Below are 112,885 nucleotides of genomic sequence, written 5' to 3' on the forward strand. Positions count from 1 at the left end.
CCGGGCCCTGGACGGGGCCGCGTACACGGAGACGCCGATCCTGGCCTACGCGGCCAAGTACGCGTCGGGGTTCTACGGGCCGTTCCGCGAGGCCGCCGAGGGGGCGCCGAAGTTCGGCGACCGCTCGACGTACCAGATGGACCCGCCCAACGCCGACGAGGCGCTGCGCGAGGTGCGGCAGGACCTCGCCGAGGGCGCCGACGCGGTCATGGTCAAGCCCGCGCTGCCCTACCTGGACATCGTCGCGCGCGTCGCCGACGCCGTGGACGTGCCGGTCAGCGCCTACCAGGTGAGCGGCGAGTTCGCGATGGTCGAGGCGGCCGCGGCCAACGGCTGGGTGGACCGGCGGCGGGCGATCCTGGAGACGCTCACCGCCATCCGCCGCGCCGGCGCCGGCACCGTGCTGACCTACTGGGCGGTGGAGGCCGCCCGCTGGTTGCGGTGACCGGGCGGGCGGGGGACGGCTACGTCGAGCCCGGCGGGTCGTGGCGGCCGTTCTGGCTGGTCGCGGCGTTCCTCGCCGCGCTGATCGTCGCCGACGTCGTCCTGCCCGGCCCCGACGTGCCGGCGGTCGTCTGGGTGCTCGCGGTCGTGGCGGTGCTGGGCGTCGTCGCGGCCGGCGTCCTCTCGGCCCGCCGGGTGTGGACCGTGCGCGTCGACGCCGACGGCCCGGACGCCGCGCTCTCGGTCGGCCGGGAGCGGGTGCCGCTCGCCGACGTCGACGCCCGCCACCTGCGCGCCGTCCGGGACGGCGAGGCGGGGGTGGACGCCGGCGCGGCCGTGCTCGGCGGCGGCTGGTCGCTGCCGAAGGGCCGGACGGGGCTGCCGCTCAGGCTGGCCGGGGGACGGACCGTGCTGGTCCCGACCCGGGACCCGGCCGCGCTGACCACCGCCCTGCTCACCGCCGTCACCCATCCACCCAGGAGCCATCCCTTCGACGGCTCCTCAGGTTCGCAAGGGACACTGGGCACGTGACCTCGCTGGACACCCCCCGCTACGCCTACGAGGCCCCGGTCTCGGCCGACCTGTTCGCCCGTGGCCAGGAGGTCACACCCGGCGGGGTGAACAGCCCGGTGCGGGCGTTCCGCGCCGTCGGCGGGACCCCGCGGTTCATGGTCTCGGCCGCGGGGAGCTACCTCACCGACGCCGACGGCCGCCGCTACGTGGACCTGGTCAGCTCCTGGGGGCCGATGCTCCTCGGCCACGCGCACCCGGCCGTCGTCGAGGCCGTGACCGCCGCCGCGCGGCGCGGGCTGTCCTTCGGCGCGCCCACCGAGGGTGAGCTGGAACTGGCCGAGGAGATCCGGCGGCGGATGCCCCCGGCGCAGCGGGTCCGGCTGGTCAACTCCGGCACCGAGGCCGTCCTCTCGGCGATCCGGCTGGCCCGCGGCGCCACCGGCCGGCCGCTGGTCGTGAAGTTCGCCGGGCACTACCACGGCCACGTCGACGCCCTGCTCGCCTCGGCCGGCTCCGGCGTCGCCACCCTCGGGCTGCCCGACACCCCGGGCGTCACCACCGGCGCGGCCGCCGACACCGTCGTCCTGCCCTACAACGACGTCGCCGCCGTCGAGCGCGTGTTCGCCGAGCGGGGTGCCGACATCGCGTGCGTCATCGCCGAGGCGGCCGCCGGCAACATGGGCGTCGTCCCGCCGCTGGAGGGATTCAACGCCGAGCTGCGGCGGATCACCGCCGCGCACGGCGCGCTGCTGGTCCTCGACGAGGTCATGACCGGCTTCCGCGTCTCCCCCTCCGGCTGGTACGGCCTGGACCCGGTCGAGGCCGACCTGTTCACCTTCGGCAAGGTCATGGGCGGCGGGCTGCCGGCCGCGGCCTTCGGCGGCCGCGCGGATCTGATGGACCAGCTGGCCCCGGTCGGGCCGGTCTACCAGGCCGGCACGCTGTCGGGGAACCCGGTGGCGGTCGCCGCGGGCCTGACCACGCTGCGGCACTGCACCGACGAGGTCTACGCGCGCTGCGACGAGGTCGCCGCCGTGCTGCGCGGCGCGGCGAGCGCGGCGCTGTTCGCCGCCGGCGTCCCGCACCGGGTGCAGCAGGCCGGCAACATGTTCTCGATCTTCTTCGTGCCCGACGAGCGGCGGGTGCGCGACTACGACGACGCGCGCAGCCAGGACGTCGCCCGCTACACCGCCTTCTTCCACGAGATGCTCGCGCGCGGGGTCTACCTGCCGCCGTCGGCGTTCGAGGCGTGGTTCGTCAACGTCACGCTGCAGGGCGAGGCGCTCGACCGGGTGCTCGACGCGCTGCCCGCGGCCGCCCGCGCCGCCGCCGCGGTGTCCGGGGACGGCCCGGCGCCCGCCCCCGACGCGGCGGAGGCCACCCCGTGACGCAGGAGACGACCGTCGTCCATCTGATGCGGCACGGCGAGGTCTTCAACCCGCGGAAGATCCTCTACGGCCGGCTGCCCGGCTTCCGGCTCTCCGACGCCGGCGAGGCGATGGCCGAGAAGGCCGCGCAGTGGTTCCTCGACAAGGACGTCACCCACCTGGTCGCGAGCCCGCTGGAGCGCGCGCAGCAGACCGCGGCACCGATCGCCGAGGAGCTGGGCCTGGAGATCGCGACCGACGAGCGGCTGATCGAGGCGGGCAACGCCTTCGAGGGCACGCACTTCGGCGTGGGGGACGGCGCCCTGCGGCGGCCGGCCAACTGGTGGAAGCTGCGCAACCCGTTCCGCCCCTCCTGGGGCGAGCCCTACGTGGAGATCGCCACTCGGATGCTGGCCGCCGCCGAGGCGGCCCGGGACGCCGCGCGCGGGCACGCCGCGGTCTGCGTCAGCCACCAGCTGCCGATCTGGACGCTGCGGCTGCACCTGGAGGGACGGCGCTACGTGCACGATCCGCGGCACCGGCAGTGCGGGCTGGCCAGCGTCACGTCGCTGACCTACGTCGGGGACCGCTTCGTCGGCCTGGACTACGCGGAGCCCGCCGGCGCGACCGATCCCGACGCGGTACCCGGGGCATGAAGCGGCTCCTGATCGCGCTGGCCGGGGCGGCGCTGCTGGCCACCGGCTGCTCGACCGGCTCCGACGCCGTCGACGTCAACAACGGCGGTGAGTTCCGGTTCGTCGCCGGCACCCCGGCCGGGGAGGTGATCCTCGACGCCGAGCGCGCGAGCGCGCCGGAGTTCTCCGGCGAGCTGCTCGACGGCAGCGAGTACTCGTCCGCCGAGCTCGCCGGCGAGGTCGCGGTGATCAACTTCTGGGGCTCGTGGTGCCCGCCCTGCCGGGTGGAGTCGCCGCAGTTCCAGGAGGTCTACACCGAGGTCCGGGCCGACGGCGTGCAGTTCCTCGGCATCAACGTCAAGGACGAGCGGCAGCTGGCCGAGGCCTTCCTGCAGAGCAAGGGGATCACCTTCCCGTCGCTCTACGACCCGCGCGGCGAGGTGGCGCTGGCCTTCCGGGACTACCCGGCCAACGCGATCCCGTCCACCATCGTGCTCGACCGCGAGGGGCGGGTGGCCGCGGTCTACACCGCCGCGGTGCAGCCGGACGACCTGCGCTCGGTCCTCACCCGCGTCGTCGAGGAGGGCTGAGGTGGGGGAGACCTTCAGCGGCCTGGTCACCGACGGGCCCCTGCTCGTCGCCGCCGCGGTCGCGGCGCTCGTCGGGCTGGTCAGCTTCGCCTCGCCCTGCGTCCTGCCGCTCGTCCCCGGCTACCTGTCCTACGTCACCGGCCTGGTCGGCACGGGTGCGCGGACGACGGCGGTGGCCCCCGCGGGCGGGTCCGGGACGACGGCGACCGCGGTGCGCACCGGGACCGACGAGCGCTCCCCGCGCGGGCGCATGGTCGTCGGCGCCCTCCTGTTCGTCCTCGGCTTCACCCTGGTCTTCGTGGCGTTCGGCGCCGCGTTCGGTGGCCTGGGCCGGCTGCTGCTGCAGTGGTCCGACGTCCTCAACCGGGTGTTCGGCGTCGTCACGATCGTGATGGGGCTGGCCTTCCTCGGCCGGCTGCCGTTCCTGCAGCGCACCGCGCGGCTCTCCGCCCGACCGGTGGCGGGGCTGGCGGGGGCGCCGCTGCTCGGCGTCGTCTTCGGCCTCGGCTGGACCCCCTGCCTGGGGCCGACGCTGGCCGCGGTCAACTCGCTGGCCTACGCCGAGGCGACCGCCGGCCGCGGCGCCGTCCTCGGGGTCGCGTACTGCCTGGGGCTGGGCATCCCGTTCGTGCTGGTGGCCCTCGGGGCGCGCTGGGCGCTCGGTGCGACGTCGTTCCTGCGCCGGCACGCCCGCACGGTGACCCGGGTCGGCGGCGTCGTCCTGGTCGTCGTGGGCTTGCTGCTGGTGACCGGCGCGTGGACCGAGCTCATGCAGTGGCTGCGGGCGTGGATCGCGGCCAGCGGGTTCGGGGAGTCGTCGTTGTGAGCGAGCGTGCGAGCTCACCGATGAGCACAGCACGGTCCGGCACGGACGCGACGAGCGCCAGCGAGGAGTGGTCGTGACGGTTCTCGATCCGCCGCGGACCGCGCCGGTCCCGCCGTCCCTGCCGCCGGTGCACCGCCGGCTCACCGGCGCCCTGCTGCGCTGGTGGCGGCGGCTGACCGCGATGCGGACGGCGATCATCCTGCTGTTCCTGCTGGCGGTGGCCGCGATCCCGGGCTCGCTGCTGCCGCAGCGCTCGCTGTCGCAGAACGCCGTCTCGCAGTACTTCACCGACCACCCGACGCTCGCGCCGCTGCTGGACCGGCTGTACCTGTTCGACGTCTTCAGCTCCCCGTGGTTCGCCGCGGTGTACCTGCTGCTGTTCGTCTCGCTGATCGGCTGCGTGCTGCCCCGTGCGGTCGAGCACGCCCGGTCGCTGCGGGCGGTGCCGCCGCCGGCGCCGCGGCACCTGCTGCGGCTGCCCGACTCGGCGAGCGTGCCGACGTCGCTTCCCGAGGCCGGGGCGCTCGACGTCGTGGAGGAGGAGCTGCGGGTCCGCCGGTTCCGCGTCGTCCGGCGGGACGGCGCGCACGGCCCGGAGCTGTCGGCCGAGAAGGGCCTGCTCAAGGAGACCGGGAACCTGCTGTTCCACCTCTCGCTCGTGGCGATGCTGCTCGGCCTGGCCGGCGGCAAGCTGTGGGGCTACGAGGGCAGCATCCTGGTCACCGAGGGTCAGGGCTTCTGCAACTCCTTCCAGCAGTACGACACCTACTCGGCGGGACCGCTGGTCGAGGGCAGCGATCTCACGCCGCTCTGCGTCGATCTGCAGAACTTCGAGGCCCGGTACGAGGAGGACCTGACCGCCGCCTCGTTCACCGCGGACATCTCCTACGGCCCCCCTGGGGAGGACGGCCGGGCGACGACCATCGGCGTCAACGACCCCCTGCGGGTGGACGGCGACCGCGTCTACGTGACCGGCCACGGGTTCAGCCCGACCTTCACCGTCACGCTGCCCGACGGGACGGCGTTCACCGACCTCGCCGTGCCGTTCCTGCCCTCGGAGACCGCGACGATGTCCAGCCAGGGCGCGCTCAAGCTGCCCGACCTGCCGGGGCAGGACGACCAGCTGGCGCTCGAGGGCTTCTTCGCGCCGACCGGCGTGGTCCAGGGCGGGATCCTCACCTCGATCGACCCGCGGCCGCTGGCGCCGCAGGTGGCGATCGTGGCCTACCGCGGCTACCTCGGCCTGGACTCGGGGTTGCCGCAGTCGGTGTACTCGCTCGACGCCACGCAGATCGACCGCGGCCGGCTGCAGCAGGTCGGTGAGGCGAACCTCGCGCCGGGGGAGTCGCTGACCCTCGACGACGGCACGACGATCACCTTCACCGGGGTGAAGGAGTTCGCGGCCCTGCAGCTCTCGCACGACCCCGGGCAGGTGTGGGTGCTCGTCGCGGCCGTCGCGATGCTCGCCGGCCTGCTGGGCATGCTGCTGGTCCGCCGGGAGCGCTTCTTCGCCCGGGTGGCGGCCGCCCCCGACGGCGGCGGTACCGTGCTGTCGCTGGCCTCGCTGACCCGGGGTGGCGGCGACTCGGGCCCGCGGTTCGCCGCGCTGACCGACGATCTGCGGGCGGCACTCGACGCCCGCTCAGCAGCACCCGGACCGGAGGCATCCCGAGCGTGAGACCTGACCCGACGCTGGCCGCCCTGTCGGACACGTTCTTCACGATCAGCGTGGCGCTGTACTCCCTCGCCGTCGTGGCGTTCTGCGCGCAGCTGGCGTTCGGTCGGCGCCCGGCCCGGACGCGCGAGCTGGTGGGCGCCGGTGCGCCGTCCGGGCCGGCGTCGTCCGCCGACGCCGCGGCCGAGCCGACCGCCGGCCGGCGCTGGGGGGCGCTCGCCATGGTGCTCACCGTGCTCGGCGTCCTCACCCACGCGGCGATCCTGGTGACCCGCGGGCTGGCCGCCGACCGGCTGCCCTGGGGCAACATGTACGAGTTCGCCACCGCCGTGGTGCTCGTCGCCGTCGTCGCCTACGTCGTGCTGGCGGTGCGCGCGCCGGCGCTGCGGCACATCGGGGTGTTCGTCACCGGCCCGGTCGTGCTGGCGATGGTGCTGATCGGGCTGTTCCTCTACGCGGAGACCGCGCCGCTGGTGGCCGCGCTGCGGTCCTACTGGCTGGCCATCCACGTGACGACGGCGATCCTCGGCTTCGGCATCTTCTTCGTCAGCGGCATCGCCAGCGTCCTGTACCTGCTGCGCTCGCGGCAGGAGGCGAAGGTCGCGGCAGGCGAGGCGCCGGCGGGTTCCGGGCTGCGGGTCGTCGAGCGGCTGCCCTCGGCCGCCGCGCTGGACCGGGTCGCGCACCGCACCGCCGTCTTCGGGTTCCCGATCTGGACGTTCGCCGTCATCGCGGGCGCGATCTGGGCGGAGAGCGCGTGGGGGCGGTTCTGGGGCTGGGATCCCAAGGAGACGTGGGCCTTCATCGCGTGGGTGGTCTACGCCGCGTACCTGCACGCCCGCACCACCGCGGGCTGGCGGGGCCGGGCGGCCGCGTGGGTCAACGTCGTCGGCCTGGCCGTGATGATCTTCAACCTGCTGTACGTCAACATGGTGTCGACCGGGCTGCACAGCTACGCCGGGCTGGACTGACCTGCGAGGCGCGCCGGGCCGGGGATCGTGACGAAAGCCGGGCCTGCGTGCTTCCATGCCCCCATGGGTAGGCACACCGCCGCGGACGGGACGTCCGTGCACCCCCTCGTCGCCGAGGGGCTGTCCCGCCGTACCACCGGGACGGCGTCGCACTCCACCGCCGAGCCCGAGCCGCAGCGGGAGAGCGAGGTCGGGTGGCCCGCGCCCCCGAACAGGGGCCGCCGTCTCGGCTGGCCGGGCGATCTGCCGGCCGACGGCGAGGCGGCATCCGAGGAGCCCGCCCCACCGGCCCGGCGCGGCTGGCGCCGGCTGTTCGGGGCGAGGTCCGCGGCCTGATCAGACGGTCGGGCCGTCGCCCCGGCTGCGCCGGCGGTCGAGCTCGCGCAGGAAGTCAGGATCGTCATCCGGTGCGATGGGACGGCGCGGGCGCTGGGGAGGACGCATGCGCGGCGGCCGCGGAGCGGACACGCTCCCACCGTTGCCCGCTGCGGACGCGGCACGCATGAGCAGAACCACCACGCCGACCGCGACCAGAAGAACCACCAGGAACACCGGCACCGGTACACCCCCCTCGTCGGCTCCCAATGTACGTCCGCGTGAATACTCGGCGTCGGGCAGCCACCAACGCTGTGCCGCACCCGCAGGACGGAGACCGCCATCGACGCCGTGGACCGGCAGCTGATCGATCTGCTGCGCGCCAACGGCCGGGCGAGCTATGCCGAGCTCGCCCGTCAGGTCGGTCTGTCCTCCCCGGCCGTGCACGAGCGCGTCGGCAAGCTGGAGGCCGCCGGGGTGATCACCGGATACCGGGCGCTCGTCGACCCCGCGGCCATCGGCCTCGACGTCACCGCCCTGATCGGGGTCATCGAGAGCGACTCGGTCGACGACACCGGCCTCGAGGAGGCGCTGCGCGCCATGCCGCAGGTCGAGGACTGCTGGCGGGTCGCCGGCAGCGAGGGCTACGTGCTCAAGGTGCGGGTTCCCGACATCCCTGCACTGGAGGCCACGATCAGCGCGTTGAACCGGATCCGGGGCGTCGCCCGCACCCGGACCACGGTGGTGTTGTCGACGAAGTGGGAGGGACGGCATGGCTGAGACGGCGCCGACGACCCCTGCCGGTCCCGACGGCGGACCCGCGACACCGCCGCGGGTCGCACCCTGGTTGCTGCTCTACACCTTCGGCCGGCTGCTCATCGCCGTCGCCCTCGTGGCCCTGCTCTGGTTAGCCGGGCTCGGTAGCTACGCAGGTTTGCTCTTCGGCGTGCTCCTGTCCATGCCGGTGAGCTACCTGGCGCTGCGGCCGGTGCGTGAGCGGCTCACCGAGGCGCTCGCCGCGCGCAGCGTCGCCCGGCGCGCGGCCAAGGAGGACCTGCGCGCCCGCCTGAGCGGCAGCGAGAGCGAGGAGACGGGCTCACCGGCCTGACCGGCTGATCCCGGCCGGTCAGCCGGCGCGGGCCAGCTCCGCTTCGGCGGCGGGTGGCCGGATCACCAGGATCTCGCTGCCGTCGGGGCGGTAGGTGTGCCATCGGCCGGCGGTATCTCGTTCGATGCGGAAGCCGTGGTGGACCTGGGTGTGGTGCCGTTCGCACAGCAGGCCGGAGTTCTCCGGGTTGGTCTGGCCGCCGAAGAGCCAGTGGATGACGTGATGAACCTCGCACCAGTGGTGCGGGGCGTCACAGCCGGCGAACACACAGTGACCGTCGCGGGCCTCGACGGCCCTGCGCAGCCAGGGCGGAACCAGGCGCATCGTGCGGCCGAGGTCGAGGGGCTGTCCCTCGGGGCCGAGGACGATGCGGGTGAGCTCGGCGTCGCAGGCCGCCCAGCGGGCCCGGGCGGCGGACAGGATCCCGCCGAAGCCGAGCTGCCCGCTGGCCGGTCCGGTGGAGGGGTCGAGCAGGTCCTCCAGGTCGACGCGGACGGCGACGTGCGGCTTGACGGTGCGCAGCAGCGGCAGGGTGCCGCAGCCGAGATGGAGGTCGGCGAGCTGCACGAGGGCGTCGGCCTGCTGCTGGGCGTGCGAGCGCTGGTCGCCGGCGGGCCGGTGGGCCTGGCGGAGCGATTCCAGCGCGGCCTGCACCTTCTCCCCGCCGACGGCGTCGAGGTGCCCGCGGAAGGACACCGACCCGTCGGTGTGCTTGGCGACGGACAGGAACCGTTCCTCCGTCGGATCCGGCTCCAGGCCGTCGGCGTCGAGCCGGTCCAGGAAGGTGTGCACCAGCCGGGCAAGTTCGTCGTGCCGCCGGGTGGCGGCGAACCTGGTCAGCACCTGGTCGATGCCGGCGAGGTCGCCGCCCTGCTCGGCCAGCAGCCGCTGGTAGCGGGGTGCGGTGATCCGCCCGATCACCGCCACCTGATCGCCGGTCACCGCACCCGAGGCGTGCGCGGCGGCCAGCGTCGGGAGCTGGTCGAGGGCACGCCCGTTGCGCACCAGCTGCGAGGCCGCGCCGGCAGACAGCCGGGTGTGCCCGCGCAGCCACGACTGCGGCGAGTTCGTCCCGTCGTGCGCGAAGGCCTGCTGGCACTCGGCCTGCCGCACGGTGCGGGCCAGCTCGGCGTCGATCCGGTTGCGCGCGGCGACCAGTGCGCGGGTGCGGTCGAGCAGCGCCGGGCCCCGGCCGTGGAGCTCCTCGGCCGCGAGCGCGTCCATCTGCGACATGAACGCGTCCACGGTCACCTCCCGAGCAACTCGATCACTTGTTCGAACCATACCGCCGAGGAGGTGTCGCCGCGACCTGAATCCCCAGGCCAGCGGCCCGTCCACAGATCCGAGCCCCCGCTTGACGAGGATGCAGGCCGCCCTACCGGGCGCCGACGGTCTCGCTCATCCGGGCCAGCACGTCGGCGTTGAAGGTGTCGGTGGCCTGCACGTAGACCCAGCGCTTCTCGGCCTGTGCGCCGAAGCGGGCCTTGTGGAGGTCCGCGCTCATCCCGTACAGGATCCGCGGCGCACCGTGCCGCTGGGCGCTGCGCAGGGACTGGAACAGCAGCTGCTGGTAGCTGTTGTGGGTCGGCACGTAGGAGTAGTCCAGCCCCACGAACAGCGGCGCGACGTGGCCGTCGTCCCCGCCGAAGACGTGCTGGGCGGCGAATGCCACCGGACCGGCCGCCTGGTCGGGCAGGTGCAGGAGGACGACCTCCCACCCCGGCGACTCCAGGACGGCGTCGATCAGCCGCCGCGGCAGCGGGAAGACGTTGAGCTCGAGGGACCGGGCGTGGACGTTGCGGTACATCCGGTACAGCTCGTCCCGCGTGGCCTCGTCGACGCTCCGCGCCTCGGGGCTGCCGCCGGTGACCACCTGGACCCGGTAGGACGGCTCGAAGGCCAGCACGCGCGTCCGCTGGTGGTAGCGGTGCTTGCGGGTCAGCCTGCGCAGGAAGCCCTCGTCGTCGGCGAAGTCGACCTCGCGCACCCAGGTGTTCCAGACCGGCAGCCGCAGCAGCCCCTCGCCCAGCAGGAACGCGTGCAGCTCGTCGTCCCCGTCGGGGAGGTCGCGCAGCACGACGGCGGAGGCGCCGGCGAGGTCCTCCTCGCGGCGCGCGGCGGACAGGATCATCCGCAGTGCGCCCTGCCAGTCGCGGGTGCGGTCGAGGTAGAGGTGGTCGCCCTCGGTGAGCAGCGATCCCATCCCGAAGACGGTCGAGGTCAGGTGATAGCTGTCGGCGTTCTCCGACCGCCGCCGCTCCACCTCGCGCGAGACCGCCGCCGGGGAGAGCATGTCGTCCTTCCACAGCGCGGTCGTGAAGAACGTCGCGGCCACGGGTACCCCCGCCGCGTCGCGGACGACCAGGTAGTGGAAGTCCCACGCGTCCTCGGTCTGGCCCGCGCCGCCCGTGCCGCCGATGTCGAAGACCGACTCGTAGGTCCGCAGCGCGGCGGCGTCGAACGCGCCGCGGCCGCCCAGGAGCCGGTCCCACTCGGCGGTGTCGAGGTCGGCGACGGAGCGGTGGTGCTCCAGCCGGAGCGCCGGCTGCGGAACGGGTTCGGCAGCGGCGCCGAGCACGTGCCGGCCCCGCAGCTGGCGGGAGAACGCGCGGTGCAGGTCGGCCACGGAGGCTCCCTCGTCGGAGATCGCCGCGGGGAGATGCTCGGCCAGGGCGGCCACCACCCCGGCGACGTCGTCCACGGTGTGGTGGGCGGTGATGGTCAGCCGGGCGCCGCTGCGCTTGGCCGGGACGGCGGGGAACGACGCCGTGTTCACGTGGAAGCCCGCCGACCGCAGCCGCTCGACCAGCCGGTAGGCCACCGCCGACACCCCGGCGCCCACGCAGCGGATCGGCGTCTCGGACTCCGAGACCACCGGCAGGCCGGCTTCGGCGGCGAGCGAGTTGAACAGCCGGATCCGGTCGAGCAGCAGCGCTTGCCGCTCGTCGATCTCCGGGGTCAGGTGCAGCCGTGCGGAGGCGAGGATCGCGCCCAGCATCGGCGGCTGGACGGGGCCGGAGAAGATCAGCGGCCCGCCGACGCGCAGGACCCGCCCCCGCGTCGCCTCGTCGGGGAAGGTGATCGCCCCGCCCGCCGCGGCGAACGACTTGTTCAGCGAGGCGGCGACGACGGTGCGCGCCAGCGTGTCCGGCGCGAGGTGCTCCAGGGCATGTCCGCGGCCGTGCCGCCCTGTCCAGGAGACCGCGTGCGCGTCGTCGACGTAGAGCCACAGGTTCTCGTGCCGGGCGGCCAGCTCGTCGAGCTCGCGCGTGGGCAGCAGGTCGGCGTACATCGAGTACAGGCCGTCGGCGGCGTACCAGACCCGCCGGTGCGTGCGGCGGTAGCCCTCGAGCCGCTTCTCCAGCGTGCGCAGGTCGCCGTGCGGGATCAGCTCCACCCGGGCGCCGCCGGCCTGGACCAGCTTCGCGGCGGTCTGCACGGAGTTGTGCACCTGGTGGTCGAGGAGCAGGACGTCGCGGCTGCCGATCAGCGTCGGCATGGCGGCGAGGTGCCCCATCGTGGTGGACGGCGTGACGATCGTGCCCCGCCCGAACAGCCGGGACAGCGTCTCCTCGACCGCTCGGTACAGCGGTGCCGAGGCGTAGACCCGTGAGGACGAGAACTGCGTTCCGAAGCGCTCCACCGCCTCGTGCACGCCCGCCTTGAGCGCGGGATGCGTCTCCAGCCCCAGGTAGGAGCAGGAGCCGAAGTTCACCATCCGCCGGCCGTCGATGGTGACGTGCCGACCGTCGAGTGCGGCGTCCTCCACGTCGTTGTGCAGCAGTCCCCGCCGCACGCCGTCCGACACGACCTCGTCGACCGCGTCCAGAACCTGTTCCGCAGTGGCCACGACAATCTCCCCCTCCGGCTGCCCTCCGTCGTCCGTGCCAGCCACGGGCAGCGAGGAGATCTTCCGCCGGAGGTCAGCTGCTGAGGGCGAGTCCTGTGGCGAGCGTCACGCCGGTGAGCAGGGTCAGCAGGCCCGTTCCCTGCAGCGCGGCGATCAGCGCCGGCCCCCGGCCGCCGCCCAGGACGACCCGCACCGGCCGTACGGCCAGCGGGGCGGCCAGCAGGCCGAGCAGCGCCCACGGCCGGGCGATCCCGATGAGGACGACGACGGCGAAGGCGGCCACGATCAGACCGGTGTAACCCGAACGGGTGACACGGTCGCCGACGACGACGGCCAGCGTCCGCTTCCCGACGGCGGCGTCGCCGGCGATGTCGCGCAGGTTGTTGACCACCAGGATGGCCACGATCAGCAGGCCGATCGGCACCGCCGCGGCGAACGCCAGCCCCTCCAGCGAGCGGGTCTGCACGAACGTCGTCCCCACGACGGCGACCAGGCCGAAGAACACGAAGACGAAGACCTCGCCGAGCGCGCGGTAGCCGTAGGGGAGCGGCCCGCCGGTGTAGGTCCACGCGGCCGCGATGCAGACCGCCCCGACGGCCACCAGCCACCAGCTCGACAGCGCCGCGAGCGCCAGCCCGGCCACCCCGGCGACGGCGAAGGCGAGTGCCGTGGCGATCAGAACCTGCCGCGGCGTCGCCGCCCCCGAGCCGACCAACCGCATCGGGCCCACCCGGTCGGCGTCGGTGCCGCGGATGCCGTCGGAGTAGTCGTTGGCGTAGTTCACCCCCACCTGCAGGGCCAGTGCGACCAGCAACGCGAGCAGGGCGGGGACGAGCCGGAAGCCGCCGAGCGCCGCGGCGGCGCCGGTGCCGACGAGCACCGGGGCCACGGCGGCGGGCAGCGTGCGCGGCCGGGCGCCGGCCACCCACTGGGCTGGGGTCGCCATCACTTCCCGATCGCAGTCGCGACGGCGCGCCGGTCCGGCTTGCCGGTGTGCAGGGTCGGCACGGTGGCGATCACGTGCAGCTCACGCGGGGCGGCGGGCGCCCCCAGCCGGTCGGCGACCCACGGCCGCAGCGCGGCCAGCGACGGCTCCGCGCCCGGCGCCGGGACGACGGCGGCGACCACGCGCTGCCCCCACTCGTCGTCCGGTCGCCCGAACACCACCGCGTCGCGGACGTCGGCGTGCTCGCGCAGCGCCGCCTCCACCGCCTGCGGGGCGACGTTGACGCCGCCGGTGATCACCACGTCGTCCAGCCGGCCGTGCACGGTGAGCCGGCCGGCCTCGAGCGTTCCCGCGTCGCGGGTGCGGAACCAGCCGCCGGCGAACGCCTCGGCCGTGGCCCCCGGATCCAGCCGGTAGCCCAGCGCGAGGGTCGGCCCGGCCAGCTCGATCCCGCCGTCGGGGACCCGCACCCGGACGCCGTCCAGCGGGACGCCGTCGTAGACGCAGCCGCCGGCGGTCTCGGTCATGCCGTAGGTGGTCACGACGGCGACGCCCGCGGCGCGCGCCCGCGCGAGCAGGGCCGCGTCGGTGGCGGCGCCCCCGACCAGGACGGCGTCGAACGCCGCCAGCGCCTGCGGCTCGTCGTCGAGGTGGCGGCGCAGCTGGGTGGGGACCAGCGCGGTGTAGCGCCGCCCCCCCGGCATGCGCTGCAGGGCGGCGGCCAGCGTCTCGCCGTCGCCGAGCACGGTCGGACGGCGCCCCGCGACGACGCCGCGGCAGAGCACCTGCAGGCCGGCGATCGCCGAGACCGGCAGGGCGAGCAGCCAGGACCCGGGCCCGCCGAGCCGGTCCAGCGTCGCCTCGGCCGACGCGGTGAGCGCCGCCGCGGACAGCAGCACGGCGCGGCCCCCGCCGGTGGAGCCGGAGGTCACGACGAGCAGGTCGGCGCCGTCCTCCAGCGGTTCCTCCGGGCGGAGCACCCGCCGCGCGGCGTCGACTGTGGCCGCCGGGCCGGCGGGGAGGACGGCGAGCGGTGCGTCGCCGGCCAGGCAGGCGCGCACGGCGGGCTCGACCGCCGTCCGGATCGCGTCCTCGGAGCGGCCGGGCGCGGGCACGAGGATGAGCTGCCGGGCCACGGACGGCAAGCCTACGTCCCTGCCGAATAGGCTGATCGCCGTGACCGCCCCGGCCGACCCTGAGCTGTCGGCCCGGGTCTACCGCGTGCCGATGCGCACCCGCTTTCGCGGCATCGACGTCCGCGACGGGGTGCTCGTGCGCGGGCCGGCCGGCTGGGGCGAGTTCTCCCCGTTCTGGGACTACGACGTCGCCGAGAGCCGCCGCTGGTGGGCGGCGGCGGTCGAGGCGGCGGTCGACGGCTGGCCGGCGCCGGTGCGCGACGCCGTCCCGGTCAACGTCACCGTGCCCGCCGTCGACGCCGAGCGGGCGCACGCGATCGTGGCCACCTCCGGCTGCCGCACCGCCAAGGTGAAGGTCGCCGAGCCCGGGCAGACGCCGGCCGACGACCTGGCGCGGGTCGAGGCGGTGCGCGACGCGCTGGGGCCGGGAGGCGCGATCCGGGTCGACGCGAACGCCGCGTGGGACGTCGACACCGCCGTCGCCCGCATCGAGGAGCTGGACCGCGTCGGGCTCGAGTACGTCGAGCAGCCCTGCGCGTCCCTGGCCGAGCTGGCCGACCTGCGCCGCCGCATCGACGTGCGGATCGCCGCCGACGAGGTGGTCCGCCGGTCGGCCGACCCGCTGGCGGTGGACCTGCGCGAGGCGTGCGACGTCGTCGTCCTCAAGGTGCAGCCGCTGGGCGGCGTGCGCGCGGCGCTGCGCGTGGCGGAGGCGCACGGGCTGCCGTGCGTCGTCTCGTCGGCGCTGGAGTCCTCGGTCGGCATCGCCGCCGGGGTGGCGCTGGCCGCGGCGCTGCCGGAGCTGCCGTTCGCCTGCGGCCTGGCCACCGTCGCGCTGTTCACCGCGGACGTCACCAGCACGCCGCTGCTGCCGGTCGACGGGGCCCTCCCGGTGACCCGCCCGCAGCCGGACCGGCTGGCCGAGGTGGCTGCCGACCCGGGGACCGCGGTGCGGTGGCGGGCCCGCCTCGAGGCGGTGCGGGCTGCGTGAACCCGTCCACCGCGTTCGCCCGCGTGCTCGTCGACGAGATGCTGCGCGGCGGGGTCGCCGACGCCGTCCTGGCCCCCGGCTCGCGCTCGGCCCCGGTCGCGCTGGCCTTCGCCGCCGCCGAGCGGGCCGGCCGGTTGCGGCTGCACGTGCGCATCGACGAGCGGACGGCGGCCTTCCTCGCCCTCGGCCTGGCCAAGGCCTCCGGCCGCCCGGTGCCGGTGCTGACCACCTCCGGGACGGCGGCGGCGCACCTGCACGCCGCCGTGCTGGAGGCCGACGCCAGCGGGGTGCCGCTGCTCGCGCTCACCGCCGACCGGCCGCCGGAGCTGCGGGCGACCGGCGCCAACCAGACGATCGAGCAGGCCGGGCTCTACGGCGGCGCGGTGCGCTGGGCGGTCGACGTCGGGGCGGCCGAGACCGGGCGGGAGGCGGCGCAGAACCGCTACTGGCGCTCGGTGGCGGCCCGGGCGCTGCTCGTCGCGCGCGGGGCGCTGTCGGCCGACCCGGGCCCGGTGCACCTCAACCTGCCGCTGCACGAGCCGCTGCTGCCGGACGCCGAGCCGCCTGACGAGCCGGCCGGTCCGTGGGCGGGGCGCGACGACGGAGGGCCCTGGACCGAGGCCGCCCCCGCGCCCGTCGCCGTGCGGTCGGCGCCGTCCGGGGTCGCGCGCACCCTCGTGATCGCCGGGGACGCCCCCGACGCGCTCGGGCGGTCGGCCGCGGTGCTGGCCGACACCAGCGGCTGGCCGGTCGTGGCCGAGCCGAGCAGCGGGGCGTGGGGAGCGGCCGGCGCGGTCCGCAGCGGGGCCCTGCTGCTCGGGGTCGCGGCCTGGCTGGCCGAGCACCGCCCCGAGCGGGTGCTCGTGGTCGGCCGGCCGACGCTGTCCCGGCCGGTGGCCGCGGTGCTCGCCGACCCGGCGGTGCGGGTGGAGACGGTGGCGGCGCGCCCGCGCTGGGCCGACGCGCCGCGCAGCAGCGAGCTGGTCTCCCTCGGGACGTCGGTCGACCCGCCGGCCGGCCCGATGGCCGAGGGCTGGCTGGACGACTGGTGCGACGCGGCCGCGCAGGTCGGCGCCGCGGTGGACGCCGTCCTCGACGCCGCACCGCGGCTGACCGCGGCACGGCTGGCTCGCGACGTCGTCGCCGCCCTGCCGCCCGGCGCCCTGCTGGTGCTCGGCTCCTCGACGCCGGTGCGTGACGTCGACCGGCTGGCCGTGCCGCGCGGCGACGTCGCCGTGCTGGCCAACCGCGGGGTCGCGGGCATCGACGGCACGGTCTCCACCGCAGTGGGCGCCGCGCTGGTGCACGGCGGGCCGGCGGTCGCGCTGATGGGCGACCTCACGTTCCTGCACGATCTCACCGGCCTGCTGGTCGGCGAGGGGGAGCAGCGGCCGGACCTCACCGTCGTCGTCCCGGACAACGACGGCGGCGGCATCTTCGCCCAGCTCGAGCCGGGGGAGGAGCGGTACGCCGACGACTACCGCCGCGTCTTCGGCACGCCGCACGGGCGCGACCTGGTCGCCGTCGCGGAGGCGATGGGCTGGGCCGCGACGGTGGTGTCGACGCCCGAGCAGCTGGCCGGTGCGCTCCCGCTGGGCGGGCCGCGCGTGGTCGTCGTCCGCACCGACCAGCGCGCCGAGGCGGACCTGGCCCGCGAGCTGCGGGCGGCCGCCGCCGAGGCGCTCCGCTAGCCCCTGCGGCCGCGGCTCCACATCAGGCCGAGCCCGACGACCTGCACACCCACCAGGAAGGCCACCGGCAGCAGCCACCAGGCGCCCAGGTCGCGGGTGATCGTCAGCCAGAGCAGCCCGACGCCGACCACGACCGCGGCCAGGACCACCCGGCCGGCGGCGCCGCGCCACGGCCCGGACCGGGAGCAGAGCAGCAGCGGCACCGGCAGCCACGCCGCCACGACCACGACGACGCCGAGCAGGTCCAGCGCCGAGGGGCCGTGCCCGGCGCTCAGCGAGAACACCCGGGGACCGGTGTCGGGCACCGCGATGACCGCGACGCCCACCGCGGACCCGGCCATCCACAGCGCGAGCCGCCGGACCACCCGCCGGCGGACGACGACGGGCCCTGCCCCGTCCCGGTCGACCGCGCCCACCGGGGCCTCAGCCCTCGAGCGCGGCCTGGAAGGCGGCGAACTTCACCTGGGTCTCCGCCAGCTCGGCTTCGGGCTGCGAGCCGGCGACGATGCCGCAGCCGGCGAACAGCCGGGCGGTGCACGGGTCCTCGGCGGACACCTCCGCGCAGCGCAGCGCCAGGCCGAATTCGCCGTCCCCGCGGGCGTCGAGCCAGCCGACCGGGCCGGCGTAGCGGCCGCGGTCCATGCCCTCCAGCTCCCCGATGAGCGCCACTGCCTCGGCGGTCGGTGTGCCGCCGACAGCCGCCGTCGGGTGCACCGCGCCGATCAGCTCGAGCAGCCCGGCGCGGCTGTGCCGCCGCTGGAGCCCGCGGACGTCGGTGGCCAGGTGCCGCACGTTGGCCAGGGTGAGCAGCTCCGGCTCGTCGGGCGCGGTCAGCGACGCGCAGTAGGGCTGCAGCGCCCGGACCAGGGAGTCGACGGCGAGCGCGTGCTCGGCGCGGTCCTTGGCCGAGCCCAGCAGCGCCGCGGCCAGCCGCTCGTCGTCGGCGCCCGCGCCGCGCGGGGCGGTGCCGGCGAGCACCCGCGCGGACAGCTCGCGGCCCGTGCGCCGCAGCAGCAGTTCGGGGGTGGCGCCGAGCAGGCCGTCGACGGCGAAGGTCCAGCAGCCGGGGAAGCGGGCGGCGAGCCGGCGCAGCAGCAGCCGCGGGTCCAGCGGGACGTCCGAGGTGACCAGCAGGTCGCGCGCGAGCACGACCTTGGCCACGTCGCCCGCGGTGATGCGGCGCACCGCGGTGGCGACGGCGGCGCACCAGCTGGCCGGGTCGAGCGCACCGTCGGCGTAGCGCAGTCGCAGTGGCGCGTCGTCCCAGGCGGCGCGGGGCGCGGCCGCCAGCGCCCGCCGCGGGTCCGCCCCGTCCGTCGTCGTCACCCAGCCGACGCCGCCCCGCCGGCCGACCACGACCTCGGGGACGACGAAGACCGACGTCCCCGCGGACGGGTCGAAGGCGATGCTGGCGAACAGCACCGGCCCCGAGCCGGGCACGCCCAGCCGGTCGTCGACCAGAGCGCCCGCGGTGAACGCCGACCACCACTCGGCCGCCTCGGTCAGCGCGCCCGGTCCGGAGACCTCCAGCCGGGCGGCCTCGCCCCAGCCGACCAGCCCCTCGCCGCGGCGCACCCAGGACAGCGCGCCCTCGGCCGGCAGCAGGTCGAGCAGGGCGGGGGAGTCGTCGATCCGCAGCGAGGCGAACGCAGGCGCGGCAGCGCCTGGAGAGCTCACGGCCGCCGCAGTCACCGCACCAGCCTAGGAGCCCCGGTAGCGTCGCCGCCGTGGGAGACCGGGGAGACACCGAGCACACGGAGGGGGTGCGGGCCGGCCTGGACAAGCGGCCGGCCGAGGTCGCGGCCATGTTCGACCGGGTCGCGCGCCGCTACGACCTCACCAACACGGTGCTCTCCGGCGGGCGCGACGCCGCCTGGCGGCGGGCCACCCGCGAAGCGCTCGATCCCCGCCCCGGGCAGGTCGTCCTCGACGTCGCGGCGGGGACGGCGGTCTCGACGGTGGAGCTGGCCGCGGGTGGCGCCACCGCGATCGCGCTCGACTTCTCCCAGGGCATGCTGCACGCCGGCGCCGGCCGCCCGGTGCCGAAGATCGCCGGCGACGCCATGGCGCTGCCCCTGGCCGACGAGAGCGTCGACGGCGTGGTCATCTCCTTCGGCCTGCGCAACGTCGCCGATCCCGACGCCGCGCTGCGGGAGTTCCGCCGCGTCACCCGGCCCGGCGGCACCCTGGTGGTCTGCGAGTTCTCCAGCCCGACGTGGGCGCCGTTCCGGACCGTCTACACCGAGTACCTGATGCAGGCGCTGCCGCGCATCGCCCGCGCGGTCAGCAGCAACCCCGAGGCCTACGTGTACCTGGCCGAGTCGATCCGCGCCTGGCCCGACCAGCCGGCGCTGGCCGCGCGGCTGCAGGCGGCCGGATGGGCCGACGTCGGCTGGCGCAACCTCACCGGTGGGGTCGTGGCCCTGCACCGGGGCCGCCGGGCCTGAGGCGCCGTCATGCGCCGGGGCACTCCGGCAGGCCGAGACCGCCGCGGTGGTCCGCGTCCACCCACACCTCGGACAGGTAGCCCAGGCCGCCGTCGGGGAGCGGGACCCCGTACCAGAGCGTCGAGGAGTAGAGGCCGGGGTTCGCGTCGTCGGCCGTCGTGGAGTCGTCGCCGTTCGTCGTCCGGTCCCCGGCCACCTGGCAGGAGACGGTCAGGCGATCCGAGGTCCGGTACTGCGGACCGCCCTCGACGGCGCAGCCGCGGCTCTTGCAGTAGATCTCCGGCCGGGTGGAGAGGTAGGCGGCGGTGTCCTCGCGCATGGCCGTCGCCCCGTCGGTGACGACGTTGTGCACCACGACCTCCTCGCCGTCCGCGGCGCCCGCCGATGCCGACGGCGGTGCCGCGCTCCGGGCGTCGTCGTCATCGTCGTCGTCGCCGAGCAGCAGGCCGACCAGGACGCCCATCGCCACGAGCAGCGCGGCGGCCGCGGCGAGCAGCCAGGGGCGGCGCGCCACCGGCCGGTCCCCGTCCTCGGTCCGCGCCGACGGCGCCGGCTCCGGCTGGGGCGGTACCGGGGACGCGGCGCCCGGAAAGGTGTCCTGCCAGCGCCGCGTCCACTCCTGCGGATCCGCGCCGAGCGCCTGGACCAGCGCCTGGACGACCTCCAGCGACGGGCGGGACCGCCCGCTCAGCGCCGCGGACAACGTGGAGTCGCTGAAGCCGGTGCGCTGCTGCAGGACCCGCAGCGTCGGGTTGCCTGCCTCGGATCGCAGCGTGCGCAGCGACCGCGCGAAGTCGGCGGCGGGCGACCGATCCGTGGGATCGATCGCGCGTTCAGGCCGGCCCATGGTGCCCCCGTGGCGGATATGCCGTTGTCCGGTTGTCCGGGCATGTCTATCCGAGGGCCCGCCCGCGTGGCCGGAAAACGGACGCTTCGTTACCAATTTCCCCATGTCTCCCGCCCTGACCCGCGGGAGACGGGCCGAGCGGGGGTGGACGGCGGTGCGGTTCTCGTGCCGCCGTCCGGCTCCGGTCCCCTGCAGTAGCGTCGGTCCATGACGATGCCGCCGCCCGATCCGTCGCCGGCTCCGCAGCCGCCGACCCCGATCGACCCGCTGCCGCCGCCTGCACCCGCGCCGCCCACGCCGGTGCCGAACCCGACAGACCCGACCGCACCGCCGCCCTCCGGCCCGCAGCCGGTGTAACCCGGGAGCCGGTCATGGGGCGGCGCAGGCCCTTCGCCGACCGGCACGAGGCCGGTCGCGCGCTCGGCGCGGAGCTCGCGGCGCGGCTGGCCGAGGGCCCCGGCGAGGTCGTCGTCCTCGGGCTGCCCCGCGGCGGGGTGATCGTGGCCGCCGAGGTCGCCGCCGCCCTCTCCGCCCCGCTGGACGTGGTCGCCGTCCGCAAGCTGGGGCTGCCCTGGCAGCCGGAGCTGGCCATGGGCGCGATCGCGGCCGCCGGCGAGGCGGTCGAAGCGGTCCGCACCGAGGCGGTCCTGTCCCGGGTCGACGTCGACCCGGCCAGCTTCGAGGCCGTCCGGCAGCGTGAGCTCACCGAGCTCCGCCGCCGGGAGGCCGCCTACCGCCACGGCCGGACGCCGGTCCCGCTGGGCGGCCGCACCGTCGTCGTGGTGGACGACGGACTGGCCACCGGCGCGACCATGCGCGCCGCCGTGGCCGCCGTCCGCCGCTCGCAGCCGTCGCGGGTCGTGGTCGCGGTGCCCGTCGGCTCGCCGCACACCTGCGCCGACCTCGCGCCACTGGTCGACGACGTGGTGTGCCTGTGGTCCCCCGAGGCCTTCTCCGCCGTCGGCCAGGGGTACGCCGACTTCTCCCCGACCAGCGACGACGAGGTGCGCGCCGCCCTGGGCGCGGCTTTCCAGGGCTGACCGTCCCTGGGCCGTCCCCGGGTCGTTCCCGGGGGTCGGTGTTCCCTGCGACACATCCGGGCCTAGACTCGGGACAGCAGACTTTGTGAACCTTTTCACAAGGCCGGAGGCCCTCAGTGCCGGGAGAAGGGGTGTGCGGTGCCGACGACCGACGTGCCCGGGCCTGGGCAGCCGCGCGCCGACGTGCTCGTCGTCGGCGCCGGCCCGGCGGGCTCGGCCGCGGCCTGGACCCTGGCGACCGCCGGCCTGGACGTCGTCGTCCTCGAGAAGGCGCTGTTCCCCCGCGAGAAGGTCTGCGGCGACGGCCTCACGCCGCGCGGGGTCAAGGCGCTCGACGACATGGGCATCGACACCTCACCCGCGGCCGGCTGGGTCCGCCACAAGGGGCTGCGCGTCTTCGGCGGGGGGCAGGTCGTCGAGGTCGACTGGCCGACGCTGGACCGCTGGCCCGGCTACAGCCTCGTCCGCCCGCGCCGCGACCTCGACGCGATGCTCGCCCGGCACGCGGCCGCCGCCGGCGCGCGGGTCCACCACGAGGTGACCGTCACCGAGCCGCTGCTCGACGACGCCGGCCGCGTGGCGGGGGTGCGCGCGCAGGCCGGCCCGGGCAGGGAGCCGGTCACCTGGCGCGCACCGCTGGTGATCTCCGCCGAGGGGCTCTCCGGCCGGCTGGCCAAGTTCTTGGGGCTGGTCCGCCGCGAGGACCGCCCGCTCGGCGTCGCCGTCCGCCGCTACGTCGCGACGCCGCGGACGCACGACGACTACCTCGACATCTCCTTCGACCTGTCCGCCGACGGTCCCGACGCCGACTCGATGCCCGGCTACGGCTGGTCGTTCGGCATGGGCGACGGGACGGCGAACGTCGGCTTCGGCCTGCTCGACACCCGCCGGTCGGGGGAGACCGACCACCGCGCGGTCCTCCGCCGCTGGCTGTCGACCCTGCCGGCCGAGTGGCAGCTGGGGGAGGAGCACGCGGTCACGCCCGTGCGCGGGGCGGGGCTGCCGATGGCGCTGCACCGCGGGCCGGCCTACACCCGCGGGCTGCTGCTGGCCGGCGACGCCGCCGGCACGGTCAACCCGTTCAACGGCGAGGGCATCAGCTACGCGATGGAGACCGGCCGGATGGCCGCCGAGACCGCCGTCGTGGCGCTCGCCCGCCCCGCCGGCCCGGCCCGTGAGGCCGTCCTGCGCGGCTATCCCGAGCGGCTGCGCGCCGAGTACGGGGCGCACCACCGGCTCGGCACGGTCTTCCTCGCCCTGCTGGCCCGGCCGGACCTGGTGCGCTTCGCCACCGCGCACGGGCTCAAGCGGCCCGCCCTGGTCCGCGGCGCGCTGCGGCTCATGGGCAACCTGAGCGACGGACGGCGCGGCGACGGCGTCGACCGCGCCCTCGACGTCCTCCACCGACTCGCCCCGGCGGTCTGACGTGGTCTATCTCACAGGCCGGATACATGTCGACACGCTGCGTGCGAGCCCCGCCGTTTACCGGAACGTGATCGACCTCACCGTAGGGTGCCGCTGATGCTCTCGACCTACGTCCCGATCCTCGGGCTGTTCGCGCTCGCCGCCGCGTTCGCGTTGTTCTCGGTGACCGTCGCCCCGTTCGTCGGGCCGCGCCGGTTCAACCGGGCCAAGCTCGAGGCCTACGAGTGCGGCATCGAGCCGGTCGAGCAGCCGCTCAACGGCGGCCGGTTCCCGGTCCGCTACTACCTCACGGCGATGCTCTTCATCGTCTTCGACATCGAGATCGTCTTCCTCTACCCCTGGGCCGTCGCCAACGACGCCCTCGGGGTGTTCGGGCTGGTCGAGATGGTCGTCTTCATCGCCACCGTCTTCCTCGCCTACGCCTACGTCTGGCGTCGCGGCGGGCTGGACTGGGACTGACGGACCCGGAGAGGCAACACGATGGGACTGGAAGAGAAGCTCCCCGGCGGCGTCCTGCTGACGACCGTCGAGAAGCTCGTGAACTGGACGCGCAAGTCCTCGCTGTGGCCGGCCACGTTCGGCCTGGCCTGCTGCGCGATCGAGATGATGGCCACCGGCGCCGGCCGCTACGACCTGGCCCGGTTCGGCATGGAGGTCTTCCGCGCCTCGCCGCGGCAGGCCGACCTGATGATCGTCGCCGGCCGGGTGAGCCAGAAGATGGCGCCGGTCCTGCGCCAGATCTACGACCAGATGCCGGAGCCGCGCTGGGTGCTGGCCATGGGCGTGTGCGCCAGCTCGGGCGGGATGTTCAACAACTACGCCATCGTGCAGGGCGTCGACCACATCGTCCCCGTGGACATGTACCTGCCCGGCTGCCCGCCGCGGCCGGAGATGCTCACCGACGCGATCCTCAAGCTGCACCACAAGATCATGAACGAGCCGCTCGGCGCCAAGCGGGCGCGCCAGCTGGCCCGCGAGCAGGAGGACGGCACCGCCCAGGACCTCCTGGTCGAGATGCCGTCGACGGTGCGCGCCGACAAGAAGCTGCGGCGGGCCTACGAGCAGGCGGCGGCCGAGGGGCGCACCGGCCAATTCGCGATCGAGCAGCGCAACGGCAACGCCGTGCTGCTGCCCGAAGAGCGGCCCACGGGGCTGGGAAAGGCGTGGCGATGACGACGGACGAGCGAGCATCGCAGGGAGCGCCAGCGACCGAGGAGCGGAACGAGTCCGGAGTCGAGCGGGAGATGCAGCGATGACGGGGCCCGGCGACCGCAGCGGGCGGGACGAGGCGTCGGAGGGCGCCACCGCGCCGAGCGGCGGCTTCCGCAAGGGCGCGTTCGGCGTCAGCGGCAGCGGCGACACCTCCGGCTTCGGCGGCCTGGTCCGCGTCGAGCCCGGCGGCGCGGTCGCGCTGCACTCGACCGACCGGCCCTACGGCGGCTACTTCGACGAGGTCACCGACGCGCTGATCGAGGCCGTCGGGCAGGCCACGTACGACGCGGCGGTGCAGCGCGTGCTGGTCGATCGCGGCGAGATCACCTACTTCGTCGTCCGGGAGCACCTGCTGACGCTGGTCCAGGCGCTGCGGGACGACGAGGCGCTGCGCTTCGAGCTGCTCTCCAGCGTCTCGGGCGTGGACTACCTCGACAGCGGCGGCCCGGCGGCGACGCCGGAGCGCCCGCGGCTGCACGCCGTCTACCACCTGACCTCGATGACCTACCGCCGCCGGATCCGGCTCGAGGTGGCGGTCACCGCCGAGGACCCGCACGTCCCCTCCGTCACCGGCATCTACCCGACGGCGGACTGGCACGAGCGGGAGACCTACGACATGTTCGGGATCGTCTTCGACGGCCACCCGGCGCTGACCCGGATCCTCATGCCCGACGACTGGGACGGCTTCCCGCAACGCAAGGACTACCCCCTCGGCGGCGTCCCCGTGGAGTACCACGGCGCGACCATCCCGCCGCCCGACACCCGCCGCGCCTACCGGTGACCGGGGAGAACTCATGACCGCGACATCCGATCCGTACGCCGGCTCCTACGAGACCACCGAGGGCCGCGTCTACACCGTCACCGGCGGCGACTGGGACGAAACGCTCGGCGCCGACCCGATCGAGGCCGAGCGGCTCGTGGTCAACCTGGGCCCGCAGCACCCGTCGACCCACGGCGTGCTCCGGCTGGTGCTCGACCTCGAGGGCGAGACCGTCACCAAGGCCCGGGTGGTCATCGGCTACCTGCACACGGGCATCGAGAAGAACACCGAGTACCGCAACTGGACCCAGGGCACGACGTTCGTGACGCGGATGGACTACCTGTCCCCGCTGTTCAACGAGGCCGCGTACTGCCTGGCGGTGGAGAAGCTGCTCGGCATCGAGGCCCCGCAGCGTGCCCAGACCATCCGGGTGCTGGTCATGGAGCTCAACCGGATCGCCTCGCACCTCGTCGCGCTGGCCACCGGCGGCATGGAGCTCGGCGCGCTCACCGGCATGACCAACGGCTTCCGCGAGCGGGAGATCTGCCTCGACCTGCTCGAGGAGATCACCGGCCTGCGAATGAACCACGCGTACATCCGCCCCGGCGGCCTCGCCCAGGACCTCCCCGAGGGCGCCGTCGAGCACCTCCGCGAGTTCCTGCGGATCATGCCCGAGCGGGTGGCCGGCCTGCACAAGCTGCTGACCGCCCAGCCGATCTGGCAGCGCCGGCTCAAGGACGTCGGCTACCTCGACGTCACCGGGTGCGTCGCGCTCGGCTCCACCGGTCCCGTCCTGCGGGCCGCCGGTCTGCCCTGGGACCTGCGCAAGGTCGAGCCCTACCTGGGCTACGAGACCTACGACTTCGAGGTCGCGACCGCCGACACCTCCGACGCCTGGGGGCGCTACCTGGTGCGCGTGGCCGAGATCAGCGAGTCGCTCAAGATCATGGAGCAGGCGGTCGACCGCCTCGAGCCGGGCCCCGTCATGGTCGAGGACCGCAAGATCGCCTGGCCGGCGCAGCTGTCCCTGGGCCCCGACGGCCTGGGCAACTCCCTCGAGCACGTCAAGCACATCATGGGCCAGTCGATGGAGGCCCTGATCCACCACTTCAAGCTGGTCACCGAGGGCTTCCGGGTGCCGGCCGGCCAGGTGTACGTGCCGATCGAGTCGCCCCGCGGCGAGCTCGGCTACCACGTGGTCAGCGACGGCAGCACCCGGCCGTGGCGCGTGCACGTGCGCGATCCCAGCTTCGTCAACCTGCAGGCCACGGCGGCGATGAGCGAGGGCGGCATGATCGCCGACGTCATCGCGGCCATCGCGTCGATCGACCCGGTGATGGGTGGTGTTGATAGATGAGCGAGCCTGCGAGCTCATCCAGGAACACAGCAGTGCCACGAACGACGTCGACGAGCGTCAGCGAGGAGGCGTCGTGAGTGCGCTCCCCGGTTCGGCCGAGGGGACGGCGGTCACCGGGCTCGACTCGAGCCCGGTCGAGCCCGCCCCCGCGGACCTCCCGGAGATCCCCGAGCGGGCCCGCGCCGAGGCCGCCGAGATCATGGCCCGCTACCCGGTGCCGCGCTCGGCGCTGCTGCCGATGCTGCACCTGGTGCAGAGCTACCAGGGCTACGTCTCGCCCGAGGGCGTGGCGTTCTGCGCCGAGCAGCTGGGGCTGACCAAGGCCGAGGTGGGCGCCGTCTCGACCTTCTACACGATGTACAAGCGCCGGCCCACCGGCCGGCACCTGGTCAGCGTCTGCACCAACACGCTGTGCGCCGTCCTCGGCGGGCAGCGGATCTTCGACGCGCTGTGCCAGGACCTCGGCGTGCACCACGACGAGACCGCCGCCGACGGCTCGGTCACGCTCGAGCACGCGGAGTGCCTCGCCGCCTGCGACTACGCGCCGGTGGTCACCGTCGACTACGAGTTCTACGACCAGCAGGACGTCGAGAGCGCCCGCGCGCTGGTCGCGGCGCTGCGCCGCGGCGAGAAGCCGCACCCCACCCGCGGCGCCCCGCTGACCGACTTCCGGGGCATCAGCCGTCAGCTCGCCGGCTTCTCCCAGCACGCCGACGCCGCCGCCCGCGACGCCGCGATCGACGCGCCCGGCGAGCTGGGCCCGACCCTCGTCGGCGTGCGCCTGGCCGCCCAGCGCGGGGAGGCGGCGCCGTTCCTGCCGGGCGCCGACAACCCGGACGACCCCGGGCACAGCCGGCTCGTCGGCGAGCCGCGCGCCGCCACCCGGCCCACCAGCAGCACCGGACAGACGCCCGAGAAGGAGGCGGCCGACGCCCGCGTCGCCACCGCCGACAACCCCGCCGAGGCGGCCGGCGCCGCACAGGCCCACCCCGACCAGGGTGCCGAGTACGGCCGACGCCGCACCTCCGAGCAGCGGGCGCAGACCGGCACCGAGACCCCCGCGGGCACCGAGCCGGGCACCTCCGGCCAGGGCCCGCAGAAGGAGGCCTGAGCCCCGTGCCCCTCACCCCCGTGCTCACCTCCCGCTGGGACGCCGACCGCTCCTGGCGGCTGTCGACCTACGAGTCCCTCGACGGCTACGTCGGCCTGCGCACGGCGCTGACGATGACGCCCGACGAGCTGGTCACGATGGTCAAGGACTCCGGGCTGCGCGGCCGCGGCGGCGCCGGCTTCCCCACCGGCATGAAGTGGAGCTTCATCCCGCAGCCGAAGCCGGGGGAGACCCCGACCGGTCCGGCCGCGATGCCCAAGTACCTCGTGGTCAACGCCGACGAGGGCGAGCCGGGCACCTGCAAGGACCTGCCGCTGATGATGGCCGACCCGCACTCGCTGATCGAGGGCGTGATCATCGCGGCCTACGCGATCCGGTCACACTTCGCCGCCATCTACGTCCGCGGCGAGGCGGTGCACGCCCACCGCCGGCTGGTGAGCGCCGTCGAGGAGGCCTACGCGGCCGGTTACCTCGGCCGCGACATCCTCGGCTCCGGCTACGACCTGGAGCTGGTGGTGCACGCCGGCGCCGGCGCCTACATCTGCGGCGAGGAGACGGCGCTGCTCGACTCGCTCGAGGGCTACCGCGGCCAGCCGCGGCTCAAGCCGCCGTTCCCGGCGGTCGCCGGCCTCTACGGCGCGCCGACGGTGATCAACAACGTGGAGACGCTGGCCAGCGTGCCGTTCGTCGTCCGCGGCGGGGCCGACTGGTTCAAGGAGTTCGGCCCGGAGAAGTCGCCCGGCCCGAAGATCTACTCGCTGTCCGGCCGCGTCGTCCGGCCCGGGCAGTACGAGGCCCCGATGGGGACGACGATGCGCGAGCTGCTGGAGATGGCCGGCGGTGTCCGCCCCGGCCACGAGCTGAAGTTCTGGACGCCGGGCGGCTCGTCGACGCCGTACTTCACCGCCGAGCACCTCGACGTCCCGCTGGACTTCGACTCCGTCGCGGCGGCGGGCTCCATGCTCGGCACCACCGCGCTCATGGTGTTCGACGAGACCGACTCGATCGTCGAGGCCACCCTGCGGTTCACCGAGTTCTACGCGCACGAGAGCTGCGGCAAGTGCACCCCGTGCCGGGAGGGCACCTACTGGCTGGTCCAGATCCTCGAGCGGCTGGTCCACGGCAAGGGGACGGCGGCCGACCTCGACCTGCTGGTCGACACCTGCGACAACATCCTCGGCCGCTCGTTCTGCGCGCTCGGCGACGGCGCGACCAGCTGCATCGCCAGCTCCCTGAAGTACTTCAAGGACGACTACGTCGCCCTGCTGCCCCCGGAGGAGCAGGCCCGGCTGGGCCGCAGCCTCCCGATCGAGCCGGTGAAGGTCGGAGCCGCCTGATGACCGTCCAGCCCACGTCGCCGGTCCCGGCGCCCGCCACACCACCGGGGGTCCCCGGCCCGCACACGCCGCCGGACGCCGTCCACTGCGTCATCGACGGCTTCGACGTCGCCGTCCCCAAGGGCACCCTGATCATCCGCGCCGCCGAGATGATCGGCGTGCAGATCCCACGGTTCTGCGACCACCCGCTGCTCGAGCCGATCGGCGCCTGCCGGCAGTGCCTCGTCGAGGTCGAGGGCCAGCGCAAGCCGGTCGCCTCCTGCACCATGCCGGTCACCGAGGGCATGGTCGTGAAGACCCAGCTCTCCAGCCCGGTCGCCGACAAGGCGCAGCAGGGCACGATGGAGCTGCTGCTCATCAACCACCCGCTGGACTGCCCGGTCTGCGACAAGGGCGGCGAGTGCCCGCTGCAGAACCAGGCGATGAGCAACGGCCGCACCGAGAGCCGGTTCGTCGACGTCAAGCGGACCTATCCCAAGCCGCTGCCGATCTCCTCCCAGATCCTGCTCGACCGTGAGCGCTGCGTGCTCTGCGCGCGGTGCACCCGGTTCTCGCAGCAGGTGGCCGGCGACCCGTTCATCGAGCTGTTCGAGCGCGGCGCGCTGGAGCAGGTCGCGATCTACGAGGACGAGCCGTTCGAGTCCTACTTCTCCGGCAACACCACGCAGATCTGCCCCGTCGGCGCGCTGACCAGCGCCGCCTACCGCTTCCGCGCCCGGCCGTTCGACCTGCGCAGCGAGCCCAGCGTCTGCGAGCACTGCGCCTCCGGCTGCGCGCAGCGCACCGACTACCGGCGCGGCAAGGTGCAGCGCCGGCTGGCCGGCGAGGACCCGGCGGTCAACGAGGAGTGGAACTGCGACAAGGGGCGCTACGCGTTCCGCTACGCCACGTCCAACGACCGGCTCACCACCCCGCTGGTCCGCCGCGACGGCGTGCTCGAGCCCGCCTCCTGGCCGGAGGCGTGGGCCGCGGCCGCCGAGGGCCTGCGGGAGGCGCGGGCCGCCGGCGGGGTCGGCGTCCTGCCCGGCGGCCGGCTGACCCTCGAGGACGCCTACGCCTACGCCAAGTTCGCCCGGCTCGCACTGCACACCAACGACGTCGACGCCCGCGCCCGCGCGCACTCGCCCGAGGAGCTGGCGTTCCTCGAGGCCGAGATCGCCGGCACGGGACCGTGGACCGGCGGGGTGACCTACGACGACCTCGCGGCGGCGCCCGCGGTGCTGCTCGTGGCGTTCGAGCCCGAGGAGGAGTCGCCGATCGTCTTCCTGCGGCTGCGCAAGGCGGTGCGGAAGGGCGGCCTCGCGGTCTTCGACCTCGCCCCGTTCGCCACCCGCGCCGCCGAGAAGCTGCGGGCCACCGTGCTCACCACGCTGCCCGGCGCGGAGGCGCGGTCGCTGGCCGCCCTCGCCGACGGCAGCTGGGGCGGCGCGGCGGTCGAGGCGCTGCGGCAGCCGGGCGCGATCGTGCTGGCCGGCGAGCGGCTGGCCGAGATCCCCGGCGGCTTCTCCGCGGTCGCCGCGCTCGCCCACGCCACGGGCGCCCGCGTCGGCTGGGTGCCGCGGCGGGCCGGCGAGCGCGGCGCGGTCGAGGCCGGCGCGCTGCCGACCCTGCTGCCGGGCGGGCGCACCGTCGCCGACCCGGTCGCCCGCGCCGACGTCGCCGTCCGCTGGGGCGCCGACCCGGCCGACATGCCGGCCACCCCGGGCCGCGACACCACCGGCATCCTGACCGCCGTCCGCGACGGCGAGCTCGCCGGCCTGCTCGTCGGCGCCGTCGATCCGGCCGACCTGCCCGACCCGGCGCTGGCCGCCGAGGCGCTGCGGGCCGCGGGCTTCGTGGTCAGCCTGGAGCTGTTCCCCAGCGCGGTCACCGAGGTCGCGGACGTCGTCCTGCCCGTCGCCGCCGCGCCGGAGAAGGCCGGCACCTACCTGGACTGGGAGGGCCGGGCCCGCCCGTTCGACGCCACGCTGCACGGCACCGGGCTGCTGACCGACGGCCGGGTGCTGCAGGGCCTGGCCGACGAGCTGGACGTCGACCTCCGGCTGCCGACCGTCGAGACCGCCCGGGCCGAGCTCGCCTCGCTGGGCGCCGCCCGCACCGGCGAGGCCGCCGTCCCCGCCGTCGCCGCGCACGCCGGGGCCGAGCTCGCCGAGGACGAGGCGCTGCTGGCCTCGTGGCGGCAGCTGCTCGACGTCGGCACCCTGCAGCGCGACGAGCCCGAGCTGGCCGGCACGGCCCGGCCGCCGGTGGCCCGCGTCGGCAAGGACGCCGCCCGCCGCCTCGGCCTCGCCGACGGCGACCGGCTGACGGTCACCGGGCCGGCCGGGGCGATCAGCCTGCCGGTGCGGATCACCGAGATGCCCGACCAGGTGGTCTGGCTGCCGATGCGCGCGCCCGGCAGCGAGGTCCGCGCGCAGCTGGGCACCGGCCCGGGCGGCGTCGTGAAGCTCAGCGTCGGAGGAACGGCATGAACCTGCTCGCGGCGGAGAACCAGCCCACGCTGGAGGACTTCGGGCACGACGTCTGGTGGATCGTGCTCATCAAGATCGTCGGGATCTTCGTGGTCCTGGTCGTGATGACGCTGTTCGCGATCGTCTTCGAGCGCAAGGTCGTCGCCCGCATGCAGCAGCGGATCGGCCCCAACCGGGTCGGCCCGCGCGGCTACCTGCAGAGCCTCGCCGACGGCCTGAAGCTGGCGTTCAAGGAAGACATCATGCCGGCGCTGGCCGACAAGCCGGTCTACTTCCTGGCGCCGGTCATCGCCGCCGTCCCGGCCTTCCTGGCCTTCTCGGTCATCCCGCTGGGCCCGACGGTGAGCCTGTTCGGCCACCGGACGCCGCTGCAGCTCACCGACGCCCCGATCGGCGTGCTCGTCGTCCTGGCCTGCTCGGCGATGGGCGTCTACGGCATCGTGCTGTCCGGCTGGTCCTCCGGCTCGACCTACCCGCTGCTCGGCGGCCTGCGCAGCGCGGCGCAGATGGTCAGCTACGAGATCGCGATGGGCCTGTCGATCGTCGCGGTGTTCCTCTACGCCGGCACGATGTCGACCTCGGAGATCGTCGCGGCGCAGGCGAACGGCAACGAGCTGAACTTCTTCGGCGCCACGCTCACCGGCCCCAGCTGGTTCGCCGTCCTGCTGCCGGTCTCCTTCGTCATCTACTGCATCGCCGTCGTCGGCGAGACCAACCGCGCGCCGTTCGACCTGCCCGAGGCCGAGAGCGAGCTGGTCGGCGGCTTCCACACCGAGTACTCCTCGCTGAAGTTCGCGCTGTTCTTCCTCGCCGAGTACATCAACATGGTCACCGTCTCGGCGCTGGCGGCGACGCTGTTCCTGGGCGGCTGGCGGGCACCGTGGCCGATCTCGATCTGGGACGGCGCGAACACCGGCTGGTGGCCGATGCTCTGGTTCTTCCTCAAGGTCGTCGTCGCGCTGTTCGTGTTCATCTGGCTGCGCGGCACGCTCCCGCGGCTGCGCTACGACCAGTTCATGCGCTTCGGCTGGAAGGTGCTCGTACCGGTCGCGCTGGTGTGGATCCTCGCCGTCGCCACCATCCGCACCATCTCCCGCGAGGCGAACCTCGAGACCGGTGAGGTCGCGCTCTACGTGGGCGTGCCCATCGCGATCGTCGTGCTGGCCGCGCTGCTGCTGGCCGGGCGGGTCAGCAACGCCGGCGCCCGGAAGATGGCGGCCGCCGCGGCGGCCGGGTCCGTGCACGCCACCGAGCCCGAACCCGAGCCGCAGGTGCTGCCGCCCACCGGGCCGCGGCGCCGGCCGACCGGTGCGCCCAGCCGCTCCGAGGGCGGGTTCCCGATCCCGCCGATGGACCTCGTCGTGCCGCCGTCCCCGCGGCTGCGCCCCACCGTCGGCGCGACCGCGCGCCCCGACGGCGCCGTCGTGAGCACCGGCCGGCGCGGCACCTCCGTTGCCGAGGAGGGCGACGATGACCGATAACACCCCCGCACGCCGCAGCGGCGGCGAGGTGGCGCGCCCGTCGAAGGACGGCCGCCCGGCCAAGCGCAGCATCCTGCCCGCGCCGGGGCAGGGCTTCGGCGTCACCTTCGCGCAGATCTTCAAGAAGGTGACGACGGAGGAGTACCCGTTCGAGCCCAAGGTGACCAAGCCGCGCTACCACGGCCGGCACGTGCTCAACCGGCACCCCGACGGGCTGGAGAAGTGCGTCGGCTGCGAGCTGTGCGCCTGGGCCTGCCCGGCCGATGCCATCTACGTCGAGGGCGGCGACAACACCGAGGACGAGCGCTACTCGCCCGGTGAGCGCTACGGGCGCGTCTACCAGATCAACTACCTGCGCTGCATCTTCTGCGGGCTGTGCATCGAGGCCTGCCCGACCCGCTCGCTGACGATGAGCAACGACTTCGAGCTGGCCGACGACAACCGGCGCGACCTGATCTACACCAAGGAGCAGCTCATGGCGCCGCTGCTGCCGGGCATGGAGGCCCCGCCGCACCCCATGCGGCTCGGCGACGACGAGAAGGACTACTACGTGCGCGCCGTGGACTCCGGCTCCGGTCCGCAGCCCGACGTCGTCGGGGCGGCCGGGCGGGCGGGGCAGCGGGGGGGCGATGCCACGTGACGCTCCTCGCCGCGGCCGCCGACACCACGGTCGGACTAGGGGACGGCGAGGCCGTCGTCTTCTGGATCCTCGGCCCGCTCGCCCTGCTCGGGGCGCTGGGCATGGTGTTCGCCCGCAACGCCGTCCACTCGGCGCTCTTCCTCGTCGTGACGATGCTCTGCCTGGGCGTCTTCTACGTGACGCAGGAGGCGCCCTTCCTCGGCGCGGTGCAGATCATCGTCTACACCGGCGCGATCATGATCCTCTTCCTGTTCGTGCTCATGCTGGTCGGCCGCGACTCCTCCGACTCGGTCGTGGAGACCCTGCGCGGGCAGCGGGTGGCGGCCACCGTGCTGGGCATCGGCTTCGCGGGCCTGGTCGGCGCCGGGATCGCCGAGGCCACCCGGGACACGACGGCCACCGGACTGGACGCCGTCCAGGGCGGCGACGTGAGCAACATCGAGGCGATCGCCGCGCTGCTGTTCACCCGGTACCTCCTGGCCTTCGAGGTGACCAGCGCGCTGCTGATCACCGCCGCGGTCGGCGCGATGGTGCTCGCGCACATCGAGCGCGAGCCCGGCACCCGGCGCACCCAGAAGGAGCTCTCGCGGGCGCGGTTCCTCACCGACCGGCCGCAGACGCTCCCTGGCCCCGGCGTCTACGCCCGCGGGAACTCGGTCGCCACGCCGGCGCGGCTGCCCGACGGTGACTGGGCCGAGAGCAGCTTCGCCACCGGCATCGAGCCGGTGCCGGTCGAGGAGCTGCCGCGGCCCACCGGGCGCCGGCAGCTCGGCAGCCCGGACGACGCCCTCGGCACCCTCGAGGGGACGCCCAGCGGGCTGCCCGGAGGTACTGGGCCCGGGCATCCCCGCGGCCCAGGGATCGGGAGCAACGAACGATGACGCTGTCCCACTACCTGGTGCTCGCGGCGATCCTGTTCACCGTCGGCGCCGTCGGCGTCCTCGTGCGGCGCAACGCGATCGTCGTGTTCATGTGCGTCGAGCTGATGCTCAACTCGGTCAACCTGACGCTGGTCACCTTCGCCCGTGCGACCGGCACCATCGACGGCCAGATCATCGCGTTCTTCGTCATGGTCGTGGCCGCCGCGGAGGTCGTCGTCGGCCTCGCGATCATCATGTCGATCTACCGGACCCGCCGGTCCGCCTCGGTCGACGACGCCAACCTCCTCAAGTACTGACCGGGGTCTACCTCATGGAGAAGCGCCGTGCCTGAAGCGCTGCCCGCGACCGGGCTGCTCGCCGCCTCCTGGCTGCTCATCGTGCTGCCGCTCGCCGGTGCCGCGGTGCTGCTGCTCGGCGGACGGCGCACCGACCGCTGGGGTCACCTGCTCGGCACCGCGACGGTGCTGGCCGCGTTCGTCCTCGGCCTGGCCTGCACCCTGCAGCTGGCCGACGTCGACGAGCGCTCGGTGGGGGTGGACCTGTTCACCTTCCTGTCGGCCGGCTCGATCGACATCCGCGCCGGGCTGCTGCTCGACCCGCTGTCGATGGCGTTCGTCCTGCTGATCACCGGGGTCGGCTCGCTGATCCACATCTACTCGATCGGCTACATGGCGCACGACCCCGGCCGCCGCCGGTTCTTCGCGTACCTGAACCTGTTCGTCGCGGCGATGCTGCTGCTCGTCCTCGGCAACAGCTACCTGGCCCTCTACGTCGGCTGGGAGGGCGTGGGCCTGGCGTCCTACCTGCTGATCGCGTTCTGGTACACCCGCCCGGCCGCGGCCACCGCCGCGAAGAAGGCGTTCATCATGAACCGCGTCGGCGACGTCGGGCTGGCGCTGGCGATCTTCGTGATGTTCGCCCAGCTCGGGACGACGTCCTTCGAAGGAGTGCTCGGCAACGCGAGCCTGCTCACCGGCGGCACCCTCACCGCCCTGGGGCTGCTGCTCCTGCTGGGGGCCTGCGGCAAGTCCGGCCAGTTCCCGCTGCAGGCGTGGCTGCCCGACGCCATGGAGGGCCCGACCCCGGTCTCCGCGCTCATCCACGCCGCGACGATGGTCACCGCCGGCGTCTACCTCATCGCCCGCTCGGCGCCGATCTACGACCAGACCGAGACGGCGCGCACCGTCGTCCTGGCCGTCGGCGCGGTCACGCTGCTGATCGGCGCCATCGCCGGGTGCGCCTACGACGACATCAAGAAGGTGCTGGCCTACTCGACGGTCAGCCAGATCGGCTACATGTTCCTGGCGGCGGGGCTGGGCCCGGTCGGGTACGTGGCCGCCCTGGCGCACCTGTACGCGCACGGCTTCTTCAAGGCCGGGCTGTTCCTGGGCGCCGGGTCGGTCATGCACGCCATGAACGACTCGGTGGACATGCGCCGCTACGGCGGGCTGAGGAAGAAGCTGCCGGTCACCTTCTGGACCTTCTTCGCCGGCTATCTGGCGCTGATCGGGATCATCCCGTTGTCCGGCTACTGGACCAAGGACGCGATCATCGAGGCGACCTTCGACCGCGGGGACGTCATCGGCTGGGTGCTCGGCGGGGCCGCCGTCCTCGGTGCCGGGCTGACCGCCTTCTACATGACCCGGCTGATGCTCATGACCTTCTTCGGCCGGCCCCGGTGGGAGGAGGGGGTGCACCCGCACGAGTCCCCTGCGGTGATGACGCTACCGATGGTCGTGCTCGCGGTCGGGTCGGTGGCCGCCGGCTTCCTGCTCGTCGAGGTCTTCCCGCTCTCGGACTGGATGGCGCCGGTGTTCGGCGAGCCCGAGGAGGGCGAGCACGTCATCGCCCCCCTGACCTTCGGGGTCGGCATCACCGTCGTGGCCCTGCTCGGCGTCCTGCTGGCCTGGTTGTTCGTCGGCCGCCGCGAGGTGCCGGTCGTGGCGCCGGCGCGGGTGAGCCCGGTCGTCCGGGCGGCCCGCAACGCGCTCTACGCCGACGCGGTCAACGAATCGCTGTTCATGCGGCCCGGCCAGTGGCTCACCCGCGCCTTGGTGTTCTTCGACAACCGCGGTGTGGACGGCGCGGTCAACGGCCTCGCCGCGACCATGGGCGGTTCCTCCTCCCGGCTGGGCCGGCTGCAGACCGGCTTCGTCCGCAGCTACGCGCTGGGGATGCTCGGCGGCGCCGTGATCGTGGCCGGTGCGCTGCTGGCGGTGACGGCCGGATGAGCACGAGCAACGTCTTCGGAAAGGGCGCCCCCCGTGAGTGACTTCCCCTGGCTCGTGCTCATGATCGTGCTGCCGGCGGTGGCGGCCGCGGTCGTCCTCGCGCTGCCGAAGGGCCGGGAGGAGCTGGCCAAGCAGGTGGCGCTCGGCGTCAGCCTGGTGGTGCTGCTGCTGGCGGTGCTGGCCACGGTCGCCTTCGATCCGGACGGCGAGCGGTTCCAGCTGACCACCTCGGTCTCGTGGATCCCGTCGTTCGGCGTGGACTTCGCTCTCGGGGTCGACGGCATCGCGCTGTCGATGCTGCTGCTCATCGGCGTCCTCGTGCCGCTGGCCGTCCTCGCCTCCTGGCGGGACACCTCGCCGGGCAACCGGTCGATGCGCACGTTCTTCGCCTGGCTGCTGCTGCTCGAGGCGGCGATGGTCGGCGTCTTCGCCGCGACCGACGTGTTCCTGTTCTACGTCTTCTTCGAGGCGATGCTCGTCCCGATGTACTTCCTGATCGGCAGCTTCGGGGGGCCGCGCCGGCAGTACGCCGCGATGAAGTTCTTCGTCTACAGCCTGGTCGGCGGCCTGGTCATGCTCGCGGCGGTGATCGGGCTGTTCGTGGTCAGCAACAGCCAGCTGGGGCAGGGCACGTTCGCGTTCGACGCGCTGCGGCAGCTCGACATCGACCCGGGCGTGCAGAAGCTGCTGTTCCTGGGCTTCTTCGTCGCCTTCGCGATCAAGGCGCCGCTGGTGCCGCTGCACACCTGGCTGCCCGACGCGGGCGCCGAGGCGCCGATCGGCGGCGCGGTGCTGCTCGTCGGCGTCCTCGACAAGGTCGGCACCTTCGGGTTCATCCGCTACTGCCTGCCGCTGTTCCCCGACGCCTCCCGCGACTTCGCGCCCTGGGTGCTGGGCCTCGCCGTCGCGGGCATCCTCTACGCCGCGCTGCTGGCGATGGGGCAGAGCGACATGAAGCGGCTGATCTCCTACACGTCGGTCTCGCACTTCGGCTTCATCGCGCTGGGCATCTTCGCCTTCACCACCGAGGCAGCCACCGGCGCGGTGCTGTACATGGTCATGCACGGCATCACCATCGCGCTGCTGTTCCTGGTGGTGGGGATGCTCATCGACCGCGGCAGCTCCCGGGACATCCGCGACTACGGCGGCGTGGCCCGGTTCGCCCCGCTGCTGGCCGGCAGCTTCCTGGTCGCCGGCCTGGCCACGCTGTCGCTGCCCGGCACCAACAGCTTCGTCAGCGAGTTCCTCACGCTGCTGGGCGCCTTCCCGGTCCGGCCGGTCTTCACGGTGCTGGCGACCGTCGGCATCATCCTGGCCGCGATCTACGTGCTGCTCATGTACCAGCGGACCATGCACGGCCCGCCCCGCGGCGTGCTGCTCGAGCCGGACGACGTGACCCCGCGCGAGGGGACGGCGCCGGCCACCCCCGGCGCGACCGCGGTCCTCGAGGCGCCCGCGGCCACCCCGCGCCTGCGCGTCGCGGACCTCAACCGCCGTGAGCTCGCCGTCGTCACCCCGCTGATCGCGCTGATCATCGCCCTGGGCGTCTACCCGCAGCCGCTGATCGACCTGATCCGGCCCGCGGTGAGCGCCACGATGAGCGACGTCGGCGCGCCCGACGGGATCACGCCCTCCACCACCGACGCCGCACCGACCTCCGAGCGGGGTAACTGATGCCCGACATCTCCGCGCCGTCCGTCTCCGTGGCGGCCCTGGCGCCGCTGCTGTTCGTCTTCGGCGCCGCCTGCGTCGGCGTGCTGGTCGAGGCCTTCGCTCCCCGGCAGACCCGGCACACCGTGCAGGTCGTGGTGGCGCTGGTCGGGACCCTCGGCGGCCTGGTCGCCACCCTGCTGCTGGCCGGCACACGACAGGTCACCGCCGGCGGGGCGCTCGCCGTCGACGGCCCCGGGCTGTTCCTGCAGGCGCTGCTGACCGCCCTGGGCGCGCTGTCGGTCCTCATGTTCGCCGAGCGGTCGCTGGACCCGGCGCGGTCGGCGTTCGTCGCCGTGGCCGCGATCCCCGCCGGCAGCCCCCGCGACCGGGAGCTGCTCACCGCGCAGCGTGTGCAGACCGAGGTCTACCCGCTGGCGACCTTCGCCCTCGGCGGCATGATGCTGTTCGTCACCTCGAACGACCTGCTGGTCATGTTCGTGGCGCTCGAGGTGCTCAGCCTGCCGCTGTACCTGATGTGCGGCCTGGCCCGGCGGCGCCGGCTGCTGTCGCAGGAGGCGTCGGTCAAGTACTTCCTGCTGGGCGCCTTCGCCTCCGGGTTCTTCCTCTACGGCCTGGCGCTGGTCTACGGCGCCACCGGTAGCGTGCGGCTGGCGACGATCCGCGAGGCGGCGACCGCGGACACCGGCATCCTGCTCGTCCTCGGCCTGGCGCTGCTGATCGTCGGCCTGATGTTCAAGGCCAGCGTCGCGCCCTTCCACACCTGGACGCCGGACGTCTACCAGGGCGCCCCGACGCCCGTGACCGCGTTCATGGCCGCCTGCACCAAGGTGGCCGCGTTCGGCGCCATCCTGCGGCTGCTCTACGTCGGCTTCGGCACCAGCGAGTGGACCTGGCGGCCGATCGTCTACGGCATCGCGATCGTCTCGATGGTCGTCGGCGCCGTCCTCGGGCTCACCCAGACCGACCTCAAGCGGATGCTGGCCTACTCCTCGATCGCGCACGCCGGGTTCCTGCTCACCGGTGTGATCGGCCTGGGCTCCGGCGGCGACGGCTCGGGCCTCTCGGCGACGATCTTCTACCTGCTGACCTACGGCGTGACGACGATCGGCAGCTTCGCCGTCCTCACGCTGGTCCGGGACGGCGACGGGGAGGCCGGGCACCTGTCGCAGTGGGCCGGGCTGGCACAGCGCTCGCCGGTGACCGCGGCGGTCATGAGCCTGTTCCTGCTCTCGCTGGCAGGCATCCCGCTCACCGCCGGCTTCACCGGGAAGTTCGCGGCCTTCCGGGCGGCGATCGAGGTGGGGGCGTGGCCGCTGGTCGTGGTGGCCGTGCTGGCCAGCGCGGTGGCCGCGTTCTTCTACCTGCGGGTCATCGTGCTCATGTACTTCTCGGCGCCGGCCGCCGAGGGCCCGACCGTCGGCGTGCCCGGCCTGCCGACGACGATCGTCCTGGCGATCACCGCGACGGCCACACTCGTCCTGGGGATCGTCCCCGGGTCCGTGCTCGACCTCGCGGATCGGGCGGCTAGATTCGTCGGTTGATGACCGGAGCCCGCACCGCCCTCGACGGCGGCACCTCCGCCGAGGTCAGGCACCGGATCTCCACGCCGGCGTCGACCATCGGCCCCTGGCTGCCCGACGGCGCCCTCGGCGAGTCGCTCGCGGAGGGGCTGGCGCGGGTGGAGTCGGCGCTGGTCGGCGCCGTCGGCAGCGAGCACCCCTTCGTGCGCGAGGCCGCCGGCCACCTCATGGCCGCCGGCGGCAAGCGGTTCCGGCCGATGCTGGCCCTGCTGGCCGCGCAGCTCGGCGACCCGACGGCGCCCGAGGTGGTCCGCGCGGCGGTCGTCTGCGAGCTGACCCACCTGGCCACGCTGTACCACGACGACGTCATGGACGAGGCCGCCCTGCGGCGCGGGGCGCCCAGCGCGAACAGCCGCTGGGGCAACAGCATCGCGATCCTCACCGGGGACCTGCTCTTCGCCCGCGCCTCGAACCTGCTCGCCGACCTCGGCCCCGACGCGGTGCGCATCCAGGCACGCACCTACGAGCGGCTGGTGACCGGGCAGCTGCGCGAGACCGTGGGCCCGCAGGCCGGCGAGGACCCGATCGCCCACTACCTCGAGGTGCTGGCCGACAAGACCGGCTCCCTGGTGGCGACCTCCGCCCGCTTCGGGGCCGCCTTCGCCGGCGTCGACGAACCGCTGGTGGCCGCGCTGACCGCCTTCGGCGAGGAGGTCGGGGTGGCGTTCCAGATCTCCGACGACCTGCTCGACATCGTCAGTGCCGACGGCGCCTCCGGGAAGGCGCCGGGGACCGACCTGCGGGAGGGCGTCGCCACCCTGCCGGTGCTCTTCGCCCTGGCCGGGGACGACCCCGCGGAGGCGCGGCTGCGTGAGCTGGTCACCGGCCCGATCACCGGTGAGGCCGAGCACGCGGAGGCTCTGGCGGCGCTGCGCTCCTCGGCCGCCCTGGCCCGCGCCACCGCCGTCCTCGGGGAGTACGCCGAACGGGCGCGGGAGCGGCTCGCCGTCATCCCAACGGGTGACGTCCGGGAGGCGCTTTCGGCACTCTGTGACTATGTCGTGACCCGCACCAGCTGACCGTCACGCATCCTGGGTCCATGCGGACCCTTTTCGCGCTGGTGGGGGCGGTGGTGGTGCTCGCCGGGTGCACGGCCGGGTCGGACTCCGGCGACCCCGCGGCCGCGGGGACGACCAGCGCGCAGCCGCCGCCCACGTCCGCTCCGCCCACCGCGCCGGCCCTCGACGTGGCCGTCGTGGCCGACGGCCTGGACCACCCGTGGGACGTCGCGCAGGCCCCCGACGGGACGCTGCTGTTCGACGAGCGCGGCGGCGGGTTCACCGCCCTCCTGCCCGACGGGACGGTGCAGGAGGTCACAGCCGATTTCGACGACCTGTTCGCGCGCGGCGAGACCGGCCTGATGGGCCTGGTCCTCGACCCCGCCTTCGCGGACAACCGCCGCTTCTACACCTGCCAGGGCCGCCAGGGCGAGACGCCGGACATCGCCGTCATCGCCTGGACCGTCGACGACGGCTGGCGCAGCGCCACCCGCGTCGCGGACCCGCTGCTCGGCGGCATCCCGGTCAACGGCAGTTCCGGGCGGCACGGCGGGTGCCGGCTGCGCTTCGACCCGACAGGGGCGCTGCTGGTGAGCACCGGCGACAACGCGCGCGGCAGCAACCCGCAGGACCGCGACACCCTCGCCGGCAAGGTGCTGCGCATAGACGCGGCCACCGGGCGGCCGGCGGCCGGCAACCCGTTCCCCGGCGGCGGCGCGGAAGGTTTCCTGTGGACCTTCGGGCACCGCAACGTGCAGGGACTGGCCGTCCGGCCCGGAACCGACCAGGTCTACGCCGTCGAGCAGGGCACGACGCGCGACGACGAGGTCAACCTGCTGCAGCCCGGCGCCAACTACGGCTACGACCCGAACGGCGCCGACGGCAGCTACGACGAGAGCGTGCCCATGACCGACCCGGAGATCCCCGGCGCCGTCCCGGCCGTGTGGTCGTCGGGCTCGGAGACGATCGCCACCTGCGGCGGCACCTTCCTCGACGGCGAGCAGTGGAGCGCCTACGACGGCCTGCTGCTGGTCGCCGTCCTCAAGGGCGAGGGCGTCCTGGCGCTCCGGCTGGCCGGCGACGGCGCCCTCCAGGAGCAGTTCCGGCTGCCCGAGTTCGAGGGCACGCACGGCCGGATCCGCACCGTGCAGCTCGGCACGGACGGCGACCTGTACGTCACCACCGACAACGGCGACGACGACCAGGTGCTCCGGGTGACCCCGCGCGGCTGATCCGATGGGCCCTGCGGTGGGGGTCCTTTGGGCCTCTGCCCCCCGAGTTCTTGGGCACTGTGACGTGGATCACAACCGAGGAGCGTTGCGGCCGTAACAGTCGCTCGGCCGCTTTCGCCGGCCGGTCTCGAGGGGGAACCATGAAACGTGCACGTCTGCTCGTCGTACCCGCCGCAGGGGCGCTCTTGTTCAGCGGGATGGCCCCCGCGACGGCCGACCCCGGCCCGTACGGCGGGCGCGTCGAGGCGTACGTCGTCAGCATCGGCGACGTGGCGCGGGCCGACGCCGACGGCGAGGAGGTGTGGGTGAAGTTCAAGTACAAGTGCCGCGGCGACGACGACCGCATCCGGACCACCGTGCGCCTCCGCCAGGACGGCGCCCGCTTCCGGACCTCGTTCTACGGTGACCTCTACTGCAACGGGCACCGGCAGACCGACACCGTCCGGCTGGACCAGCGGCGCGGGTCCGAGGACCTGGAGAACGGCTACGCCGAGGCGACCGTGTCGTTCGACACCAACCGCCGCAACCTGGACTACCGGACCGAGCCGGTCTGGGTCAGGGGCGTGCAGCACCACGACTACTGACCCACGCGGGTAGTCCTCTCAGCCGGCCAGCAGCGACCGACGCCAGAACGCAGCAGGGCCCGCCTCCCATCGGGAGGCGGGCCCTGCGCTGCGAGGTCAGGCGGTGACGGTCCAGGTGTCGCCGCCGGCGAGCAGGCGGGCGAGGTCGCCCGCCTCGGCGGTCCGCGCCTCGTCGAGCTGGTCGGCCATCATCCGGTCGTACGCCGGCCGCTGCACGGCCCGGAAGACGCCCATCGGGGTGTACCGGAGGTCCTGGGTGGACAGCCGGGAGAGCGCGAACGCGTAGGACGGGTCCTGCCGGTGGGCGTCGTGGACGACGATCTCGGCCGGGTCGACCTGGCTGGTCTCGCCGATTCGCAGCCCGCCGAACTCGTCGCGGACCACGCAGGAGGCGCCGTCCGGCCCGAAGACCAGCGGCTCGCCATGCACGAGGGGGATCGTCCACTGCGGGCCGGTGGCCGGGTCCTTGAGCAGCTCAAAGGCGCCGTCGTTGAAGATGTTGCAGTTCTGGTAGATCTCCACCAGCGCGGTGCCCTGGTGCTCGGCGGCCTGGCGCAGCACCTCCGTGAGGCCCTTGCGGTCGGAGTCCATCGCGCGGCCGACGAAGGTGGCGTCCGCGCCGATGGCCAGCGAGACCGGGTTGAACGGGTGGTCCAGCGACCCCATCGGCGTCGATTTGGTCACCTTGCCCACCTCGGAGGTGGGGGAGTACTGGCCCTTGGTCAGCCCGTAGATCCGGTTGTTGAACAGCAGGATCGTCAGGTTCACGTTGCGGCGCAGCGTGTGGATCAGGTGGTTCCCGCCGATGGACAGCGCGTCGCCATCGCCGGTGACCACCCAGACCGACAGGTCGGGGCGGGAGGCGGCCAGGCCGGTGGCGATCGCCGGGGCGCGGCCGTGGATGGAGTGCATCCCGTAGGTGTTCATGTAGTACGGGAACCGCGAGGAGCAGCCGATCCCGGACACGATCACCATGTCCTCGCGGGCGATCCCGAGCGAGGGCAGGAAGCTCTGGACTGCGTTGAGGATGACGTAGTCACCGCACCCCGGGCACCAGCGCACCTCCTGGTCGGTCTTGAGGTCCTTGGCCTTGAGGGCGGTCTGCTTCTCGCCGGCGCTGATCGCGGCGGCGATGGGATCGTTCCCCGGCAGGCCGAGGTCGACGGTGGTCACTTCATGCCTCCAGTGAGGGCAGCGGCGGGCGTTCCCGCGGGCGCGGTGGCCGAGTCGATGGCGCTCTGCAGGACGGCGGCGAGCTCGGCCGCGCGGAAGGGCAGGCCGCGCACCTGGGTGTGGCTCTCGACGTCGACGAGGTACTTGGCCCGCAGCAGCATCGCCAGCTGCCCGAGGTTCATCTCGGGGCAGACCACGCGGTCGTAGCGGGCCAGGATCTCGCCGAGGTCGGCGGGCATCGGGTTGATGTGACGCAGGTGGATCTGCGCGATCGACCGGCCGGACTGGCGCACCTGCCGGCAGGCGGCGCCGATGGGGCCGTAGGTCGACCCCCAGCCGATGACCGCGACCCGCGCGTCGCCGTCGGGGTCGTCGACCTCGGTCGGCGGCAGGCTCGCGGCGATGCCGTCGACCTTCGCCTGCCGGGTGCGGGTCATGAAGTCGTGGTTGTCCGGGTCGTAGGAGATGTTGCCGGTGCGGTCGGCCTTCTCCAGCCCGCCCACGCGGTGCTGCAGCCCCGCCGTCCCCGGGATGGCCCAGCTGCGGGCCAGCGTCTCGGGGTCGCGCGCGTAGGGCAGGTACTCGCCGTCCTCGCCGTTGGGCTCGGTGGCGAACTCCACGGTCAGGTCCGGCAGCGACTCGACGTCCGGCACGGCCCAGGGCTCCGCGCCGTTGGCCAGGTAGCCGTCCGACAGGAGGATCACCGGCGTGCGGTAGGTCAGCGCGATCCGTGCGGCCTCCAGGACGGCGTCGAAGCAGTCGCCGGGGGAGCGCGGGGCGATCACCGGCAGCGGCGCCTCGCCGTTGCGGCCGAACATCGCCTGCAGCAGGTCCGACTGCTCGGTCTTGGTCGGCAGGCCGGTCGACGGCCCGCCGCGCTGCACGTCGACGACGACCAGCGGCAGCTCGAGCATGACCGCCAGGCCGATCGCCTCGCTCTTCAGCGAGATGCCCGGGCCGGAGGTGGTGGTGACGCCCAGCGCACCGCCGAAGGAGGCGCCGATCGCGGCGGACACCCCGGCGATCTCGTCCTCGGCCTGGAAGGTGCGCACGCCGAAGTTCTTGTGCTTGGACAGCTCGTGCAGGATGTCCGACGCCGGCGTGATCGGGTACGCGCCGAGGAACACCGGGAGCCCGGAGCGCTGCCCGGCCGCGACGATCCCGTAGGCGAGTGCCTGGTTGCCGGAGATGTTGCGGTACGTGCCCGGCGCCATCGGGGCGGGCTTGACCTCGTAGGAGACGGCGAAGGCCTCGGTGGTCTCGCCGTAGTTGAAGCCGGCGCGGAACGCGGCGATGTTGGCCGCGGCGATCTCGGGCTTGCGGCGGAACTGGCGTTCCAGGAAGCGGATCGTGCCCTCGGTCGGCCGGTGGTACATCCAGGACAGCAGGCCGAGCGTGAACATGTTCTTGCTCCGCTCCGCCTCCTTCTTGCCCAGGCCGGAGTCGGCGAGCGCGTCGAGGGTCAGGCTGGTCAGCGGCACGCTGACCACCTGCCAGCCCTGGAGGGAGCCGTCCTCGAGCGGGTTGGTGGCGTACCCGACCTTGGCCAGGTTGCGCGGGGTGAACTCGTCGGAGTCGGCGATCAGCAGCCCGCCTCCGGGCAGATCGGCCAGGTTGGCCTTGAGCGCGGCGGGGTTCATCGCGACCAGCACGTCCGGGGCGTCACCCGGCGTCATGATGTCGTGGTCGGCGAAGTGCAGCTGGAAGCTCGAGACACCCGGCAGGGTCCCCGTCGGCGCGCGGATCTCGGCGGGGAAGTTGGGCAGCGTCGACAGGTCGTTGCCGAAGGACGCCGTCTCGCTGGTGAACCGGTTACCGGTGAGCTGCATGCCGTCGCCGGAGTCGCCGGCCAGCCGGATGACGACGCGGTCGAGGGCGACGACGTCCTTCACCAGGCCGCCGTTCGTCGAGCCGTTCGTCGAGCCGTTCGTCGAGCCGTTCGCCGTGCCGACCGCCGTCGCGGAGTCGTCGGGCAGGGTGCTGCCAGTCATCAGTGGTCCACCTCCACCGGCCGAGGTTACGTGCGTGTGTCCACGGCTGGGTGTGCAACCGGACACGCCGTGCCCGCGCCCGCTCGAACGGATGGCTGTTCCGGCCGTCGTCGTGGCCAACCCGTCGGGGGGACGGCGTCATTCCCGCCGGGAACGGCGGTCCCGGTGGTCGCGTTGGTCCGGGCGTGCAGCGCTGGAGCAACGGACTCAAGACCGCCCTGCTACTGGGGCTCATGGGTGCACTCATCCTCGCCGCCGGTGCGCTGATCGGCGGTCGCGGCGGCCTCCTCATCGCACTCGTGATCGCGCTGGCGGTCAACGGCTTCGCCTACTTCAACTCCGACAAGCTGGCGCTGCGGGCGATGCGGGCGTTCCCGGTGACCCAGACCCAGGCGCCGCAGATCTACTCGATCGTGCGGGAACTGGCCACCGGGGCCCGCCAGCCCATGCCGCGGCTCTACGTCAGCCCCACCGCCGCGCCCAACGCCTTCGCCACCGGCCGCAACCCGCGCAATGCCGCCGTCTGCTGCACCCAGGGCATCCTCGAGCTGCTCGACCGCCGGGAGCTCCGGGCGGTGCTCGCGCACGAGCTCTCGCACGTCTACAACCGCGACATCCTGATCAGCTCGGTGGCCGGGGCGATGGCGACGGTCATCACCTACCTGGCGCACATGGCGATGTTCGCCTCGCTCTTCGGCGGCCGGTCCGACGACCGCGAGGGCGGCAACGCGCTCGGCAGCCTGCTGCTGATCCTGCTCGGCCCCATCGCGGCCGGCCTCGTGCAGATGGCGGTCAGCCGCAGCCGGGAGTACCAGGCCGACGCCTCGGGCGCGCGGCTCACCCAGGACCCCCTGGCCCTGGCGAGCGCGCTGCGCAAGATCGACCGCGGCACGGCGATCCGGCCGCTGCCGCAGGACGACCGGCTGGTCACCCAGAGCCACCTGATGATCGCCAACCCGTTCCGCGGCCAGGGCCTGGCCGGCCTGTTCTCCACCCACCCGCCGATGCCCGAGCGGATCAGCCGGCTCGAGCGGATGGCGAAGGAGCTCGGGCAGCTCTGAGGCCGCTCGCGGGACTAGCGTCGCCGCCATGTGCGGCGGCGGCGACGCGGTCGCGACCGCGGCCCCACGGGCGGCACCGGGGCCCGCGGTGGACCCGATCGCCCTGGAGCCGGTCGACGAGGTCCTGGTCACGACCCTGGTCGACAACGTCTTCGACGCGCTGCTCGCCGGCGGTGACCGGGTGGCCCGGCCGCCGCTGGCCACCGGCCGCGTGGCCGCCCCGCAGTTCGAGGGCGGCCTGACCGCGCCCGGGCTGCGCGCGGAGCACGGTTTCTCCGCGCTCGTCACGGTCCGCCGGGGGACGTCGGCCACCACCCTGCTGTTCGACACCGGCATCTCGCCCGACGGCGTGACCGAGAACGCCGACCGGCTGGGCGTCGACCTGGGCGGGGTGCAGGGCGTCGTCCTCAGTCACGGGCACTTCGACCACGCCGGCGGCCTCGCGGGCCTGGCCGCCCGCCGTGGCGGTCTCCCGATGACGCTGCACCCGCTGGTGTGGACCCGCCGCCGGCTGGCCGTCCCGGGCACCGACGCCGTCGAGCTGCCGACGCTCTCCCGGCGCGCGCTCGAGGGCGAGGGATTCGAGGTGGTCGAGCGCCGGCAGCCGTCGCTGCTGGTGGACGGCTGCGTGCTCATCACCGGGGAGATCGACCGGACGACGGACTTCGAGCGCGGCATGCCGCCGCCGCACCAGGCGTGGGACGGCGCCGCGTGGCGGCACGACCCGCTGGTGCTCGACGACCAGGCGCTGGTGGTGCACGTCCGCGACCGCGGGCTCGTCGTCCTCACCGGCTGCGGGCACGCCGGCGCGGTGAACACGGTGCGCCACGCGATGCGGCTGACCGGCGTCGACCGGCTGCACGCCCTGCTCGGCGGGCTGCACCTCTCCGGCCCGGCGTTCGAGCCGGTCATCGCCCCGACGGTGGCGGCGCTCACCGAGCTGGTACCGGACCTGGTCGCCCCGGGGCACTGCACCGGCTGGCGGGCCCAGATGGCCCTCGCCGCGGCCCTGCCCGATGCCTTCGTGCCGGGCAGCTCCGGGACGCGCTGCACGCTCACCGCTGCGTGATCCGGCCGCCCCGCCCTGGCCGCATCGGCTCGTGGAGGTAGCGCTGGACGGTCGCCCCCACCGTCGCTGCGATCACGTTCGGCGGCATCGCGTCGAAGGGAGGGAGTTCGAGGACGGATCGAGCCAGAGCCAGGCCGAGTATCTGACTGGCGACGAGGGCGGCGCGCTGCGGCACGTCGGACTCGTGGGGGATCACGCGGCGCAGCGCGGGCACGAGCTGGCGGGCGAAGAGCTCACGCATGCCGGCTGCCGCGGCGGCATCGCCGGCGGCGGAGCGCAGCAGGCTCAGGAGCACCTGGCCCTCCGGGGTGTCCGCATCCCAGCGCGAGAGGAAGTGCTCGACGAGGCGTTCCCCGTGCTCGTCCGCGGGCTCGTCGGCGAGGTCGGGAATGCGCAGGTCGATGTCGGTGGCGGCGGCGAACAGCCCCGGCTTGGAGCCGAAGTAGCGCACCACCAGGGCCGGGTCCACCCCGACATCCCGGGCGACGGCCCGGATGGACGCCGAGCGGTAGCCCTCGGCGGCGAAACGGGTGCGCGCGGCAGCCAGGATCGCGGCCTTGGTCTCCACCGATCGGCGGGTTCCGCTCACGCCGGCGACCCTAGGTCAACACTCGTTGACCCTGCCAGGGAGCAGGCTCTACGCTTGGGTCAACACCTGTTGACTCAGGGGGCGCCATGAGGATCGCGTCGGCCGCAGTCGGCAGTCTCGGCTGGCTGGTGGTGGCACCCGGAACCGTGTGCGGCCTCGTGCCCTGGCTGATCACGGGATGGCGCCGGCCTGCCGATCCGGTGTCGTCGGCCGACGCCCTGGGCTGGCTGCTCGTCCTGGCCGGTGCGGCGGTGCTGGTCCACGCGTTCGTCGCCTTCGCCTGGCACGGGCGGGGGACACCCGCACCAGCGGCGCCCACCGAACGGCTGGTTGTCCAGGGTGCCTACCGGCACGTGCGGAACCCGATGTACGTCGCCGTCCTGGCACTGGTGCTCGGGCAGGTCCTCCTGTTCGCCAGCTGGGGGCTGTTCGCCTACCTGGTCGTCGTCGGCATCACGATGGCCTCGTTCGTGCACGTCTACGAGGAGCCGACGCTGCGCGAGGGCTACGGCCCGGCGTACGACCAGTTCTGCGAGAACGTGCCCCGCTGGCTGCCGCGCGTGACTCCATGGACGGGCGCCACGAGAGCGCTGCCCGGTGACCGAGATGCCGCCGATCAGCGGTAGTTGTCGAACTGCAGGGCGACGTCGAGGTCCTTGCCGCGCAGCAGCTGCTGGACCGCCTGCAGGTCGTCGCGCTTCTTGCCGCTGACCCGCAGCTGGTCGCCCTGGATCTGCGCCTGCACGCCCTTCGGGCCCTCGTCGCGGATGATCTTCGCGATCTTCTTGGCCGTGTCGGACTCGATGCCCTGCTTGATGCGGGCGCTGATCTTGTACGACTTGCCCGAGGACTGCGGGTCGCCGGCGTCCAGGGACTTCAGCGAGATCTTCCGCTTGACCAGCTTGTCCTTGAAGACGTCGAGCGCCGCGGCGACCCGCTCCTCGGTGTCGGCCTGCAGCACGACGGCCTCCTCACCGGACCACGCGATGCTGGCGTTGGTGCCGCGGAAGTCGAACCGCTGCGTCAGCTCCTTGGCCGCCTGGTTGAGGGCGTTGTCGACCTCCTGTCGGTCGACCTTGCTGACGACGTCGAAGGACGAGTCGGCCATGGCAGTTCCTCCCGCTTCGGGGGGAGGCACCCTCGGGGCGTCGAAGGCGCCGTCCCCCGTTCTTGTACGCTGCTCCGGTACCACCGCACGGCGGGTTGCCCGAGTGGCCAAAGGGAGCGGACTGTAAATCCGTCGGCTCAGCCTACGAAGGTTCGAATCCTTCACCCGCCACGCCTCGGTACGACGGCCCTCGACCGGTTCCGGTCGGGGGCCGTCGCCGTCGGACGGGGTCGTTCCTCAGGGGATCGTCGGCGCGCGGGCGCTGGCGACGGCGGTGCGCTCCAGCGGCTCGCCGCCGAGGAAGAGCCAGCCGAAGGCGATGTCGGCGTAGCGCGTGCACCGCACGGTCACCTCCACCCCGTCGGTCTCGGCCGACCACCCGTCCAGGCGGGTGCCGCCGTCGGCGAGCTGGTCGGCCACGGCGGCCTGCGCGGCCGCGCGGGTGAGCGGCAGCTCGGTGCCGACCCCGGTGGCGTAGACGGTGGCCTCGTCGGCCTGGTCCGCGGCGGCCAGAGCGGCGCCGTCGCAGATCGCCTGCACCTCCTGCTGTTCCAGGAAGGCGTCGGAGGCGGCGACGGCGCCGAAGGCCATGAGCGCGGCGACCGTCCAGCAGACCAGCACGAAGGGCAGGCTCGAGCCGCGCTCGCCCCGCCGTTCCGGTACCACCCCGTCCCGTCGCACGCGGGGCAGCGTAGAGGCCCCGAGCCGTCGTCCCCAGGCTGTGGACCGCCGCTGTGGACGATGTGGACGCCGGGCCACCCGTCCCGGTGAACGGCGCGTCGCCCTGTGGACGGCGCCCCCGCGGCCGTGGGGCGCGCGGCCACACTCCGGCGCATGACGATCGAGGTCCCGCCCGAGCAGCTGTACGCCCTCGCCGGCGCGCTCCGGGCCCAGAGCGACGAGGCCGCCGCGGTCGCCGTGCGGCTGACCGGCGTCCCCGCGGTGCCGGGGCGGCTGGGTCCCGCCGTCGAGGCGTTCCTCGAGGCGCACCGCACCGCCGGCACCGCCGTGGCGGGGGAGCTGCACTGGCTCGGCTCCACGGTGGCCGCCGTCGCGGACTCGTGGCTGGGGCTGGACGGCTCCCTCCTGCCGACGCGCGACCGGGCGGTGCCGCGGTGACCGTCCCGGTGCCCGTGCCGCTGGACCAGCCGGGGGACCCCGCCGCGCTGGCCGACCTCGGCTCCGCCGTCACGGGGGCCGCCTTCCGCACCGGCGTGCTGGCGGCGCACCTCGCCGGGCCGGCGGCGTCGGCGCCCGGGTGGCTCGGCGCCGATGCCGCCGCGGCCGCGGAGCAGGTGGCCGCGGTGACGGCGCTGGTCCGTGACCTGCACGGCTCGCTGACGACGGCGGCCGACCGGCTGGCCGTGCACGCGGCCGTGCTCGACGACGTCCGGGGGCGCATCTCCGCGCTGCGCCGGGCCCAGGAGGACGACTTCGCCGCGCTCTCGGCCCGGGGCGTGGCGCCGGCCGACCCCGACGCGCTGGTGCCGGCCGTGGAGGAGCTGCTCGCCGCCGAGGCGGCCCGCCGCTGCGAGCACGCGGCGCTGCTCGCGGAGCTGGACGCCGACGCCGCGGCCACCGCGGGGACGCTGAGCCTGGCGGTCACCGGCCTCGGCGGAACGGGGTCGCCGGGGCAGGAGGCCCGGGTCCGGGTGCACCTGGCCGCCGTCCTGCCGGGCTGGGGCGACGGCGAGCTCGGCGCGCGGGGCTGGTCGGCCGCGGCCGGCCTCGGCGGCCCCGTGACCGCCGCGGAGATCGACGGGATCGCGCGCGAGGGTCTGCCGTACGCCGCGCGCCCGGCCTACGCCGGGGCGCTGCTGGCGAACCTGGGCGTGGACGGCGTGCGCCACCTCCTCGTGGTCCTGGGGCGGGAGCGGTCGCCGTCCCCGGAGCTCGCCCGGTTCCTCGCGACAGCTCTCGGCGCGGCCCGCGCGCCGGAGTCCGGCGCCGGGCCGCTCGCGGACGTGCTCGCCGCGGGCTACGTCGACCCCGACGACCCCGACGGCGTCCCCGACCAGGTCGCCGCCGGCATCGGCGCCCTGCTGACCGCCGTCCCGGCCGCGGCCGGCGGGGTGCGGGCGGAGACGGCGGCCGGCTGGGGGGAGCAGATCCTCGTCCGGGAGCGCCGCCAGGGGGTCTCCGCGGCCGACCGGCTCGGGCTCCTGGGCGCCGACCTGGTGGAGCTCGCCGTGCAGCGGGTGGCCGACAGCGGCGATCCCGCGGCCGGGGCCGTCCTGCTGCGCGGGCGGGAGGCGTGGGACGCGCTCCTGGCGCGCCGCTGGACCGACGACGGGAGGGCACTGGCGACCGTCGTCGAGGCCGCGGGGGCCGAACCCGGCCCGGCCGGGGACGCCGCCGTCCGCGCCGGCCTGGCGGCGCTCGGCAACGGCCTGTCCCCGGAGGGCTCCGGCACGTGGACCGTGGACCGCGACACCGCGGCGCTGATCGCGCCGGCGCTGGGGTCCGCCGTCGCGGCGCACGCCGGGGCGGTGGCCGGGCTGCTCGGCGCGGCCGGGGCCGGCGACCCGCTCGCGCTGCCCGACGACGAGGTCCTGCGCGGGCTCGGCCACCTCACCGTCGACCCGGAGGCGGCCGCCGCCGTCCAGTCCGCCCTGGACGCCCGGACCACGACCGCACCGTCCGACGCCGTGGCGGCGCGCGGCGCGCTCGTGGCCGTCCGGGAGTACGGCCAGCGGCTGGACCACGCCCTCGACGGGTTCGCGGCGATGTCCCAGGCCGTGGACCGCCGGTTCACCTACGACGTCACGGTCCGGCTGACGGCCTGGGGGTTCGACCAGGTCGTCGGCCGGACGCCGCCCGGCGAGCTCGCGAGCGCCGTCGTCGACGCGGGGGTGGACGGACTGGCGGCGCTGGTGGACGCCGACGGCAGCTGGGAGCTGCCCCCGGACGACGGGCTGGTGTTCGACCGGGAGGACGCCGCCGCGGCCGCGGCGGTGCTCGCGCCGGCGGACGACCCGGTGGCGGCCGACGAGCTCGGCCGGCAGGCCCGCGCCGCCTTCGACCGCGCGATCCGGGCGCTCGGCGTGCCGCAGCCGCCGAGCCCCGAGGGCGACGTCCGCGACCTGCTGCACGAGGACGACCAGATGGACCTGCGCCTCCCGTACCTGGAGCACACGCCCCACGGGCCGCGGTGACACGCCGTGTCCGGCACGCTGCGGACCTGGCAGCGCGGCCCTCGCGCGTCCCCCGGATGACATCGGTGTCTTTCCACACGTGCGCGGACTGCGCGTCGGGGAGAGCGACACGCCGGCCGGAGGGGGCCGACGTGTCGCGGCCCACGTTCCCTCCCCCAAATTGGTGACTTGTCGTCCATCTGACTTCACAGAAAGTGACGACGCGACTGTGCGTCACTCGACCGTGATCATCGGTGCTTGTCCCGAAGGGGTGACGGGAAGCAATCTTCCCGGCGCGGTCCGTACCGAACGACGCCCTAACCCTGCGCGTGGGTGACTGCCGCACCATCGCGGTCGTTCATGCCTGAGGAGGCGTCATGAGCAGCACACAGCAGCGCAGTGGCCGGTGGAGCCGGTCCGGTCGGTGGAGCCGGTCCGGCCGGTGGAGCCGCTCGGGGCGCTGGAGCTGACCCAGCTCCGCTGAACGCAAGCCCACGAAGGGGGCAGGTGGTCGTCCGACCGCCTGCCCCCTTCGAGTTGCAAAGGCGTGGCGACGGGCTCTCGCGCTGTTAGCCTCGGCGCGGTTTTCTTCCCCCTCCCCCCAGAAACGGGTTCCGTTGGCCGAGCCGGAAACGTGGGCGCCCGCGCGCGCTCACCTGCTGCGCAATCCGTGGGGCGCTGCCGCGGTCGCCGGTGCCCTCGCGGTGCCCGCGCTCGTGTTCGTCCTCGGCGTCGCCCGCCGGCCGCTCGAGCTCCTCCCGCTCCTCGGTGTCTGCCTGGTCTTCCTGGCCACCGAGTCGATCCCGCTGCACTTCGAGTTCCGCAAGCAGACGTTCTCCTGGTCGGCCAACGAGCTGGCGATCATCGTGGCCCTGCACGAGGTCGGCGGCGCGTGGAGCGTCGCGGCACGGGTGGTCGCCGTCGCGATCGTGCTCGTGGTCCAGCGCTACTCGGCGGCCAAGCTCGCGTTCAACCTCGCGATCGCGGTCATCGAGATCGGCGTCGCCGTCGCCGTCCTCTCGCTGCTGCGGGTCGAGGAGCTCTCGTCGCCGGTCACGTGGCTCTCGTACCTGCTCGCCACGGTCACCGCGGACGCGGTCGGCGCGCTGCTCATCGCGATGGCCATCACCCTGACGCAGGGCTACCCGGGGCGCGCGCTCTGGGCGACGCTGCTCGTCCCGATCGTCGTCGTGGCCCCGATGTCGGTGATCGTCGGCCTCGGCGCGCTGATGCTGCTCCACCAGACCCTGTGGGCGTGGCTGCTCCTGCTGCCCGTGCTCGTCTGCCTGGGCCTGCTCTACCGGCGCTTCGGCCAGGTGACCCGGGAGGGTGACAGCCTCGAACGGGTCTACGACTTCGCGCGGCGGGTCGAGCAGATCCCGGCGGACGAGGACGGCGCTCGGCAGATCGTCCTGGCCGTGCGCGACCTGCTCAACGCCGAGCGCGTCGCCCTCTGGCTGCCGCCGTACCTCGACGAGGAGCCGCGGCTGGTCGTCGCGGCCGAGGACGGCGCCGTCTGGTACGACGGCCCGGGCGATCCCGACGACCTCTTCCGACGCCGTGCCGTGGACGCCGCCGCCGAGGGGCCGGTGCACGCGTCGCTGGCCCGGGCCGACGAGCAGGAGGCGGCCGCGCTGGGGCGCCGCAGCGCCTCCGACCTCCTCGGTGCCGCGGTGGTCACGGCCGCCGGTGAGCCCGGGTACCTCGAGGTCTGCGACCGGCGCAGCGACGTCGTCAGCTTCGGCGAGGGCGACCGCGCCGCGCTGGAGAGCATGCTCACCCACGTCAACGCCGCGATCCGCCAGCAGCAGCTGCTGACGCAGATCCGCTACGACGCCGACCACGACCGGCTCACCGGCCTGCCCAACCGGCAGCGGCTGGCCGGGGAAATCGACGCGCTGCTCGCCGCCGACCCGGTCGCCGCGCGGGTGGGGCTGATCCTAGCCGCGCTGGACAACTACACCGAGGTCACCGACACGCTCGGCCACGCCGCCAGCGACGAGCTGCTGCTGGTGACCGCCGGCCTGCTGCGCGAGCACGCGCCGCCGCAGGCGCTGCTCGCCCGCATGGAGGGCGAGCAGTTCGCCGTCCTGCTGCCGGGGCTGTCGCTGGCCGCCACGGAGCGCGCCGCCCGCCGGCTGCGCGAGGCCGCGTCCACCCGGGCCCGCGTGGCGGGGCTGGACCTGGAGGTCACGCTGTCCATCGGCGTGGCCGCGGCCCCGGTGCACGGCACCGACGCCGGCACGCTGATGCAGCGGGCGGACGTCGCGCTGCTGGCCGCGTCCGGCTCCAGCGGGGTCGCCAGCTACCACCCCGTCCTCGACCAGCAGAGCCTGCGCCGGCTGCAGCTGGGCACCGAGATCGAGCAGGCCATGGCCGACGGGCACATCACCGTCGTCTTCCAGCCGATCATCGACGCCCGGACGTCGGACATCGTGTCCGTGGAGACGCTCGTCCGCTGGGCGCACCCGCGCTACGGCGCGATCCCGCCGGACGACTTCATCCACCTGGCCGAGCAGATCGGCCGGATCGGCCCGCTGACCGACCACGTGCTGGACCTGGCGCTGGCGCGCTGCCGGCGCTGGCTGGACCAGGACATCGCGCTGTCGGTGGCGGTCAACCTCTCCGCGCGCTGCCTCACTGAGCCCGACCTCGTCGACCGGGTGCGGCGGGCGCTGCGCCGGCACGGGGTGCCGGGGGAGCTGCTCACCTTGGAGCTCACCGAGGGCAGCGTGATCGACGACACGGTCCGCAACAGCTCGGTCCTCGCCGACCTGCACTCGCTCGGCCTGCGGCTGTCCATGGACGACTTCGGCACCGGCTACTCGTCGCTGTCCCAGCTGCGCCAGCTGCCGATCGACGAGGTGAAGATCGACAAGTCCTTCGTGCTGGGGATGTCCACCAGCCAGGGGGAGTCGTTCATCGCCCGGTCGATCATCGAACTGGCCCACAACCTCGGCCTGCGGGTGGTCGCCGAGGGCGTCGAGGACGAGCTCACCCGCAACCTGCTGGCGGAGATGGGCTGCGACAAGCTCCAGGGCTTCCTGGTCAGCCGGCCGCTGCCCGACGAGCGGCTGGAGAGCTGGCTGCTGGCCCGCACCGGCGTCCGGTCCGCCGCGCCGGGCGCCACGCACCGGCGGCTGTTCGTCCGGACCTGAAGCATGGCCCCGTCCGGAGGCTCATCCCGACCTCGCGAGGGGTGAGAGGGACGGGGTCCTCTCACTGGCGGCGGGTCCCTGCGGGGAGGCCGACGGCGTCAGGTAGAGTCTCCGACGCACCTGATGCACGCCCCTTTAGCTCAGTCGGCAGAGCGTCTCCATGGTAAGGAGAAGGTCTACGGTTCGATTCCGTAAAGGGGCTCTGGACAACGATCACGGCGGTGTAGCTCAGCCAGGCAGAGCAAGCGGCTCATAATCGCTGTGTCACCGGTTCAAATCCGGTCACCGCTACTTCCCACGGACCCCCTCGGGGGTCCGTCGTCGTGTCGGCAATCCCGCCGGCACGCGGGTCGCCCACGGGGGCGGCCCGACCGACAAGGCTAGGAGCACACCGTGGCAGCCACCGACATCCGTCCGAAGATCACCCTGGCCTGCCAGGAGTGCAAGAACCGCAACTACATCACCCGCAAGAACCGGCGCAACGACCCCGACCGGCTCGAGCTGAAGAAGTACTGCCCGCACGACCGCAAGCACACCGTGCACCGCGAGACGCGCTGACGGGTCCGTAGCGGGAGCGGAGGGCGGGAGCATGGCGCTGGACCCAGGACTGGTCGGGCGCAGCTACCCGCCCTCTGCCGTCTACGAGGTCGGCCGGGCGAAGATCGCCGAGTTCGCCACCGCGATCGGTGACAGCGACCCGGTCTACCGCGATCCCGAGGCCGCCCGGGCGGCCGGCCACCCGGACGTCATCGCGCCGCCGACGTTCGCCATCGTGGTGAGCCTCGAGGCCGCCACCGCCGTCCTCGACGACCCGGACGTCGGCATCGACTACAGCCGCGTCGTGCACGGCGAGCAGCGCTTCGCCCATCACCGCCCGATCCGCGCCGGCGACCGCCTGGTGGCGACGACGACCATCGACAACGTCCGGACCGTCGCGGGCAACGACATGCTCACGACCCGGGTCGACCTCGCCACCGAGGACGGCGAAGCGGTGTGCACCGCCACCTCGATGCTCGTGGCGCGTGGTGCGGCGTGACCGTCGAGGTGGGCACCGAGCTGCCCGAGCAGACCTTCCCGGTCACCCGCGTGGACCTCGTCCGCTACGCCGGCGCGTCGGGGGACTTCAACCCCATCCACTGGAACGAGCGGGTCGCGACCTCGGTGGGCCTGCCGAACGTGATCGCGCACGGCATGCTGACCATGGCGCTCGCCGGCCGCGCCGTCACCGCCTGGGCCGGCAACCCGGCGGCGCTGGTCGAGTACCACGTCCGCTTCGGCCGGCCCGTCGTCGTCCCGGACGACGAGACCGGCACGACGGTGAGCGTTCGTGGCAAGGTCGCCGCCGTGCTCGACGACGACCGCTACCGCGTGGACCTCACCGTCACCAGCTCCGGCGAGAAGGTCCTCTCCCTCGCCCGGGCCGTCGTCCACCTGCCGTGAGGCCCCTGCGGGGCCTGTCGCTGGTCGCCGCGCTCCTGGTGCTGTCCGGCTGCACGTCGTTCGTCGAGGGCATGGCCACCGCAGCCGCCCCCGCGCCGACCAGCGCGCCGCAGGACGACGGTCCGTTCCGCTGCCCCGCCGAGCGGGCGGAACCGGACCCCGACCGGCCGGTCGTCGACCTGGACTTCCGGCTCGCCGACGACGGGGACACCGTCACCGGCACCGAGACGGTGACCTTCACCCCCGATCTCGACACCGACCGGCTGGTCTTCCGTCTCGTCCCGAACGGCCCGACCTCGGCCGAGGCCGGCAACCGGCTCACCGTCGACGACGTCCGAGGGGACGACGTCGACGAGGGCCGCTACGTCGCCGCGGAGGGCGCCGACCCCGGCGGCCTCTACGAGGTGCGGCTGGACGACGAGCTGGCCGCCGGCGACTCCACCGAGGTCGAGCTCGAGTTCACGCTGACCCTGGGGCGGGGCGCGTTCGACCGGGTCGGCACGGCCGGCGGACTCTCCTGGTGGGCCAGCGGCGCCCCGCTGCTGGCGTGGGAGCCCGGCGTGGGCTGGGCCGAGGACCCGTTCGTGCCCCTGCTCGGCGAGACCGCCAGCAGCCCGGTCGCCGACACCACCGTCAGCGTGTCGGCCCCGGAGGCGCTGACCGTGCTGATGACCGGCGCCCAGGATCCGCCGTCGGCACCGGTCGACGGCCGGCGCACCTGGACCTCGACCGAGCCGGTCGCCCGCGACGTCAGCGTCGCGGTCGGCGCCTTCACCACCGAGGAGCGCACGACGCCCGACGGCGTCCGGGTGACCGTGGGCGTCCTGCCCCGCGGCGACCTCGAGGCGGTACGGCTCGCCGACTGGACGGTGGCAGCCATCGCCGAACTCGAGGCGCGCTTCGGGCCGTTCCCGTACCGGACGCTCACCGTGCCGCTGCTGCCGGACTTCGGCGGCGGGATCGAGTACCCCAGCAGCATCCTGATGGCCGCGCCGAGCCAGGGAGTGCTCGTCCACGAGGTCGCGCACATGTGGTTCTACGGGATGGTCGGCGACTCGCAGTTCCGGGACCCGTGGCTCGACGAGGCCTTCGCGACCTACGCCGAGTCCGTCGACGACCCGGCCGGCCCGGCCGGCATCGAGCGGGCGCTGCAGCTGCCGGGGCAGGTCGGCGGCTCGATGGCCGACTTCCGCGACAACGGCGAGTACTTCTCCACGGTCTACGGCAAGGGTGGCGCCGCGTTGCTGGCCGCGCGCGACGCCGCCGGCGCCGAGGCGTTCGACGCGGCGATGCGCTGCTACGTCGACGCCAACGCCTGGACGATCGCCACGCCGGCCGACGTCGCGGCGGCCTTCGCCTCGGTGCCCGCCGCCCGCGACGTCCTGCTGCAGGCCGGAGCGCTGCAGCAGGACGACCTGCCGGACTGAGGAAGGACCCCCGCCGCCCCCACCGTTCGGGAACGGGCCCCCTTGTCAGGTGGCGGAGCCGAGCAGCCGCTGCAACCGGGAGACGCCCTCGATCAGGTCGTCGTCCCCGAGCGCGTAGGACAGCCGCAGGTACCCGGGGGTGCCGAACGCCTCGCCCGGGACGACGGCGACCTCGGCCTGTTCGAGGATGATCTCGGCGAGCTCCACCGTGTCCCGGGCGGTCCGGCCGTTGACCGGCCGGCCGAGCAGCCCCTTCACCGACGGGTAGACGTAGAAGGCGCCCTGGGGCTCGGGGCAGGCCGCTCCGGGGATCTCGCGCAGCATGCCGACGATCGTCTGCCGGCGCCGGTCGAAGGCCTCCCGCATCGTGGCGACCGCGGACAGGTCTCCGGTGAGCGCCGCGATCGCCGCGGCCTGGGAGACGTTGGCCACGTTGCTGGTCGCGTGCGACTGCAGGTTCGTGGCGGCCTTCACCACGTCGGCCGGGCCGAGGATCCAGCCCACCCGCCAGCCGGTCATCGCGTAGGTCTTGGCGACCCCGTTCACGACGACGCAGCGGTCGGCGAGCTCGGGCACGAGCACGGGCAGCGAGGGGGCGCTGACCCCGCCGTAGGTCAGGTGCTCGTAGATCTCGTCGGTGAGCACCCACAGCCCGTTGTCCAGCGCCCAGCGGCCGATCTCCTCGACCTGCGCGGCCGGGTAGACCGCGCCGGTCGGGTTGGACGGCGAGCAGAACAGCAGCGCCTTCGTGCGCGCGGTGCGGGCGGCGTCGAGCTGCGCGGCCGACACGAGGTAACCGCTCTGCTCGTCGGCGACGACGGGCACGGGCACGCCGCCGGCCAGGCGGATGGCCTCGGGGTAGGTGGTCCAGTACGGCGCGGGCAGCAGCACCTCGTCGCCCGGGTCGAGCATGGTGGCGAACGCCTCGTAGACGGCCTGCTTGCCGCCGTTGGTGACCAGGACGTTCGCCGGGGTCGCGGACAGCCCGGAGTCGCGGGCGGTCTTGGTGACGATGGCCTCCTTGAGCGCCGGGAGCCCGCCCGCGGGGGTGTAGCGGTGCATCGCCGGCTGGCGGCAGGCGGCGACGGCTGCCTCGACGATGTAGTCCGGCGTCGGGAAGTCCGGCTCCCCGGCGCCGAACCCGATCACCGGCTTGCCGGCTGCCTTCAGCGCCTTGGCCTTCGCATCGACGGCCAGCGTCGCCGATTCGGTGATCGCGGCGATGCGGCGGGAGATGCGGCGCTGCGCGGGCGGCAGCTCGGACAGGGCGGACTCCGAGGAGGAGACGGCGGTCATGCGTTCATGGTGTCAAAGACCGCGACCGACCCGCCCGCGAGGACCGCGCTCCGGCGGGCGTTGGCTGTCGGGGGAGACGGTCCCGTACACTGGCAGCCCTGGGGCAGTTGACCCCGCCACCGGCGTGCCCCGGATCCTTCCTCGGGCCCGGCACTGTCGTGGCGAGGTGCGCCGTCCCGGGCCCTGGGCAGGGCACTAGGGGTGTAGCTCAATTGGCAGAGCAGCGGTCTCCAAAACCGCAGGCTGCAGGTTCAAGTCCTGTCACCCCTGCTCGTGCCGTCGGTCCACTCCGGCGACCAGCACGCGGCCACAGCACGACCCGCAGGACACAGCACGGCACCGACAGACGGTCCGCCCTGAGCGGCCACCACGACGAGGCGAGCGAGGCGCAGTGAGCGACGAGAAGCCGGGGCGCGACGACGACGCGGCCATCTCCGACGCCGAACTGACCGACGAGCAGCTCGACGCGGAGGCTCCCGGGGTGGACGACGCCGCCGAGCTGGAGGCCGCCGAGGACGAGGTGGCGGCGGAGGCCGAGGCCGACGAGGACAAGGTCGTCACGCGGGCCGGTCGCCGGCGCGGCCGGATCACCGCGGCCGAGGACGACGAGGACGACGAGCCGGCCGTCCCGAGCCGGCGGGCGGCGCGCGAGCGCACGTCGTCCCGCCCGGCCGCCCGTGCCGGATCGGGAACCCGGTCTCGCGCGGCCGCCGGGAAGGCCCGGGCGGGCGAGGTGCGGCAGCGGCGGAGCCTGCGCCGCTTCCTGCGCGAGGTGGTCGCGGAGCTGCGCAAGGTCATCTGGCCGGGCCGCCGCGAGCTGATCACCTACACCACCGTCGTGATCGTGTTCGTGGCGTTCATCGTCGCCCTGGTGGCGGGCCTCGACCTGCTCTTTGCCAAGGGAGTGCTCGCCGTCTTCGGCTGAGCGCCCCGCGACCGCACGTCCCAGACAAGGAAGAGATCTCCGTGACCGACCCCCGCGAGCCCTTCGACACCGACAGCGCCGTCGAGGGCACCGACCTCGACGACGCGCGGTTCGACGTGCGCGGATCCGTGGACATCGACACCGACGCCGGTGAGCCCGGCACGGCGGAGAGCTCCAGCGACACCGCCGACCTCGACACCGCGACCGAGGTCGCCGACGTGACCCCGGAGGTCGAGAGCGGCGACCCCGACAGCCTGGTCACCGACCCGCTGGTGGCGCCGGCCCCATCGAGCGACGACGGTCAGGCGGAGGAGGACGGCGACCCCGTCGAGGCGATGCGCAAGAAGCTGCGGATCCTGCCCGGCGACTGGTACGTCGTGCACTCCTACGCCGGCTACGAGAACAAGGTGAAGACCAACCTCGAGGCGCGGATCCAGTCGCTGGACGTCGAGGACTACATCTATCAGATCGAGGTGCCCACCGAGGAGGTCACCGAGATCAAGAACGGCAAGCGCGCGCAGGTCAACCGCAAGGTCCTGCCGGGCTACCTGCTGGTCCGCATGGAGCTCAACGACGAGTCCTGGGGCGCGGTGCGCAACACCCCGGGGGTCACCGGCTTCGTCGGCGCGACCTCGCGCCCGTCGCCACTGACCATCGACGAGGTCGTCAAGATCCTCGCCCCCGCCGTCGCGCCGCAGGCGGCGAAGGCCGCCGAGGCCGCCACCACCGGTGGTGGCGCCGCGGCCGCGACCACGGCCACCGTCGTCGAGTTCGAGGTCGGCGAGTCGGTCACCGTCATGGACGGGCCGTTCGCGACCCTGCCCGCGACGATCAACGAGATCAACGCCGAGCAGCAGAAGCTGCAGGTGCTCGTCTCCATCTTCGGCCGGGAGACGCCGGTCGAGCTCTCGTTCAACCAGGTCTCGAAGATTTGATCATCTGATCCGACCTGTTCTGCGAACGCGTTCCTAGCGATACACGAAGAAGGAAGTCATGCCCCCCAGGAAGCGGTTGACCGCGGTCATCAAGCTCCAGATCAACGCCGGTGCGGCCACCCCCGCGCCGCCCGTGGGTCCGGCGCTGGGCCAGCACGGCGTCAACATCATGGAGTTCTGCAAGGCGTACAACGCCGCGACCGAGGCGCAGCGCGGCAACGTCATCCCGGTCGAGATCTCGGTCTACGAGGACCGCTCGTTCACCTTCGTCACCAAGACCCCGCCGGCCGCCCGCATGCTGCTCAAGGCCGCGGGCGTCGAGAAGGGCTCGGGCGAGCCGCACAAGACCAAGGTCGCCACCGTGACCCGTGACCAGGTCCGCGAGATCGCGCAGACCAAGATGGCCGACCTCAACGCCAACGACCTCGACCAGGCCGAGAAGATCATCGCCGGCACCGCCCGGTCGATGGGCATCACCGTCACCGGCTGAGCGTTGCACCCTCCGGGCCCGTCGGGTCCGGACATCCAGCACCTGTGGGAGGGCCCCGCCAGGCCCGTGCACCACACGACTCCCGGCTCGCTGAGCACGGGGGAGAGGAAGACCCCATGGCGAAGCACGGCAAGAAGTTCCTCGAGGCGGCCGCCAAGGTCGATCGGGAGAACCTGTACTCCCCGCTCCGGGCCGCCACCCTGGCCAAGGAGACGTCGCCCACGGCCTACGACGCCACCGTCGAGGTGGCCATGCGGCTCGGCGTCGACCCGCGCAAGGCCGACCAGATGGTCCGCGGCACGGTGAACCTGCCGCACGGCACCGGGAAGACCGCCCGCGTCATCGTGTTCGCGACCGGTGACAAGGCCGCCGAGGCGGAGGCCGCGGGCGCCGACGTCGTCGGCTCGGACGACCTGATCGAGCGGATCCAGGGCGGCTTCCTGGACTTCGACGCCGCCATCGCGACTCCCGACCAGATGGCCAAGGTCGGGCGCATCGCCCGCATCCTCGGCCCGCGCGGCCTGATGCCGAACCCGAAGACCGGCACCGTGACCCCGGACGTCGCCAAGGCCGTCAACGACATCAAGGGCGGGAAGATCAACTTCCGCGTCGACAAGCAGGCCAACCTGCACCTGGTCATCGGCAAGACCTCGTTCCCCGAGACCAAGCTGGTCGAGAACTACGCCGCCGCCCTCGACGAGGTCCTGCGGGCCAAGCCGGCCGCGGCCAAGGGGCGGTACCTGAAGAAGGTCACCATCTCCACGACGATGGGCCCGGGCATCCCGGTCGACCCGAACCGCACCCGCAACCTGACGGTGGACGAGCCCACCGCCTGACGGACGCACGCCAGTGGCCCTCTCCCCGCGCGGGAGGGGGCCACTGGCGTGTGTGCGGCCCGCGGCCGCCGCTCCACCCGCCGTCGGACGCGTGTACCCTTGTCGACGTTCCCCCCAAGACCGCTGGTCGTCGCACGTCCGCGTGTGATCGAAGGTCCCGGAGCTCCGGGCGGCCCGCGCAGGAGGACGGTTCGATCGACGGCGCCGTGCGTCCGTCCCTCGCCCCGTGCGTCCTGCGCCGGGGCGTTCCTCGTCTCCGGGGGCCGATCGCCCGCCCTCGCGCTTCCTCCGGTGGTCGCCCGACCGACGAGAGGAGGCCCATGCCCACGCAGGCCAAGGCCGCCGTGATCGACGAGATCACCGAGCGGTTCCAGAAGTCCAGCGCGGCCGTGCTCACCGAGTACCGCGGGCTGACCGTGGCCCAGCTGACCCAGCTGCGCCGCTCCCTCGGTGAGGGCAGCAGCTACGCCGTCGTCAAGAACACCCTGACGAAGCGGGCGGCGGAGGAGGTCGGCTTCTCCGACCTCGCCCCGCTGCTCAGCGGCCCGACCGCGATCGCCTTCATCGAGGGCGACCCCGTGAACGCCGCCAAGGCCATCCGCGACTTCGCGCGCGCCCACCCGCTGCTCGTCGTCAAGGGCGGCGTGGTCGAGGGCCGCACGGTCGACGCCCGCGAGGTCACCCGCCTCGCCGACGTCGAGAGCCGTGAGGTGCTCCTCGCCAAGCTCGCCGGCGCGATGAAGGGCAACCTGACCAAGGCCGCCGGGCTCTTCCAGGCCCCGCTGTCGCAGGTCGCCCGGCTGGCCGCCGCGCTGCAGGAGAAGAAGCCCGCGGAGGCCGCCCCGGCCGCCGAGGCTCCCGCCGCCGACGCCGCTGCTGACACCACCCCCGACACCGACTCCGCTGCCGCCGACGCCGCGGCCAGCACCGACTGACCCAGAAGGAGAGAACCATGGCCAAGCTGTCCACCACGGAGCTGCTCGACGCGTTCAAGGAGATGACGCTGCTCGAGCTGTCCGACTTCGTGAAGCAGTTCGAGGAGACCTTCGAGGTCACCGCTGCTGCCCCGGTCGCCGTCGCGGCCGCTCCCGCCGCCGGTGGCGGCGGTGGCGGTGGCGAGGAGGCCGCCGCCGAGCAGGACGAGTTCGACGTCATCCTCGAGAGTGCCGGTGACAAGAAGATCCAGGTCATCAAGGAGGTGCGCGGCCTGACCTCGCTCGGCCTCAAGGAGGCCAAGGACCTGGTCGACGGCGCGCCGAAGCCGGTCCTGGAGAAGGTCGCCAAGGACGCCGCCGAGAAGGCCAAGGCCGCTCTCGAGGGCGCCGGCGCCACCGTCACCGTCAAGTAAAGGACCCCGGCGCCCCCCAGCCCTCGCTCCGCTCGGGCCGGGACCCTGCGCCGGGGCCGTTCCATCCCGTCACCAGGGGCCGTCCTCCACTAGGGAGGGCGGCCCCTGCGGCGTCTGGGCGTGTCGCTCGTCTGGGTGACGGTTCCGATTTGCAGGGTGACCTGCGTAACCCTCACGATGGGCGGTCGTTACTGACCAGTAGAGGTCAACGCGGAACCGGCACCGCCGCCGGGGAGCGGGAGGAGCAACGTGGGCGTCGCGGTCGAGGTCCGGGGACTGACCAAGTCCTTCGGCAGCCAGAACATCTGGAGCGACGTCACGCTCACCCTGCCGCCCGGTGAGATCTCCGTCCTGCTCGGCCCCTCGGGCACCGGCAAGTCGGTGTTCCTCAAGTCCCTGGTCGGCCTGCTCAAGCCCGAGCAGGGCTCGATCGTCATCGAGGGCACCGACATCGTCCGGGCCGGCGAGCACGACCTCTACGAGATCCGGAAGCTGTTCGGCGTCCTGTTCCAGGACGGCGCGCTGTTCGGCTCCATGAACCTCTTCGACAACATCGCCTTCCCGCTGCGCGAGCACACCAGGAAGAGCGAGTCGGAGATCCGGAGCATCGTCCTGGAGAAGATGGAGATGGTCGGTCTCCAGGGCGCCGAGGGCAAGCTGCCGGGGGAGATCTCCGGCGGCATGCGCAAGCGCGCCGGCCTGGCCCGGGCCCTGGTCCTGGACCCCGAGATCATCCTCTTCGACGAGCCGGACTCCGGCCTCGACCCGGTCCGCGTCGCCTACCTCAACCAGCTCATCGTCGACCTCAACGCCCAGATCGACGCGACCTTCCTCATCGTCACCCACGACATCGGCACCGCCCGCACCGTGCCCGACAACCTCGGCCTGCTCTTCCGCCGCAACCTGGTCATGTTCGGCCCGCGCGAGCAGCTGCTCACCAGCCGGGAGCCGGTGGTCCGGCAGTTCCTCAACGGCCGGCGGGAGGGCCCGATCGGCATGAGCGAGGAGAAGGACGTCGCCCAGGTCGAGGCCGAGATGGCCGCGCTGAAGGCCCGGGGCGGCGACGCGCACAACGGCGTCGGCCCCAAGGGGGCCACCGGCGGGGACGCCGTCCCCCCGCAGCTGGACCCCTCGCCCGGGCTGCCGGAGCGCCAGGCGCAGCGGCGCCGCCAGGAGCGCGTGGCCCGGATGCTGCACGAGTTCGACGAGGACACCGCCGAGGCGATCCGCGCCTCGCTGCCGGACGACCTGCTCGCCCACGTGGACGCCGGCAGCTTCCTGCCCACCCACGCCTCCCGCGGACGGCACTGGGCGCCCGAGCCCGACGCCGTCCCCGAGCCGGAGCCGGTCGCCGTCGGCTCGCGGTGGTGGGCCCGCCCGCGAGGCGAGGAATGACGGCCGCCGGCAAGCCCAAGGCCCCCGGCCTGTTCGACGGCACGTTCTCGCCGACGCGGCCGCTGGCGGCCAGCGGCAACCTGTTCGCCTTCGCGCTCGACACCCTTCGGGCGCTGCCGCGGCGGCCCTTCCAGCTGCGCGAGTTCGTGCAGCAGACCTGGTTCGTCGCCAGCGTGACGATCCTGCCGACGGCGCTGGTCGCGATCCCGTTCGGCGCGGTCATCGCCCTGCAGCTGGGCTCGCTGACGCGACAGCTGGGCGCGCAGTCGTTCACCGGATCGGCCTCGGTCCTGGCGGTGCTGCGCGAGGCCAGCCCGATCGTCACCGCGCTGCTCATCGCCGGCGCCGGGGGCTCGGCGATCTGCGCCGACCTCGGCGCCCGCAAGATCCGCGACGAGATCGACGCCATGGAGGTGCTGGGCATCAGTCCGATCCAGCGCCTCGTCGTGCCGCGCGTGCTCGGCGCGATGATCGTCGCCGTCCTGCTCAACGGCCTGGTCAGCGTCGTGGGCGTCGCCGGCGGCTACTTCTTCAACGTCATCCTGCAGGGCGGCACCCCCGGTGCCTACCTGGCGTCGTTCAGCGCGTTGGCCCAGGTCGCCGACTTCTGGACCGGGGAGATCAAGGCGCTGATCTTCGGGGCGATCGCCGCGATCGTCGCCGCCTACAAGGGGCTGCGGGCCGGCGGCGGCCCCAAGGGCGTCGGCGACGCGGTCAACCAGTCCGTCGTCATCACGTTCCTGCTGCTGTTCGCGGTCAACTTCGTGATCACGGCGATCTACTTCCAGCTCGTCCCGCCGAAGGGGCAGTGATGGCCCTGCTGTCGCCCACGGACCGGCTGCGGGTCCGTCTCCGCCGGCTCAAGCGGGTCTACCGCACGCCGCTGGCCTCGCTCGAGGACCTCGGCGACCAGCTGAGCTTCTACGGCCGGGCGCTGGCGTGGACGCCGCGCACGCTGCGCCGCTACAAGAAGGAGACCGTGCGGCTGTTGGCCGAGGTCACCTTCGGCACCGGCGCGCTGGCGGTCATCGGCGGCACGGTCGGCGTCATCGCCTTCCTGTCCTTCTTCACCGGCACCGAGGTCGGGCTGCAGGGCTACGCCGCCCTCGACCAGCTCGGCACCTCGGCGTTCACCGGCTTCCTCTCGGCGTACTTCAACACCCGGGAGATCGCGCCGCTCGTCGCCGGCCTGGCGCTGTCGGCCACGGTCGGCTGCGGCTTCACCGCGCAGATCGGCGCCATGCGGATCAACGAGGAGATCGACGCCCTCGAGGTCATGGGCGTGCCGTCGCTGCCGTTCCTGGTGACGACGCGGATCGTGGCCGGCTTCATCGCCGTCGTCCCGCTCTACGTCCTGGGGCTGCTGACCAGCTATTTCGCCACCCGCACGATCGCGACCCAGGCCTACAGGCAGTCGGCGGGCACCTACGACCACTACTTCAACCTCTTCCTGCCCCCGCAGGACGTGCTGTGGTCGTTCGTCAAGGTCCTGGTCTTCTCGGTCGTGATCATCCTGACCCACTGCTACTACGGCTACCGGGCCAGCGGCGGGCCGGCGGGGGTGGGCCTCGCGGTCGGCCGGGCGGTGCGCTTCTCGATCGTCGCGGTGAACGTGATCGACCTGTTCCTTTCCCTGGCCATCTGGGGCTCCACCACGACCGTGCGGATCGCGGGGTGAGCGGTGCGATGACCTCGACGCGGGCCATGACCGTCCGCCGCCGGCTGCAGGGGGCGGCGTTCCTCGTCGTCCTCGCGGCCCTGCTCGGGCTGTCGGTGGCGATCTACGGCAAGGCCTTCAGCGACGTCGCCACGGTGACCCTGCGGACCGACACGGCCGGCAACCAGCTGCAGGAGGCGTCGGACGTCAAGGTGCGCGGGGTCATCGTCGGAGAGGTGCGCGAGGTCCGGGCCGACCTGGACGGCGCCACCATCGAGCTGGCCATCGCGCCGGAGCACCTCGCGGAGATCCCGGCCGACGTGACCGCGCGGCTGCTGCCCAAGACCCTGTTCGGCGAGCGGTTCGTCAGCCTCGTCCCGCCGGAGAACCCGTCGTCCCGGCCGCTGGCCGACGGCGACGTGATCGGCCAGGACCGCACCGAGAACGCGATCGAGCTGCAGCGGGTCATCGACGACCTGCTGCCGCTGCTGCGCGCGGTGCCGCCGCAGGACCTCTCCTACACCCTGGGCGCGGTCGCCGACGCGCTGCGCGGCCGCGGCGACTCGCTGGGGGAGAACCTGGCGACCGCCGGCAGCTACGTGGGCGAGCTCAACACCGTGCTGCCCCAGCTGCAGGCCGACATCTCCGGCCTGGCCGACGTCGCCGACACCTACGACTCGGCCGCCGACGACCTGCTCGCCGTTCTGGACGACCTTGCCGTCACCAACACCACGATCGTCGACCAGGCCGAGCAGTTGCGCCGCACCTTCACGGTGGGCGAGAGCTCGGCGACCACGGCGGCGGAGTTCCTGGAGACCAACGAGCCGAACCTGATCTCGCTCGCCGAGACCTCGCTGCCGGTGCTGGGCGTCTTCGCGAAGTACTCGCCGGAGTACCCGTGCCTGCTCGAGGGCCTGACCCGGTTCAACCCGATGATCACCGAGGCCTTCGGCGGGGACGGCGACCCGGCGCTGAACCTGAACATCTCGGTGACCCTGCCGCCGCGCAACCCGTACGTGCCCGGTGACCAGCCGGTCTACGCCGACCGGTCCGGCCCGGACTGCCGGGGCCTGGACGACATCGACGCGCTCATCGCGGCGGCCCAGCGGGGCGAGTACTACTGCCCGACGCCGCCGGCGGACGGCGTGGACTCCACCGACAGCCCGGTGTCCGGCAACCCGTACTGTCTCGGCGGCTCCGGGCCGGACGACGTCCCGCCGGGGGCAGGGGAGCCCAACCCGACCGCCGGCCGGTCGGTGGGCCTCACGCTGGCGGGCTCCACCGCGGAACTGGACTTCGTGAAGAACATCCTCGGCTACCAGACCGGGCTCGCCCCCCACGAGGTCTCGGACCTGTCGGCGGCCACGCTGGCGCCGCTGCTGCGGGGGACGCAGGTGGTGCTCCAGTGAGTGAGCATCGCAGCGAGGAACGAGCGAGGAGCGGAGCGAACTGCCGGGGAGCGGTGGTGACAGAGTGAGGTCACTCGCCGGGCCGCTGACCAAGCTGGCCGTCTTCGCGCTGGTCACCGTGCTGGCCAGCTACGTGCTCGTCACCACGATCACCAACGCCGGCTACGGCGACCAGCTGACCTACCGGGCCCGGTTCACCGACGTCGCCGGCCTGGTCGAGGGCGACGAGGTCCGCATCGCCGGCGTCCGCGTCGGGCAGGTCACCGGCATCGGGCTGGCCCAGGGAACCGACGACGCGGTTGCCGAGGTGGAGCTCGAGGTGGCGGAGGACGTGCCGCTGCCCGCGGCGGTGGAGGCCACGATCCGCTACCGGAACCTGGTCGGCCAGCGCTACGTCGCGCTCACCGAGGGCCAGGGATCGGCCGGGCGGACGCTGGCCGCCGGGGAGGTCATCCCGCTGGCCCGCACCCACCCGGCGCTGGACCTGACCACCCTCTTCGGCGGTTTCCGACCGCTGTTCCAGGCGCTCTCGCCGGCCGACGTCAACCGGCTCTCGTTCGAGATCATCCAGGTGTTCCAGGGCGAGGGCGGCACGGTGCAGAGCCTGCTGTCGCACGTCGCGTCGCTGTCGTCGTCCCTCGCCGACAAGGACGCCGTCATCGGCAGCGTGATCGACAACCTGACCACCGTGCTGGGCAGCGTCGCGGCGCGCGACCAGCAGCTGTCGGACCTGATCGTCAGCCTGCAGCAGTTCGTCACCGGCCTGGCGGCGGACAAGGACGCGATCTTCGACTCGCTGCAGACCATCGACACCCTGGCCGACACCACGGCCGGGCTCCTGGTGCAGGCCCGCCCGCCGCTGGCCGCCGACATCGAGCAGCTCGGCGCCCTCGCCGGCAACGTCGCCGACTCCGGCGACGTGCTGGAGAGCTTCCTGCAGCTCGCGCCCACCAAGATCGACCTGATCACCCGCACCGCGGTCAACGGCAGCTGGTTCAACTTCTTCATGTGCGGCGCCTCGGGCTTCGTCGTCCTGCCGGGCACCGGGCCGATCCCGTCCAACGGGATCACCGTGCCGGCCGGCGGCCTGAACAGCGGAGAGGCGGGGTGCGGCTGATGGCTCGTCGGTCCCGGCCGTTCCGCGACCGCAACCCGGTCGTCATCGGGGCGCTCAGCCTCTCGGTGATCGCGGCGCTGGTGCTGCTCGCGTTCAACGTGCAGTCGCTGCCGCTCATCGGCGGCGGCACGGTCTACCAGGCGCAGTTCTCCGAGGCCGCCGGGCTGCAGCCCGACGACCCGGTGCGCGTCGCCGGCGTCAAGGTGGGCAAGGTCGAGGGCCTCGCCCTCGAGGACGGCGCCGTGACGGTCGAGTTCCGGGTGAAGGACGCCTTCGTCGGCGACCGCTCCGAGGCGGCCATCAAGATCGAGACGGTGCTCGGCGCCAAGTACCTCGCCCTGGTGCCGCGCGGCGCGTCGGCGCTGGACCCGGGCCAGCCGATCCCGCTGGAGCGCACGGCCTCCCCGTACGACGTCGTCGAGGCCTTCGCCGACCTGTCGACGACGATCGACCAGATCGACACCGCCCAGCTGGCCGGCTCCTTCGAGGTGCTCTCGCAGACCTTCGCCGACACCCCGGAGGAGGTGCGCACGTCGCTGGAGGGGCTGTCCCGGCTGTCGGACACCATCGCCTCCCGCGACCAGCAGCTGCGCGACCTGCTCGCGGCCACGTCGCGGGTGACCCAGGTGCTCGCCGACCGCAACGGCGAGTTCACCAAGCTGATCGTCGACTCGAACACGCTGCTGCTGGAGGTGCAGGAGCGCCGGGCACTGATCGACGCGATCCTCACCCACACCCAGGAGCTGGCCACCCAGCTCTCCGGCCTGGTCGCCGACAACCGGGCGGCGCTCACCCCGGCCCTGCAGCAGCTGTCGGCGGTCACCGACATCCTGTCCCGCAACCGCGCGGCGCTGGGCCGGACGGTGGCGAACCTGGCCCCCTTCGTCCGCGTCTTCACCAACACCCTCGGCAACGGGCGCTGGTTCGACAGCTTCGTCGAGAACCTCGTCCCCGGCGTGCTGGGCTCCGCCGTCTGCGGCGGCGCGGCGCAGACCCCGTTGCCGGTCGGCTGCAGGACGGGGGGCGACTGATGACCGGCACCCTGCAGCGGGGCGTCGCGATCGCCGCCGCCGTCGTCCTCGTCGCGGCGATCGGCTGGACCGTGCTCCGCCCGGTCGGCTCCTACCGGGTGACCGCCTGGTTCGACCAGGCCGTCGGCCTGTACGAGGGGTCCGACGTGCGCATCCTCGGCATCCCGGTCGGCAGGATCACCGCCGTCGTCCCCCGGGGCGACCGGGTGCGGGTGGACATGGAGATCGAGGACGACTACGACATCCCCGCCGACGCCGACGCGGTGATCCTCGCGCCGTCGCTTGTGTCCGACCGGTACGTGCAGTTCGCGCCGGTCTACGACGGCGGCGACACGATGGCGGACGGCGCCACGGTCCCGCTGGAGCGCACCGCCACCCCGGTCGAGCTGGACGCGGTCTACGGCGCCCTCGACGACCTGTCCTCGGCGCTCGGCCCCACCGGCGCCAACGAGAACGGCGCGCTGTCGGACCTGATCGACACGGGCGCGGCCAACCTCGACGGCAACGGCGAGGCGCTGAACTCCACGCTGACCGGCTTCTCGCAGGCCGTGCGCACCCTGGCCGAGAACCGCGACGACCTGTTCTCCTCCCTGGACCACCTGCAGACCTTCACGACGGCCCTGGCCACGGTCGACACCCAGGTGCGCCAGTTCAACGACAACCTCGCGGCGGTCGCCGACCAGCTCGCCGGCGAGCGGGAGGACCTCGCCCGGGCCGTCGACCTGCTGACCCAGGCCCTCGGGGACGTCGCCGACTTCGTGCGGGACAACACCGCGCTGCTCACCGGCAACGTCGACGAGCTCGCCGACGTGACGCTGACCCTGGTGCAGCAGCGGCAGGCGCTGGCCGAGGTGCTCGACGTCGCGCCCGCGGCCCTGGGCAACCTGGCGCACGCCTACAACCCCGACTACGGGACCCTCGACACCCGCGACAACTCGCTCGGCTCCACGAACGCCGACGTGATCGTCTGCCAGATCCTGGCGCAGGCCGGCCGGCTGCAGCTGCCGGCCGGGCTGGACCTGGACGACCCGCTGCAGGTCCTCGGCCTGCCGCCCACGGAGCAGATCTGCACCCGGCTGCTCTCCGGTGACGCCGACGCGAACGGCGTGCTCGACGACCTCGACGGCAACGGGGTGTCCGACCTGCAGGAGCTGCTGACCGCGATCTTCGACGCCGGTGCCGGCGCCGGCACGGCCGGCGGCGGGCTCCCCGGCCTGCCCCCGGTGGGAGGCCGGTCGTGAACCGCCGCGTGGGTGCGCTCGCGGCCGGGCTGCTGCTCCTGCTGTCCGGCTGCGGGTTCCGCGGCGCGTACTCGTTCAGCCTGCCCGGCGGCGCCGACGTGGGGGACCGGCCGTACACGGTGCAGATCCAGTTCGCCGACGTCCTGGACCTGGTGCCGCAGTCCGGCGTCCGGGTCGCCGACGTCCCGGTCGGCCGGGTGACCGACATCGAGCTGTCCGACGACTGGACGGCGCTCGTCACCGTGACCGTGAACGGGGACGTCGACCTGCCGGGCAACGCGGTGGCGATGATCCAGCAGTCCTCGCTGCTCGGCGAGAAGTACGTGGAGCTCGCCGCGCCGGGCAGCGAGCCCGCCCAGGGACGGCTCGAGGACGGGTCGCTGATCACGCTGGACCGGACGAACCGCAACGTCGAGGTCGAGGAGCTGCTCGGCGCCCTGTCGCTGGTCCTCAACGGCGGTGGCCTGGCCCAGCTCCAGACGATCACGCACGAGCTCGGCGAGGCGATGCAGGGCCGGGAGGACGAGCTGAAGGACACGCTGGACCAGCTCGACACGTTCATCGGCGGCCTGGACGACCAGCGCGCCGAGATCGGCCGGGCGCTGGACAGCGTCGACGCGCTCGCCGCCAGCCTGGCCGAGCGCACCGGCACGATCGAGACCGCGCTCGACACGATCGGCCCCGGGCTCGACGTGCTCGACCAGCAGGAGGACCTGCTGGTGTCGATGCTCGACAGCCTGGCCCGCCTCGGCGACGTCGGGACCCGGATCATCAACCAGGCGGGGCAGAACACCGTCCAGGACCTGCAGCTGCTCCAGCCGATCCTGAGCCAGCTGGCCGCGGCCGGCTCCGACCTGACGGGCTCGCTGGACCTGCTGCTGACCTATCCGTTCCCCGCGAGCTCGCTGTCCGCGCTGAACTACCGGCCCGACTCGCGCACCGGCGGCTACGGCCTGTTCACCAACATGACCGCAACGCTGAACCTCGACCTGCGCGAGATCCTCTGCCGCTACGCCGTCGACCCCGTCACCGGCGCGCTGAAGATCGCGCCGCAGGAGCTGGTCGGCGACACCTGCGGCCAGGTCGGCTCCCCGCCGGGCAACCAGCAGCGGACCCCCGCGACCACGACGGCGCTCGGCCTGCCCGGGCTGCCGGCCGACGCGGGCAGCGTCGTCGGGGGCGAGACCGGCGGTGGGACCGGGCTCCCGGGCCTGCCGGGCATCCCGGGAGGCACGCCGTGATCACCCGCCGGACCAAGCTCAAGCTGGTCGCCTTCCTGACCCTCGCCGTCCTCGGCATGGCCTACCTCGGCTTCAACTACGTCGGGCTGGACCGCGTGCTGCTCGGCTCCGGCTACGACGTCGCGGCGGACTTCGCGGACTCCGGCGGCATCTTCGTCAACGCCGAGGTCACCTACCGCGGCGTCTCCGTCGGCCGGGTCACGGACATGCGGCTCACCGACGACGGCGTGCGCGTGACGCTGACCATCGAGCCGGACACCGAGCCCATCCCGGCCGACGCACGGGCCGTCGTGGCCAACCGCAGCGCGGTGGGGGAGCAGTACGTCGACCTGCGCCCGGACGACGGCGACGGCCCGTTCCTCGCCGACGGCTCGGTCATCCCGCAGAGCCGGACCGCCATCCCGATCCCTGTGGAGCAGCTGCTGCTCGACGTCGACCAGCTCGTCGGCTCCCTGGACGTCGAGAACCTGCGGGTGGTGGTCGACGAGCTGGGCAGGGCCTTCGCCGGCGCCGGCGACGACCTCGGCCGGCTGATCGACAACGGCGACCTGCTGCTGGCCCGCGCCGAGCAGTCGCTGCCGCAGACCCTGCAGCTGATCACCGACGGGCAGACCGTGCTCGACGCCCAGGTGGACAGCCGCTCGGCGATCCAGGACTGGGCGGCGGACCTGCGCCTGGTGTCGGACACGCTGGTGGAGATGGACCCCGACCTGCGGACCCTGGTGGTCAACGCGCCGGACGCCGGCGACGCCCTGCAGGAGCTGGTCGAGAACGCCGGCCCGGGTCTGGGCTCGCTGGTGCGCAATCTCGACGTCCTCAACGAGGTCACCATCCCCCGGCTGGACGGCGTCGAGCAGATGCTGGTGACCTACCCCGACGTGGTCTCCGGGGGCTTCACCGTCGTCCGCAACGACGGAGGCACCATGCGGGCGCACTTCGGGTTCGTGCTCAACGCCGGGGACCCGCGGGCGTGCACCAGCGGCTACGTCTCCACGGGGCAGACCCCGAGCCCGGGCGCCGTCTCCAGCGTGGACACCGGCGCTGTGCGCTGCGCCGTGGTCGACGGGGTCGACCCGAACCCGGGGGACGGGGTGGACGAGTCGGGCTCGAACATCCGCGGCGAGCAGAACATCGGCCGCAGCGGCGGCGTGGGCTCACCCGGGCCCCAGGGCGGCTTCGCAGCTGGCAGCGAGGCGGTCGCGGGGATCGTCGACGAGGTGCTCGGGGGGATCCTGTCCGCCACCCCCGTCTCCCGCTCGATCGGGTGATCGTGGCCATGAGGACAGGGCCGGTGCAGGAAACGACCGAGAGGATGACAGGGGTGACGAGCGAAGCGCGCGGGCGCGCGCTGGCCGAGGACGAGGCCGTCCCCGGCGCCGGGGACGAGCGGCTCCCGGACGTCGAGCCGGTGGCGCTGCGCCGTCGGCGGGGTGCCGACGACGACACGGCGCAGCCGCCGGCCGTCGACGACCGACGCGCCCGGATCTCCTTCCCGCTGGTCCCCGTGCTGGCCGCTCTGCTCCTGCTGCTGCTCGGCGCCGCGGGATGGCTCTGGGCCACGCGCCCCGAGCCGTCGTCCATCACCACCGGGGACTACGTCGACGTGCTGCAGGCCGCGCGCTCCGAGGTGGTCGACCTGACCTCGTTCGACTACGTGACCCTCGACGAGGACATCGAGCAGGCCCGCCGGATCACCACCGGCGACCTGCGCGACGAAGCCGTTTCCCAGCTCGACGACAACCGGCAGCGGCTGGCCGACACCGAGGCGGTCGTGCAGACCGAGGTCGTCGGGGCGGCGGTCACCCGGGCCGACGCGGAGCACGGCACCGTGCTGCTGGTGATCCAGTCGACCCAGAAGACCAACGCCGACGAGCAGGCCCAGGTGATCCGCTACCGGATCCAGGCAGAGCTCACCCAGGTCGACGGCCGCTGGCTGCTCTCCGGGCTGACGGGGCGGTGAGGGACGTGGCCGAGACCCCCGACGAGCGCCCCCGCCCGACGCCGCGGCCCCGGCCCGGCGCCGCCGCCCGGCCCAGCCCCCGCCCGCGGGTGGCCGGCAGCCGGCGGGACCGGGACGACGCCGATTCCCGCGCGGTGCCGACGCCGCGCTCCCGCCCGAGCCGGCCGGCCGCCGCTGCCCGCGCCGAGGAGCGGTCCCCCGCGGCGACGCGGGCCCCGAAGCCCGTCGCCCGGCGGTCGGCGCGCCCCGCCGGCGTGGTCGAGCAGCCGCGCCGGGGCGGCGGCAGGGCCCTGGCCCTCGTCCTCGCCGTCCTGTGCCTGCTCGCGGCCGCCGGTGCCGGGTACCTGTTCTGGCAGCGCACCTCGCCGCGCTACGTCTCCGCCACGGTGCTCGACGCCACCCGCGAGGGGATCGAGGCGATCTACGCCTTCGACTACCGCGACTCCGAGGGCAGCGTGCAGCGCAAGCTCGACGTCCTCACCGGCGACCTGCGCGACCAGTACCGGACCGACCTGTCGCAGGGCGGGATCATCGACACCTACGAGCAGGTCTCGGCGACCACCGGCTACGAGGTCCTCGACGTGGGCCTGCAGCAGATCAACGACGCGCAGGACGCGGCCACCCTGGTCGTGTTCGGCAGGTACGTGGTCACGTCGGTGAACAGCGGGGACCAGCCGGCGCCCGCGGGATCGGAGTGCGAGGTCACGCCGGAGGGCGCGCAGGCGTGCACGCAGACGGTCCAGGTGCACGTCGTCCGCGTCGACGGGGACTGGAAGATCAGCGAGCTGACCGTCCTGACCACCAGCTGACGCGCACGGGCAGGCGCCGGACTGCGAAAGATCGCGGCGTGGCAGTGCCCAAGCGGGCCCGAGCCTGGCATCATGGCTCCCACGAACGGCCCGGAGAGCCCCTGCTCGACGGATCCGCTGTCGTTCCGGGTGTGGCGCTCGTCGCGTGCCGGCCCCCCGACGTGGACAGCGTGCGCCAGCAGGGGTAGGGTCTCCTGTTGCGCTGCCCCCTGACTGCCTGCCCGCTACTGACGGGTCACAAGTGGTGCCCGGGATACGTCCCGGACCCCCGGCCGACCCCATGGTGCAGGACGGACGCGGGCAGCCCCGCCGTTACCGACTTTCGACCCAGGACGAAATCCCGCACCCACCGGCCGCACGTCGTGAGTCCTTGGAAGGACGCATCTTGGCAGGCTCTCGCCCCACCAGCATCAACCCCAGCACCACCGAGTCCGGCACCACCCAGTACGACCCCGAGGTCCCTCAGCCCGGTACCCGCACCGCTGAGACCGACCTGCAGAAGATCCCCGGCGCACCGCTCCGGGTCTCCTTCGCCAAGATCCACGAGCCCCTCGAGGTGCCGGATCTGCTCGCGCTGCAGACCGCCTCCTTCGACTGGCTCATCGGCAGCCCCGAGTGGCGGGCCACCCTCTCGCCCGAGGAGCAGGCCGACGCCGTCGGCGGCCTCGCCGAGATCCTCGAGGAGATCAGCCCGATCGAGGACTTCAGCGGCTCGATGTCGCTGTCCTTCTCCAACCCGCGCTTCGAGGACGTCAAGGCGTCCCTCGAGGAGTGCAAGGACAAGGACATGACCTACGCGGCGCCGCTGTTCGTCACCGCCGAGTTCATGAACAACACCACCGGCGAGATCAAGAGCCAGACGGTGTTCATGGGCGACTTCCCGATCATGACGAACAAGGGCACGTTCGTCATCAACGGGACCGAGCGCGTCGTCGTCTCCCAGCTGGTCCGCAGCCCGGGCGTCTACTTCGACAAGGCCCTGGACAAGACGTCGGACAAGGACGTCTTCAGCGCCAAGGTCATCCCCAGCCGCGGTGCGTGGCTGGAGTTCGACGTCGACAAGCGGGACACCGTCGGCGTCCGCATCGACCGCAAGCGCCGCCAGCCGGTCACCGTGCTGCTCAAGGCCCTCGGCTGGACCGAGGACCGGATCCGCGAGCACTTCCAGTGGTCGCCCACGGTCCTCGCGACCCTGGAGAAGGACCACATCGCCGGGCAGGACGAGGCGCTGCTGGACATCTACCGCAAGCTGCGGCCGGGTGAGCCGCCGACGCGGGAGAGCGCCCAGGCGCTGCTGGAGAACCTCTTCTTCAACCCGAAGCGCTACGACCTGGCCAAGGTCGGCCGCTACAAGGTCAACAAGAAGCTCGGCGTCGAGGTGCCGCAGAGCACGCTGACGCTGACCGAGGACGACATCGTCGCCACCATCGAGTACGTCGTGCGCCTGCACGCCGGCGAGCCCGACCACGGCACCGACGACATCGACCACTTCGGCAACCGCCGCCTGCGCACCGTCGGCGAGCTGATCCAGAACCAGATCCGGGTCGGCCTCTCCCGCATGGAGCGCGTCGTCCGCGAGCGGATGACCACCCAGGACGTCGAGGCGATCACGCCGCAGACCCTGATCAACATCCGGCCGGTCGTCGCCTCCATCAAGGAGTTCTTCGGCACCAGCCAGCTGTCCCAGTTCATGGACCAGACCAACCCGCTCGCGGGTCTGACCCACAAGCGCCGCCTGTCGGCCCTGGGCCCGGGCGGTCTGTCGCGTGAGCGGGCCGGCATGGAGGTCCGCGACGTGCACCCGAGCCACTACGGCCGGATGTGCCCGATCGAGACGCCGGAAGGCCCGAACATCGGCCTGATCGGCTCGCTGTCGGCCTTCGGGCGGGTCAACGCCTTCGGCTTCATCGAGACCCCGTACCGCCGGGTCGAGAACGGCGTGGTCACCGACCAGATCGACTACCTGACCGCCGACGAGGAGGACCGCTTCGTCGTCGCCCAGGCGAACTCGCCGCTGGACGCGCAGGGCCGCTTCGCCGAGGACCGCGTCCTGGTCCGCACCAAGGGTGGCGAGGTCGACTACCTGGCGCCCGAGAGCGTCGACTACATGGACGTCTCGCCGCGCCAGATGACCTCGGTCGCGACGGCGATGATCCCGTTCCTCGAGCACGACGACGCCAACCGCGCGCTCATGGGCGCGAACATGCAGCGTCAGGCCGTCCCGCTGCTGCGCAGCGAGGCCCCGCTGGTCGGCACCGGCATGGAGCTGCGGGCCGCGGTCGACGCCGGCGACGTCGTCGTGGCCGAGAAGGCCGGTGTGGTCGAGGACTCCACCGCCGACTACGTCACCGTCATGGCCGACGACGGCACCCGGCAGACCTACCGGCTGCTGAAGTTCCGCCGCTCGAACCAGGGCACCTCGATCAACCAGACCCCGGTCGTCGACGAGGGTCAGCGGGTCGAGGTCGGCCAGGTCATCGCCGACGGGCCGTGCACCGACCAAGGCGAGATGGCGCTGGGCAAGAACCTGCTCGTCGCCTTCATGCCGTGGGAGGGCCACAACTACGAGGACGCGATCATCCTGTCGCAGCGCCTCGTGCAGGACGACGTCCTGTCCTCGATCCACATCGAGGAGTTCGAGGTCGACGCGCGGGACACCAAGCTCGGTGCCGAGGAGATCACCCGGGACATCCCGAACGTCTCCGAGGAGGTCCTCGCCGACCTCGACGAGCGCGGCATCATCCGCATCGGCGCCGAGGTCGTCCCCGGCGACATCCTCGTCGGCAAGGTGACGCCGAAGGGCGAGACCGAGCTGACCCCGGAGGAGCGGCTGCTGCGCGCGATCTTCGGTGAGAAGGCCCGCGAGGTCCGCGACACGTCGCTGAAGGTCAAGCACGGTGAGTCCGGCAAGGTCATCGGCGTCCGCGTGTTCTCCCGCGAGGACGGCGACGAGCTGCCCGCGGGCGTCAACGAGCTGATCCGGGTCTACGTCGCCCAGATGCGCAAGATCTCCGACGGTGACAAGCTCGCCGGCCGCCACGGCAACAAGGGCGTCATCGCGAAGATCCTGCCGCAGGAGGACATGCCGTTCCTCGAGGACGGCACCCCGGTCGACATCGTCCTGAACCCGCTCGGCGTCCCGGGCCGCATGAACGTCGGCCAGGTGCTGGAGACCCACCTCGGGTGGGTCGCCAAGTCCGGCTGGCAGGTCGAGGGCAACCCGGAGTGGGCGGCCAACCTGCCGGAGAGCGCCCGTTCGGCCGAGCCCGGCACGCGGACGGCGACCCCGGTGTTCGACGGCGCCAAGGAGGACGAGATCGTCGGCCTGCTCGGCTCGACGATCCCGAACCGCGACGGCGACCGGATGGTCAAGGAGACCGGCAAGGCCCGGCTGTTCGACGGTCGCTCCGGGGAGCCCTTCCCCGAGCCGATCTCGGTGGGCTACGTCTACATCCTGAAGCTGCTGCACCTGGTCGACGACAAGATCCACGCCCGGTCGACCGGCCCCTACTCGATGATCACGCAGCAGCCGCTGGGTGGTAAGGCGCAGTTCGGTGGCCAGCGCTTCGGCGAGATGGAGTGCTGGGCGATGCAGGCCTACGGCGCGGCCTACGCGCTGCAGGAGCTGCTGACCATCAAGTCCGACGACATCCTGGGCCGCGTCAAGGTCTACGAGGCGATCGTCAAGGGCGAGAACATCCCCGAGCCGGGCATCCCGGAGTCGTTCAAGGTGTTGCTCAAGGAGCTGCAGTCGCTGTGCCTCAACGTCGAGGTGCTCTCCGGCGACGGGCAGGCCATCGAGCTGCGCGACACCGACGACGAGGTCTTCCGGGCCGCGGAGGAGCTGGGCATCGACCTCTCCCGCCGCGAGCCCTCGAGCGTCGAGGACGTCTGAGAAGGGACCCCCTCCGGGATCCCCTTCGCACGCGCAGGGGAGTCCCGGAGGGGGCCTTCCCACCAAGCCTTTACAAGAAGCGTTCAGTAACGAAACCCCGGGAAAGGGGTCCACTCAGTGCTCGACGTCAACTTCTTCGACGAGCTCCGCATCGGTCTGGCCACCGGCGACGACATCCGCCAGTGGTCGCACGGTGAGGTGAAGAAGCCCGAGACCATCAACTACCGCACTCTCCGTCCGGAGAAGGACGGTCTCTTCTGCGAGAAGATCTTCGGTCCCACCCGGGACTGGGAGTGCTACTGCGGCAAGTACAAGCGTGTCCGCTTCAAGGGCATCATCTGCGAGCGCTGCGGCGTCGAGGTGACCCGCGCCAAGGTGCGCCGTGAGCGGATGGGCCACATCGAGCTGGCCGCGCCGGTCACCCACATCTGGTTCTTCAAGGGCGTCCCCTCGCGCCTGGGCTACCTGCTCGACCTGGCGCCCAAGGACCTCGAGAAGATCATCTACTTCGCCGCCTACCTGATCACCACGGTGGACGACGAGGCGCGCCACCGCGACCTCCCGACCATCGAGGCCGAGATCAGCGCGGAGAAGCACAACCTGGAGTCCCGCCGCGACGCCGACGTCGAGGCCCGCCAGCAGAAGCTGGAGGCCGACCTGGCCGAGCTCGAGGCCGAGGGCGCCAAGTCCGACGTGCGCCGCAAGGTCCGCGAGGGCGGCGAGCGGGAGATGCGCCAGCTGCGCGACCGCGCGCAGCGGGAGATCGACCGCCTCGAGGAGGTGCTCGACACCTTCCGCAAGCTCGAGGTCAAGCAGCTCATCGCCGACGAGGGCCTCTACCGCGAGCTGCGCGACCGCTTCGGTGAGTACTTCGAGGGCGGCATGGGCGCCGCGGCGCTGCAGAAGCTGCTCGCCGACTTCGACCTCGACGCCGAGGCGGCCTCGCTGCGCGAGACGATCCGCACCGGCAAGGGTCAGCGCAAGCTGCGCGCGCTCAAGCGGCTGAAGGTCGTCGCGGCGTTCCTGCAGACCCGCAACTCGCCCATGGGCATGGTGCTGGACTGCGTCCCGGTCATCCCGCCGGACCTGCGCCCGATGGTGCAGCTCGACGGTGGCCGGTTCGCCACCAGCGACATGAACGACCTGTACCGCCGGGTCATCAACCGGAACAACCGGCTCAAGCGGCTGCTGGACCTCGGCGCGCCCGAGATCATCGTGAACAACGAGAAGCGGATGCTCCAGGAGTCCGTGGACGCGCTGTTCGACAACGGCCGCCGCGGCCGGCCGGTCACCGGCCCGGGCAACCGCCCGCTGAAGTCGCTGTCCGACCTGCTCAAGGGCAAGCAGGGCCGGTTCCGGCAGAACCTGCTCGGCAAGCGCGTCGACTACTCCGGCCGTTCGGTCATCGTCGTCGGCCCGCAGCTGAAGCTGCACCAGTGCGGTCTGCCCAAGCAGATGGCGCTGGAGCTGTTCAAGCCGTTCGTCATGAAGCGGCTGGTCGACCTCAACCACGCGCAGAACATCAAGTCCGCCAAGCGGATGGTCGAGCGCGCGCGTCCCGTCGTCTGGGACGTGCTGGAGGAGGTCATCACCGAGCACCCGGTGCTGCTCAACCGGGCGCCGACGCTGCACCGCCTCGGCATCCAGGCCTTCGAGCCGCAGCTGGTCGAGGGCAAGGCCATCCAGATCCACCCGCTCGTCTGCACCGCGTTCAACGCGGACTTCGACGGTGACCAGATGGCCGTGCACCTGCCGCTGTCGGCGGAGGCGCAGGCCGAGGCCCGCATCCTGATGCTGTCGAGCAACAACATCCTGAGCCCGGCCGACGGTCGCCCGATCACCGCGCCGACCCAGGACATGGTGCTGGGCCTGTACCACCTGACCACCCTGGTGGCCAGCCGCGAGGAGGGCGACGGCGGTTCGCCGCGCGCCTTCGCGTCGGCCGCCGAGGCGATCATGGCCTACGACAAGGGAGCGCTGGGTCTGCAGGAGCGGGCCTGGATCCGGCTGGACGAGGTCTTCGGCGTCGACAACGGTGCGGTCAACGAGCCGTGGGAGCAGCCGGCAGACTGGACGCCGGGCGGTCCCGCCACGGTGCTCACCAGCCTCGGCCGGGTGCTGTTCAACGAGGCGCTGCCCGAGGACTACCGCTTCGTCAACTACCAGGTGCCGAAGAAGGAGCTCGGGGCGATCGTCAACGACCTCGCCGAGCGCTACCCCAAGGTGCAGGTCGCCGCGACCCTCGACGCCCTCAAGTCGGCCGGGTTCCACTGGGCCACCCGCGCGGGCATCACGATCGCCATCGACGACGTGGTGACCCCGCCGGCCAAGCAGGAGATCCTCGACCGGCACGAGGAGGAGGCGCGCAAGATCGAGCGCCAGTACGAGCGCGGCGTCATCACCGACGCCGAGCGTCGTGGGGAGCTCATCGAGATCTGGACCCGCGCGCGGGCCGAGGTCAGCCAGGCGATGGTGGACAACTTCCCGACCACCAACCCGGTCTGGGTCATGGTCAACTCGGGCGCCCGAGGCAACATGATGCAGATCAGCCAGATCGCCGGTATGCGCGGCCTGGTGGCCAACCCGAAGGGCGAGATCATCCCGCGGCCGATCAAGGCCAACTTCCGGGAGGGTCTGTCCGTGCTGGAGTACTTCATCTCCACGCACGGTGCCCGCAAGGGTCTGGCCGACACGGCGCTGCGGACCGCGGACTCCGGCTACCTCACCCGCCGGCTGGTCGACGTCTCGCAGGACGTCATCATCCGCGAGGAGGACTGCGGCACCGACCGCGGCGTCATCATGCCGATCGGCACCGTCCTCGACGGCCGGGTCACCCGTGACCCGCACGTCGAGACGAGCGTCTACGCCCGCTCCCTGGCCGCCGACGTGGTGGCCCAGGACGGCACGGTCATCGCCGAGGCCGGCGCCGACCTGGGCGACGTCCTGATCGGGCAGCTGGTCGACGCCGGTGTCTCCGAGGTCAAGGTGCGCTGCGTCCTGACCTGCGAGTCGCTGCTCGGCACCTGCGCCACCTGCTACGGCCGCTCCCTGGCGACCGGAAAGCTGGTGGACGTCGGCGAGGCGGTCGGCATCATCGCCGCCCAGTCGATCGGTGAGCCCGGCACCCAGCTGACGATGCGCACCTTCCACACCGGTGGTGTCGCGGGTGAGGACATCACCCACGGTCTGCCGCGTGTGGTGGAGCTCTTCGAGGCCCGCGTCCCCAAGGGCAAGGCCCCGATCGCCGAGCTGGCCGGCACGGTCCGCATCGAGGACGGCGAGCAGTTCCGCAAGCTGACCATCACCCCGGACGACGGCTCCGACGAGGTCGTCTACGACAAGCTGTCGCGCCGGTCGCGGCTGCGGGTCGAGGACGGCGCGCACGTCGAGGTCGGCGAGCAGCTGACCGAGGGTGCGGTGGACCCGCACGAGGTGCTGCGGATCATGGGCCCGCGCGAGGTGCAGCTGCACCTGGTCCGCGAGGTCCAGGAGGTCTACCGCAGCCAGGGCGTGTCGATCCACGACAAGCACATCGAGGTGATCATCCGCCAGATGCTCAAGCGGGTGACCATCATCGACTCCGGCGCGACGGAATTCCTCCCCGGTGCGCTGGTCGAGCGGACGCTGTTCGAGACCGAGAACCGCCGCGTCGTCGCCGAGGGCGGCGAGCCGGCCTCGGCCCGTCCGGTGCTCATGGGCATCACCAAGGCCTCGCTCGCGACCGAGTCGTGGCTGTCGGCCGCCTCCTTCCAGGAGACGACCAAGGTGCTCACCGACGCCGCGATCCAGGGCAAGAGCGACAGCCTGCTCGGCCTCAAGGAGAACGTGATCATCGGCAAGCTGATCCCGGCGGGTACGGGTATCAGCCGCTACCGGAACATCACGGTCGAGCCGACCGAGGAGGCCCGCGCCGCGGTGTACACCATGGCCGGCTACGACGACGGGCAGTACTACAGCCCCGACGTCTTCGGTCAGGGCACCGGCGAGGCCGTCCGCCTCGAGGAGTACGACTGGCGCGGCTGATGCCGTGACGAAACGCAGAAGGGCCCCGCAGGATCCGTCCTGCGGGGCCCTTCTGCGTCCGTGAGGGTCGTCAGCCGAAGTCGGGCTGGGTGGCGGTGAAGCGCGCCTCGACCGTGGCGGAGACCGTCTGCGGCACCGGCTCCACGTCGAACGTCACCTCGTCGGCCACGCTGTCGTGTGCGGCGGTGCGGAACATGGCCGCCGGTGCGGCCGCGAACGTCTCGGGAGCGGAGAGGCCGACGTCGGCGATCTCCACCAGGCCGGTCACCCGCGCGCCGGCCGCCGCTGCGTACTCCTCGGCCCGCCGCCGGGCGTCGCGGACGGCCTCGGTGCGTGCCTGCCGGTAGGCGTCGCTCTCGGGGCGCAGCGCCCAGTACGGGCCGTCGAGGGTGACCATCTCGCGGTCGGCCAGCCGCAGCAGCAGGTCGCCGAGCACGGCGAACCCCACGACGGTGGCGGTGAGCGTGACGCCGGCCAGGTAGCCGGTCACCCGCTCGCGGGGGCGGCCGCCGTCCTTGACCCGGGGCCGCACCCACAGCGGCCCGCCGTCGAGCGCCTCGACGGCCTCGCCGTACGCACCGAGTGCCGCACGGAGGTCGTCGACCCGGGAGGTCAGGTCGCGCAGCACCTGCGCCCGGTCGGCCGCGCGGGCACCCACCGAGATCCGGACGTGGGCCAGTTCGGGCTCGACCTCCGCCGTCCACGAGCCCCGGACGGCGATCGTGGCCGCGGCCGGCACGGTGTTCACCACGTCAGCCGGCCAGACGGCGCATGCTCTCCACGGTGCGCAGGCGGCCCTCGCGGCTGCCGTCGAGCGGCTGCAGGGCCAGCGTGGTCACGCCGGCCTCGGCGAAGGCGGCGACCCGCTCGGCGACGTGCCCCTCCGGCCCGATCAGCGACACCGACCGGACGAGCTCCTCCGGCAGCGCGGCCGCGGCCTCGTCCTTCTTGCCGGACAGGTAGAGGTCCTGGACCTCCTTGGCCTCCTTCTCGTAGCCGTAGCGGCAGGCCAGGTCGTTGTAGAAGTTCTTGCCCCGCGCGCCCATCCCGCCGACGTAGAGCGCCAGGTGCGGGCGGACCAGGTCGTGCATCGCGTCGACGTCGTCGCCGATCGCCACCGGGACGCCGACGACGATCTGCAGCTCCCCGAGCGACGCGTCACGCTTGGCCGTGCCGGCCGCCAGGGACTCGCCCCAGACGTCGCGGGCCTTCTCCGGCTGGAACCAGATGGGCTGCCACGCCTCGGCGATCTCGGCCGCCAGCTCCACGTTCTTGGGACCGAGCGCGGCCAGCATCACCGGCACCCGCTCGCGCACCGGGGTGTTGATGAGCTTCAGCGGCTTGCCCAGCCCGGTGCCCTGGCCGGCCGGCAGCGGGACCTGGTACTTCGCGCCCTCGTGCACGACCCGCTCCCGCCGCCACACCTGGCGGCAGATCTCCACGATCTCGCGGGTGCGCTGCAGCGGCGCGTCGTAGGGGACGCCGTGCCAGCCCTCGATCACCTGCGGCCCCGAGGCGCCCAGGCCGAGGATGAACCGGCCGCCGGAGACGAAGTCCAGCCCGGCCGCGGTCATGGCGGTCAGCGTCGGGGTGCGGCTGTAGATCGGGAAGATCGCGCTCATCAGGTCCACGCGCTCGGTCACCGCGGCGAGGTAGCCGAGCTGGCTGACCGCGTCGAAGGTGTAGACCTCCGACACCAGCGCGACGTCGAGCCCGGCGGCCTCGAGGTCACGGATCTCCGCTGCGGTCTCCTGGAAGCCGCCGCTGTAGCTGGCCTGGATGCCGATGCGCACGTGCACTCCTCCGGTCGTCGGCGCCCGGGCGGCGCCGTCCGCGACCGTAGTCGCCCGCTCAGAGCGCGCGGACGGCCCCGACGACCTCGGTCACCACGCGGACGCCGTCGACGTCGCCAGGGACGCGGCTGGCCGCCCCGGCGTCGGCCAGGTTCACCTTCACGACGTAGCCCGACGCCCGCCGCGCAAGGCCGATCCCCACGACGCCGGGCTCCGCGGACAGCCGCGCGGCCAGGGATCGCTTGGCGGCGCTGGCGGCGGCACGGTCGGGATCCACGTCCCCATGGTGCCCCTCAGCGGCTCAGGAGGACACCCACTCCACCCCGAACGTGGCCAGCACCGTGGCCAGCGGGTTGGCGAAGGTCACCCCGCCGCCGGCTGTGCCGCCCTCGTCGCTGCCGGCGAACAGCAGGGCGAGAGGAGCCCGGTCGGCGCTGCGCCAGATCACCGAGCCGCTGTCGCCGCCGGCGCTGAACCCGCCGGCCAGCCCCTCGATCTCGACCTGGTCGTCGAACGTGTGCACCGCCCCGTCGTACTGGACGGCCACCCCGTCGACCTCGACGGCGCTGATCCGCCCGCGCGTGTGCCCGGTCGTGCGGCCCACCTTCTCCACGAGGACGTCGGGGTCGATGTCCTCGGCCGCGAGGACGGTGCCGGTGAGCGGGCCACCGGGGAGGTTGCCCGGCTCGGCGCCGATGCCGTCGTCCAGCACCGCGACGGCGGCGTCCACGAGGTTGGCCCCGTCGTCGGTGAACCGCTCGAACGCGGTCAGGCTGCCGATGCGGTCCTCGGCCGTGCCGCCGTCCGCGGGCCCGGGCTGCAGCACCGGGTCGCCGACCGCGGCCGCGTCGCTGGCCGCGAGCACGTGGTTGTTCGACAGCACCGCCAGCCGACCGCCGAGCCACACGAAGCCGCCGATGGTTCCCGCCGTGACGGAGGGATGACCGACCGACAGCCCCGGCCGCACCGGCCGCACCGGGCGCTGGAGGCCGGCCGGGGCGGGGGCGGGGGAGGTGAGCGCCCGTATCGGCCCGATCACGCGCACGTCCACCTCGGGCTCGGCCGCCACCCCGAGGTCGGGCAGCAGCTTCCGGTCGTCCGCCGACTCGAGCCGCACCGCGACCCCGACCTGCCCCGGACCGGCCGGGGCCAGGCCCACCGCCACCCGGAGCGGTCGCGCGGGTGCGCCGGCCACCCGGGCGTCCGCCGCGTAGCGGGCGTCGGTCAGGATGCGGGCCTTGAGCTCGCGGGCGGCGTCGACGTGCACGGGTCCTCCGGGGTCGCCCGCTGGCGGCGGGCGGTAGTGGACGGGATCCCGGAGGACGCTACGGCGGGGCTGCGACAGTCCCGCCCGGAATCGCTCCGCAGGCGAGGGCGGAGAGGTAGCGTCGGGGCGATCCCGGCGAGCTGCCGCACACCGGGAAGAGGTTCAGGAGGCCGGTCGTTGCCTCCGGTGAGACCCCGCTGCGGCGGTGTGACCAAGGGCCCCCTGTCGACTTGGGGACCCGGTTTGCACGGGTCTTCGCGGCGCGGGTATCGTCGTCAGCCGTGCCCAGGGTGCCCTGGGCCTGCTCCCGTTCGCGGTGCGCCTGGGTGGCCGGAGGATCGCTCCTCCTGACACCGGGGTCCACCTCCCGGCCGAGTGCCGGGGGTGGCGACGCCGAGTCGCGAGGGGCAACCGAGTCCGGTCCGTCGACAGCGGCCGGCTCCGGGGAAGGGCGACACGCCCGACCGCGTGGGTCGGACGGTGGCTGGTGACCTGGACCGGGAAGACCCAAACAGGGCCGGCACCACCGAGCACGACAGCAGAGCACCACATCGAGAGCACGACCCAGCGCAGGTAGGAGATCCAGGCCGCTCATGCCCACGATCAACCAGCTGGTCCGCAAGGGCCGCGAGGACAAGGTCGAGAAGACCAAGACCCCGGCGTTGAAGGGTTCCCCTCAGCGCCGCGGCGTGTGCACGCGCGTCTACACCACGACGCCGAAGAAGCCGAACTCGGCGCTGCGCAAGGTCGCTCGAGTCCGCCTCACCAGTGGCATCGAGGTGACCGCCTACATCCCGGGCGTCGGCCACAACCTGCAGGAGCACTCGATGGTGCTCGTGCGCGGCGGCCGCGTGAAGGACCTCCCGGGCGTGCGCTACAAGATCATCCGCGGCTCGCTGGACACCCAGGGTGTCCGCAACCGCAAGCAGGCTCGCAGCCGGTACGGCGCGAAGAAGGAGAAGAGCTGACATGCCGCGCAAGGGCCCCGCGCCGCGCCGTCCGCTGGTCGCCGACCCGGTCTACCAGTCGCCGCTGGTCACCCAGCTGGTGAACAAGGTCCTCGTCGACGGCAAGCGCTCGGTCGCCGAGTCGATCGTCTACGGTGCCCTCGAGGGCTGCCGGGCGAAGACCGACACCGACCCGGTCGTCACGCTCAAGCGGGCGCTGGACAACGTCAAGCCGGCCCTCGAGGTCCGCAGCCGCCGCGTCGGTGGTGCGACCTACCAGGTCCCGGTCGAGGTCCGCGCCTCCCGGAGCACCACCCTCGGCCTGCGCTGGCTGATCCAGTACAGCCGCGCGCGTCGCGAGAAGACGATGACCGAGCGTCTGATGAACGAGCTGCTCGACGCGAGCAACGGTCTGGGTGCGGCGGTCAAGCGCCGTGAGGACACGCACAAGATGGCCGAGTCGAACAAGGCCTTCGCGCACTACCGCTGGTAACGCAGGTCCAGCGGCGCCCGCTGCACGCGGGAGAGCCGGGTCACCCCCGGCGCCCGCGCACGGACATCCCGCACGTGGACTGACGCAAGAGGAGTAAGGACATGGCCGACACCAAGGCCCAGCTCGCCAACACCCGCAACATCGGGATCATGGCGCACATCGACGCCGGCAAGACCACGACGACCGAGCGCATCCTCTTCTACACCGGTATCAACTACAAGATCGGTGAGGTCCACGACGGCGCCGCCACGATGGACTGGATGGAGCAGGAGCAGGAGCGCGGCATCACGATCACGTCGGCCGCGACGAAGTGCTCCTGGAACGGCCACGACATCAACATCATCGACACCCCCGGGCACGTCGACTTCACCGTCGAGGTGGAGCGGTCGCTGCGGGTGCTCGACGGTGCGGTCGCGGTCTACGACGGCGTCGCCGGCGTGGAGCCGCAGACCGAGCAGGTGTGGCGCCAGGCCGAGAAGTACGGCGTCCCGCGGATGTGCTTCGTCAACAAGCTCGACCGCACCGGCGCGGACTTCTTCCGCTGCGTCGACATGATGGTCGAGCGGCTCGGCGCCAACCCGGTGGTGCTGCAGCTGCCGATCGGTGCCGAGGCCGACTTCATCGGCGTCGTCGACCTGGTCGGGATGCGCGCCCTCACCTGGCGCGGCGAGACCCAGATGGGCGAGGACTACTCGGTCGAGGAGATCCCGGCCGAGCTGGCCGACCAGGCCGCCGAGTACCGCGAGAAGCTGCTCGAGGCCGTCGCCGACACCGACGACGCCCTCATGGAGGCCTACCTCGGTGGCGAGGAGATCTCCGTCGAGACGCTGAAGGCCGCCATCCGCAAGGCGACCATCGCCGGCCAGGTGAACCCGGTGCTCACCGGCACCGCGTTCAAGAACAAGGGCGTCCAGCCGCTGCTCGACGCGGTCGTCGACTACCTGCCCAGCCCGCTGGACATCGAGGCCATCGTCGGCACCGCGCTGGACGGCGAGACCGAGGTCGTCCGGCACGCCGACGAGAGCGAGCCGTTCTCGGGCCTGGCGTTCAAGATCCAGACCGACCAGCACCTCGGCAAGCTGACCTACGTCCGCGTCTACTCGGGCAAGGTCTCCTCCGGGTCCCCGGTGCTCAACAGCACCAAGGACCGCAAGGAGCGGATCGGCAAGATCTACCAGATGCACGCCAACAAGCGCGAGGAGCGCGAGGGCGTGGGCGCCGGCCAGATCGTCGCCGTCGTCGGCCTCAAGCAGACGACGACCGGTGACACGCTCTGCGACCCGCAGCACCCGGTGATCCTCGAGTCGATGACCTTCCCGAGCCCGGTCATCGACGTGGCGATCGAGCCCAAGACCAAGGCCGACCAGGAGAAGCTGTCCACGGCCATCCAGAAGCTGGCCGAGGAGGACCCGACCTTCCGCGTCCACCAGGACGAGGAGACCGGTCAGACGGTCATCTCCGGCATGGGCGAGCTGCACCTGGAGATCCTGGTCGACCGGATGCGGCGCGAGTTCAAGGTCGAGGCCAACGTCGGCAAGCCGCAGGTGGCCTACCGCGAGACCATCCGCAAGCGGGTCGAGAAGTACGACTACACGCACAAGAAGCAGACGGGTGGCTCCGGCCAGTTCGCCAAGGTGCAGGTCACCCTGGAGCCGCTGCCGATCAGTGGCGACTCGGCCACCTACGAGTTCGAGAACGCCGTGACCGGTGGCCGCGTGCCGAAGGAGTACATCCCCTCGGTCGACCAGGGCATCCAGGACGCCATGCAGTACGGCATCCTCGCCGGGTTCCCGGTCGTGGGTGTCAAGGCCACGCTGGTGGACGGCCAGTACCACGAGGTCGACTCCTCGGAGATGGCCTTCAAGATCGCCGGCTCGATGGTCTTCAAGGAGGCCGCACGCAAGGCCGACCCGGCCCTGCTCGAGCCGCTCATGGCCGTCGAGGTCGTCACGCCCGAGGACTACATGGGCGACGTCATCGGCGACCTGAACTCCCGGCGCGGGATCATCCAGGCGATGGAGGAGCGCTCCGGCGCCCGCGTCGTCCGGGCCCTGGTCCCGCTCTCGGAGATGTTCGGCTACGTGGGCGACCTGCGCAGCCGCACCCAGGGGCGGGCGAGCTACACCATGGTGTTCGACTCGTACGCCGAGGTCCCGCAGAACGTGGCCAAGGAGATCATCGCCAAGGCCACCGGCGAATGACCCCGCCGGCGGGAACCCCCCGCCGGCCCCCGAGCACCGCCCACCCCTAGAGCACGCACCACCTGCGTCACCACGAGGAGAGGAACCCAGTGGCCAAGGCCAAGTTCGAGCGGACCAAGCCGCACGTCAACATCGGCACCATCGGGCACATCGACCACGGCAAGACCACGCTGACCGCGGCGATCACCAAGGTGCTGCACGACAAGTACCCGGACCTCAACGAGGCGTCGGCCTTCGACCAGATCGACAAGGCGCCCGAGGAGAAGGCTCGCGGCATCACGATCTCGATCGCCCACGTCGAGTACCAGACCGAGAGCCGGCACTACGCGCACGTCGACTGCCCCGGTCACGCCGACTACATCAAGAACATGATCACCGGTGCGGCGCAGATGGACGGCGCCATCCTGGTGGTCGCGGCGACCGACGGCCCGATGCCGCAGACCAAGGAGCACGTCCTCCTGGCCCGCCAGGTCGGCGTCCCCTACATCGTCGTGGCGCTGAACAAGGCCGACATGGTCGACGACGAGGAGATCCTCGAGCTCGTCGAGCTGGAGGTGCGCGAGCTGCTGTCCGAGTACGAGTTCCCGGGCGACGACGTCCCCGTGGTCCGCGTCTCGGCGCTGAAGGCCCTCGAGGGCGACCCCGAGTGGGCCGACAAGCTCATGGAGCTCATGAACGCCGTCGACACGGCGATCCCGGAGCCGCAGCGCGAGATCGACAAGCCGTTCCTCATGCCCGTCGAGGACGTCTTCACGATCACCGGCCGCGGCACGGTCGTGACCGGTCGCGTCGAGCGCGGCATCGTCAAGGTGTCGGAGGAGGTCGAGATCGTCGGCATCCGCCCGTCCTCGACCAAGACCACCGTCACCGGTGTCGAGATGTTCCGCAAGCTGCTCGACCAGGGCCAGGCCGGTGACAACGTCGGCCTCCTGCTCCGCGGCATCAAGCGTGAGGACGTCGAGCGCGGCCAGGTCGTCGTGAAGCCGGGTTCGATCACCCCGCACACCAACTTCGAGGGCTCGGTCTACATCCTCTCGAAGGACGAGGGTGGCCGCCACACGCCGTTCTTCAACAACTACCGTCCGCAGTTCTACTTCCGGACGACGGACGTGACGGGCGTCGTGACCCTGCCTTCCGGCACCGAGATGGTCATGCCGGGTGACAACACCGAGATGACGGTCGAGCTGATCCAGCCGATCGCCATGGAGGAGGGCCTGCGGTTCGCCATCCGTGAGGGTGGCCGCACCGTCGGCGCCGGCCGCGTCACCAAGATCATCAAGTAGCACCCCCGCAGACGGGCGGCGGCCACACCCGGCCGCCGCCCGTCTCCCGGGTCCACGCGGACCCACCGGTTCGTCCGGACCCACTCAAGCCAGAACCACCCGATCGGCAGGAGCGAAGAACAGCGATGGCGGGACAGAAGATCCGCATCCGGCTGAAGGCCTACGACCACGAGGCGATCGATGCCTCGGCGCGGCGCATCGTCGACACGGTGACCAAGACCGGTGCGCGCGTCGTCGGCCCGGTGCCGCTGCCGACGGAGAAGAACGTGTACTGCGTCATCCGCTCGCCGCACAAGTACAAGGACTCGCGCGAGCACTTCGAGATGCGCACGCACAAGCGCCTCATCGACATCCTCGACCCGACCCCGAAGACGGTCGACGCGCTCATGCGCATCGACCTGCCGGCCTCGGTCGACGTCAACATCCAGTAAGGGCTTTCAGCAGACATGGCGAGCACATTCCGCGGGCTCCTCGGGGAGAAGCTGGGCATGACCCAGGTCTTCGACGAGAACAACCGCATCGTGCCGGTGACCGTCGTCAAGGCCGGGCCGTGCGTGGTCACCCAGGTGCGCACCCCGGAGCGCGACGGCTACTCGGCCGTCCAGCTCGGTTTCGGCGAGATCGACCCCCGCAAGGTGAACAAGCCCGAGGGCGGGCACTTCGCCAAGGCGGGCGTGACGCCCCGGCGGCACCTGGTCGAGCTGCGCACCGAGGACGCCTCCACCTACGAGGTCGGCCAGGAGCTGACCGCCGAGGTGTTCGACGGCGTGGCCAAGGTCGACGTGATCGGCACCAGCAAGGGCAAGGGCACCGCCGGTGTCATGAAGCGCCACGGTTTCCGCGGCCTGGGCGCCGCGCACGGCACCCAGCGCAAGCACCGTTCGCCCGGCTCCATCGGTGGCGCGTCCACCCCGGGCCGCGTGTTCAAGGGCCTGCGCATGGCCGGCCGCATGGGCGCGGTGAAGACGACGACGCTCTCGCTCAACGTGCACAAGGTGGACACCGAGCGCGGGCTGCTGCTGATCAAGGGCGCCATCCCGGGTCCGAAGGGCGGCCTCGTGCTCGTCCGTTCGGCCGTCAAGGGCGGCCCCGTGGGGAGTGACGACAAGTGAGCTCGGCGACCCAGACCCGGACCGACCGGCAGGTCGACGTCCGCACGCCGGCGGGGGAGACCGCCGGCAGCGTGACCCTGCCCGGTGAGCTGTTCGACGCGACGGCCAACGTCTCGCTGATGCACCAGGTGGTCGTGGCCCAGCTGGCCGCGGCCCGCCAGGGCACGCACGCGACGAAGACCCGTGGCCAGGTCAGCGGCGGTGGCGCCAAGCCCTACCGCCAGAAGGGCACCGGCCGCGCCCGCCAGGGCTCGACCCGCGCGCCGCAGTTCGAGGGCGGTGGCACCGTCCACGGCCCGCAGCCGCGCGACTACAGCCAGCGGACGCCCAAGAAGATGAAGGCCGCCGCCCTGCGTGGCGCCCTCTCCGACCGGGCCCGCGAGGACCGCGTGCACGTGGTGACCACCTTCGTCGACGGGGACACGCCGAAGACCAAGGCCGCGATCGCCACGCTGGACGCGGTGACCGGCGCCAGGAAGGTGCTCGTCGTCCTCGACCGGGACGACGTCCTCAACTGGGTGAGCCTGCGCAACGAGCCGCGGGTGCACCTGATCGAGGCCGGCCAGCTCAACACCTACGACGTGCTCAACGCCGACGAGGTCGTCTTCACCGAGACCGCGCTCGCCGAGTTCGTCGCCGGCCCGGGCAAGGGTGCCGGGGTGGCCAAGCCCGACCTGACGACGCCGGACGTCCCCGGCGCCATCCCGTCGATCGAGGGCGAGGGCACCACCGACCTCGACCTCGGCGAGGCCCCGGCCGACCCGGCCCCGGCCAGGCAGGCCGCGGCCACGAAGGCGCAGCCCGAGGCCGACCTGGCCCCGGCCACGGCCGAGGAGGCCGCCGCGGCCCCGGCCGAGCAGGCCGAGGCCGCCAACGCCGGCGCGGACGCGACCGCGCCCACCGAGGACGGCACCACCGACGCGAGCACCGAGGAGAAGGCATGAGCGTCCGCGACCCCCGGGACGTCCTGCTCGCCCCGGTCATCTCGGAGAAGAGCTACGGGCTCCTGGACGAGAACCAGTACACGTTCATCGTCCTGCCCGAGGCCAACAAGACGCAGATCAAGATCGCTGTTGAGCAGGTCTTCAACGTGAAGGTCACCGGCGTCAACACGGTCAACCGCCAGGGCAAGCGCAAGCGCAGCCGCGGCACCCGGATGGGGAAGCGCAAGGACACCAAGCGCGCCATCGTGTCGCTCGCCCCCGGCGACCGCATCGAGATCTTCGGGGGTCCGGGCGCCTGACGCGCTCGGACGGACCAGGGATAGAAGACAAGGGACAGTTCGATGGCTATCCGCAAGTACAAGCCGACGACGCCGGGCCGCCGCGGCTCCAGCGTCGCCGACTTCGCCGAGGTCACCCGTGACCACCCCGAGAAGTCGCTGGTCCGGCCGCTGCACGGTCGCGGCGGGCGCAACGTCCACGGCAAGGTCACCGCGCGGCACCAGGGCGGCGGGCACAAGCGCGCCTACCGGGTGATCGACTTCCGCCGGGCCGACAAGGACGGCGTGCCGGCCAAGGTCGCGCACATCGAGTACGACCCGAACCGCACCTCGCGGATCGCGCTGCTGCACTACGCCGACGGCGAGAAGCGCTACATCATCGCGCCGGCCCGGCTCAAGCAGGGCGACGTCGTCGAGTGCGGCCCCTCGGCCGACATCAAGCCGGGCAACAACCTGCCGCTGCGGAACATCCCCGTCGGCACCGTTGTTCATGCCATCGAGCTGCGACCGGGCGGCGGGGCGAAGATCGCCCGCTCGGCCGGGACCAGCGTCCAGCTCGTCGCCCGTGAGGGCCGGCTGGCGCAGCTGCGCATGCCGTCGGGGGAGATCCGCAACGTCGACGTGCGCTGCCGCGCGACCGTCGGCGAGGTCGGCAACGCCGAGCAGTCCAACATCAACTGGGGCAAGGCCGGCCGGATGCGGTGGAAGGGCAAGCGCCCGACCGTCCGCGGTGTGGCCATGAACCCGGTGGACCACCCGCACGGTGGTGGTGAGGGCAAGACCTCCGGTGGTCGCCACCCGGTGAACCCCTGGGGCAAGCCGGAGGGCCGGACGCGCAAGCGGAAGGCCAGTGACGCCATGATCGTGCGCCGCCGGCGCACCGGCAAGAAGCGCTGAGCGGGTAGAGGAGTCCGACAGACATGCCACGCAGCCTGAAGAAGGGCCCGTTCGTCGACGACCACCTGCTCGCCAAGGTGGACGCCCAGAACGCCAAGGGCACCAAGACCGTCATCCGCACCTGGTCGCGGCGCTCGACGATCATCCCCGACATGCTCGGGCACACGATCGCCGTGCACGACGGCCGCAAGCACGTCCCGGTCTTCGTGACCGAGGCCATGGTCGGGCACAAGCTCGGCGAGTTCGCGCCCACCCGCACCTTCCGTGGGCACGTCAAGGACGACCGCCGGTCGCGTCGCGGCTGAGGTAGAGAGAGATCACCATGACTTCCCAGTTGGGACAGGAGGCGCCGGTCGCCCGGGCTACGGCCCGGTTCGTCCGCGTGACCCCGATGAAGGCCCGCCGGGTGGTGGACCTGATCCGCTACCTGCCCGCCGACGAGGCCCTGGCCCTGCTGCGCTTCGCGCCGCAGGCGGCCAGCGAGCCGGTCGCCAAGGTCGTCGCCAGCGCGGTGGCCAACGCCGAGCACAACCTCCGGCTCGACCCGGCGGCGCTCGTGGTGAGCGCCGCGTACGTCGACGAGGGCCCCACGATGAAGCGGATCCGCCCGCGCGCCCAGGGCCGCGCGTTCCGCATCAACAAGCGGACCAGCCACATCACCGTCGAGGTGAGCGAGGTGGCGGTCAGCGCCGAGCTGGCGGCCAAGTCGCGCAAGGCGCGGCGGGAGACCGGCCAGTCCGGTCCGGCATCCCAGCAGCAGGGCACGCAGACCGGTCGTAAGGGCAACACGAGGGGAGGGACCCGCTAGTGGGTCAGAAGGTCAACCCGCACGGGTTCCGGCTCGGCATCACCACCGACTACAAGTCCCGGTGGTACGCCGACAAGCTGTACAAGGACTACGTCAAGGAAGACGTGGCCATCCGCAAGCTCATGAGCAAGGGCATGGAGCGGGCCGGCATCTCCAAGGTGGAGATCGAGCGCACCCGTGACCGCGTCCGCGTCGACATCCACACCGCCCGGCCGGGCATCGTCATCGGCCGCCGCGGCGCGGAGGCCGACCGCATCCGCGGCGAGCTGGAGAAGCTGACCGGCAAGCAGGTGCAGCTGAACATCCTCGAGGTGAAGAACCCCGAGGCCGACGCCCAGCTGGTCGCCCAGGCCGTGGCCGAGCAGCTGTCCAGCCGCGTGAGCTTCCGTCGCGCCATGCGCAAGGCGATGCAGTCCGCGCAGCGCAGCCCGCAGGTCAAGGGCATCCGCGTGCAGTGCTCCGGCCGCCTCGGCGGCACGGAGATGAGCCGGTCGGAGTTCTACCGCGAGGGTCGTGTGCCGCTGCACACGCTGCGCGCGAACATCGACTACGGCCTGTACGAGGCCCGGACCACCTTCGGCCGCATCGGCGTCAAGGTCTGGATCTACAAGGGCGACGTGAGCGGCTCCCGGGCCGAGCGCGAGGCCCTCGAGGCCCTTGCCGCCCGCCAGCAGCGCCGTGAGCGCCAGCAGCGCCCGCGCCGCTCGGGCTCCTCCGGCACCACCGCCGGCGGTACCGAGGCCGGCCGCGCGGCCGCCGAGGCCCCCGAGGCCACGGTCGCGACCGACGTCGACACCACCACCAGCGCCCTCGCCGCCACCTCCGGCGACGTCCCGCCCGCGCAGAGCGTCGGCGAGGCCGCCGGCGCCGAGGGCACCGCCGCGGCCGAGACCGCTGGTGCCGAGAACACCACGACTCCGGAACAGGGGGCCTGATCCGCCATGCTGATCCCTCGGCGGGTCAAGCACCGCAAGCAGCACCACCCGGACCGCTCCGGCCGGGCCAAGGGCGGCACCTCGATCAACTTCGGTGACTACGCCATCCAGGCCCTCGAGCCGGCGTACGTGACCAACCGGCAGATCGAGTCCGCCCGTATCGCCATGACCCGGCACATCCGCCGTGGCGGCAAGGTGTGGATCACGATCTACCCGGACCGTCCGCTGACGAAGAAGCCGGCCGAGACCCGCATGGGTTCCGGCAAGGGTTCGCCGGAGTGGTGGGTCGCCAACGTCAAGCCCGGCCGCGTGATGTTCGAGCTGTCGGGTGTCGCCGAGCCGGTGGCCCGCGAGGCCATGCGCCGCGCGATCCACAAGCTCCCCATGAAGTGCCGCTTCATCACGCGTGAAGGAGAGGTGTGATGGCCGCCGGCCTGACCGCCCCGGAGCTGCGCGAGCTCTCCGCTGAGGAGCTCGCCGCGCGGCTGCGCGAGCACAAGGAAGAACTGTTCAACCTGCGTTTCCAGGTGGCCACCGGCCAGCTGGACAACAACCGGCGACTGCAGACGGTCCGCCGCGACATCGCCCGGATCTACACGATCATGCGCGAGCGCGAGCTGGGTCTGTCGGTCGCCCCGAACGAGGGTGTGGCATGAGCAGCCCCAACGAGACGACCGCCAACGAGTCCGTCGCCACGGGCCCCGGCCTGGCCGGCCGCGGTTACCGCAAGGTCCGTGAGGGCCTCGTGGTCAGCGACAAGATGGACAAGACCATCGTCGTCGAGGTCGAGGACCGCGTGAAGCACGGCCTCTACGGCAAGGTCATCCGCCGCACGAGCAAGCTGAAGGCCCACGACGAGCAGAACGTCGCGGGCACCGGCGACCGCGTGCAGATCATGGAGACCCGGCCGCTGTCGGCCACCAAGCGGTGGCGGCTGGTCGAGGTCCTCGAGAAGGCCAAGTAAGCAGCGGGTACCGTGGTCGGTCGGCCCACATCGGGCCGACCGCTTCCACGGACCGGACGGCCGCAGGGCCTGCACCTCGTGTGCTCGCCCCGGCCGTCTCCGCATGAAGGTGACGGCGTGAGCCGGGTGCCGAACCCGCGACCGGGCCGGCGCCACAGCAGAAGTTCGAAGACATAGGAGTAGGGACGTGATCCAGCAGGAGTCGCGACTGCGAGTCGCCGACAACACCGGGGCAAAGGAGATCCTCTGCATCCGGGTGCTCGGCGGTTCCGGGCGACGCTACGCGGGCATCGGCGACGTCATCGTCGCCACCGTGAAGGACGCGCTGCCCGGTGCCGGGGTCAAGCGGGGTGACGTGGTCAAGGCCGTCGTCGTCCGCACGGTGAAGGAGCGCCGTCGTCCGGACGGTTCCTACATCCGCTTCGACGAGAACGCCGCGGTCATCATCCGCGACAGCGGCGACCCGCGCGGGACCCGCATCTTCGGCCCGGTCGGCCGCGAGCTGCGCGACAAGCGGTTCATGCGGATCATCTCGCTCGCCCCGGAGGTGTTGTGACCATGGCCGCCCACAAGGTGAAGAACAGCAGGGCCAAGGCGCCGTCGATGAAGGTCAAGAAGGGCGACACCGTGCTGGTGCTGTCCGGCAAGGACCGCGGCGCCAAGGGGCGCGTCATCGCCGCCTACCCGCAGACGCAGAAGGTGCTCGTCGAGGGTGTCGGCCGGGTGAAGAAGCACACCCGGATCAGCACCAGCCAGCGCGGCGCCCAGCAGGGCGGGATCGTCACGCAGGAGGCGCCCATCCACGTGAGCAACGTGATGGTGATCGACTCCGAGGACAAGCCGACCCGGGTCGGCTACCGCAAGGACGAGGAAGGCCGCACGATCCGGGTCTCGCGGCGCACCGGTAAGGACCTCTGAGAACGATGAGCGCACCCACCCGTGAGCTGCCCCGGCTGCTCGCCCACTACCGCGAGGAGATCGCGCCGGGGCTGCAGTCGGAGTTCGGCTACAGCAACGTGATGCAGATCCCGCGGCTGACCAAGATCGTGGTCAACATGGGCGTCGGCGAGGCCACCCGTGACGCGAAGCTGATGGACGGCGCGGTCCGCGACCTCACCGCCATCACCGGGCAGAAGCCGGCCGTCGTCCGGGCCCGCAAGTCCATCGCGCAGTTCAAGCTGCGCGAGGGCATGCCGATCGGCGCCAAGGTCACCCTGCGCGGCGACCGCATGTGGGAGTTCCTCGACCGGCTGCTGTCGCTGGCGCTGCCCCGCATCCGTGACTTCCGCGGCCTGAACGCCAAGCAGTTCGACGGCCACGGCAACTACACGTTCGGGCTGACCGAGCAGTCGATGTTCCGCGAGATCGACGTCGACAAGATCGACCGGCCGCGCGGCATGGACATCACGCTGGTCACCACGGCCACCAACGACGACGAGGGTCGCGAGCTGCTCCGCCGGCTCGGCTTCCCCTTCGCCGGCCAGCCCGTCGTCGTGACGATCACCCGCTGACGGGTCGAGGAGAAGACCGATGGCCAAGAAGGCTCTGATCAACAAGGCGGCCCGCAAGCCCAAGTTCGCGGTCCGCGGCTACACCCGCTGCCAGCGGTGCGGCCGGCCGCATGCGGTCTTCCGCAAGTTCGGCCTCTGCCGGATCTGCCTGCGGGAGATGGCGCACGCCGGGGAGCTCCCCGGCGTGAGCAAGTCGTCCTGGTAAGGGACCACCCACCGTTCGAGCACCACTGATCGCCGAGAGGCCCGGCGCCAAGTCATCGCGACCCAGCGCACGAGGAACCGCGGCGAGAGAGGCACCACACGCCATGACGATGACCGACCCGATCGCGGACATGTTGACGCGGCTGCGCAACGCCAACGCCGCCTACCACGACTCCGCGACGATGCCGTCGTCGAAGTTGAAGACGCACATCGCCGAGATCCTCCAGCAGGAGGGCTACATCGCCGGCTGGCGGGTCGACGAGGTCGAGGTGGACGGGACCGTCCGCAAGGAGCTCGTCGTCGACCTGAAGTACGGCCCCAACCGCGAGCGGAGCATCGCCGGTGTCCGGCGCGTCTCCAAGCCCGGTCTGCGGGTGTACGCCAAGTCGAACTCCCTGCCCAAGGTGCTCGGCGGCCTCGGGGTGGCGATCATCTCCACCTCCACCGGGCTGCTCACCGACAAGCAGGCGACCAAGAAGGGCGTGGGCGGGGAAGTCCTCGCCTACGTCTGGTAAGAGGAGCGAGCGAAGATGTCACGGATCGGACGACTCCCGATTCCGGTGCCCGGCGGTGTGGACGTCACCATCGACGGCCGGACGGTCAACGTGAAGGGCCCCAAGGGCACCCTCTCGCACACCGTCGCCGCGCCGATCACCGTGGAGCGCGACGAGGACGGCACGCTGCGCGTGGTGCGTCCGGACGACGAGCGGCAGAACCGCGCCCTGCACGGGCTCTCGCGGACGCTCATCGCCAACATGATCACCGGCGTCACCCAGGGGTACACCAAGACCCTGGAGATCGTCGGCGTCGGTTACCGCGTCCAGGCCCGCGGCTCGGACCTGGAGTTCGCGCTGGGCTACAGCCACCCGGTGCCGGTCAAGGCGCCGGACGGCATCACGTTCGCCGTCGAGACCCCGACCCGCTTCCGGGTCGAGGGCATCGACAAGCAGCGGGTCGGTGAGGTCGCGGCCAACATCCGCAAGCTGCGCAAGCCCGACCCGTACAAGGGCAAGGGCGTGCGGTACCAGGGCGAGGTCGTGAAGCGCAAGGTCGGGAAGACGGGTAAGTGATGGCTCAGGCAGACAAGACCGCGCGGACGCACAAGCCCGTCGGCACCGACATCAGCAGCGCGCGGCGCGTCTCGCGGCTGCGGCGGCACACCCGGCTGCGCAAGCGTGTCTCGGGCACGCCGGAGCGCCCCCGCCTGGTGGTCAACCGCAGCACGCGGCACATCCACGTGCAGGTCGTGGACGACACCGTCGGCCGCACCGTGGTCAGCGCCTCGACGCTGGACGCCGGCATCCGCGGCACCGAGGGGAACAAGTCCGACCTCGCCCGCAAGGTGGGTGCCCTGGTGGCCGAGCGCGCCAAGGCCGCCGGCATCACCGCCGTCGTCTTCGACCGCGGCGGCAACCGGTACGCCGGGCGGATCGCCGCCCTGGCGGACGGTGCCCGCGAGGGCGGGCTGGACTTCTGATGCACATTTCTGAGCGAATCGAGAGGGACGTCTGATGCCAGGACCACAGCGACGCGGCGGCGGCGCCGGCGGCGGCAACGACCGCCGCGACCGTCGTGACGGCGGGCGGGGCCAGGGAGGCGCTCCCGCCGAGAAGAGCAATTTCATCGAGCGCGTGGTCGCCATCAACCGCGTGTCCAAGGTCGTCAAGGGCGGTCGGCGCTTCAGCTTCACCGCGCTGGTGGTCGTGGGCGACGGCGACGGCACCGTGGGTGTCGGCTACGGCAAGGCCAAGGAGGTGCCCGCGGCGATCGCCAAGGGCGTCGAGGAGGCCAAGAAGCACTTCTACCGGGTGCCCCGGATCGCCAGCACCATCCCGCACCCCGTGCAGGGTGAGGCGGCGGCCGGTGTCGTGCTGCTCAAGCCGGCCAGCCCCGGTACCGGTGTCATCGCCGGTGGCCCGGTGCGCGCCGTCCTGGAGTGCGCCGGCATCCACGACGTGCTCTCCAAGAGCCTGGGTTCGTCGAACCCGATCAACATCGTGCACGCGACCATGCAGGCGCTGAAGGACCTCGTGCGTCCCGAGGAGATCGCGGCCCGCCGCGGTCTGCCCCTCGAGGACGTCGCTCCCGCGGCGATGCTGCGGGCGCGGGCGGGTCAGGGGGTCTGAGATGGCGCAGATCAAGGTCACCCAGATCCGGTCGGCGATCGGCACCAAGCCCAACCAGCGGCAGACGCTGCGGTCCCTGGGCCTGAAGCGGATCAACGACTCGGTCGTGCAGGAGGACCGTCCCGAGATCCGCGGGATGGTCGCGACGGTGCCGCACCTGGTCACCATCGAAGAAATTGACTGAGCACGAGATCTGAGCAGGGATTCCACATGACTCTCAAGGTCCACCACCTGCGTCCTGCCAAGGGCGCCCACACCCCGAAGACCCGCGTGGGTCGCGGTGAGGGCTCCAAGGGCAAGACCGCCGGTCGCGGCACCAAGGGCACCGGCGCCCGCGGCAACGTCTCCGCCCGCTTCGAGGGTGGCCAGACGCCGCTGCACATGCGGCTGCCCAAGCTGTCCGGGTTCAAGAACCCGAACAAGGTCGTCTTCCAGGTCGTCAACCTCGACCGGATCGCCTCGCTGTTCCCGCAGGGCGGTTCGATCAACCCCGACAGCCTGGCCGACGCCGGCGCGGTCCGCCGCGGCCAGCCGGTCAAGGTGCTCGGGACCGGCGACCTGGGCGGCATCGAGGTGCACGTGCACGCGCACGCCTTCTCGGCGTCCGCGGCCGAGAAGATCAGTGCCGCCGGGGGCAGCACCACCCGCATCTGAAGTCCGAAGGACCCCTCCCCCTCACCTCGGCCCCGTCCAGAGGCGCGCCGCGAGCTCGCGAGCGGTGAGGGGGACGGGGTCCTTCGATTGCTAACCTCAGTCGACCGATCAGGGGAGGGCACGTGCTGCAGGCGTTCGCCGCGGCGTTCCGGACGCCAGACCTCCGGCGCAAGCTGCTGTTCTCCCTGGCGATGATCGCCGTGTACCGGCTGGGCGCCAGCGTGCCCGGTCCCGGGGTCTCGGTCGCCGCGATCAACAGCTGTCTCGACGCCGCCAGCCAGGGTGCCCAGCGGGACGTCTACTCGCTGGTGAACCTGTTCTCCGGCGGTGCGCTGCTGCGCCTGTCGGTGTTCGCGCTCGGGATCATGCCGTACATCACGGCGAGCATCATCATCCAGCTGCTGGTCGTGGTGATCCCGCGCTTCGAGCAGCTGAAGAAGGAAGGGCAGTCGGGCCAGCAGAAGCTGACCCAGTACACCCGCTACCTGACGATCGCCCTGGCGATCCTGCAGAGCACCGGCATCATCGCGCTGGCCCGCAGCGGTCAGCTCTTCCCGAACTGCAACCAGGACATCATCCCGTCCGACTCCGTGTGGACGACGGTCGTCCTGGTCGTGGCCCTGACCGCCGGCACCGCGGTGATCATGTGGCTCGGCGAGCTGCTCACCGAGAAGGGGATCGGCAACGGCATGTCCGTGCTGATCTTCACCTCGATCGCGGCGCGCATCCCCGCCGAGGGCGGCGCCATCCTGCAGACCCGCGGCGTCCTGGTCTTCACGCTCATCTGCCTGCTGGCCCTGCTGGTCATCGGCTCCGTGGTCTACGTGGAGCAGGCGCAGCGCCGCATCCCGGTGCAGTACGCCAAGCGGATGGTCGGCCGCCGCATGTACGGCGGGACGTCGACCTACCTGCCGCTGAAGGTGAACCAGGCCGGCGTCATCCCGGTCATCTTCGCCTCCTCGCTGCTCTACCTGCCGCAGCTGATCACCCAGCTGCAGGGGAACGAGACCGGCCCGGTCCGGCAGTTCTTCGAGACCTACGTCATCGACCAGAGCAGCCCGGTCCACATCGCCCTGTACTTCGGGCTGATCGTGTTCTTCACGTACTTCTACGTGTCGATCACCTTCAACCCGGAGGAGCGGGCCGACGACATGAAGCGCTACGGCGGCTTCATCCCCGGCATCCGCCCTGGCCGCCCCACCGCCGAGTACCTGCAGTACGTGCTCTCCCGGATCACCCTTCCCGGGTCGATCTACCTGGGGCTCGTGGCAGTCTTGCCGAACCTGTTCCTGTCGATCACCCAGCAGGGGCAGAACCAGAACTTCCCGTTCGGCGGGACGGCGGTGCTGATCATGGTGGGAGTGGGGTTGGAGACGGTGAAGCAGATCGAGACGCAGCTCAACCAGCGCAACTACGAAGGGTTCCTGAAGTAGTGCGCGTCGTGCTGCTCGGCCCCCCGGGGGCGGGCAAGGGGACCCAGGCGCAGATCATCGCCGGGAAGCTCGGCGTCCCGGCCATCTCGACCGGCGACATCTTCCGCGCGAACGTCAGCGGCCAGACCGAGCTCGGCAAGAAGGCCAAGGTCTACATGGACGCCGGCGACCTGGTGCCTGACGAGATCACCGTGGCCATGGTGAGCGACCGGCTGGCCGAGCCCGACGCCAAGGCGGGGTTCCTGCTCGACGGCTTCCCGCGGACGATCCCGCAGGCCGAGCAGCTGCGCTCCTCCCTCGCCGACCTCGGCACCGCCCTCGACCGCGTGCTCGAGATGGTCGTGGACGAGGAGGAGCTGGTCCGGCGGCTGTCCGGCCGCCGCATGCTCGTCAACGGCGAGTGGGTGCAACGCGACGACGACAAGCCCGAGACCGTGCGCCACCGGCTGCAGGTCTACCGGGAACAGACCTCGCCGCTGTCGGGGTTCTACGAGTCGGAAGGGCTGCTCTCGCGGATCGACGCGATCGGCGAGATCGACGAGGTCACCGCGCGCGCCATGGCCGCGCTGGGACGACCGGACGGCACGCAGCCGCACGCGGACTGAGGAGCAGCGCCGGAACATGAGGGCCGGGGGAGGGATCCTTCCGCGCATCCCGCTGCTGGCGAAGTGGAGTGGACGCATGATCCAGATCAAGACCCCGCAGGAGATCGAGCTCATGCGGGCCGCGGGGCTCGTGGTCGCCGGCGCGATCAAGGCCGTGCGCGCGGCCGTCCGGCCCGGCGTCAGCACCGGTGAGCTGGACGCCATCGCGGAGGACCACATCCGGTCGGCCGGCGCCGTCCCCTCCTTCCTGGGCTACCACGGCTTCACCGGCAGCATCTGCGCCTCGATCAACGACGAGATCGTCCACGGCATCCCCAACCGCGACCGCAAGCTCGCCGAGGGCGACAACATCTCCATCGACTGCGGCGCGATCCTCTCCGGCTGGCACGGGGACTCCGCCGTCACCGTCACCGTCGGCCCGCCCTCGGCGGAGGACGCCGCGCTCATCGACGTGACCGAGCGCTCGATGTGGGCCGGGCTGGCCAGGGCGATCGCCGGCGGCCGGCTCACCGACATCAGCGCCGCTGTCGAGCAGGTCATCACCGCCGAGGCGCACCCGTACGGCATCGTCGACCACTACGGCGGGCACGGCATCGGCACCGAGATGCACCAGGACCCGCACGTGCTCAACTACGGCCGGCCCGGCCGGGGCCCGCGGCTGGTACCCGGGCTGGCGCTCGCGATCGAGCCGATGGTCACCGTGGGGGACCCGGCCACCGCCGAGCTCGAAGACGGCTGGACGGTGGTCACCAAGGACGGCTCGCGCGCGGCGCACTTCGAGCACACGGTGGCCATCACCCCCGAGGGCCCGTGGGTCCTCACCGCCGAGGACGGCGGAGTCGAGGGGCTGGCGCCCTTCGGCATCACCGTCCGTCACTGAAGAAGGACGCCGAACCCGGTTCGCTGCGGTCTCCGTCACCGCCCCCTGGGTTGGTGACGGAAGGGGCAGCGGGGTACAGTGGCCGGTGGCGCTCGCGCCGCCCTGTTGTCGTGCTGTGGCCGCGCGACGCGGGGCGCCCTCGCGAGAGCGTCTGCACCACCAGTTCTGCAATCAGCGAGCGTCCAGCCGGGTTCCGGCGTGGGCGCGGATCGAGTCAGGGAGGCCGTGTCGGGCATGGCGAAGAAGGACGGGGCCATCGAGGTCGAGGGTCGCGTCGTCGAGCCGCTGCCCAACGCGATGTTCCGGGTCGAGCTGCAGAACGGGCACCGGGTGCTCGCCCACATCAGCGGCAAGATGCGCCAGCACTACATCCGCATCCTGCCCGAGGACCGCGTGGTCGTGGAGCTCTCGCCCTACGACCTGACCCGCGGTCGCATCGTCTACCGCTACAAGTAACCCGCCGGCCCGGGGACGCCCCGGGCAGACACCTGTCAACGGCACACGATCTGAGGAATGAGGGGCGGCACCGGTGAAGGTCCAGCCGTCGGTGAAGAAGATCTGCGACAAGTGCAAGGTGATCCGCCGGCACGGCCGGGTCATGGTCATCTGCGACAACGCCCGGCACAAGCAGCGCCAGGGCTGAGGGAGTACCTGAACATGGCACGACTGGCCGGCGTCGACCTGCCCCGCGAGAAGCGGATGGAGATCGCGCTCACCTACATCTACGGCATCGGCAAGGCCCACGCCAAGGAGACCCTGGCCGCGACGGGCGTCAGCCCGGACCTGCGCGTCAAGGACCTCGGCGACGAGGACCTGCTGAGGCTGCGTGACTACATCGACGAGCACTTCCGCGTCGAGGGTGACCTGCGCCGCGAGGTGGCCGCCGACATCCGCCGCAAGGTGGAGATCGGCTGCTACCAGGGGCTGCGCCACCGCCGCGGGCTGCCCGTCCACGGTCAGCGCACCCGCACCAACGCGCGCTCGAGCAAGGGCCCGCGCAAGACCATCGCCGGCAAGAAGAAGGCCGGCAAGAAGTAAGCCGCGAAGCGCGCCGTCGCAGCGACCCGGGAGGGCGGGAGCGACGGCGCGCCGCGTGCTGTTCCCAGGCCATCACACGTAAGGGATCAGAAGAGAGACATGCCTCCCAGGGCTCGCACCGCGGCCGGTGCCAAGAAGGTCCGCCGCAAGGAGAAGAAGAACGTCGCCCACGGCGCCGCGCACATCAAGAGCACGTTCAACAACACGATCGTGTCGATCACCGACCCCAACGGGAACGTGATCAGCTGGGCCTCCGCCGGCCACGTCGGCTTCAAGGGCTCGCGCAAGTCGACGCCGTTCGCCGCGCAGATGGCGGCCGAGAACGCCGCGCGCAAGGCGCAGGAGCACGGCATGCGCAAGGTCGACGTCTTCGTCAAGGGCCCCGGCTCGGGCCGGGAGACCGCGATCCGCTCGCTGCAGGCCACCGGCCTCGAGGTCGGGCAGATCCAGGACGTCACCCCGCAGCCGCACAACGGCTGCCGCCCCAAGAAGCGCCGCCGGGTCTGACCGGCCACTGACGAGACGAACGAGGAGAACCGAAAGTGGCCCGTTACACCGGAGCCGACTGCCGCATGTGCCGGCGCGAGAAGATGAAGCTGTTCCTCAAGGGCAGCAAGTGCGAGTCCCCGAAGTGCCCGATCGAGATCCGGCCCTACCCGCCGGGCGAGCACGGCCGGGGCCGCAGCAAGGACAGCGAGTACCTGCTGCAGCTGCGTGAGAAGCAGAAGGCCCGCCGCATCTACGGCGTGCTGGAGAAGCAGTTCCGCGGCTACTACGAAGAGGCGAACAAGAAGTCGGGCAAGACCGGTGAGGTCCTGCTGCAGATCCTGGAGTCGCGGCTGGACAACGTCGTGTACCGGGCCGGCTTCGCCGAGTCCCGCGACATGGCCCGCCAGCTGGTCCGCCACGGTCACATCCGGGTGAACGGCCGCAAGGTCGACATCCCGTCGTACCGGGTGAGCGAGAACGACATCCTCGAGGTCGCCGAGAAGTCGCGGCAGATGCTGCCCTTCGAGGTGGCCCAGGCCCGCGCCGGCGAGCGTCCGGTGCCGCCGTGGCTGGAGGTCATCAGCAGCCAGCTCCGCGTCCTGGTGCACAGCATCCCGGCGCGCCAGGTCATCGACACCCCGGTGCAGGAGCAGCTGATCGTCGAGCTCTACTCCAAGTAAAAGGACCCCGTCCTCCTCACCCCTCGCACGCTCGGGGTGAGCCTCGGGACGGGGCCGACGGCTCCGGCGGGCGGACAGATGCCCGCCGGAGCCCGCACCACCCCCTCACGGCGTCATATGGCGGGCGCCGGAGGACCTGAAGGAGAAGCACCATGCTCATCGCACAGCGCCCCACGCTGACCGAGGAGACCATCTCGGAGCAGCGCTCGCGGTTCGTCGTCGAGCCGCTCGAGCCCGGTTTCGGCTACACCCTCGGCAACTCCCTGCGGCGCACGCTCCTGTCCTCGATCCCCGGCGCGGCTGTCACCAGCATCCGGATCGAGGGGACCCTGCACGAGTTCACGACCGTGCCGGGCGTCAAGGAGGACGTCACCGAGATCATCCTCAACCTCAAGGGCCTCGTGGTCAGCTCCGACTCGGACGAGCCGGTGACCATGTACCTGCGCAAGCAGGGCCCGGGCGAGGTGACCGCCGCGGACATCGCGCCGCCGGCCGGTGTCGAGGTGCACAACCCCGAGCTGCACATCGCCACGCTCAACGGCAAGGGCCGGCTGGAGATCGAGCTGGTCGTCGAGCGGGGCCGCGGCTACGTGCCCGCGCCGCAGAACAAGCAGCCGGGCCAGGAGATCGGCCGGATCCCCGTCGATTCCATCTACTCGCCGGTGCTCAAGGTGACCTACGCCGTCGAGGCCACCCGTGTCGAGCAGCGCACCGACTTCGACCGCCTGGTCGTCGACGTCGAGACCAAGCCGTCGATCGCTCCGCGGGACGCGATCGCCAGCGCCGGTTCGACCCTGGTCGAGCTGTTCGGCCTGCTGCGCGAGCTGAACGTCGACGCCGAGGGCATCGAGGTCGGCCCGAGCCCGGCCGAGGCCGCCGACATCGCGAACTTCTCGATGCCGATCGAGGACATGGACCTCACCGTCCGGTCCTACAACTGCCTCAAGCGCGAGGGCGTGCACACCGTCGGTGAGCTCGTCACCCGCTCCGAGGCCGACCTGCTCGACATCCGCAACTTCGGGGCCAAGTCCATCGACGAGGTCAAGATGAAGCTGGCGGCCATGGGCCTGGCGCTCAAGGACAGCCCGCCCGGGTTCATCCCCACCTCGGTGGAGAGCTACGACGAGGGCTACGAGACCGACGCCTACCACGGCACCGCCGAGTACGGCACGGACTACGGCCAGGTCCAGTACGACGACGGCGCCTACCAGGAGACCGAGCAGCTCTGACGCTGCACCGGCCGGGCGGCGTCACCCCGCCGCCCGGCCGGTTCTCCCGGCCCGCCACACTGAACAGCGACTTCGCACCACGGAACTGCAGCCCGGCGCCGCTCCGCCCGGCCGCCTGAGGAAGGACCGACATGCCCACCCCCACCAAGGGCCCCCGTCTCGGCGGGTCCCCCTCGCACGAGCGGCTGATGCTGGCCAACCTGGCCACGTCGCTGTTCGAGCACGGGCGGATCACCACCACCGAGGCCAAGGCCAAGCGGCTGCGCCCGTTCGCCGAGAAGCTGGTGACCTTCGCCAAGCGCGGTGACCTGCACGCGCGTCGTCAGGTCATGACGGTCATCCGGGACAAGGACGTCGTCCACGCGCTGTTCGCCGAGATCGGTCCCCGCTACGAGAGCCGGACCGGCGGCTACACCCGCATCACCAAGGTGGGCAACCGCAAGGGCGACAACGCCCCCATGGCGGTCATCGAGCTGGTCGAGGCCCTGACCGTGGCGCAGCAGGCGGTCGGCGAGGCCGAGCGTGCCCGCGGCACCCGGTTCGCCTCGGGTGCCGGTGCGGCTTCCGCCGCGGGTGAGGTCACCGCCGACGCGGTCGAGGCCGCCGACGCCGGCGCCGAGACCGACGAGGTCACCGTCGACGCCGAGTCGCCCGACGCGGACGCCGCCGAGGACACCGTCCCCGCCGACGCCGAGGACGCCGCCGACGAGGAGGCCACCGACGCGGACGCCGGCACCGAGACGGTCGCCGTCGACGCGGAGTCGCCCGGTGACACGCCGGAGACGGACGGCACCCGGTGACCGAGCGGGAGCACCCCGCCGAGCGCGCCGACGCCGGCGCCGCCGGGGTCTCCGCCGGCGGCGGGGACCAGGGTTCGACCGTCGCGGGCGAGACCACCGGCCCCGGTGGCGACACCTCCCCGGCCGTGATCGGCGGCGAGGTCGACCCGGAGGCGCAGCAGGTCGTCACCGACGTGTTCAACCCCGACGGCGAGCGGCAGGACGACGGCGACGTCACCCCGGAGCCGTCGGCGCAGAACCTGGCCGTCGTCGACAGCGACAACCTCTCCCCGGAGGTGGCCGCCGCGGCCGCCGCCGAGGTGGAGGCCGCCGAGCTCGGCGACGCCGCCACCGCCGGCACGCACGCCCCGGGTGGCGAGTCCGCGCCCGACCCCAAGTGAGCGTCTGCTGACGTTCCCGCAGCACCCCGACGAGCCCGCCACCGGTACCGGTGGCGGGCTCGTCCGCGTTCGGCTCGACGTGCAGTACGACGGCACGGCGCTGCACGGCTGGGCCCGCCAGCCCGGCCGGCGCACCGTGCAGGGCGAGCTCGAGGCGGCGCTGGCCACCGTGCTGCGCTGCCCGGTCGCGCTGACCGTCGCCGGGCGCACCGACGCCGGTGTGCACGCCACCGGCCAGGTGGCCTCCGCCGACGTGCCGCGGGAGGCCTGGGCGCAACATCGGGAGAAGCTCGTGCGGCGGCTGAGGGGCGTCCTGCCGGCCGACATCGCCGTCCCCGCGGTGCGGGAGGCGGCCCCGGAGTTCGACGCCCGCTTCGGCGCTCTCGCCCGGCACTACGTGTACCGGCTCACCGACGCCCCCGGCGGCCCGCCGCCGCTGCGCCGCGCCGACACCGTCGGGTGGCCGCGCACCCTCGACGAGCGAGCCATGGCCGCCGCCGCCGTCCTCCTGCTGGGCGAGCACGACTTCGCCGCCTATTGCCGCCGCCGCGAGGGGGCCACCACCACGCGCACGCTGCTCGGGCTCGACGTCGCCCGCGACGGCGACCTGGTCACCGTGGCCGCGTCGGCGGACGCCTTCTGCCACTCGATGGTCCGCAGCCTCGTCGGCGCCCTCCTGCAGGTCGGCGAGGGCCGCCGTCCCCGGGAGTGGCCGGCCGGGCTGCTGGCCCGCACCCGGCGGGCCGACGAGGTGCCGGTGGCGCCGGCCGGCGGGCTGACGCTGGTCCGGGTGGACTACCCGCCGGACGACATGCTCGCCGCCCGGGCGGCGGTGACCCGCGCCCGCCGCGGCAGCTAGGGCAGCGCCGCGACCGCCTGCTCGATCGGTGTCTCCCCGCCGACCAGCTCCACCACGTCGTTGGTCTTCCCGGTGCGGAGGAACTCGGCGAGCACGGCGGCGACGTCGTCCCGGGTGACCTCACCGAACTCCAGGCCGTGGCCGAGGGTGACCCGCCCTGTGGCCGGATCGTCGGTGAGCCGGCCCGGCCGCACGATGGTCGTGTCGAGGCCGGGGCGGGGAAGGATCTCGTCCTCGGCGCGCAGCTTGGCCTGCAGGTAGACGGCGAAGACCGGGTCCATCCCGCGCGGCGTGCCCTGCCGGGCCTGCTCCACGCCCATGGAGGAGACCAGCAGGTAGGAGCGGACGCCGGCCCGCTCGGCGGCGTCGGCGAGCAGCACGGCGGCGGCGTGGTCGACGGTGTGCTTGCGGGCGGCGCCGCTGCCGGGCCCGGCGCCGGCCGCGAAGACGACCGCGTCGGCGCCCGAGACCACCCCGGCGACGTCGTCCACCGACGCCTGCTCGAGGTCGAGGACCGCCGGTTCCACGCCGTCGGACTCCAGGTCGGCGCGGTGGCCGGGGTCGCGGACCAGGCCGACGACGGTGTCGCCGCGGGCGGACAGCAGCCGGCCGAGCCGGCGGGCGACCTGACCGTGGGCTCCGGCGACGACAATGCGCATGGCGCCGTCCTACCCCCGGGGGCGCCGGGTGATCCGCGCCGCCGCCTCCCGCGCGCGGGCGAGGTCGGTGGGCGTGTCGCAGTCGGTCCAGGGCGGCGGCATGCCGGGCTCGACGACAGGGCGGTACCGGCGCACGGCCAGCGGGGCGAGCACCTTGCGCATGGACGTCGGCCCGGAGACGTCGGCCACCGCCGCGCGTAGCACCGCCGTCCGCCAGACGCCCAGCAGGAGCTGGTCCTGGCCGGTGTCGTCGACGACGAGGACGCCGTCCCCGGTCAGCCGCTCGCGCAGCGACCGGATCAGCCCGGCCGTGAGGAACGGCAGGTCGCCGGCGAGGACGGCGACGACGTCGGTCGGCACCTCGGCCAGCCCCGCCCGCAGCGCCGCCACCGGCCCGCCGCGGGGTGGCTCCTCGCGGACGACGACGACCCCGGGAGGCACCGGCTGCGGCGGGCCCACGACCACGCGCGGGTCCGCGTCCGCGACGGCGGCGAGGACCGCGGCCAGCATCGTCCGGCCGCCGACCGCCAGCTGCGGCTTGGCCTGGCCGCCCAGCCGCGCCGCCCGGCCGCCGGCCAGCACCACCGCGGCGTACGGCGGAAGCGGAACGACCGGGTCCATGACCTGCACGGTAGAGGCCTACTCGTGGGTACCGTTCCTCACGTGGGACGAGTCACCAGCCGCACGCCCGTGCTGCGGATCCGCGGGGCCGCGCACAGCACCCGGCCGGACACCGTCGCGGCCGAGGAGCCGCTGGAGATCCGGCTGGGCGGCGCGCCGCTGGCGGTCACCATGCGCACCCCGGGCGACGACTTCGACCTGGTGCACGGCTTCCTCGTGACCGAGGGGGTGATCGGCTCGGCGGACGACGTCGCCGGGCTGCGCTACTGCAACTCCGTCGACCCCGACGGCCGCAACACCTACAACGTCGTCGACGTCGACCTCGCCCCGGGCGTCGCGGCCCCGGACACCGCGCTGGACCGCAACTTCTACACCTCGAGCTCCTGCGGCGTGTGCGGCAAGGCCAGCATCGACGCGATCCGCACGCGGACCCGCTACGACGTGGCCGCCGATCCGGTCCGGCTGCCGCTGGAGGTCCTGCTCGCTCTGCCCGACCGGCTGCGCGCGGCCCAGTCGGTGTTCGACAAGACCGGCGGGCTGCACGCGGCCGGGCTGTTCACCCCCGACGGCGAGCTGGTGGCGCTGCGGGAGGACGTCGGCCGGCACAACGCCGTCGACAAGGTCGTGGGCGACGCCGTCCGCACCGGCCGGCTGCCGCTGGCGGGGCACGT

Annotated in this window: 120 protein-coding genes and 4 tRNA genes (2 of these 124 only partly in view); 104 read left to right on the top strand and 20 right to left on the bottom strand. The window is 72.8% G+C overall.

Features of this window, described 5'->3' with window-relative positions:
- The 9 genes from hemB to ACWIYF_RS03685 all read left to right on the top strand — a co-directional run.
- Positions 1-445, top strand: the 3' portion of a protein-coding gene (gene hemB / locus ACWIYF_RS03645; protein WP_448626758.1) for a porphobilinogen synthase. It extends 533 nt beyond the left edge of the window; the window shows 445 of its 978 coding nt (coding positions 534-978); the start codon falls outside the window, past its left edge; it ends in the stop codon at positions 443-445.
- Positions 442-975: a hypothetical protein gene (locus tag ACWIYF_RS03650; protein WP_448626759.1), complete on the top strand. Its 534-nt coding sequence runs from the start codon at positions 442-444 to the stop codon at positions 973-975. Before hemB ends, ACWIYF_RS03650 begins: the two co-directional genes overlap by 4 nt.
- Complete coding sequence (hemL, locus tag ACWIYF_RS03655) at positions 972-2,345, top strand: glutamate-1-semialdehyde 2,1-aminomutase (protein WP_448626760.1); 1,374 nt, start codon at positions 972-974, stop codon at positions 2,343-2,345. The genes ACWIYF_RS03650 and hemL overlap by 4 nt, the downstream gene beginning before the upstream one ends.
- On the top strand, positions 2,342-2,980 hold the full coding sequence (locus tag ACWIYF_RS03660) for a histidine phosphatase family protein (RefSeq protein WP_448626761.1): 639 nt from the start codon (positions 2,342-2,344) through the stop codon (positions 2,978-2,980). Before hemL ends, ACWIYF_RS03660 begins: the two co-directional genes overlap by 4 nt.
- Positions 2,977-3,549 carry a TlpA family protein disulfide reductase gene (locus ACWIYF_RS03665; RefSeq protein ID WP_448626762.1) on the top strand — a complete coding sequence of 191 codons (573 nt, stop codon included), beginning with the start codon at positions 2,977-2,979 and terminating at the stop codon, positions 3,547-3,549. Before ACWIYF_RS03660 ends, ACWIYF_RS03665 begins: the two co-directional genes overlap by 4 nt.
- 1 nt (position 3,550) lies before the next feature.
- Positions 3,551-4,375: a cytochrome c biogenesis CcdA family protein gene (locus ACWIYF_RS03670; protein ID WP_448626763.1), complete on the top strand. Its 825-nt coding sequence runs from the start codon at positions 3,551-3,553 to the stop codon at positions 4,373-4,375.
- A 73-nt stretch (positions 4,376-4,448) separates the two neighbouring features.
- Positions 4,449-6,053, top strand: a complete 1,605-nt coding sequence (gene resB, locus ACWIYF_RS03675) for a cytochrome c biogenesis protein ResB (RefSeq protein ID WP_448626764.1) — start codon at positions 4,449-4,451, stop codon at positions 6,051-6,053.
- Positions 6,050-7,021, top strand: a complete 972-nt coding sequence (gene ccsB, locus ACWIYF_RS03680) for a c-type cytochrome biogenesis protein CcsB (protein ID WP_448626765.1) — start codon at positions 6,050-6,052, stop codon at positions 7,019-7,021. The genes resB and ccsB overlap by 4 nt, the downstream gene beginning before the upstream one ends.
- Positions 7,022-7,084: 63 nt before the next feature.
- Positions 7,085-7,357 (top strand): hypothetical protein, encoded by a 273-nt coding sequence (locus tag ACWIYF_RS03685; RefSeq protein WP_448626766.1) that lies wholly within the window; start codon positions 7,085-7,087, stop codon positions 7,355-7,357.
- Here the strand turns inward: ACWIYF_RS03685 and ACWIYF_RS03690 are convergent, their stop codons facing one another.
- Positions 7,358-7,579 (bottom strand): hypothetical protein, encoded by a 222-nt coding sequence (locus ACWIYF_RS03690; protein WP_448626767.1) that lies wholly within the window; start codon positions 7,577-7,579, stop codon positions 7,358-7,360.
- 108 nt (positions 7,580-7,687) lie between these two features.
- Between ACWIYF_RS03690 and ACWIYF_RS03695 the strand changes: the two genes are divergently transcribed.
- Positions 7,688-8,116, top strand: a complete 429-nt coding sequence (locus tag ACWIYF_RS03695) for an Lrp/AsnC family transcriptional regulator (RefSeq protein WP_448626768.1) — start codon at positions 7,688-7,690, stop codon at positions 8,114-8,116.
- Positions 8,109-8,444 (top strand): DUF4229 domain-containing protein, encoded by a 336-nt coding sequence (locus ACWIYF_RS03700; RefSeq protein WP_448626769.1) that lies wholly within the window; start codon positions 8,109-8,111, stop codon positions 8,442-8,444. The genes ACWIYF_RS03695 and ACWIYF_RS03700 overlap by 8 nt, the downstream gene beginning before the upstream one ends.
- An 18-nt stretch (positions 8,445-8,462) precedes the next feature.
- Here ACWIYF_RS03700 and ACWIYF_RS03705 read toward each other — a convergent pair whose 3' ends face one another.
- The 4 genes from ACWIYF_RS03705 to menE all read right to left on the bottom strand — a co-directional run bounded on the left by ACWIYF_RS03705 (position 8,463) and on the right by menE (position 14,376).
- Complete coding sequence (locus tag ACWIYF_RS03705; RefSeq protein ID WP_448626770.1) at positions 8,463-9,689, bottom strand: DUF222 domain-containing protein; 1,227 nt, start codon at positions 9,687-9,689, stop codon at positions 8,463-8,465.
- A gap of 130 nt (positions 9,690-9,819) precedes the next feature.
- Complete coding sequence (locus ACWIYF_RS03710) at positions 9,820-12,294, bottom strand: aminotransferase class I/II-fold pyridoxal phosphate-dependent enzyme (protein WP_448626771.1); 2,475 nt, start codon at positions 12,292-12,294, stop codon at positions 9,820-9,822.
- 73 nt (positions 12,295-12,367) lie between these two features.
- Positions 12,368-13,240, bottom strand: a complete 873-nt coding sequence (locus tag ACWIYF_RS03715) for a 1,4-dihydroxy-2-naphthoate polyprenyltransferase (protein ID WP_448626772.1) — start codon at positions 13,238-13,240, stop codon at positions 12,368-12,370.
- Positions 13,240-14,376, bottom strand: coding sequence for an o-succinylbenzoate--CoA ligase (gene menE, locus ACWIYF_RS03720; RefSeq protein WP_448626773.1), 1,137 nt, complete (start codon positions 14,374-14,376; stop codon positions 13,240-13,242). The genes ACWIYF_RS03715 and menE overlap by 1 nt, the downstream gene beginning before the upstream one ends.
- A 40-nt stretch (positions 14,377-14,416) precedes the next feature.
- On the opposite strand from menE, the gene ACWIYF_RS03725 reads away from it, so the two are divergent.
- Together ACWIYF_RS03725 and menD are read left to right on the top strand one after the other, a co-directional pair.
- Positions 14,417-15,367, top strand: a complete 951-nt coding sequence (locus tag ACWIYF_RS03725) for an o-succinylbenzoate synthase (RefSeq protein WP_448626774.1) — start codon at positions 14,417-14,419, stop codon at positions 15,365-15,367.
- Complete coding sequence (gene menD / locus ACWIYF_RS03730) at positions 15,364-17,058, top strand: 2-succinyl-5-enolpyruvyl-6-hydroxy-3-cyclohexene-1-carboxylic-acid synthase (RefSeq protein WP_448626775.1); 1,695 nt, start codon at positions 15,364-15,366, stop codon at positions 17,056-17,058. Before ACWIYF_RS03725 ends, menD begins: the two co-directional genes overlap by 4 nt.
- Here the strand turns inward: menD and ACWIYF_RS03735 are convergent.
- Both ACWIYF_RS03735 and ACWIYF_RS03740 read right to left on the bottom strand, forming a co-directional pair.
- Positions 17,055-17,474: a hypothetical protein gene (locus tag ACWIYF_RS03735; protein ID WP_448626776.1), complete on the bottom strand. Its 420-nt coding sequence runs from the start codon at positions 17,472-17,474 to the stop codon at positions 17,055-17,057. The genes menD and ACWIYF_RS03735 overlap by 4 nt on opposite strands.
- A 7-nt stretch (positions 17,475-17,481) precedes the next feature.
- Entirely contained in the window at positions 17,482-18,735 is a 1,254-nt protein-coding gene (locus ACWIYF_RS03740) for an isochorismate synthase (RefSeq protein ID WP_448626777.1), read from the bottom strand.
- A 50-nt stretch (positions 18,736-18,785) separates the two neighbouring features.
- On the opposite strand from ACWIYF_RS03740, the gene ACWIYF_RS03745 reads away from it, so the two are divergent.
- Positions 18,786-19,505 carry a demethylmenaquinone methyltransferase gene (locus tag ACWIYF_RS03745; RefSeq protein WP_448626778.1) on the top strand — a complete coding sequence of 240 codons (720 nt, stop codon included), beginning with the start codon at positions 18,786-18,788 and terminating at the stop codon, positions 19,503-19,505.
- A 7-nt stretch (positions 19,506-19,512) separates the two neighbouring features.
- Here ACWIYF_RS03745 and ACWIYF_RS03750 read toward each other — a convergent pair whose 3' ends face one another.
- Positions 19,513-20,352, bottom strand: a complete 840-nt coding sequence (locus ACWIYF_RS03750) for a helix-turn-helix domain-containing protein (RefSeq protein WP_448626779.1) — start codon at positions 20,350-20,352, stop codon at positions 19,513-19,515.
- Between the two features lie 371 nt (positions 20,353-20,723).
- Between ACWIYF_RS03750 and ACWIYF_RS03755 the strand changes: the two genes are divergently transcribed.
- The 19 genes from ACWIYF_RS03755 (at position 20,724) to ACWIYF_RS03845 (ending at position 42,366) form a co-directional block, all read left to right on the top strand.
- The gene (locus ACWIYF_RS03755) at positions 20,724-21,392 is read left to right on the top strand and encodes a phosphoribosyltransferase (RefSeq protein WP_448626780.1); all 669 of its coding nucleotides are present in this window, start codon (positions 20,724-20,726) and stop codon (positions 21,390-21,392) included.
- Positions 21,393-21,530: 138 nt separating this feature from the next.
- On the top strand, positions 21,531-22,817 hold the full coding sequence (locus ACWIYF_RS03760) for a geranylgeranyl reductase family protein (protein WP_448626781.1): 1,287 nt from the start codon (positions 21,531-21,533) through the stop codon (positions 22,815-22,817).
- Positions 22,818-22,913: 96 nt separating this feature from the next.
- Positions 22,914-23,276, top strand: coding sequence for an NADH-quinone oxidoreductase subunit A (locus ACWIYF_RS03765; protein ID WP_448626782.1), 363 nt, complete (start codon positions 22,914-22,916; stop codon positions 23,274-23,276).
- A gap of 21 nt (positions 23,277-23,297) precedes the next feature.
- Complete coding sequence (locus ACWIYF_RS03770) at positions 23,298-23,990, top strand: NuoB/complex I 20 kDa subunit family protein (RefSeq protein ID WP_448626783.1); 693 nt, start codon at positions 23,298-23,300, stop codon at positions 23,988-23,990.
- Positions 23,991-24,069: 79 nt separating this feature from the next.
- A complete protein-coding gene (locus ACWIYF_RS03775) occupies positions 24,070-24,810 on the top strand; it encodes an NADH-quinone oxidoreductase subunit C (RefSeq protein WP_448626784.1) in 741 nt (246 codons plus the stop codon).
- Positions 24,811-24,823: 13 nt separating this feature from the next.
- On the top strand, positions 24,824-26,146 hold the full coding sequence (locus ACWIYF_RS03780; protein WP_448626785.1) for an NADH-quinone oxidoreductase subunit D: 1,323 nt from the start codon (positions 24,824-24,826) through the stop codon (positions 26,144-26,146).
- 73 nt (positions 26,147-26,219) lie between these two features.
- Positions 26,220-27,257: an NADH-quinone oxidoreductase subunit NuoE gene (nuoE, locus tag ACWIYF_RS03785; RefSeq protein WP_448626786.1), complete on the top strand. Its 1,038-nt coding sequence runs from the start codon at positions 26,220-26,222 to the stop codon at positions 27,255-27,257.
- Positions 27,258-27,262: 5 nt separating this feature from the next.
- On the top strand, positions 27,263-28,594 hold the full coding sequence (gene nuoF, locus ACWIYF_RS03790) for an NADH-quinone oxidoreductase subunit NuoF (RefSeq protein ID WP_448626787.1): 1,332 nt from the start codon (positions 27,263-27,265) through the stop codon (positions 28,592-28,594).
- Complete coding sequence (locus ACWIYF_RS03795; RefSeq protein WP_448626788.1) at positions 28,594-31,065, top strand: NADH-quinone oxidoreductase subunit G; 2,472 nt, start codon at positions 28,594-28,596, stop codon at positions 31,063-31,065. The genes nuoF and ACWIYF_RS03795 overlap by 1 nt, the downstream gene beginning before the upstream one ends.
- The gene (nuoH, locus tag ACWIYF_RS03800; protein ID WP_448626789.1) at positions 31,062-32,546 is read left to right on the top strand and encodes an NADH-quinone oxidoreductase subunit NuoH; all 1,485 of its coding nucleotides are present in this window, start codon (positions 31,062-31,064) and stop codon (positions 32,544-32,546) included. The genes ACWIYF_RS03795 and nuoH overlap by 4 nt, the downstream gene beginning before the upstream one ends.
- Positions 32,536-33,186 (top strand): NADH-quinone oxidoreductase subunit NuoI, encoded by a 651-nt coding sequence (gene nuoI / locus ACWIYF_RS03805; RefSeq protein WP_448626790.1) that lies wholly within the window; start codon positions 32,536-32,538, stop codon positions 33,184-33,186. The genes nuoH and nuoI overlap by 11 nt, the downstream gene beginning before the upstream one ends.
- The gene (locus ACWIYF_RS03810; RefSeq protein WP_448626791.1) at positions 33,183-34,067 is read left to right on the top strand and encodes an NADH-quinone oxidoreductase subunit J; all 885 of its coding nucleotides are present in this window, start codon (positions 33,183-33,185) and stop codon (positions 34,065-34,067) included. The genes nuoI and ACWIYF_RS03810 overlap by 4 nt, the downstream gene beginning before the upstream one ends.
- Entirely contained in the window at positions 34,064-34,363 is a 300-nt protein-coding gene (nuoK, locus tag ACWIYF_RS03815) for an NADH-quinone oxidoreductase subunit NuoK (protein ID WP_179715518.1), read from the top strand. The genes ACWIYF_RS03810 and nuoK overlap by 4 nt, the downstream gene beginning before the upstream one ends.
- Positions 34,364-34,390: 27 nt before the next feature.
- Entirely contained in the window at positions 34,391-36,298 is a 1,908-nt protein-coding gene (gene nuoL, locus ACWIYF_RS03820) for an NADH-quinone oxidoreductase subunit L (RefSeq protein WP_448626792.1), read from the top strand.
- A gap of 33 nt (positions 36,299-36,331) precedes the next feature.
- A complete protein-coding gene (locus ACWIYF_RS03825) occupies positions 36,332-37,972 on the top strand; it encodes an NADH-quinone oxidoreductase subunit M (protein ID WP_448626793.1) in 1,641 nt (546 codons plus the stop codon).
- Positions 37,972-39,513 (top strand): NADH-quinone oxidoreductase subunit NuoN, encoded by a 1,542-nt coding sequence (gene nuoN, locus ACWIYF_RS03830; protein ID WP_448626794.1) that lies wholly within the window; start codon positions 37,972-37,974, stop codon positions 39,511-39,513. The genes ACWIYF_RS03825 and nuoN overlap by 1 nt, the downstream gene beginning before the upstream one ends.
- Positions 39,513-40,571, top strand: a complete 1,059-nt coding sequence (locus tag ACWIYF_RS03835) for a polyprenyl synthetase family protein (RefSeq protein WP_448626795.1) — start codon at positions 39,513-39,515, stop codon at positions 40,569-40,571. The genes nuoN and ACWIYF_RS03835 overlap by 1 nt, the downstream gene beginning before the upstream one ends.
- Before the next feature lie 20 nt (positions 40,572-40,591).
- The gene (locus ACWIYF_RS03840) at positions 40,592-41,782 is read left to right on the top strand and encodes a PQQ-dependent sugar dehydrogenase (RefSeq protein ID WP_448626796.1); all 1,191 of its coding nucleotides are present in this window, start codon (positions 40,592-40,594) and stop codon (positions 41,780-41,782) included.
- A gap of 140 nt (positions 41,783-41,922) precedes the next feature.
- On the top strand, positions 41,923-42,366 hold the full coding sequence (locus tag ACWIYF_RS03845; RefSeq protein ID WP_448626797.1) for a hypothetical protein: 444 nt from the start codon (positions 41,923-41,925) through the stop codon (positions 42,364-42,366).
- A gap of 96 nt (positions 42,367-42,462) precedes the next feature.
- On the opposite strand, the gene ACWIYF_RS03850 is transcribed toward ACWIYF_RS03845, so the two are convergent.
- Positions 42,463-43,539: a 2-oxoacid:ferredoxin oxidoreductase subunit beta gene (locus ACWIYF_RS03850; RefSeq protein ID WP_448626798.1), complete on the bottom strand. Its 1,077-nt coding sequence runs from the start codon at positions 43,537-43,539 to the stop codon at positions 42,463-42,465.
- Complete coding sequence (locus ACWIYF_RS03855) at positions 43,536-45,530, bottom strand: 2-oxoacid:acceptor oxidoreductase subunit alpha (protein WP_448626799.1); 1,995 nt, start codon at positions 45,528-45,530, stop codon at positions 43,536-43,538. The genes ACWIYF_RS03850 and ACWIYF_RS03855 overlap by 4 nt, the downstream gene beginning before the upstream one ends.
- Before the next feature lie 185 nt (positions 45,531-45,715).
- Here ACWIYF_RS03855 and htpX point away from each other — a divergent pair, with 185 nt between their 5' ends.
- Both htpX and ACWIYF_RS03865 read left to right on the top strand, forming a co-directional pair.
- A complete protein-coding gene (htpX, locus tag ACWIYF_RS03860; protein WP_448626800.1) occupies positions 45,716-46,591 on the top strand; it encodes a zinc metalloprotease HtpX in 876 nt (291 codons plus the stop codon).
- A 28-nt stretch (positions 46,592-46,619) separates the two neighbouring features.
- On the top strand, positions 46,620-47,660 hold the full coding sequence (locus ACWIYF_RS03865; RefSeq protein WP_448626801.1) for an MBL fold metallo-hydrolase: 1,041 nt from the start codon (positions 46,620-46,622) through the stop codon (positions 47,658-47,660).
- Here ACWIYF_RS03865 and ACWIYF_RS03870 read toward each other — a convergent pair.
- Positions 47,647-48,249, bottom strand: coding sequence for a TetR/AcrR family transcriptional regulator (locus ACWIYF_RS03870; RefSeq protein ID WP_448626802.1), 603 nt, complete (start codon positions 48,247-48,249; stop codon positions 47,647-47,649). The genes ACWIYF_RS03865 and ACWIYF_RS03870 overlap by 14 nt on opposite strands.
- A gap of 86 nt (positions 48,250-48,335) precedes the next feature.
- Here ACWIYF_RS03870 and ACWIYF_RS03875 point away from each other — a divergent pair, with 86 nt between their 5' ends.
- Positions 48,336-48,875, top strand: a complete 540-nt coding sequence (locus ACWIYF_RS03875) for a methyltransferase family protein (RefSeq protein WP_448626803.1) — start codon at positions 48,336-48,338, stop codon at positions 48,873-48,875.
- Here ACWIYF_RS03875 and ACWIYF_RS03880 read toward each other — a convergent pair.
- Positions 48,866-49,357 (bottom strand): YajQ family cyclic di-GMP-binding protein, encoded by a 492-nt coding sequence (locus ACWIYF_RS03880; RefSeq protein ID WP_448626804.1) that lies wholly within the window; start codon positions 49,355-49,357, stop codon positions 48,866-48,868. The two genes, ACWIYF_RS03875 and ACWIYF_RS03880, sit on opposite strands and share 10 nt — an antisense overlap.
- Positions 49,358-49,446: 89 nt before the next feature.
- Between ACWIYF_RS03880 and ACWIYF_RS03885 the strand changes: the two genes are divergently transcribed.
- Positions 49,447-49,528, top strand: a tRNA-Tyr gene (locus ACWIYF_RS03885).
- A 66-nt stretch (positions 49,529-49,594) separates the two neighbouring features.
- Here ACWIYF_RS03885 and ACWIYF_RS03890 read toward each other — a convergent pair.
- Positions 49,595-50,038 carry a pilus assembly protein TadG-related protein gene (locus ACWIYF_RS03890; protein ID WP_448626805.1) on the bottom strand — a complete coding sequence of 148 codons (444 nt, stop codon included), beginning with the start codon at positions 50,036-50,038 and terminating at the stop codon, positions 49,595-49,597.
- A gap of 153 nt (positions 50,039-50,191) precedes the next feature.
- On the opposite strand from ACWIYF_RS03890, the gene ACWIYF_RS03895 reads away from it, so the two are divergent.
- The 9 genes from ACWIYF_RS03895 (at position 50,192) to ACWIYF_RS03935 (ending at position 58,516) form a co-directional block, all read left to right on the top strand.
- Entirely contained in the window at positions 50,192-50,476 is a 285-nt protein-coding gene (locus tag ACWIYF_RS03895; protein WP_448626806.1) for a hypothetical protein, read from the top strand.
- Positions 50,473-52,512, top strand: coding sequence for a hypothetical protein (locus ACWIYF_RS03900; RefSeq protein ID WP_448626807.1), 2,040 nt, complete (start codon positions 50,473-50,475; stop codon positions 52,510-52,512). The genes ACWIYF_RS03895 and ACWIYF_RS03900 overlap by 4 nt, the downstream gene beginning before the upstream one ends.
- A 596-nt stretch (positions 52,513-53,108) precedes the next feature.
- Positions 53,109-55,649: a putative bifunctional diguanylate cyclase/phosphodiesterase gene (locus tag ACWIYF_RS03905; RefSeq protein ID WP_448626808.1), complete on the top strand. Its 2,541-nt coding sequence runs from the start codon at positions 53,109-53,111 to the stop codon at positions 55,647-55,649.
- Between the two features lie 129 nt (positions 55,650-55,778).
- A tRNA-Thr gene (locus tag ACWIYF_RS03910) sits at positions 55,779-55,851 on the top strand.
- A gap of 15 nt (positions 55,852-55,866) precedes the next feature.
- A tRNA-Met gene (locus tag ACWIYF_RS03915) sits at positions 55,867-55,940 on the top strand.
- 102 nt (positions 55,941-56,042) lie between these two features.
- Positions 56,043-56,207, top strand: coding sequence for a 50S ribosomal protein L33 (gene rpmG, locus ACWIYF_RS03920; protein WP_448626809.1), 165 nt, complete (start codon positions 56,043-56,045; stop codon positions 56,205-56,207).
- A 31-nt stretch (positions 56,208-56,238) separates the two neighbouring features.
- Entirely contained in the window at positions 56,239-56,685 is a 447-nt protein-coding gene (locus ACWIYF_RS03925) for an FAS1-like dehydratase domain-containing protein (protein WP_448626810.1), read from the top strand.
- Positions 56,682-57,089: a MaoC family dehydratase gene (locus ACWIYF_RS03930; RefSeq protein WP_448626811.1), complete on the top strand. Its 408-nt coding sequence runs from the start codon at positions 56,682-56,684 to the stop codon at positions 57,087-57,089. Before ACWIYF_RS03925 ends, ACWIYF_RS03930 begins: the two co-directional genes overlap by 4 nt.
- On the top strand, positions 57,086-58,516 hold the full coding sequence (locus ACWIYF_RS03935) for a peptidase M1 (RefSeq protein WP_448626812.1): 1,431 nt from the start codon (positions 57,086-57,088) through the stop codon (positions 58,514-58,516). Before ACWIYF_RS03930 ends, ACWIYF_RS03935 begins: the two co-directional genes overlap by 4 nt.
- Before the next feature lie 45 nt (positions 58,517-58,561).
- Here ACWIYF_RS03935 and ACWIYF_RS03940 read toward each other — a convergent pair whose 3' ends face one another.
- The gene (locus ACWIYF_RS03940; RefSeq protein WP_448626813.1) at positions 58,562-59,812 is read right to left on the bottom strand and encodes a pyridoxal phosphate-dependent aminotransferase; all 1,251 of its coding nucleotides are present in this window, start codon (positions 59,810-59,812) and stop codon (positions 58,562-58,564) included.
- A gap of 197 nt (positions 59,813-60,009) precedes the next feature.
- Here ACWIYF_RS03940 and ACWIYF_RS03945 point away from each other — a divergent pair.
- From ACWIYF_RS03945 to ACWIYF_RS04040, 20 genes are all read left to right on the top strand, one after another.
- Positions 60,010-60,082 (top strand) — tRNA-Trp (locus tag ACWIYF_RS03945).
- 121 nt (positions 60,083-60,203) lie between these two features.
- Complete coding sequence (gene secE, locus ACWIYF_RS03950; RefSeq protein ID WP_448626814.1) at positions 60,204-60,737, top strand: preprotein translocase subunit SecE; 534 nt, start codon at positions 60,204-60,206, stop codon at positions 60,735-60,737.
- Between the two features lie 41 nt (positions 60,738-60,778).
- A complete protein-coding gene (nusG, locus tag ACWIYF_RS03955) occupies positions 60,779-61,672 on the top strand; it encodes a transcription termination/antitermination protein NusG (protein WP_448626815.1) in 894 nt (297 codons plus the stop codon).
- Positions 61,673-61,730: 58 nt separating this feature from the next.
- Positions 61,731-62,162 (top strand): 50S ribosomal protein L11, encoded by a 432-nt coding sequence (gene rplK, locus ACWIYF_RS03960; RefSeq protein WP_448626816.1) that lies wholly within the window; start codon positions 61,731-61,733, stop codon positions 62,160-62,162.
- 116 nt (positions 62,163-62,278) lie between these two features.
- Complete coding sequence (rplA, locus tag ACWIYF_RS03965; protein ID WP_448626817.1) at positions 62,279-62,998, top strand: 50S ribosomal protein L1; 720 nt, start codon at positions 62,279-62,281, stop codon at positions 62,996-62,998.
- A gap of 320 nt (positions 62,999-63,318) precedes the next feature.
- Complete coding sequence (gene rplJ, locus ACWIYF_RS03970) at positions 63,319-63,933, top strand: 50S ribosomal protein L10 (protein ID WP_448626818.1); 615 nt, start codon at positions 63,319-63,321, stop codon at positions 63,931-63,933.
- 17 nt (positions 63,934-63,950) lie between these two features.
- Positions 63,951-64,346: a 50S ribosomal protein L7/L12 gene (rplL, locus tag ACWIYF_RS03975; protein ID WP_448626819.1), complete on the top strand. Its 396-nt coding sequence runs from the start codon at positions 63,951-63,953 to the stop codon at positions 64,344-64,346.
- Between the two features lie 249 nt (positions 64,347-64,595).
- Positions 64,596-65,741 (top strand): ABC transporter ATP-binding protein, encoded by a 1,146-nt coding sequence (locus tag ACWIYF_RS03980; RefSeq protein ID WP_448626820.1) that lies wholly within the window; start codon positions 64,596-64,598, stop codon positions 65,739-65,741.
- On the top strand, positions 65,738-66,553 hold the full coding sequence (locus ACWIYF_RS03985; protein WP_448626821.1) for an MlaE family ABC transporter permease: 816 nt from the start codon (positions 65,738-65,740) through the stop codon (positions 66,551-66,553). The genes ACWIYF_RS03980 and ACWIYF_RS03985 overlap by 4 nt, the downstream gene beginning before the upstream one ends.
- Positions 66,553-67,419 carry an MlaE family ABC transporter permease gene (locus ACWIYF_RS03990; protein WP_448626822.1) on the top strand — a complete coding sequence of 289 codons (867 nt, stop codon included), beginning with the start codon at positions 66,553-66,555 and terminating at the stop codon, positions 67,417-67,419. The genes ACWIYF_RS03985 and ACWIYF_RS03990 overlap by 1 nt, the downstream gene beginning before the upstream one ends.
- A gap of 8 nt (positions 67,420-67,427) precedes the next feature.
- Positions 67,428-68,807, top strand: coding sequence for an MCE family protein (locus ACWIYF_RS03995; RefSeq protein ID WP_448626823.1), 1,380 nt, complete (start codon positions 67,428-67,430; stop codon positions 68,805-68,807).
- A gap of 64 nt (positions 68,808-68,871) precedes the next feature.
- A complete protein-coding gene (locus ACWIYF_RS04000; protein WP_448626824.1) occupies positions 68,872-69,924 on the top strand; it encodes an MCE family protein in 1,053 nt (350 codons plus the stop codon).
- The gene (locus ACWIYF_RS04005; protein ID WP_448626825.1) at positions 69,924-70,955 is read left to right on the top strand and encodes an MCE family protein; all 1,032 of its coding nucleotides are present in this window, start codon (positions 69,924-69,926) and stop codon (positions 70,953-70,955) included. The genes ACWIYF_RS04000 and ACWIYF_RS04005 overlap by 1 nt, the downstream gene beginning before the upstream one ends.
- Positions 70,955-72,196, top strand: coding sequence for an MCE family protein (locus ACWIYF_RS04010; protein ID WP_448626826.1), 1,242 nt, complete (start codon positions 70,955-70,957; stop codon positions 72,194-72,196). The genes ACWIYF_RS04005 and ACWIYF_RS04010 overlap by 1 nt, the downstream gene beginning before the upstream one ends.
- Entirely contained in the window at positions 72,193-73,437 is a 1,245-nt protein-coding gene (locus tag ACWIYF_RS04015) for an MCE family protein (RefSeq protein WP_448626827.1), read from the top strand. Before ACWIYF_RS04010 ends, ACWIYF_RS04015 begins: the two co-directional genes overlap by 4 nt.
- The gene (locus tag ACWIYF_RS04020; RefSeq protein ID WP_448626828.1) at positions 73,434-74,705 is read left to right on the top strand and encodes an MCE family protein; all 1,272 of its coding nucleotides are present in this window, start codon (positions 73,434-73,436) and stop codon (positions 74,703-74,705) included. Before ACWIYF_RS04015 ends, ACWIYF_RS04020 begins: the two co-directional genes overlap by 4 nt.
- Before the next feature lie 53 nt (positions 74,706-74,758).
- A complete protein-coding gene (locus ACWIYF_RS04025; protein WP_448626829.1) occupies positions 74,759-75,397 on the top strand; it encodes a hypothetical protein in 639 nt (212 codons plus the stop codon).
- Between the two features lie 5 nt (positions 75,398-75,402).
- Positions 75,403-76,206: a hypothetical protein gene (locus ACWIYF_RS04030; protein ID WP_448626830.1), complete on the top strand. Its 804-nt coding sequence runs from the start codon at positions 75,403-75,405 to the stop codon at positions 76,204-76,206.
- A gap of 385 nt (positions 76,207-76,591) precedes the next feature.
- A complete protein-coding gene (rpoB, locus tag ACWIYF_RS04035) occupies positions 76,592-80,101 on the top strand; it encodes a DNA-directed RNA polymerase subunit beta (protein WP_448626831.1) in 3,510 nt (1,169 codons plus the stop codon).
- A gap of 117 nt (positions 80,102-80,218) precedes the next feature.
- Complete coding sequence (locus ACWIYF_RS04040; RefSeq protein ID WP_448626832.1) at positions 80,219-84,124, top strand: DNA-directed RNA polymerase subunit beta'; 3,906 nt, start codon at positions 80,219-80,221, stop codon at positions 84,122-84,124.
- A gap of 70 nt (positions 84,125-84,194) precedes the next feature.
- Here ACWIYF_RS04040 and ACWIYF_RS04045 read toward each other — a convergent pair whose 3' ends face one another.
- Genes ACWIYF_RS04045 through ACWIYF_RS04060 form a run of 4 tightly spaced genes read right to left on the bottom strand, consistent with a single transcriptional unit; the run spans position 84,195 to position 87,184 of the window.
- Complete coding sequence (locus ACWIYF_RS04045; protein ID WP_448626833.1) at positions 84,195-84,872, bottom strand: SIMPL domain-containing protein; 678 nt, start codon at positions 84,870-84,872, stop codon at positions 84,195-84,197.
- 4 nt (positions 84,873-84,876) lie between these two features.
- Positions 84,877-85,917 (bottom strand): LLM class F420-dependent oxidoreductase, encoded by a 1,041-nt coding sequence (locus tag ACWIYF_RS04050; RefSeq protein ID WP_448626834.1) that lies wholly within the window; start codon positions 85,915-85,917, stop codon positions 84,877-84,879.
- Between the two features lie 58 nt (positions 85,918-85,975).
- Positions 85,976-86,194 carry a hypothetical protein gene (locus ACWIYF_RS04055; protein ID WP_448626835.1) on the bottom strand — a complete coding sequence of 73 codons (219 nt, stop codon included), beginning with the start codon at positions 86,192-86,194 and terminating at the stop codon, positions 85,976-85,978.
- 24 nt (positions 86,195-86,218) lie between these two features.
- Complete coding sequence (locus ACWIYF_RS04060) at positions 86,219-87,184, bottom strand: hypothetical protein (protein WP_448626836.1); 966 nt, start codon at positions 87,182-87,184, stop codon at positions 86,219-86,221.
- 593 nt (positions 87,185-87,777) lie between these two features.
- Between ACWIYF_RS04060 and rpsL the strand changes: the two genes are divergently transcribed.
- From rpsL to truA, 37 genes are all read left to right on the top strand, one after another.
- A complete protein-coding gene (rpsL, locus tag ACWIYF_RS04065) occupies positions 87,778-88,152 on the top strand; it encodes a 30S ribosomal protein S12 (protein WP_012950487.1) in 375 nt (124 codons plus the stop codon).
- Between the two features lies 1 nt (position 88,153).
- Positions 88,154-88,624, top strand: a complete 471-nt coding sequence (gene rpsG, locus ACWIYF_RS04070; RefSeq protein WP_117375616.1) for a 30S ribosomal protein S7 — start codon at positions 88,154-88,156, stop codon at positions 88,622-88,624.
- Positions 88,625-88,725: 101 nt separating this feature from the next.
- Entirely contained in the window at positions 88,726-90,825 is a 2,100-nt protein-coding gene (gene fusA, locus ACWIYF_RS04075; RefSeq protein WP_448626837.1) for an elongation factor G, read from the top strand.
- 89 nt (positions 90,826-90,914) lie between these two features.
- Positions 90,915-92,108 carry an elongation factor Tu gene (tuf, locus tag ACWIYF_RS04080; protein ID WP_448626838.1) on the top strand — a complete coding sequence of 398 codons (1,194 nt, stop codon included), beginning with the start codon at positions 90,915-90,917 and terminating at the stop codon, positions 92,106-92,108.
- Between the two features lie 125 nt (positions 92,109-92,233).
- Positions 92,234-92,539 carry a 30S ribosomal protein S10 gene (gene rpsJ, locus ACWIYF_RS04085; protein ID WP_014742859.1) on the top strand — a complete coding sequence of 102 codons (306 nt, stop codon included), beginning with the start codon at positions 92,234-92,236 and terminating at the stop codon, positions 92,537-92,539.
- Between the two features lie 15 nt (positions 92,540-92,554).
- Entirely contained in the window at positions 92,555-93,220 is a 666-nt protein-coding gene (gene rplC / locus ACWIYF_RS04090; RefSeq protein ID WP_448626839.1) for a 50S ribosomal protein L3, read from the top strand.
- Positions 93,217-94,164, top strand: a complete 948-nt coding sequence (gene rplD / locus ACWIYF_RS04095) for a 50S ribosomal protein L4 (protein ID WP_448626840.1) — start codon at positions 93,217-93,219, stop codon at positions 94,162-94,164. The genes rplC and rplD overlap by 4 nt, the downstream gene beginning before the upstream one ends.
- Positions 94,161-94,463 carry a 50S ribosomal protein L23 gene (rplW, locus tag ACWIYF_RS04100; protein ID WP_448626841.1) on the top strand — a complete coding sequence of 101 codons (303 nt, stop codon included), beginning with the start codon at positions 94,161-94,163 and terminating at the stop codon, positions 94,461-94,463. The genes rplD and rplW overlap by 4 nt, the downstream gene beginning before the upstream one ends.
- A gap of 42 nt (positions 94,464-94,505) precedes the next feature.
- Positions 94,506-95,339 (top strand): 50S ribosomal protein L2, encoded by an 834-nt coding sequence (rplB, locus tag ACWIYF_RS04105; RefSeq protein WP_448626842.1) that lies wholly within the window; start codon positions 94,506-94,508, stop codon positions 95,337-95,339.
- A gap of 23 nt (positions 95,340-95,362) precedes the next feature.
- Positions 95,363-95,644, top strand: coding sequence for a 30S ribosomal protein S19 (rpsS, locus tag ACWIYF_RS04110; protein WP_448626843.1), 282 nt, complete (start codon positions 95,363-95,365; stop codon positions 95,642-95,644).
- A gap of 17 nt (positions 95,645-95,661) precedes the next feature.
- The gene (gene rplV / locus ACWIYF_RS04115; RefSeq protein ID WP_448626844.1) at positions 95,662-96,147 is read left to right on the top strand and encodes a 50S ribosomal protein L22; all 486 of its coding nucleotides are present in this window, start codon (positions 95,662-95,664) and stop codon (positions 96,145-96,147) included.
- Positions 96,147-97,082, top strand: coding sequence for a 30S ribosomal protein S3 (rpsC, locus tag ACWIYF_RS04120; protein ID WP_448626845.1), 936 nt, complete (start codon positions 96,147-96,149; stop codon positions 97,080-97,082). Before rplV ends, rpsC begins: the two co-directional genes overlap by 1 nt.
- Before the next feature lie 6 nt (positions 97,083-97,088).
- A complete protein-coding gene (rplP, locus tag ACWIYF_RS04125; protein WP_448626846.1) occupies positions 97,089-97,505 on the top strand; it encodes a 50S ribosomal protein L16 in 417 nt (138 codons plus the stop codon).
- Positions 97,505-97,738: a 50S ribosomal protein L29 gene (gene rpmC / locus ACWIYF_RS04130; protein ID WP_135157999.1), complete on the top strand. Its 234-nt coding sequence runs from the start codon at positions 97,505-97,507 to the stop codon at positions 97,736-97,738. The genes rplP and rpmC overlap by 1 nt, the downstream gene beginning before the upstream one ends.
- Positions 97,735-98,046, top strand: coding sequence for a 30S ribosomal protein S17 (gene rpsQ / locus ACWIYF_RS04135; protein ID WP_448626847.1), 312 nt, complete (start codon positions 97,735-97,737; stop codon positions 98,044-98,046). The genes rpmC and rpsQ overlap by 4 nt, the downstream gene beginning before the upstream one ends.
- 187 nt (positions 98,047-98,233) lie before the next feature.
- The gene (gene rplN / locus ACWIYF_RS04140; RefSeq protein WP_012950472.1) at positions 98,234-98,602 is read left to right on the top strand and encodes a 50S ribosomal protein L14; all 369 of its coding nucleotides are present in this window, start codon (positions 98,234-98,236) and stop codon (positions 98,600-98,602) included.
- A 2-nt stretch (positions 98,603-98,604) separates the two neighbouring features.
- Positions 98,605-98,964: a 50S ribosomal protein L24 gene (gene rplX, locus ACWIYF_RS04145; protein ID WP_448626848.1), complete on the top strand. Its 360-nt coding sequence runs from the start codon at positions 98,605-98,607 to the stop codon at positions 98,962-98,964.
- Positions 98,965-98,969: 5 nt separating this feature from the next.
- Positions 98,970-99,557: a 50S ribosomal protein L5 gene (gene rplE, locus ACWIYF_RS04150; protein WP_448626849.1), complete on the top strand. Its 588-nt coding sequence runs from the start codon at positions 98,970-98,972 to the stop codon at positions 99,555-99,557.
- A 19-nt stretch (positions 99,558-99,576) separates the two neighbouring features.
- Positions 99,577-99,762: a type Z 30S ribosomal protein S14 gene (locus ACWIYF_RS04155; RefSeq protein ID WP_113838243.1), complete on the top strand. Its 186-nt coding sequence runs from the start codon at positions 99,577-99,579 to the stop codon at positions 99,760-99,762.
- Between the two features lie 109 nt (positions 99,763-99,871).
- Positions 99,872-100,276 (top strand): 30S ribosomal protein S8, encoded by a 405-nt coding sequence (gene rpsH, locus ACWIYF_RS04160; RefSeq protein WP_448626850.1) that lies wholly within the window; start codon positions 99,872-99,874, stop codon positions 100,274-100,276.
- A gap of 15 nt (positions 100,277-100,291) precedes the next feature.
- Positions 100,292-100,831 carry a 50S ribosomal protein L6 gene (gene rplF, locus ACWIYF_RS04165; protein WP_448626851.1) on the top strand — a complete coding sequence of 180 codons (540 nt, stop codon included), beginning with the start codon at positions 100,292-100,294 and terminating at the stop codon, positions 100,829-100,831.
- On the top strand, positions 100,831-101,238 hold the full coding sequence (rplR, locus tag ACWIYF_RS04170; RefSeq protein ID WP_448626852.1) for a 50S ribosomal protein L18: 408 nt from the start codon (positions 100,831-100,833) through the stop codon (positions 101,236-101,238). The genes rplF and rplR overlap by 1 nt, the downstream gene beginning before the upstream one ends.
- A gap of 34 nt (positions 101,239-101,272) precedes the next feature.
- Positions 101,273-101,887: a 30S ribosomal protein S5 gene (gene rpsE, locus ACWIYF_RS04175; RefSeq protein WP_448626853.1), complete on the top strand. Its 615-nt coding sequence runs from the start codon at positions 101,273-101,275 to the stop codon at positions 101,885-101,887.
- A gap of 1 nt (position 101,888) precedes the next feature.
- Positions 101,889-102,071 (top strand): 50S ribosomal protein L30, encoded by a 183-nt coding sequence (gene rpmD, locus ACWIYF_RS04180; protein WP_448626854.1) that lies wholly within the window; start codon positions 101,889-101,891, stop codon positions 102,069-102,071.
- Between the two features lie 26 nt (positions 102,072-102,097).
- The gene (gene rplO / locus ACWIYF_RS04185; RefSeq protein ID WP_448626855.1) at positions 102,098-102,541 is read left to right on the top strand and encodes a 50S ribosomal protein L15; all 444 of its coding nucleotides are present in this window, start codon (positions 102,098-102,100) and stop codon (positions 102,539-102,541) included.
- A 122-nt stretch (positions 102,542-102,663) separates the two neighbouring features.
- The gene (gene secY, locus ACWIYF_RS04190) at positions 102,664-103,974 is read left to right on the top strand and encodes a preprotein translocase subunit SecY (RefSeq protein ID WP_448626856.1); all 1,311 of its coding nucleotides are present in this window, start codon (positions 102,664-102,666) and stop codon (positions 103,972-103,974) included.
- Between the two features lie 8 nt (positions 103,975-103,982).
- Positions 103,983-104,579 (top strand): adenylate kinase, encoded by a 597-nt coding sequence (locus ACWIYF_RS04195; RefSeq protein WP_448626857.1) that lies wholly within the window; start codon positions 103,983-103,985, stop codon positions 104,577-104,579.
- A gap of 76 nt (positions 104,580-104,655) precedes the next feature.
- Positions 104,656-105,459 (top strand): type I methionyl aminopeptidase, encoded by an 804-nt coding sequence (gene map / locus ACWIYF_RS04200; RefSeq protein WP_448626858.1) that lies wholly within the window; start codon positions 104,656-104,658, stop codon positions 105,457-105,459.
- Positions 105,460-105,693: 234 nt separating this feature from the next.
- Positions 105,694-105,915, top strand: a complete 222-nt coding sequence (gene infA, locus ACWIYF_RS04205; RefSeq protein WP_012950459.1) for a translation initiation factor IF-1 — start codon at positions 105,694-105,696, stop codon at positions 105,913-105,915.
- Positions 105,916-105,988: 73 nt separating this feature from the next.
- Complete coding sequence (gene rpmJ, locus ACWIYF_RS04210) at positions 105,989-106,102, top strand: 50S ribosomal protein L36 (protein ID WP_012950458.1); 114 nt, start codon at positions 105,989-105,991, stop codon at positions 106,100-106,102.
- Between the two features lie 14 nt (positions 106,103-106,116).
- On the top strand, positions 106,117-106,497 hold the full coding sequence (rpsM, locus tag ACWIYF_RS04215) for a 30S ribosomal protein S13 (RefSeq protein WP_448626859.1): 381 nt from the start codon (positions 106,117-106,119) through the stop codon (positions 106,495-106,497).
- 99 nt (positions 106,498-106,596) lie between these two features.
- On the top strand, positions 106,597-107,004 hold the full coding sequence (rpsK, locus tag ACWIYF_RS04220; protein WP_026857037.1) for a 30S ribosomal protein S11: 408 nt from the start codon (positions 106,597-106,599) through the stop codon (positions 107,002-107,004).
- Positions 107,005-107,039: 35 nt separating this feature from the next.
- Complete coding sequence (gene rpsD, locus ACWIYF_RS04225; RefSeq protein WP_448626860.1) at positions 107,040-107,666, top strand: 30S ribosomal protein S4; 627 nt, start codon at positions 107,040-107,042, stop codon at positions 107,664-107,666.
- 152 nt (positions 107,667-107,818) lie between these two features.
- Entirely contained in the window at positions 107,819-108,895 is a 1,077-nt protein-coding gene (locus ACWIYF_RS04230) for a DNA-directed RNA polymerase subunit alpha (RefSeq protein WP_448626861.1), read from the top strand.
- Between the two features lie 131 nt (positions 108,896-109,026).
- On the top strand, positions 109,027-109,695 hold the full coding sequence (gene rplQ, locus ACWIYF_RS04235; RefSeq protein WP_448626862.1) for a 50S ribosomal protein L17: 669 nt from the start codon (positions 109,027-109,029) through the stop codon (positions 109,693-109,695).
- Positions 109,692-110,075, top strand: coding sequence for a hypothetical protein (locus tag ACWIYF_RS04240; protein ID WP_448626863.1), 384 nt, complete (start codon positions 109,692-109,694; stop codon positions 110,073-110,075). The genes rplQ and ACWIYF_RS04240 overlap by 4 nt, the downstream gene beginning before the upstream one ends.
- A 79-nt stretch (positions 110,076-110,154) precedes the next feature.
- Positions 110,155-110,934, top strand: coding sequence for a tRNA pseudouridine(38-40) synthase TruA (truA, locus tag ACWIYF_RS04245; protein ID WP_448626864.1), 780 nt, complete (start codon positions 110,155-110,157; stop codon positions 110,932-110,934).
- On the opposite strand, the gene ACWIYF_RS04250 is transcribed toward truA, so the two are convergent.
- Both ACWIYF_RS04250 and mobA read right to left on the bottom strand, forming a co-directional pair.
- Positions 110,931-111,593 (bottom strand): NAD(P)H-binding protein, encoded by a 663-nt coding sequence (locus ACWIYF_RS04250; RefSeq protein WP_448626865.1) that lies wholly within the window; start codon positions 111,591-111,593, stop codon positions 110,931-110,933. The two genes, truA and ACWIYF_RS04250, sit on opposite strands and share 4 nt — an antisense overlap.
- 9 nt (positions 111,594-111,602) lie before the next feature.
- Positions 111,603-112,214, bottom strand: coding sequence for a molybdenum cofactor guanylyltransferase (mobA, locus tag ACWIYF_RS04255; protein WP_448626866.1), 612 nt, complete (start codon positions 112,212-112,214; stop codon positions 111,603-111,605).
- Positions 112,215-112,256: 42 nt separating this feature from the next.
- Between mobA and fdhD the strand changes: the two genes are divergently transcribed.
- Positions 112,257-112,885, top strand: partial view of a formate dehydrogenase accessory sulfurtransferase FdhD gene (gene fdhD / locus ACWIYF_RS04260; protein WP_448626867.1) — the 5' portion only. The gene runs 205 nt beyond the window's last position; only the first 629 of its 834 coding nucleotides appear in the window; the start codon lies at positions 112,257-112,259; the stop codon falls past the right edge of the window.

This window comes from Geodermatophilus sp. URMC 64 (assembly GCF_053502555.1).

Coding starts and splice junctions, on each gene's coding strand:
- ACWIYF_RS03665 (WP_448626762.1), top strand. CDS start 2,977: ATGAAGCGGCTCCTGATCGCGCTGGCCGGGGCGGCGCTGCTGGCCACC.
- ACWIYF_RS03685 (WP_448626766.1), top strand. CDS start 7,085: ATGGGTAGGCACACCGCCGCGGACGGGACGTCCGTGCACCCCCTCGTC.
- ACWIYF_RS03700 (WP_448626769.1), top strand. CDS start 8,109: ATGGCTGAGACGGCGCCGACGACCCCTGCCGGTCCCGACGGCGGACCC.
- ACWIYF_RS03715 (WP_448626772.1), bottom strand. CDS start 13,240: ATGGCGACCCCAGCCCAGTGGGTGGCCGGCGCCCGGCCGCGCACGCTG.
- ACWIYF_RS03750 (WP_448626779.1), bottom strand. CDS start 20,352: ATGGGCCGGCCTGAACGCGCGATCGATCCCACGGATCGGTCGCCCGCC.
- ACWIYF_RS03755 (WP_448626780.1), top strand. CDS start 20,724: ATGGGGCGGCGCAGGCCCTTCGCCGACCGGCACGAGGCCGGTCGCGCG.
- ACWIYF_RS03765 (WP_448626782.1), top strand. CDS start 22,914: ATGCTCTCGACCTACGTCCCGATCCTCGGGCTGTTCGCGCTCGCCGCC.
- ACWIYF_RS03770 (WP_448626783.1), top strand. CDS start 23,298: ATGGGACTGGAAGAGAAGCTCCCCGGCGGCGTCCTGCTGACGACCGTC.
- ACWIYF_RS03775 (WP_448626784.1), top strand. CDS start 24,070: ATGACGGGGCCCGGCGACCGCAGCGGGCGGGACGAGGCGTCGGAGGGC.
- ACWIYF_RS03780 (WP_448626785.1), top strand. CDS start 24,824: ATGACCGCGACATCCGATCCGTACGCCGGCTCCTACGAGACCACCGAG.
- ACWIYF_RS03795 (WP_448626788.1), top strand. CDS start 28,594: ATGACCGTCCAGCCCACGTCGCCGGTCCCGGCGCCCGCCACACCACCG.
- nuoH (WP_448626789.1), top strand. CDS start 31,062: ATGAACCTGCTCGCGGCGGAGAACCAGCCCACGCTGGAGGACTTCGGG.
- nuoI (WP_448626790.1), top strand. CDS start 32,536: ATGACCGATAACACCCCCGCACGCCGCAGCGGCGGCGAGGTGGCGCGC.
- nuoK (WP_179715518.1), top strand. CDS start 34,064: ATGACGCTGTCCCACTACCTGGTGCTCGCGGCGATCCTGTTCACCGTC.
- nuoN (WP_448626794.1), top strand. CDS start 37,972: ATGCCCGACATCTCCGCGCCGTCCGTCTCCGTGGCGGCCCTGGCGCCG.
- ACWIYF_RS03835 (WP_448626795.1), top strand. CDS start 39,513: ATGACCGGAGCCCGCACCGCCCTCGACGGCGGCACCTCCGCCGAGGTC.
- ACWIYF_RS03840 (WP_448626796.1), top strand. CDS start 40,592: ATGCGGACCCTTTTCGCGCTGGTGGGGGCGGTGGTGGTGCTCGCCGGG.
- ACWIYF_RS03845 (WP_448626797.1), top strand. CDS start 41,923: ATGAAACGTGCACGTCTGCTCGTCGTACCCGCCGCAGGGGCGCTCTTG.
- ACWIYF_RS03855 (WP_448626799.1), bottom strand. CDS start 45,530: ATGACTGGCAGCACCCTGCCCGACGACTCCGCGACGGCGGTCGGCACG.
- ACWIYF_RS03865 (WP_448626801.1), top strand. CDS start 46,620: ATGTGCGGCGGCGGCGACGCGGTCGCGACCGCGGCCCCACGGGCGGCA.
- ACWIYF_RS03875 (WP_448626803.1), top strand. CDS start 48,336: ATGAGGATCGCGTCGGCCGCAGTCGGCAGTCTCGGCTGGCTGGTGGTG.
- ACWIYF_RS03880 (WP_448626804.1), bottom strand. CDS start 49,357: ATGGCCGACTCGTCCTTCGACGTCGTCAGCAAGGTCGACCGACAGGAG.
- ACWIYF_RS03895 (WP_448626806.1), top strand. CDS start 50,192: ATGACGATCGAGGTCCCGCCCGAGCAGCTGTACGCCCTCGCCGGCGCG.
- ACWIYF_RS03925 (WP_448626810.1), top strand. CDS start 56,239: ATGGCGCTGGACCCAGGACTGGTCGGGCGCAGCTACCCGCCCTCTGCC.
- ACWIYF_RS03940 (WP_448626813.1), bottom strand. CDS start 59,812: ATGACCGCCGTCTCCTCCTCGGAGTCCGCCCTGTCCGAGCTGCCGCCC.
- rplK (WP_448626816.1), top strand. CDS start 61,731: ATGCCCCCCAGGAAGCGGTTGACCGCGGTCATCAAGCTCCAGATCAAC.
- rplA (WP_448626817.1), top strand. CDS start 62,279: ATGGCGAAGCACGGCAAGAAGTTCCTCGAGGCGGCCGCCAAGGTCGAT.
- rplJ (WP_448626818.1), top strand. CDS start 63,319: ATGCCCACGCAGGCCAAGGCCGCCGTGATCGACGAGATCACCGAGCGG.
- rplL (WP_448626819.1), top strand. CDS start 63,951: ATGGCCAAGCTGTCCACCACGGAGCTGCTCGACGCGTTCAAGGAGATG.
- ACWIYF_RS03985 (WP_448626821.1), top strand. CDS start 65,738: ATGACGGCCGCCGGCAAGCCCAAGGCCCCCGGCCTGTTCGACGGCACG.
- ACWIYF_RS03990 (WP_448626822.1), top strand. CDS start 66,553: ATGGCCCTGCTGTCGCCCACGGACCGGCTGCGGGTCCGTCTCCGCCGG.
- ACWIYF_RS03995 (WP_448626823.1), top strand. CDS start 67,428: ATGACCTCGACGCGGGCCATGACCGTCCGCCGCCGGCTGCAGGGGGCG.
- ACWIYF_RS04005 (WP_448626825.1), top strand. CDS start 69,924: ATGGCTCGTCGGTCCCGGCCGTTCCGCGACCGCAACCCGGTCGTCATC.
- ACWIYF_RS04010 (WP_448626826.1), top strand. CDS start 70,955: ATGACCGGCACCCTGCAGCGGGGCGTCGCGATCGCCGCCGCCGTCGTC.
- rpsL (WP_012950487.1), top strand. CDS start 87,778: ATGCCCACGATCAACCAGCTGGTCCGCAAGGGCCGCGAGGACAAGGTC.
- rpsG (WP_117375616.1), top strand. CDS start 88,154: ATGCCGCGCAAGGGCCCCGCGCCGCGCCGTCCGCTGGTCGCCGACCCG.
- fusA (WP_448626837.1), top strand. CDS start 88,726: ATGGCCGACACCAAGGCCCAGCTCGCCAACACCCGCAACATCGGGATC.
- rpsJ (WP_014742859.1), top strand. CDS start 92,234: ATGGCGGGACAGAAGATCCGCATCCGGCTGAAGGCCTACGACCACGAG.
- rplC (WP_448626839.1), top strand. CDS start 92,555: ATGGCGAGCACATTCCGCGGGCTCCTCGGGGAGAAGCTGGGCATGACC.
- rplW (WP_448626841.1), top strand. CDS start 94,161: ATGAGCGTCCGCGACCCCCGGGACGTCCTGCTCGCCCCGGTCATCTCG.
- rplB (WP_448626842.1), top strand. CDS start 94,506: ATGGCTATCCGCAAGTACAAGCCGACGACGCCGGGCCGCCGCGGCTCC.
- rpsS (WP_448626843.1), top strand. CDS start 95,363: ATGCCACGCAGCCTGAAGAAGGGCCCGTTCGTCGACGACCACCTGCTC.
- rplV (WP_448626844.1), top strand. CDS start 95,662: ATGACTTCCCAGTTGGGACAGGAGGCGCCGGTCGCCCGGGCTACGGCC.
- rplP (WP_448626846.1), top strand. CDS start 97,089: ATGCTGATCCCTCGGCGGGTCAAGCACCGCAAGCAGCACCACCCGGAC.
- rpmC (WP_135157999.1), top strand. CDS start 97,505: ATGGCCGCCGGCCTGACCGCCCCGGAGCTGCGCGAGCTCTCCGCTGAG.
- rpsQ (WP_448626847.1), top strand. CDS start 97,735: ATGAGCAGCCCCAACGAGACGACCGCCAACGAGTCCGTCGCCACGGGC.
- rplX (WP_448626848.1), top strand. CDS start 98,605: ATGGCCGCCCACAAGGTGAAGAACAGCAGGGCCAAGGCGCCGTCGATG.
- rplE (WP_448626849.1), top strand. CDS start 98,970: ATGAGCGCACCCACCCGTGAGCTGCCCCGGCTGCTCGCCCACTACCGC.
- ACWIYF_RS04155 (WP_113838243.1), top strand. CDS start 99,577: ATGGCCAAGAAGGCTCTGATCAACAAGGCGGCCCGCAAGCCCAAGTTC.
- rpsH (WP_448626850.1), top strand. CDS start 99,872: ATGACCGACCCGATCGCGGACATGTTGACGCGGCTGCGCAACGCCAAC.
- rplF (WP_448626851.1), top strand. CDS start 100,292: ATGTCACGGATCGGACGACTCCCGATTCCGGTGCCCGGCGGTGTGGAC.
- rplR (WP_448626852.1), top strand. CDS start 100,831: ATGGCTCAGGCAGACAAGACCGCGCGGACGCACAAGCCCGTCGGCACC.
- rpsE (WP_448626853.1), top strand. CDS start 101,273: ATGCCAGGACCACAGCGACGCGGCGGCGGCGCCGGCGGCGGCAACGAC.
- rpmD (WP_448626854.1), top strand. CDS start 101,889: ATGGCGCAGATCAAGGTCACCCAGATCCGGTCGGCGATCGGCACCAAG.
- rplO (WP_448626855.1), top strand. CDS start 102,098: ATGACTCTCAAGGTCCACCACCTGCGTCCTGCCAAGGGCGCCCACACC.
- map (WP_448626858.1), top strand. CDS start 104,656: ATGATCCAGATCAAGACCCCGCAGGAGATCGAGCTCATGCGGGCCGCG.
- infA (WP_012950459.1), top strand. CDS start 105,694: ATGGCGAAGAAGGACGGGGCCATCGAGGTCGAGGGTCGCGTCGTCGAG.
- rpsM (WP_448626859.1), top strand. CDS start 106,117: ATGGCACGACTGGCCGGCGTCGACCTGCCCCGCGAGAAGCGGATGGAG.
- rpsK (WP_026857037.1), top strand. CDS start 106,597: ATGCCTCCCAGGGCTCGCACCGCGGCCGGTGCCAAGAAGGTCCGCCGC.
- ACWIYF_RS04230 (WP_448626861.1), top strand. CDS start 107,819: ATGCTCATCGCACAGCGCCCCACGCTGACCGAGGAGACCATCTCGGAG.
- rplQ (WP_448626862.1), top strand. CDS start 109,027: ATGCCCACCCCCACCAAGGGCCCCCGTCTCGGCGGGTCCCCCTCGCAC.
- ACWIYF_RS04250 (WP_448626865.1), bottom strand. CDS start 111,593: ATGCGCATTGTCGTCGCCGGAGCCCACGGTCAGGTCGCCCGCCGGCTC.
- mobA (WP_448626866.1), bottom strand. CDS start 112,214: ATGGACCCGGTCGTTCCGCTTCCGCCGTACGCCGCGGTGGTGCTGGCC.